The sequence below is a fragment of the Rhodococcus sp. 320_ES genome (assembly GCF_059691855.1).
This window is the reverse complement of the sequence record NZ_JCAWAG010000004.1, coordinates 399,373-510,964: the sequence shown is the minus strand read 5'-3', so window position 1 is coordinate 510,964 and position 111,592 is coordinate 399,373. Positions and strand designations below refer to the sequence as shown.

Sequence of the window (111,592 nt, the reverse complement as noted above, 5' to 3'; positions counted from 1 at the left end):
CGGGCCGAGTAGTTCATCTTGCGAGCCATCAGTGCTGTCCCACCCACTCCTCGGTGAATTCGTGTTCGGCGTCGATGAGCTGCAGAACCTGCTCGATCACCGCCGACTCGATCTTTCCGCCGAAGATCGGCACCTTCACCTCGGCCGCACCGTTGGTGGTGAAGGTCGATCCCGATCCCTTGTTCGCCAAAGTCAGCGTGCCCCGCAGGCCCGCGGGTGCGCCCTCGACGTTGGCCTCGAACGTGCCGGCCGAGCCCTGAGCGTCGACCGAACCCCAGGATTCCACACGGTTGATGATGAGGTCACCGGGCCGGATCGCGGTGATCGCGCTCGGCAACAGGTCCTCGGCGATGGCCTGCTTCAGCTCGATTCGCACGGTGCGCGTGTCCGGGTCCTCGCCCTCCACCGTGACCGACAACAGCTCGGCGTTCGGTCCGCCGACGGCCTCCGTGCGGTCCCTCCAGTACTGCTCGGACGTGAACGCCGCATGGACGGCGCTGACGGAGTGCGTGGACGTGGAGGTGTGATCGAACTTACGAGGCATGCAGAAAATCTATCGTGCTGACCTATTCATTCCCGACCGGCCTCCGGCCTACCCGCGCGCTCCTGAGTTCATGCCCCTTCGACGTCAGGCACTTCCCCGTCTCGAGGTTCCAGTCCCACCCGTGAAGGTTGCAGGTGAGTGTGGTGCCGTCCACGATCCCGAACTTCGACAGGTCGGCTTTGAGGTGGGGGCAGCGGCGCTGAATTTCCCACCCGTCCTTCACGATCGTCGCCGTGTCGTCGTGCGCCTCGGCGAACCAACCGTCCGCGTAGGCGATCCGCTCGTCGGTGAGGCACTTGAAGAAGGTGTACAGGAACTCGTTGTAACCGCCCACGCGCTTGGCCTTGAACCGCGTCGACAGGAAGATCGAGTTGACCCAGTCCGGCTCGTCGTCGCGCAGGACGGTCCGCACCAGTTCCGCAGGGATCTCGAACGAGTACCGGAACTTCTCGTCCTGAATCGGCTCTCGCACAATACGTTTCGGAAAATCGAGCACTACATGCTCGGTACCCGTGTTCAGCACCACGGGATATCCGATCCCGTCCGAGATCTGATCCGTCTGCGCCATGATCGGCTCGAAGAGGGCCTTGAGCGGTTCCAGCAGCGGCTCACCGGTCGCCGGCGCCCACCCAGCCTTGACCTCGGCCAACACTCCGGCCTTCCGCTGCGCGTACGCCTCGATGTAGTCGGCCTTGCCGGTGGTGAAGATGGCTTCGACCTCGTCGGTGGGCAGCGGGTGCGACAACGCGTTCAAGGTCGACCCGGTCAGGTCCGCCGTCGTACCCGGCATCATCAGCAGGCCGTTGTCCTTGCCGTGTTGCCGCATCTGGTCGAGGAACACCATCTGGTCGGGGAAGATGTTCGCGGGGTCGCCGTAGACGTCGTTGAGTCCGCGCAGGTCGTCGTCGAGGAAACACGGCGGGCCGGCGGACGGAATGACCCACGTCGCGTCGACCTGCTCGATGTACTGACGGCATCGGTCCATCTGCCGCTGACGCTTCTGCGTACCGAAAGCGTCCTTGGCCCGCTGAGGCATGTCGTAGACCATCGGGTACCAGATTGCGCCCGAGTACTGCAGCATGTGCACGTCGATGTGCCCGAACGCCTCGGTCATCATGTCCAGGTCGACCGGGCGGGCGTCGTTCATGTTGAAGGCGACGGTCTCGCCGTCGGAGACAACCAGACCCGAGTCGCCGATCGGGCCGTCGGCGGGTGCGCGCAGCGCGATGATCATGACGTCGAGATCGCCCTTGGGACCCGACACCGTGTGCTTGACCGAATCCGTGGTCTCGAAGAACGTGTGGAAGCCCAGCGCCTCGAGCTCGCGGCGCAGATCCGGTACCGGGTAGTCCGGCAGCAGCACGACGGCGTCCTTGTTCACATGCTCCGCGAGGTGCTTCGGGTCGAAGTGGTCCTTGTGCAGGTGGGAGACGTAGAGGTAGTCGCAGTCACCGAGGGTGTCCCAGTCCAGTTCGGAGTTGTCCGGGAACGGGAACCACGACGCGAAGTACGCCGGATTGACCCACGGGTCGCACAGAATGGTTCCGGCGCTCGTACTGATGTGAAAACCGGCGTGTCCGACGCTGGTGACCTGCACGTGAATCCTCCGATAGTTTTTCTCCCCTGTGTCGATGGTAATCGGACGAGAAGAGGGTGTCGGACCACGCGGGTAGCGTCTTCGAGCGTGACGAGCACTTTTGCGGATTTGACGACGATGCGTGTGGGCGGTCCGGCGCGGCAGCTGATCGTCGCCGAGTCGACGGATGCGGTGGTCGAGGCGGTCCGCGCGGCCGGGAAGTCTTTGCTGGTGATCGGCGGTGGGTCCAACCTCCTGGTCGGAGACGCCGGGTTCGACGGAACCGTCGTCAAGATCGCCACCTCGTCACTCGTCGTCGACGGTGACCGTGTGATCGTCGACGCGGGTGTCGAATGGGACACAGTGGTGCTCGCAGCCCTCGATGCCGGGCTCGCCGGTCTCGAAGCGCTCTCGGGCATTCCGGGGTCCACCGGCGGCACGCCCATTCAGGACGTCGGCGCTTACGGGTCGACCGTGTCGGAGACGCTCGAAACCGTGACGATCCTCGACCGCGAGAGCGGCGACGTCGAGGTCTGGGACAACGCGCGGTGCGGTTTCGGCAGCCACCGATCGTCGGCGTTCAAGTACACCGACCGCTACGTGGTGCTGGACGTGGTGTTCCGTCTGCAGCGCAGCGAGACATCGCATCCGGTGCGCTACGCGGCGCTGGCCGACCGGCTCGGTGTCTCGATCGGCGACCGAGTTCCCGCTCGTGACGTGCGCAAAGCCGTTCTGGAGCTGCGCGGCGAGCGCGGGATGGTGCTGAACCCGGCCGATCACGACACCTGGAGCGTCGGCTCCTTCTTCCTCAACCCGGTGCTCACCGAGGTGCCGGAGGCCGCGCGCGACGCGCCGCAGTTCGACGACCCCAAGGGCACCAAGCTCTCCGCCGCGTGGCTCATCGAGCACGCCGGTTTCCACCGGGGATACGGCGCCGACTTCGGCGCCGGAACCGTCACACTCTCCGGCCGGCACGTCCTCGCGATCACCAATCGCGGGGGAGCGACAACGGCCGATGTCATGGCTCTGGCCGGTCACGTCCGCGCCGGTGTGCAGGAGCGATACGGCGTCACACTGACGCCCGAATGCCGCTTGGTGAACTGTTCGCTGGACTGAAACGTCGGTGGGCGCAGGTACCGTGGTCCTGTGCAACAGCGACTTTCGAGAACAGTTCTCTTGTGGGTGACGGCCCTCGTTGCAGTGGCGGCTCTGCTTGCAGGCTGCACGATCGGCGGCGGCGATTCGACGTCGTCGGGCGCCGGTGCCACCACCACCGAGGCCGCTCCGGTGGCGAAGGTGACGTCCGATCCGGCCGACGGCGCGGCCGACGTGAGTCCCACCGCCCCCGTCACGCTGACCGTCACCGACGGAGTCCTCGAGAACGTCGCGCTGACCAATGCCGACGGCACCGTCGTCACCGGGGCGCTCAACCCCGCGGGCACGGTCTTCACCGTCTCGGAGCCGCTCGGCTACGGCGCCACCTACAACTGGTCGGGCACCGCCCTCGGCAGCGACAAGAAGCAGGTCCCGGTCACCGGCAGCTTCACCACGGTCACCCCCGCGTCGCGCACGTCGGTCAACACGAACATCGGTGACGGCCAGGTCGTGGGCGTCGCCGCCCCGATCATCCTGAAGTTCGACGACGCGATCGTCGACAAGGCGGCCGTCGAGAAGGCGCTCACCGTCACCACGAACCCGCCCACCGTCGGCTCGTGGGCCTGGCTGCCCGACGACGGTGGATCGCGCATCCACTGGCGCCCGCAGAACTACTGGGTCCCTGGAACCACCGTGAAGGTCGACGCCAAGCTCTACGGCGTGAACTACGGCGGCGGCGCGTACGGCGACTCCGACGTCACCCTCGACTTCAGCATCGGTGCCGCCCAGATCGTGAAGGCCGACGCGACCAGCCACCGCATGCAGGTGGTGCGTGACGGGCAGACGGTCATGGACATACCCGTGAGTTACGGCGAAGGCAACGAGGACCGCAACGTCACGCGTTCCGGCATCCACGTCGTCACCGAGAAGTACGAAGACTTCATGATGTCGAACCCGCCGTACTACACGAACGTGCGCGAGCGATGGGCCACCCGCATCTCGAACAACGGCGAGTTCATCCACGCCAACCCGCTGACCACCGGCGTGCAGGGGTCGTCCAACGTCACCAACGGGTGCATCAACCTCTCGACCGAGGACGCGCAGACCTACTTCCAGATGGCCGTGTACGGCGATCCGGTCGAGGTCACCGGTACCCGAATCGAATTGAGCGCGGCCGACGGCGACATCTACGACTGGGCCATCGACTGGCCGACCTGGCAGTCCATGAGCGCGCTGCCGGCGGGTGGGGCTGCCACGTCCACCACCGCCGCTCCCACGACCACTGCGCCCTCGACCACTGCGCCGGCCGTCAATCCGGGCGGATAACCGTCGCGGGCGTCAGAACGTCAGGTACGCGAGAACCGCGACCCGGCGCCCGGCGCCTGATCCCGAGGCCTGATGACGATGGTGTCGAGGTCGACGTGCGACGGGCGTGAAGCCACGAAGCCGATGACCTCGGCGATGTCCGCGGCGACCAGCGGATCGATGCCGTCGTAGACCTTCGCGGCCTTGTCCTCGTCGCCCTCGAAGCGCACCAGGGAGAACTCCGTCTCGACGGCTCCGGGCGCAATTTCGGTCAGGCGCACCGGCTTGCCGAGCAGTTCGCCGCGCAGCGTGCGGTGCAGAACACCCTGAGCATGCTTGGCCGAGGTGTACCCGCCGCCGTTGTCGTAGGTCTCGAACGCGGCGATCGAGGTGATGGTGACGACGAGGCCGTCGCCGGATTCGATCAGCTTGGGCAGTAGCGCCTTCGTCATGCGCAGCGTGCCCATGACGTTGGTCTCCCACATCCAGCGCCAGTCGTCGAGGTCGGCGTCCAGCACGGTCGCCAATCCTTTGGCGCCGCCGGCGTTGTTGACCAGCACGTCGACCTTCGGCAGCACCGAGGTGAACGCGGCCACCGAATCCTCATCGGTGACGTCGAGCTGCAGCGCGGTGCCGCCGATCTCCTCGGCGAGCTTCTCGAGCCGGTCGACGCGTCGCGCTCCGACGACCACGTGGAACCCGTCGGCAGCAAGCTTGCGGGCGGTTGCCTCGCCGATGCCCGAGCTGGCTCCGGTCACGACGGCGGTGGGCTGCGATGAACTGGTCATGGTGCAAACCCTACTTTCGGCCGACCCAATGACGCATTCGGTTGCACCGGTGGACCGAATGTCACATTGGGTCCGGCGGGTTGGGTCCGGCGGGTTGGGTCCAGCGGCCTGCGCTAGCTCGCGATCGACGAATACCCCGACGCATCCCCGGCCTTCACGCGCGACCGCTCGCCGCTCACGCTCACCGGTACGTCACCGGCGAGGGTGATGCGTTCCATGCGGCGGTACTGATCGTCGTAGTCGGAGACGGCGTAGTGCTGGGTGGCGCGGTTGTCCCACATCGCGACGTCGCCGGGTTGCCACGACCAGCGGATGGTGTTCTCGAGCCGGGTGACCCGATCCTGGAGCACCTCGAAGATGGCCCCGGACTCCTTGGTACTCAACCCGACCAGGCTGCGGGCGAAGTGCCCCAGCAGGATCGTGCGTTCACCGGTCTCCGGGTGCACGCGCACCACCGGGTGCTCCGTCTCGAAATACTGCGCGCGAAACTCGTTGCGGTACTTCTCGGCTTTGCTCGACACGCTCTGCTCTGCCGAGGTGGCGGCGTAGTCGTAGACGTTGGTGTGCACGGCCCACAGGTTGTCGGCGAGAGCCTTCAGGGGCGCCGGAAGTTGTTCGTACGCAGCGGTTGTCGACGCCCACGCCGTGGTTCCGCCGTAGGCGGGGAGCGTGACCGCCCGCAGGACGGACGCTTTGGGGATGCGATCGACGAAGGTGACGTCGGTGTGCCAGCTGTCGGCGCGGTCGTATTCGGAATCGATTGCGAGAGACCGGTTTCCGCGTGAGGTCACCGTCGGGTGCGCGGTGGTCGGTGTCCCGAGAAGCCCGGCGAACTCGTACTGCGACTCCTCGTCCAGATGATGCTGGTCGCGGAAGAAGATCACCTTGTGCTCGAGCAACGCGTCGTTGATCGAGCGCACCGTAAATGCGTCGAGATGTCCTCCGAGGATCACACCGTCGATACGCGCGCCGATGTTCGCGCCCAGTTTGACGACCGACAGTGCAGAGGTGCTCATGAGTGGACCCTTTCGACGAAGCTCATCATCCGACGTAAACATGGTCTGCGCATCTCGAGAAGGGTTTCGCTCAGCGTGAGCGAAACCTCCCCGAACAGCACAAACGCCGACGAGTGCTAGTTTTGTGCCATGGCAACCGGACCCCGCGTCACCTACGTGACCGCCGCGTTGGGATCCCGGCTGCCCTTGGCCCGTGAGTTGTGTTGTCCGAACGGTTGTCTCTGCCGCTGACTGTCGGTTCGGTTCACGAATCGGTGGTCGGCTGCGCGTCATCAGTTCGCACCGACTTCGAGGACCAGCCATGTCTGTCACGACTTTCCCTGTCACGTCTGCCGACCCTGTTCCCGCCCGGTCTCCGCTGCGGCGTTCGCGAGCACGAATCGTGGCGCCCGATCTGAAGCTGTCCGGCACCCCGGCATCGGCCGTGCTGCGTACCGCGCTGCTGGAAGGTCCGGTCTCGCGTGACGTCATCGCCCGTAGTTCGGGAGTCTCGACCGCCACCGTCAACCGCCAGGTCTCCGCGCTCGTTGCATCCGGCCTGCTGCGCGAACGCGCCGACCTGGTGGCGTCCGGCGCGATCGGACGTCCCCGAGTGCCGGTCGAGATCGATCACGAGCCGTACCTGACCATCGGCATCCACATCGGGTCCGTGACCACCGGCATCGTCGCCGCCGATCTCCGCGGCCGCATCCTCGGCGCCGTCGACATTGCAACACCGGCAGATGCCACGACCGGCCTCCGGCCTTCCCGCAATCAAACAACGACCGGCCTCCGGCCTTCCCGCAATCAAACAACGACCGGCCTCCGGCCTCCCCGCAATGGAACGCAGGCCCTCGAGACCATCGCCGCCAGCGCGCAGGCCTTCGCCGCCCGGTGGCACAAGCGTCGCCCGCTGTGGGTCGGGGTGGCCCTGGGTGGACGCGTCGACGCCGCCGCCGGCACCGCCGACCACCCTCGGCTCGGGTGGGTGGATGCACCTGTCGGAGCGGTGCTCGGCGAACGGCTCGGTCTTCCGGTGTCGGTGTCTCCGCACGTCGAGGCGATGGCCGCGTCGGAGCTGCTGCTCGCGCCGGGACGCAGGCCCGACACCGGCTCGTCCCTGTACTTCTACGCCCGCGAGATGGTCGGCGTCGCCATCACGATCGACGGACGGGTGCACACCCCGTCGAGCGGGCCCGGCTCCATCGCGCACCTGCCGACCGGCTCGTCGGCGCAGTGCACGTGCGGGCGCACCGGATGCCTCGAAGCGTCGGTGAGCGACCGCTCCGTGGTGGAGTCCGCGCGCCGCGCAGGTGTGGTGGACGCCGGAGCGTCGATCGCTGCGGTCTACGCCGCTGCTCGGTCCGGTTCGCTTGCCGTACATCGCATTCTGGTGGAGCGCGCCGAGATCCTCGGGCGAACGCTGGCCGTACTGCACGACCTGTTCAACCCCGACCGTGTTCTGCTCGGGGGCCAGGCGTTCTCCGAGTACCAGCCGGGACTGCCGCACGTCGGCGAGGCGTTCGCCGCGTGCAGCGTGTTGCCGCGGACGGACCTGCGGGTGTCGGGGTTCGGCAGCCGGGTCCAGGAATACGCCGCGGCGACGGTCTCGCTCAGCCCCCTCTACAGCGACCCGATCGGCGCGATGCGCAAAGCCGAGGCCGTTCTTGCGTGACCGGGTTCTAGTCTGACTCGGTGCCTATCAGAGAAGCCTTCGGACCCGACGGAACCTCCATCGTCTACCGCGTCGACGGGCCGCGCGACGGTCGTCCGATCGTGCTGCTTCACGGCTGGGCACAGTCGATGGCGTGCTGGGGCGAGAAGGTCACCGACCCGCTGACGCAGCAGTACCGGGTCATCGCCGTCGATCTGCGAGGTCACGGGTACTCGGGCGCCCCGCTCAGTGGCTATGACGACTCGACGCTGTGGGCCGGTGACGTCGCCGCCGTGCTGGCGCAGGAGAGCGTGGAGTCCGGCGCAGTCCTGCTCGGCTGGTCCTACGGCGGGCTCGTCGTCTGCGACTACCTGTCGGTCTTCGGCTCGGACGCGGTGGCCGGGCTCGTTCTGGTGGGTGCAGTCACGAGCATCGGACGCGGTGAGCAGGGCGGACGCGTCGGGCCGGCGATGCGGGCCGCGGTGCCCGGTGCGATGTCGGAGAACTCTCGTGAGGCCATCCGCGCACTGGGAAGCTTCGGCAACGCCCTCACCGGGCCGGGCGAGGGTCTGGGCGAGCGGGCGCAGGCGCTGTTCGGGGCAAGTTTGTCGACGCGTCCGCGCGTGCGGGCCGCCGTCTTCGACCGGGCTGTCTCGCACGACGAGATGCTGACCGAACTCGACGTCCCCACGCTGGTCATCCACGGCACCGACGACCGGGTCGTCGACGTCTCTGCAGGTCGATGGACCGCATCGCTCATCACGAAGGCGCAGGGGTCGTGGTGGGAGGGCGTCGACCACGGTCCGTTCGTCGCCGACCCCGAGAGGTTCGTCGCCGAGGTGACGGGGTTCGTGGAGGCGCTCGCGCCCTGTGCGCGATAACCGCCCCTCTGGGGGCGGTGATCGCGCACAGGGCACACTGGTCGAGTGGCCCGCACTCACCGTCCCGAGCGTGTTGCTGTTCTGTCGCTGCACACGTCACCTCTGGCTCAGCCGGGGACGGGCGATGCCGGTGGCATGAACGTCTACATCCTTCAGACGGCGCAGCAGATGGCCGCCCGCGGAGTCGAGGTGGAGATCTTCACCCGGGCCACGTCGTCGAAGGACGTCGCGGCGTTCGAGGCGGCGCCCGGGGTGCTGGTTCGCAACATTGCCGCGGGACCGTTCGAGGGACTCGACAAGCACGACCTGCCGACGCAGCTGTGTGCCTTCGCTGCCGGCGTGCTGCGCGAAGAGGCCCGCCACGAGCCCGGCTACTACGACGTCATTCATTCGCACTACTGGCTCTCAGGTCAGGTGGGGTGGCTCGCACGCGATCGATGGCGAGTCCCGCTGGTGCACACCGCACACACGTTGGCCGCTGTGAAGAACGCGTCGCTCGCCGCGGGTGACAAGCCCGAATCGGCGTCACGCGAGATCGGCGAGAAGCAGGTGGTCGAGGAGGCAGATCGCCTGACTGCCAATACTATCGACGAGGCCAAGTCGCTGATCGAGGTGTACGGCGCCGACCCGGACAAGATCGACGTGGTTGCTCCGGGCGCTGATCTCGAGGTGTTCAATCCCGGCGACCGTGCGCGCGCACGTGCCGCGGTGGGACTCGACCCGAACGAGACCGTCGTCACGTTCGTGGGCCGCATCCAGCCGCTGAAGGCTCCTGACGTTCTCCTGGCCGCTGCTGCGGAGCTGCATCGCCGCGAACCGCAACTGCCGCTGCGCATTCTGGTCGTCGGCGGTCCCTCGGGAACCGGATTGGAGCGACCGGATTCGTTGATCGAGCTGGCGTCGTCCCTGGGGATTTCGTCGATCGTCACCTTTCTTCCGCCGCAGCCGCCACACCGCCTCGCCGACGTGTACCGAGCGTCGGATCTCGTTGCGGTGCCCAGTTATTCGGAATCGTTCGGGCTGGTCGCCATCGAGGCGCAGGCGTGTGGAACCCCGGTCGTCGCGGCCGACGTCGGCGGTCTCGGTGTCGCCGTGCGCGGCGGCGAGACGGGAGCGCTTGTCCCGAGCCATGATCCGCTGGAATGGGCCAGCGTCATCGGCTCGTTGCTCGCCGACGATCGTCTGCGCGCACGCATGGCAACGAATGCCCCGAAACACGCCCGGAACTTCTCGTGGGAGCACACGGCCGATGCTCTGCTCGACACCTATCAGCGTGCGGCGCAGCACTTCGGTGGTGTGGTTGCGCAGACCGGTGATGGTCAACGGCCGTCGGGGGAGTTCTCGCCTCGCCGACCACGAGGTGTGTGGCGGTTGCGAAGACAGGGAGTGAAGAGTCTGTGACTGATACCAGAATTGCCGATCTGAGTGGGCTGATCGCCGAGGTCCTGAAGGACCGCGGACTCGATCACAGCCGGGTCAAGGACAACGAGTTCGTCGTCGAGCTTCCCGGTGAGCGCCGCCTGGTCACCAGCGCGATGCTGACCGTAGGCAATCACGGTCTGCGCATCGAGGCGTTCGTGTGCCGCAAGCCCGACGAGAACTTCGAGGGTGTCTACCGGTTCCTGCTGCGGCGAAATCGCCGGCTCTACGGTGTGCACTACACGATCGACAAGCTGGGCGACATCTACCTGGTCGGGGGTATGTCGACTCATGCTGTGACCGCAGACGAGCTGGACCGCGTTCTCGGTCAGGTTCTCGAGGCCTCGGACGGCGACTTCAACACCTTGCTCGAGCTCGGATTCGCGGAATCGATTCGGCGCGAATGGAAGTGGCGTGTCTCGCGGGGCGAGCCGCTCAAGAACCTCGAGGCGTTCGAGCATCTCGTGAACTCGGACGGGCCGGTGGATCCGTGGACCGGTTCGGCGATGAAAGGCTCGTAGCTTCGGGGGACAGGTAATATCGGACATGCTGTGACGGGTGTCACCCGAGTTATCTGTGTCGAGCCGACACAGTATTCTCGTGGCACCCGCGTCCTAATGCACCGCCGCTAAGGAGTCCCATGAGCTTCAAGAGTCCGTTTCCAGACGTCGAGATTCCGAACAAGAGTGTCTACGACTTTCTGTTCGGCGACATCGCCGACGAGGATCTGGCACGGCCCGCACTCGTCGACGGCTCGTCCGGTGCGGTCACCGATTACGAGACTCTGATCCGTCAGATCAACGGTGTGGCAGGCGCTCTCGCGAATCGTGGCATCGCCGTCGGTGACGTGGTTGCGGTGCATTCACCCAACGTGCCTGCCTTCGGGTCGGTGTTCCACGGCATCCTCCGTGCCGGTGCGATTGCCACCACGATCAACGCGCTCTACACCGCCGAGGACATCGGCAAGCAGCTCACCGACTCCAAGGCGAAGATGATTTTCACGGTGTCTCCGCTGCTGCCGCAGGCGAAGGCCGCCGCGGACGCCGTCGGCATCGCCGCCGAGAACGTGATCGTGCTCGACGGCGCCGAGGGGCATCCGTCGCTGAAGGATCTGCTCACCGAGGGCGCCCCCGCCCCCGACGTGAGTTTCGACCCTGCAACACATCTCGCGGTTCTGCCCTACTCGTCTGGCACCACGGGTCGCCCCAAGGGTGTGATGCTGACGCACCGCAACCTCGTCGCGAACGTCTCGCAGATTCAACCCCGTATGGGCGCCGATCACGACGACGTGCTACTCGCGGTGCTGCCGTTCTTCCACATCTACGGCATGACCGTGCTGCTCAACCTGGGCCTGAAGGTCCGTGCGTCGCTGGTCACGATGCCGAGGTTCGACCTCGAGCAGTTCCTCTCGCTCACCACCGAGAAGAAGATCACCTACCTCTTCATCGCGCCGCCCGTGGCGGTCGCGTTGGCCAAGCATCCGCTCGTCGACAAGTACGACATCTCGAGCGTTCGCTGCGTGTTCTCCGGTGCCGCGGCGCTCGACGAGAACCTCGGCAACGCCGTCGCGAAGCGGCTGCACACCAAGGTCCGCCAGGGCTACGGCATGAGCGAGCTCAGCCCGGTGTCGCACTCCATTCCGTTCGACGGCGACGACATGCCGCTGAGCAGTTGCGGTGTCGCCGTGGCCAATTCGGAGAACAAGATCGTCGACCCCGCCACCGGGGAAGAGGTCGCGTACCCGGAAGCCGGATCCGATCAGGTCAGCGAGCCCGGTGAGCTCTGGGTCAAGGGCCCGAACGTCATGGTCGGCTACCTGGGCAACGACGAGGCGACGGCAGAGACGCTCGACTCGGACGGCTACCTGCACACCGGTGACATCGCCGTCGTAGACGGGCGCGGCTGCGTCTCGATCGTCGACCGGCTCAAGGAACTGATCAAGTACAAGGGCTACCAGGTGCCGCCCGCCGAGCTCGAATCGCTGCTCCTGACTCACCCGCAGATCGCCGACGCCGCCGTCATCGGTGTGCTCGACGACGAGGGCGAGGAAGTTCCGAAGGCGTTCGTCGTGCTCCAGCAGGGCGCCGAACTGTCCGAAGACGAGGTGATGAGCTTCGTCTCCGAGAAGGTGTCGCCGCACAAGAAGGTGCGTCGTGTCGAGTTCATCGACGTCGTACCGAAGTCGGCGTCGGGCAAGATTCTGCGCAAGGACCTCCGCGCGCAGGAGAAGGCTCACTAGTTTTTCCCCAGAACAACCGGCGCGTCGCCCGATACGGGTGGCGCGCCGGTGTTTCTCCATCGTGGACAGGCGAGTGTAGACAGGAACCATGTACGTCACCGTTGACATTGCCCAGGGAACCCTCCGAGGACGCGAGGCGGACGGCATCGCCTCCTTCAAGGGTGTGCCCTACGCTCAGGCCCCGTTCGGCGCCAACCGTTTTCGCGAGCCGACGGCACCACCCGCATGGGAGGGCGAGTTCGACGCCGGCGATTTCGGACCCACCCCGCCTGCTCCTGGCTATCTGCCGCCGACGGACGCCATCCTGCCCGCGCCGGTGGTCGAGGGTGACGGCTGCCTGAACCTCAATGTCTGGACCGCCGACCTCACCGGGTCCGCGCCGGTGCTCGTGTGGATTCACGGCGGCGCGTTCGTCAACGGAAACGGTGCCATCGCGACGTACGACGGAGCCGCCTTCGCGCGTGACGGAGTCGTGTTCGTGTCCATCAACTATCGGCTCGGCGCAGAGGGATTCGCGCGTATCGAGGGCGCGCCCGACAACCGCGGCTTGCTCGATCAGGTGGCCGCGCTCGAGTGGGTGCAGGCCAACATCGCGTTGTTCGGCGGAGACCCGACGACGGTCACGATCATGGGTGAGTCGGCCGGCGCCATGAGCGTCGCCACGCTCATGTCGATGCCGCGAGCCGATGGTCTCTTCACGCGGGCAATCCTGCAGAGCGGCGCCGGGCATCACGTCATCTCGGCGGAGTCGGCGGCGAAAGTTGCCGACGCGCTGTCGTCGGCCGCAGGCGTTCCCGCGACGGTCGACGGCCTCGCGACGGTGTCGCCCGCGGATCTCGTTGCTGCACAGGCGAAGGTGTCGGCCAGTGTTGCGCAGGAGCCCACGAAGTGGGGTGAGGTCGCCCGCAACACCATGGCCTTCGAACCGCACATCGACGGCGACGTCGTGCCGGAACGGCCCATCGACCGCATTCTCCGTGGAGAGGGTGCCCTTGTCGACGTTCTGATCGGCAGCAACACCGAGGAGATCGCGCTGTTCCTCGTTCCCGCCGGTGTCACCGAGCACGTCACCGACGACATGGTGGCGATGACGCTCGCCGGGTACGGCGCCGACGTCGAGAAGGTCCTGGCCGTCTACCGCGAGGCCATGCCCAACGCATCCGCGGGCGAGCTGCTGATGGCGGTGATGACCGACTGGGTGTTCCGCATCCCTGCGCTGCGCATCGCCGAGAACCAGGCGTCGTACGTCTACGAGTTCTCGTGGCGCTCACCGCTGTTCGACGGCAAGCTCGGCGCCTGCCACGCGCTGGAGATCGGGTTCGCCTTCGACAACCTCGACGGTTCCGCGGGTATCGCAGGGCCGAACCCGCCGCAGGAGTTGGCGGACGAGATGCACCGCGCGTGGGTCGATTTCGTCCTCGACGGCAAGCCCGGCTGGGATCTGTACGGCCCGGAGCGCACGGTCAAATTCTTCCCCGGCGGAACCGTCGACGATCCCGCTGCCGCAACGCGTGAGGTGTGGGACGGGGTGCGGTAACTTCTCAGCCCGTGAACTACTCAGCCCGTGAACTACTCAGCCCGTGAACAGCTCAGCCCGTGAACGGCGGGACGAACACGCAGGGCACCGGCCGCGGATGCGCCGGGTCGAGAGCGTTCAGCACGAAGGCGGCCGCGCGCGGCGATCCGGCGATGCCCGCATGTTCGGAGAAGTCCTGGTCGCAGGTGTCCTGGACAACGATGTTGGTGGCGTTCGGGGCCTCGACGTACCCGTCGGTGTAGGGAACGACCACTTCGTCGTACCGCGTCATGATGTTGGTGTACGTGATCGACGGCAGATACGTCGGCACCTCCCGGAGCCAGTCGTAACCCGGTGCGGGAGAACTGTTCTTCCACAACGGTGCCAGCGAGACGTACTTGTCGATTTTGTCGGCACCTCCCAGGAAGTGCGCGTAGTAGCTGGGGATCACGGTGCCCTGTGAGTGGCCGACCACGTCGAACTTCGGGGCACCGGTCGCGGCGAGAACCCTGTCCGCGAACGCGGCGAACTGCGCGCCCTTCGCCGCGACGTCCGTGCTCAGCCCGCCCAGGGCCGAGATCGGCCACGGCCCGGGCAGCACGCCGTAGGTGAGGGCGAAGACGCAGTAGCCCTCGTTCTTCAGCAGCGGGACGTATGTGCCCCAGTTCGTTTGCTGCCCACCGGCGGTGCCGTGGCTGAGAATTACCGGATTGGGGTGCTCGGCCGTGGGCTTGCAGGAGAAATCGTTACTACCTGGGAGTGATCCACCGGGATTCGCGATTTCTTGCGGAATTCCCGAGAAGAAGTTGTAGTCGACCGGAAGTGGGTCGCCAGTCGCAGCTGGGGCGCAGACGAGCCACGCGCCGGCGGCCAGGGCAGCAATCCAACGAGTTCGCATGGGGGACATTATTACTCGCTCTGGAAATGCCCAATCGCGAAATTCAGCGCAATTCCGGGAACGCGTTTTCGATGGCGGCGAGTCTGCGGCGGGCAGGCCCTCTGCCGTCGTAGGTGAATTGGTCGCGATCGGCGTCGACTTCCGCCCCTTCGAGAACACCGGCCTCCCAGATTGCGGCGTCGAACTGATAATGATGCACGTCCAGCGCGTCCCGGCGTGATCGAAAGTCGTAGACATCGCCGATGAAGCGATGGCCCGATATCAGCCCTTCGGCGTAGCGGCGGTGGATGTCGGCGAGGTCGGCCGCGAGCCCTGATCGGCGGTCGAGGTACTCGCGATCCGGCGCCTCGATCGGAACGAAGTCGGGGCCGTACTTCTCCACTATCTGCGGGATCCACACGTCGTGAATGCGTCTGCGCAGCTCTGGCTCCGTGAACCCCAGTGGATCGGGAGGAGACGCCGCATATTCAGGCGACGGACCCGACATGTAGTCGCCGGCGAAATCCTCGAGGTCACTGAACACGACGCTGGGCAGAGTCGTTGTCAGGCCGAGTGAGTCGACCCACTGCTGGTCTTCGGGGCGGCCGTGACCGCCGCGCGTCCGAGCGACATGACTGTGCAAGCGGAAGAACCGCTGCACAATCGTCTCGGCCGAGTACACCCCGCCCAGATAACGTCCGAGGATCTTCGCGATGTCACGATCGAATTGCAAGTAGTCCATGTTGCTCTCATCGCCGTGTGGTCTTTATCCCGCTCGCTTGGACGCACCCGCGACCGGATCGGTTCCACGATCCGCTGGACGAGTAGACGCGCGCCACCGTCCTCCGACGTGAGAAACTTCCCCGCATGAGCATCGGAACCCTGATCCTGCTTCGTCACGGCGAGAGCGAATGGAACGCCTCCAACCAGTTCACCGGATGGCAGGACGTGCGCCTGACCGCCAAGGGCGAGGCCGAGGGCAAGCGCGCCGGCGAGCTGATCAAGGAGTCGGGAATCCTGCCCGACGTCCTGTACACCTCACTTCTGCGCCGCGCGATCAGCACCGCGAACATTGCGCTCGACGCCGCAGACCGCCACTGGATTCCGGTGGTCCGCGACTGGCGTCTGAACGAGCGGCACTACGGCGCTCTGCAGGGTCTGAACAAGGCGGAGACCAAGGACAAGTTCGGCGACGAGCAGTTCATGCTGTGGCGCCGGAGCTACGACACGCCGCCCCCGCCCATCGAGGTCGGCAGCGAGTACAGCCAGGACGCCGACCCGCGGTACGCCGATCTGGAGTCGGTGCCGTTGACGGAGTGCCTGAAGGACGTCGTCGTGCGGTTCATCCCGTACTACGAGGAGACCATCGCCGAGGATCTACTGGCGGGCAAGAACGTGATCGTCGCTGCGCACGGAAACTCGCTTCGCGCGCTGGTGAAGTACCTGGACAACATTTCCGACGACGACATCGCCGGACTCAACATCCCGACCGGCATTCCGTTGCAGTACGACCTCGAGGAGAAGGACGGCAAGCTCGTGCCGACCAACCCCGGTGGCACGTACCTCGATCCGCAGGCGGCGGCGGCGGGTGCGGCAGCGGTCGCGAACCAGGGCGCGAAATAACAACAGGTAAACGGTGAGGAAACGCCCGTGCAGCGGCTGGTGACCAGGAGAAATCCCGGCCCACCCTGCGCGGGCAACCATTTCTCCGACCGTACGATTCTGGTGTGAATGTCGCGTCCGTAGTCCTGATCGCCGTGGTTGCGGCGATCTTGGGATACCTCGTCGGCGGCGTTCTGATCCCGTATCTCAACACCCGGCACTCCACTCGGCAGCGCCAGGAGTCGGGCCTGACGATGTCGCAGGTTCTGGACCTGATCGTGTTGGCGTCGGACAGCGGGATCGCCGTCGTCGACCAGTTTCACGACGTCGTCCTGTTCAATCCACGCGCCGAAGAACTCGGACTTGTTCGCAACCGCGCCCTCGACGAACGAGCGTGGAAAGCAGCGACCCGCGTCCTCGAGACAGGTGAGGACGTCGAGGTCGATCTGAGCTCCGACGTTCCTGATACCCGCGGGCGCAAGCGCATCGCCGTGCGAGCCGTCGCCCGCTTGCTCAGCCAACAGGACCGGCGTTTCGTCGTTCTGTTCGCCGACGACGATTCGGAGACGGTCCGCATGGAGGCGACACGGCGCGATTTCGTCGCCAACGTCTCGCACGAGCTCAAGACGCCGGTCGGTGCCATCAGCCTGCTGGCGGAGGCGCTGCTCGAATCAGCCGACGACCCGGTGTCGGTCATGCACTTCGGCGAACGGATGCTGGGCGAGTCGACGCGTCTGGGAAACATGGTCTCCGAACTCATTTCGCTCTCTCGACTGCAGGGCGCCGAGAAGCTGCCGGACCTGGAAGTGGTCGACGTCGACACCGTCGTCAAGCAGGCGCTCGAGCGGTCCGAGCTCAAGGCCGAGGCGGCGGGCATCGCCGTGACCACCGACCATCCCAGTGGCCTCGAGGTGCTCGGCGACCAGAGCTTGCTGGTGACGGCGCTGGCCAACCTGGTGGAGAACGCGATCGCGTATTCGCCTCCGGGAGCTCCGGTTTCGGTGAGCCGCTCCTTGCGCGGAGACGTCGTGTCGATCGCCGTGACGGACCGCGGAATCGGCATCGCGAAGGAAGATCAGGAACGCGTGTTCGAGCGCTTCTTCCGCGTCGACAAGGCTCGCTCGCGTGCCACCGGCGGTACCGGCCTCGGGCTTGCGATCGCGAAACACGTTGCGGCCAACCACAACGGCAGCATCTCTCTGTGGAGCAAGCCCGGCACCGGCTCCACCTTCACCCTGAACATTCCAGCCCACATCGAGGACGACCAACTATGACCGACGAAGCACTGACCCTGGAGGCCCTGTGACGAGCGTGCTGATCGTGGAAGACGAGGAGTCGTTGGCCGACCCCCTCGCGTTCTTGCTGCGCAAGGAAGGGTTCGACGCGACGATCGTCGGCGACGGCCCGTCCGCTCTCGCCGAATTCGACCGTGCGGGAGCCGATATCGTTCTGCTCGATCTGATGCTCCCCGGCATGAGCGGCACCGACGTGTGCAAGCAACTGCGGTCGCGCTCGGGCGTGCCGGTCATCATGGTGACGGCTCGCGACAGCGAGATCGACAAGGTGGTCGGACTCGAGCTCGGCGCCGACGACTACGTCACCAAGCCGTACTCGGCGCGTGAGCTGATCGCTCGTATTCGCGCGGTGCTTCGTCGTGGGTCCGACAGCGAGGACATCATCGACAACGGTCTTCTCGAAGCCGGTCCGGTGAAGATGGACGTCGAGCGTCACGTAGTCATGGTCGACGGTACCCAGATCACGTTGCCGCTCAAGGAGTTCGACCTCCTCGAATACCTGCTCCGCAACTCCGGGCGCGTGCTCACTCGAGGCCAGTTGATCGACCGGGTGTGGGGCGCGGACTACGTCGGCGACACCAAGACGCTCGACGTGCACGTGAAGCGTCTGCGCTCGAAGATCGAGAAGGACCCGGCCAAGCCGGCGCACCTGGTCACCGTGCGCGGGTTGGGTTACAAGCTGGAGGGCTGAGCCCCGAAAATCAACTCCCCAAATCCGTGTGCGACGTCCCCTGCCCGGTGACCTTTCCCAGCCGCTCCGCCTCCCGCGTCGCGGGGTGCACGGCGATCAGGCCCAATCCGGCGCGGCGACGGCACAGGGCGGCGAGTTCGGCGTACACGTCCTTGCCCAGCAGTTCGGTGAGTTCGGGACCGTACGACTGCCACACCGGGCGGGTGCCGACGTGGGCGTCGGGGGAGCCCGAGCAGTACCAGTTCAGGTCGGCGCCGCCCTCACCCCAGCCGCGTCGGTCGTATTCGGCGATGACGGTTTCGAGTATCTGCACCCCGTCGGGGCGCGTCTTCCACTCCTGCGTGCGCCGTACCGGTAGCTGCCAGCACACGTCGGGCTTGACCTCGAGCGGCTCGATTCCCTTGCGCAGCGCCATTTTGTGCAGAGCGCATCCGATGCCGCCGGCGAAGCCGGGACGATTGAGGAAGATGCAGGCGCCCTTGTGCTTTCGGGTGCGTAGCGCTTGCTCGTCGTCGAGCTCGTCGGCTTCGACGAAGCCCTTCTTGCCGAGCCCTTTCTCCATGAACTGCCATTCGTCGGCCCGGAGCATCTTCACGGACTTCTCGAGCTTCTGCAGGTCTTCGTCATCGGAGAGAAAGGCACCGTGCGAGCAGCACCCGTCGTCGGGACGATCGGCGACCGTTCCCTGACAGGCGGGGGTACCGAACACACACGTCCACCGCGACAGAAGCCACGTGAAGTCCGCTTTGATGACGTGTTCCGGATTGTTCGGATCGGTGAATTCGACCCACTCGCGCGGAAAGTCCATGTCGACCTCTGGGGCCGCAGACGTACCAGGTGTCACAGTGCTCGACCGTAGACCCAGTACCGTGTGCGTGTGCGATTAGGTGTTCTCGACGTCGGAAGCAACACGGTTCATTTGTTGGTGGTCGACGCTCATCGCGGCGGCCATCCCACTCCCATGAGCTCCACCAAGGCTGCGCTTCGCCTGGCCGAGAACACCGACGATTCGGGTGACATCACCGGACAGGGCGCCGATCGGCTGGTGCGCACGGTCGCCGACTTCGCCTCGATCGCCAAGTCGTCGGGCTGCGGCGAGCTGATGGCGTTCGCCACCTCCGCTGTCCGCGACGCCAAGAACTCCGACGCTGTCTTGGGCCGCGTCCGCAAGGAGACCGGGGTCAGCCTGCAGGTTCTCGAAGGCGACGACGAAGCAAGGCTGACGTTCCTGGCCGTCCGTCGTTGGTACGGCTGGAGTGCCGGACGGATCCTGAACCTCGACATCGGCGGCGGGTCGCTGGAGCTGAGCACCGGGGTCGACGAGAACCCCGACATGGCCATCTCGCTTCCACTCGGCGCCGGCCGCATGACGCGGGACTGGCTCGACGAGGACCCGCCCAGCAAGCGACGGGTCGCCGTCCTGCGGGACTGGCTCGACGCGGAACTCGTCGAACCCGCGAAGAAGCTGCGCGAACCGGGGGCGCCGGACCGGGTCGTCGGCACATCCAAGACGTTTCGATCACTGGCCCGCCTGACCGGTGCGGCGCCGTCCGCCGCTGGTCCACGCGTCAAGAGGACCCTCACGTCCGACGGTCTTCGCCAGGTCATCGCGTTCATCTCTCGAATGACCGCGGCGGACCGTGCAGAATTGGAAGGCGTGAGTACGGATCGATCGCGGCAACTCGTCGCCGGCGCGCTGGTGGCCGAGGCAGGCATGCGTGCGCTGTCGGTCGATTCTTTGGAGATTTGCCCGTGGGCCCTTCGGGAAGGCTTGATTCTTCGCCAACTCGATACGGAGACTTTCGGAGAGACGGTGGAACTGCGATGACTGACGAACCTGCCGACGGCCAACAGGTGTCCGTGGCCGAGCTTCTGGCCCGCAACGGCCAGCGCGTCAGCACAGGTGGGCGCCGTCGGCGCGGAATGGCGGGCGGCATTTCGGTCGCCGAACTGACCGGTGAGATTCCCGTGGTGCAGGACGAGCCGGAAGCCGAGGCTGCACCTGCGGAACCCGCACGACCCGAACCCGTCCGGCCCGAACCCGCACGCCCCGAACCCCCGCGTCCCGAGGTCAAGCGCCCCGAGCCCGTCCGCCCCGCACCACCGAAGGCCCCTGCCGCGAAGGCCCATGCCACCAAGGCCCCAGCCCCCACCAAGGCCCCGGTCAAAGCTCCCGTCTGGCCGACCGAGGGCGAGATTCCGGACCGACCGTCCAAGTCGACGATGGACACCACTCGGACCTTCGCGATGGCCGAGGTCGAGCCCGACGAGGACACGGCTGTGGAGTCGGGCGCCGTGGAGTCGGACGCCGCGGAGACGGCACTCATCCCCAAGCTGCGCCCTGAGAAGCCGGCTCGGAAGCCAGCCCCGACACCCGCAGCCCCCGTGATCGACGACGCCCCGGACACCGACGCCCACGCGGTGGTCGACGCCCCGCCCACAACCGAGACGAAGACCGAACCCAAGACCGAAGCGCCCGACACCGACGAACCCGAGGCCGAGCAACCCGAGGCGAAAGAGTCCGAGGCCGGCGATCTCGAGGAGAAAGACCCCGCCCCCACCGGCAAGCGCAGCCCCCTGCGCCAGTGGGCCGGAATCGTCGGCCAAGGCCTGGTTGCCATCGTCATGGGTGCGGCTCTGTTCAAGGGCTTCGAACGCCTGTGGGACGTCCTCCCGTGGGTCGCGCTGGTGTTGGCCTTCTTCGTCATCGTGGGGCTCGTGGCGGTGGTCCGCGTACTGCGTAGGACCGACGACATCGTCAGCATCCTGCTTGCCGTGCTGGTCGGTGGTTTCGTGACGCTCGGACCGTTGGCGTTCATCCTGAGCACCACTTGAGCGTCCGGATACCCATAGGCCTCTCCACGGCATCCGTCTATCCGCAGACCACGGAATCGGCGTTCCGATTCGCCGCCGACCTGGGGTACGACGGTGTCGAGATCATGGTGTGGGCCGACGCAGTCAGCCAGGACGTCGCCGCCGTTGCCGCGCTGAGCCGCAAGTACTCGATGCCGGTGGTGTCGCTGCACGCCCCCTGCCTGCTGATCACGCAGCGAATCTGGGGAGCGGATCCCGTCGCCAAGCTGGCTCGGTCGGTGCAGGCCGCACAGGATCTCGACACCCAAACAGTCGTGGTCCACCCGCCGTTCCGGTGGCAACGCAAGTACGCCGACGGTTTCGCCGATCAGATCGCCGGGCTCGAGGACCGCTCGGACGTGGTGGTGGCCGTGGAGAACATGTTTCCCATGCGAGCGGACCGTCTGTTCGGCGCGAAGGAAGGCTCGGCGCGCCGGTTGGGTAAGCGCGGCGGACCCGGTCCGTCGGTGACGGCATTCCAGCCGACGTACGACCCCACCGACGTCGGTCACCGGCACTACACGCTCGATTTCTCCCACGTCGCGACTGCGGGGTCCGATGCGATGGAGATGGCCGAGAGGATGGGCGACGGTCTGACTCACCTCCATTTGGCGGACGGGCGCGGAGCGTCGGTGGACGAGCATCTGATTCCCGGCGACGGAACCGTCCCCGTGGCGGAGGTGTGTGCGGCGCTGATGAAGAAGGGCTTCGACGGCCGCGCGGCCGTGGAGATCAACACGCAGAACGCACGCACCAAACCGGAGCGGGCGGCGATGTTGTCACGTGCCCTGGAATTCGGACGGAAGCACCTCGCATGAACTCGCCCTTCAAGGATTTGACGACGCTCACCCAGCGCGACGACGACACCTTCGACGCGGCGATCGCCGACACCTGGACCATCGGTCCGAAGGTGCACGGCGGGGTGATGATGGCCCTGTGCGGCGCCGCCGCGATGACGCGACTCGGTGCCGACGACACGGTGCCGCTGGCGGTCGGCGCGAACTATCTGAACGCGCCCGACCCGGGGCCGGTCACCCTTCACACCGTGGTCCGGAAGCAGGGCCGTCGGGTATCCCACGTCGACGTCGAGCTGTCGCAGAATGGCCGAGCTGCCGTGAGAGCGGTTGTGACGCTTGGTGTTCCGGACTCGGCGGCTCCCCGGCACACGCTGGGGTCGCTGTCGATGCCGGCGGAGCCTTCCGCGGATGCGCAGGCCATCGACACCGGGCATCCCATGTCGGAGATCGTGCACGTGGCCACCGGGTGCGACATGCGGATCGATCCGTCGTCGGCGCACTTTCTGACCGGGTCGACGGGGGAGTCGGAGATCAGGTTGTGGGTGCGTCCGAAGCCGGCCGACGAGGCCGACCCCACCACGGCGGCACTGTTCGCGATCATGACCGGTGACATCTCTCCGCCCGCCACGATGAACCGCGGGATGTTCGGGTGGGCGCCGACCGTGCAGCTCACCACGTATCTGAGGCGACGCCCCGCGCCCGGCTGGCTGCGAGTGGTCGCGTCGAGCTCGGTCATCGGCGAGACGTGGTTCGAGGAGGACCACACGGTCGTCGACTCCACCGGCGCGGTAGTGGTGCAGAGTCGCCAGCTCGCGATGGTCCCCTTCGGCTAGCACTTCATCTCGACATGGCACGCTTGCCGCCATGACGAGGATTGCAGTGATCGGTGGCGGCCGGATCGGCGAGGCGCTGATCGCGGGACTGGTGGAAGCAGGCTTTGCTCCGAAGGACCTGGTGGTCGCGGAGAAGTCGGAGTCGCGCGCGGCGGAGATCGGCAAAGAGTTCGGTGTTGCTACGCGGTCCATCGCCGACTCCGTCGAGGGCGCCGACGTCATCGTGGTGGCCGTGAAGCCCGGCGACGTCGACGCCGTGGTGACGCAAATTGCTGCCGGTGAGATCGACGGCGAGCAGGAGCAGATCATCGTGTCGTTGGCCGCCGGCATTCCGACGAGCCGATTCGAGCCGAAATTGCCCGCCGGCATGGCCGTGATTCGCGTGATGCCGAACACACCGATGCTCGTCGGTGAAGCGATGAGCGTCATGTCGCCCGGTCGCCACGCTCGGCCCGAGCATCTCGAGGTGGTCCGCAAGATCCTCGGAACGGTCGGCAGGGTGGCCGAGGTGCCGGAAAGCCAGATCGACGCCGTCACGGCCGTCTCGGGGTCCGGACCGGCCTACTTCTTCCTGGTCGCGGAGGCGATGATCGACGCCGCGGTGGGCCTCGGACTGACGCGCGCAACCGCCACCGAACTCGTCAATCAGACGATGACGGGCGCCGCGGCGATGCTGGATCGGTCCGGTGAGACCCCCACGGAGCTTCGCGCGGCGGTGACTTCGCCCGGCGGAACCACTGCAGCTGCGGTCTCCGAATTGGAGAGAAACGGACTCCGAGCTGCATTTTTGGATGCGTTGGATGCCGCGAAGCAGCGTTCGGTGGACCTCGGCCGGGCACACGAATAAAAACCCGATAGTCCACATGTGTCGCAGAAACCCCACAAGTCCCGCTAAGCTCTCCCCAGCACGTGCGTGTCTGTTCAGCAGGAGGGGAAGCCTGCTGCGCGGACGTGCCGGAGGTAAGTGAATAGATGGCGTCCAATATCAACAAGCCGTCGAAGGGTTCGTCCCCCGACGGTCAACCGGCGGTTGCCGGAACGCAGTTCCTCACGGTCGCCGAAGTGGCGACGCTGATGAGGGTGTCCAAGATGACCGTGTACCGCTTGGTACACGGTGGCGAGTTGCCGGCTGTACGAGTCGGCAGGTCGTTCCGAGTGCACGCCAAGGCGGTACACGACTACCTGGAGACGTCGTACTTCGACGCGGGCTGACCTGCCCGGTCGCGCTTTCGTCCTCTCGCGCCCGATCCCGACTGCCCAGCAGCGGGAACGGGGGCGAGTTTCGGTGTGGACGGTGTCCGGCGGTAGTATGACGGTTCGTCGCGGCTGCGGCGCCCCATCGGCGCCGACGCGTGCATCGGTACCTGTCCTGTTGTCAGCTGTTCGTTTTCACACCGAGCAACGAAGAAAGAACGTGAGGGTCACCCGCTATGGGTTCAGTGATCAAGAAGCGTCGCAAGCGCATGTCGAAGAAGAAGCACCGCAAGTTGCTTCGCAGGACACGCGTGCAGCGTAGGAAACTCGGCAAATAGTTTCATCACGCGGATGCCCGTCGCCTGTCGCAGGTGGCGGGCATTTTTGTGTCGTCGGTGCTCGCGACGAGGTCTACAATCGTGTCGTTCGAGAATCGAAAAAACGGACTCGTGGCTGTTCACCAAGTGCATGACCGAATGTCTGTTCATGGGCACAACCCGGGAAGTCGTGCCATTCTTGGGGCTACACGAGTCGATCATCGCCCGACCAGTTTCGGGCCCGAGCAACGACACCGTTGGGGGGCAACGCAGTGGCTGCTGACGATCGAGGCGCACCGACTCCTCGGGTGGTTCTGATCACGGGCGCCTCGCGGTTCCTCGGCGGATACCTCACCAGCCGTCTCGCGCAGAATCCCGCGATCGATCGCGTCATCGCCGTCGATGCCGTCGCTCCCTCCAAGGACATGATCCGGCGGATGGGCCGCGCCGAGTTCGTCCGGGCGGATATCCGAAATCCGTTGATCGGCAAGGTCATTCGCAACGCCGGAGTCGACACCGTCGTGCACGCAGCGCTGATCTCGCGGCCGCCCACCGGCGGCGGACGCACGGTCATGAAAGACATGAACGTGCTCGGCGCAATGCAGCTGTTCGCCGTGTGTCAGAAGGCGCCCAGCGTGCAGAAGCTGGTGCTCAGGTCGTCCACCGCGGTGTACGGATCGAGCGCCAAGGACCCGGCGCAGTTCACCGAGGACACGGGAGCCAAGGTGCGTCCGCAGGGCGGTTTCGCGCGCGACACCATCGAAACCGAGGGATACGCACGCGGTCTCGGCCGCCGCCGGCCGGACATCGCCGTGTCGATCCTGCGGAACGCGCCCATGATCGGCCCCCGCCTCAACGGCACCGTCTCCCGGTATCTGACGTCGCCGTTCATTCCGTCGATCATCGGCCGGGACGCACGGATGCAACTGCTGCACGAGGAAGACGCTCTCGCCGCGCTCGAGCGCGCGACGCTGAGCGGTGGGCCCGGCACCTACAACATCGCCGCCGACGGAATCGTCATGCTGTCGCAGGCAATTCGCCGCGCCGGCCGCGTGGAGGTCCCGATCCCGTTCCCCCTCTTTCGGACTGCCGGACGATCGGTGATGGGCTCGGTGCTGCGCGGCCTCACCACGGAGCAACTCGACTACTTCAATTTCGGTTGCGGTCTGGACACCACGCGCATGAAGAAGGATCTCGGTTTTGTGCCCCGCTGGACCACCATGCAGGCTCTGGACGATTTCGTGCGCGGAGCGGGACTGTCTCCTGTGATCAAGTCGGAATGGCTGGACGCCGTCGAGGCCCGGGTGACAGGCTTGCTCGGAGGAGAAGTGCACTCGCCGCCGGCACTCGTGGGTGTGGCCGGCGACCATCAGAGGGGGAGGTGAGAGACATGGCGAAAGTCATTCCCCTGCGCGGTAATTTCAGCTCTCGACGGCTCGATCAGACGAGCGGGGAACGGAGCGACGGTCGCGAGCGGCATCCGTCGACGATTCTCGAATCCGACCCGACGCCCGAGATCGCGGGCGTTCCTACCAACGGTTCCGTGGTTGCCCCCGCCCCGGGATCGGAGTCGGCCGTCGATGCCGTGCGACGCACTCTGATCGACGGCGTCGCAGGTACCGCCGACTTCGTCCGGAAGCGGCTCGCCGGTGACTACGAAGTGGATGCGTTCGGGTACGACGAGCACTTCGCCGACAACGTGTGGCTGCCCCTCCTACGGCCGCTGTTCGACAAGTGGTTCCGCGTCGAAGTACGCGGCATCGAGAACATTCCCGCCGTCGGGGGCGCCCTGGTCGTCTCCAACCACGCCGGCGTCGTTCCCATCGACGGACTGATGGCGTCGGTGGCCGTGCACGATCACCATCCGGCGCATCGCCCGCTGCGCATGTTGGCCGCCGACCTCGTGTTCGAGCTCCCGCTGTCCGGCTCGATCGCGCGCCGCGCCGGGCACACCCTCGCCTGCCAGCCCGACGCCGAGCGACTGTTGCGAGACGAGGAACTGGTGGCGGTGTTCCCGGAAGGGTTCAAGGGAATCGGCAAACCGTTCAGCGAGCGCTACAAGCTGCAGAGGTTCGGCCGCGGCGGCTTCGTGTCGGCTGCCCTGCGCACGCAGAAGCCGATCATTCCGTGCTCGATCGTCGGATCCGAGGAGATCTATCCGAAGATCGGCGACATGACCACGCTGGCACGCATTCTCGGGTTGCCCTACCTGCCGATCACTCCGCTGTTCCCGGCGTTCGGGCTTCTCGGCGCCGTGCCGTTGCCGTCGAAGTGGTACATCGAGTTCGGTGAGCCGATCGCCACCGACAGCTACGACGCGTCGGCTGCGGACGATCCGATGGAACTGTTCGAGGTCACGGACCACGTGCGGGAAACAATCCAGCAGACGCTGTACAGACTGCTCGCCCGCCGTCGAAACGTGTTCTTGGGTTAAGGCTTTCAGCTTTTTCGGCGGCCCAGCACTGCAGCCAGCCCGCCGCCGGCCGCGCCGAGAGCGAGCGCGGTGGGCACCCCGATCTTGGCTGCCTTGCGACCGGTGCGGAAGTCTCTGATCTCCCAGCCCCGGTTCTTTGCGAGTTCGCGGAGGTCGGCGTCGGGGTTGACCGCAACCGCGGTGCCGACGAGCGAGAGCATCGGAACGTCGTTGTGCGAGTCCGAATACGCCGTGCATCGACGCAGATCGAGCCCTTCGCGCACCGCCAGCGTGCGGACGGCGTGTGCCTTGCCGAGGCCGTGCAGGATGTCGCCGACGAGGCGACCGGTGAACACCCCGTCCTTGCTCTCGGCGACAGTGCCGAGGGCGCCCGTGAGACCGAGCCGTTTGGCGATGATGGAGGCCAACTCGACCGGCGTCGCCGTGACGAGCCAGACCTGCTGTCCCGCATCGAGATGCATCTGCGCGAGGGCGCGGGTGCCGGCCCAGATCTTGTCGGCGATCAGTTCGTCGTAGATCTCCTCGCCGAGCCGGGCGAGTTCGGCTGTGGAGCGACCGGCGACGAACGACAGAGCTTTCTCGCGGCCGCTCGCGACGTCGCCGAGGTTCTCCTTGCCGCTTACTCTGAATTTGACCTGCTGCCAAGCGAATTCACTGATGTCGCGAGTGGTGATGTATTTGCGGGAGGCCAGGCCGCGAGCGAAGTGGATGATCGAGGCACCCTGCACCATGGTGTTGTCGACGTCGAAGAAGGCAGCCGCGGTGAGATCGAGGGGAACGGACGATTCCTCGACCGGATCCGGATCACCCTGCTGGATCGCGATGGCGGCGTCGGCGCTCGCCTCGCCGGCCAGGCTGGCCCTGATCTGCGCAGCGGTGGGTCCGAGCGGATTGCGAATTCGCCGTCGTCGCTTCTCGGACTCCCCGGTCTCGCTCACCCGCACCTCCCATGTCTCCAGCGTTGACTCAGCTCGTTCTCGTCACCGGCCACCCTAGTCCGAACCCGTCGGCCCGAACCCCTCGAGTGACCTCGGACTCAGGACATCGTCGCAGGTACACCTGCGGGTGCATCATCGAGTGATGACAGCAACAGACGCTGGTGCAACGGAGCACCGCGTGACCTTGTTGACCCGTGCGGGATGCGCGTCGTGCGTCGCGGTGAAGTCGCAGCTGGATGCGATTCTCGCGGACTTCGGGTCGACGGTGACCGTGATCGATGTGGACGAGGCGGCGACGACCGATCCGGAGTTGCGTGCGGAGTTCGGTGACCGGCTGCCCGTGGTGCTGCTCGACGGAGCCGAGCACAGCTACTGGGACGTCGACGAAGAGCGTCTACGTCGAGATCTGGGGAAAAATTGACCGAGGCCGGCGCATCCTACAGCACGGCTGAGCGACTTTGTTCATCGCTGTACGAGCAGTTAACGTGGTGTCAATCAATCCACGGACCAGCCGCGATGACCGAGGGGACCCGACGTGAGCGAAGAGCAGCGCGTACCGGTGGGTAACCTGCGCTCTCGCACTCGGCCCATCCCACAGGCTACGGTCTCCCGACTCGCGACCTACCTCCGGGTCCTGGGTTCGCTCGACGACGACGGCGTGACCACTGTCTCCAGTGAAGCACTCGCCTCCGCCGCAGGTGTCGGTTCGGCCACACTTCGCAAAGATCTGTCGTTCCTCGGACCCACCGGCGTCCGCGGTGTCGGCTACGACGTTCGGTTCGTCCGGACGCGCATCGAAGCCACTCTCGGACTGGACGTCGGTCACCGCCTGGTTCTCGTCGGACTCGGCTACCTCGGCTCGGCTCTGGCCAGCTACCGGCTCGACCGCCTCGGTTTCACCACCGTCGGACTGTTCGACAGCGACGTCTCCCGGATCGGGACCGTCGTCGACCGTCTCGTCGTGCGACCGGTCTCCGAACTCGTCGCCGGCTGCCGTGAGCTCGACGCCTCTGTGGGCGTCATCGCCACACCCGACACATCCGCGCAAGCTGTCGCCGACGAACTCATCAAGGGTGGAGTTCGATCCATTCTCAGCTTCGCGCAGGGCGACGTGCACGCGCCGCCGCACGTCGAGGTGAAGAACATCGATCTCGCCCTCGAACTACAGGTCCTCTCGTTCAACAGCGTGCGCAACGGACTTGTCGGTGACCGCAGCCCTCGCCTCGGCCGAGCGGCCTGTGCACCGCAGTCAGTGTCAATCAGTAGAAACGGATCGGTGATTGCACCGTGAGCGTCCTTCTCCTCGGGATTTCGCATCGAAGCGCACCCGTCTCGGTGCTCGAACGTGTCGCGATCAGCGACACCGAGCGGCCGAAGCTGACCGACAAGGTCATGGCGAGCAGCCACGTGTCGGAGGTGATGATCGTCTCCACGTGCAACCGTGTGGAGATCTACGCCGTCGTCGACGCGTTCCACGGCGCACTGACCGATCTCGGTGCCCTGCTGTCCACGCATTCGGGCCTCGAGCTCGGTGAGCTGACCAAGCACGCGTACGTCCGGTACAGCGAGGCGGCGGCCGAGCACCTGTTCGCGGTCGCGAGCGGGCTCGATTCCATGGTCATCGGCGAGCAGCAGATTCTCGGCCAGATTCGCGCCGCCTACGCCGCATCGGACGCGCAGCAGGCCTCCGGGCGCGTCGTTCACGAACTCGCGCAGCAGGCGCTGCGCATCGGCAAGAAGGTGCACGCCGAGACCGGAATCGACTCCGCGGGCGCATCCGTGGTGTCCGTCGCGCTCGATCGTGCGTCGGACGTGGTCGGCGGACTCGCCGGCAAGACCGCGGTGGTACTGGGCGCCGGTTCGATGGGCGGCCTGTCCGTCGCGCATCTGATCCGCTCCGGCGTCGGCCGCGTCGTGGTCGTCAACCGCACCGCAGCCCGCGCGCAGCAGCTGGCGGCGTCCGTCGCCGACGGCAGTGTGGTGGCCGAGTCGCGTCCGTTCGACGAGCTCGGTGACGCGCTGGCCGACGCGGACATCCTCGTCACCTGTACCGGCGCGGTCGGAGCGGTCGTCACCATCGCCGACGTGCATCGCGCGCTCGCTCGCCGCAACACCGGCGACCGCCCGCTCGTGATCTGCGACCTCGGATTGCCGCGCGACGTCGAGCACGCCGTCTCCGGACTGCCGGGCGTCACCGTCTGGGACATGGAGACGCTGCAGCGCGATCCCGCAGCCGGCGCCGCTGCCTCCGACGAGCGCGCCGCGCGCGAGATCGTCGCCACCGAGCTCTCCGCCTACCTGTCCGGTCAGCGTCTTGCCGAGGTCACGCCCACCGTCACCGCACTGCGCCAGCGCGCCGCCGAGGTGGTCGAAGCCGAACTCATGCGTCTCGAGTCGCGGCTGCCCGGCCTCGACGACCCGCAGCGCGACGAGGTCGCCCGCACCGTGCGCCGCGTCGTCGACAAGCTGTTGCACGCGCCCACCGTGCGGGTGAAGCAACTCGCCTCCACCCCCGGCGGCGACTCCTACGCCGAGGCGCTGCGCGAACTCTTCGAGCTCTCGCCCGACACCGTTCAGGCCGTGGCGTCGCCCATGGAAATTCTGGTCGACGATTTCACCGTGGACGGACAGGGAGGGTCGGACGAATGACCTCCACCGCCACCGCTGCCCCCGGTAGCGCCCTCGACGGCCGCGTCGTTCGAATCGGCACGCGCGGAAGCCTTCTCGCCCGAACTCAGGCCGAGACGGTTCGCTCGGCGCTGACCGCGGCCGGTCTCACCACCGAGTTGGTCGTCGTGACCACCGCCGGCGACAAGTCGATTGCCCCGGTTCAGGAGATCGGTGTCGGTGTGTTCACCGCGGCGCTGCGAGATGCGCTGGCCGACAGCACCATCGACGTTGCCGTGCACTCGTACAAGGATCTGCCGACGGCCGTCGACCCGCGTTTCGTCGTGGCCGCCATCCCGCCTCGTGAGGATGCGCGAGACGCGCTCGTCGCTCGTGACGGCCTCGTACTCGGCGAACTCCCGGCCGGGTCCACCGTGGGAACCTCCGCGCCTCGCCGCGTGGCCCAGTTGCGTGCTCTCGGACTCGGTCTCGACGTCCGGCCGCTGCGCGGCAACCTCGACACCCGCATCGGCAAGGTGGCGAGCGGTGAGCTCGACGCCGTCGTCGTCGCACGGGCGGGCCTCGCGCGCATCGGCCGGCTCGACGCCGTCACCGAGGCCCTCGAACCCGTGCAGTTCCTCCCGGCACCCGCGCAGGGCGCCCTCGCCGTCGAATGCCGCAGCGACGACACCGATCTCGCCGCGGTGATCGCGACGCTCGACGACGAGCACTCTCGCGTCGCCGTCGTCGCCGAGCGGGCTCTGCTCGCCGAACTCGAAGCCGGATGCACCGCGCCGGTGGGAGCCATCGCGGAGGTCGTCGAATCCATCGACGAAGACGGACGCATCTTCGACGAACTGTCCGTGCGCGGCGTTGCCGCGGCGATCGACGGATCCGACACGATCCGCGCGTCGACGGTCGGAAAGCCATCCGACGCAGAAGCATTGGGCCGCGCCGTGGCCCGCGAACTCCTCGACCTCGGCGCCCGTGCGCTGGTCGACGTCAGTGAACCCCGGCCGGCCTCCGGCCTTCCCGCCGAACCCCGGCCGGCCTCCGGCCTTCCCGCCGAACCCCGGCCGGCCTCCGGCCTTCCCGCCGAACCCAACTCGAAAGGCGAATCGACCGATGCGTGAGAACAAAGCATGGCCGACGCCAGCACCGGGCCGACGCTTGCGGCGCCCGGTCGCGCCGAGACCCGGCAGCACCGACCGCATCGCCACGGGACGGTTGATCCCGAAGCGGGGCCCGGCCACCCCCATAGAACTCAAATTCCGCAACAAGAGTGCACTGGAGAACAAGTAATGACCCGAGTCCGCAAGAACACCCCGGGACGGATCCTGTTCGTCGGTTCCGGTCCCGGTGACCCCGCGCTGCTCACCGTGCGTGCCCGTGACGCACTCGGGTCGGCCGAACTCGCCTTCACCGACCCCGATGTCGACAAGGGCGTTATCGCACTCGTCGGCATCGATCACCCGCGTGACAGCGAGACCGGCGACAACGGAGTCGAGGTACGTCCCGCATTGGGCGAGCCCGCCGAGGTCGCGAAAACGCTTGTCGCGGAGGCGAAGAACGGCCACGACGTGGTCCGGCTGGTCTCGGGCGATCCGCTCACCACCGACTCGGTCATCGCCGAGGTCACCGCGGTCGCGCGGACACAGATTCAGTTCGAGGTGCTTCCGGGCCTGACCGCAGGCTCGGCCGTGCCGAGCTACGCCGGTATGGCGCTCGGCTCCGAGCACACCGAAGCGGACGTGCGAGGCGTCGTCGACTGGGCCGCCCTGGCCGCGGCACCGGGACCGCTGGTGCTGCACGCCACCGCGGGTCATCTGGCCGAAACCGCCAGTGCCCTCGTCGAACACGGCCTCGCACCGCAGACGCCCGCGGCCATCACGGTCCGCGGAACCACGCGTCAGCAGCGCACCGTCGAAGCCACGTTGGCCACTCTCAACGACGCCGGAGCGGACCTCGTCGGGTCGCTCGTGGTCACCGTCGGCAAGGTCGTGTCGCAGCGATCGAAGATGTCCTGGTGGGAATCGCGCGCCCTGTACGGCTGGACCGTGCTGGTTCCGCGCACCAAGGATCAGGCCGGTGAGATGAGCGAGCGTCTGGTCACTCACGGCGCCATCCCCATCGAGGTGCCGACCATCGCCGTCGAGCCGCCGCGCAGCCCGGCTCAGATGGAACGGTCCGTCAAGGGACTCGTCGACGGCCGCTACCAGTGGGTCGTCTTCACCTCCACCAACGCGGTGCGTGCGGTGTGGGAGAAGTTCGAGGAGTTCGGGCTCGACGCCCGCGCGTTCTCGGGCGTGAAGATCGCCTGCGTCGGTGAAGCGACCGCGGACAAGGTGCGCTCGTTCGGCATCAACCCCGAACTGGTTCCCGCCGGTGAGCAGAGCTCGCTCGGACTGCTCGAGGACTTCCCGCCGTACGACGAGGTGTTCGACCCGGTCAACCGAGTTCTGTTGCCTCGCGCCGACATTGCGACCGAAACCCTGGCCGAGGGCCTGCGCGAGCGTGGGTGGGAGATCGACGACGTCACCGCCTACCGCACCGTGCGCGCCGCACCGCCGGCCGCCGAGACGCGCGAGATGATCAAGACCGGTGGATTCGACGCCGTCTGCTTCACCTCGAGTTCGACGGTCCGCAACCTGGTCGGCATCGCCGGAAAGCCGCACGCCCGCACCCTGGTTGCGTGCATCGGCCCGAAGACGGCCGAGACGGCCGTCGAGTTCGGCCTCCGCGTCGACGTGCAGCCGGAGACGGCTCAGGTCGGCCCGCTGGTCGAAGCGCTTGCCGAGCACGCAGCGCGTCTGCGGGCCGAGGGAGCACTTCCCCCGCCGCGGAAGAAGAGTCGTAGGCGCTAGGCGCTGACACAGCCCGAACGGAGCGAGGTTCTCATCTTTCCCACCGACCGACCACGCCGTCTCCGCCGCAACCCGGCCATGCGCCGCCTGGTTGCCGAAACCTCGCTGCAGCCACGCCACCTGGTGTTGCCCATGTTCGTCGCGGACGGGATCACCGAGGAGCGGCCGATCACGTCGATGCCGGGGGTCGTTCAGCACACGCTGGATTCGCTCAGCTCGGCCGTCGAGCAGGCAGTCACGGCGGGTGTCGGCGGCGTCATGCTGTTCGGTGTCCCGAAGCCGGAGGACAAGGACGGTCAGGGCTCGCTCGCGAGCGACCCGGACGGCATCCTGAACCGCGGATTACGCCGCCTGCGAGACGATTTCGGTGACGACACCGTCATCATGGCCGACACGTGCCTCGACGAGTTCACCGATCACGGCCACTGCGGTGTGTTGGCGCCCGACGGCACCGTCGACAACGATGCGACGCTCGTTCGCTACGTCGACATGGCGGTGGCGCAGGCCGAGTCCGGCGCGCACCTGCTGGGCCCGAGCGGAATGATGGACGGTCAGATAGCCGCGATCCGTGCGGGTCTCGACACCGCCGGGTTCGCCGACGTCGGCCAACTCGCCTACACCGCGAAGTACGCGTCGGCCTTCTATGGCCCGTTCCGCGAGGCGGTCGGATCGTCGCTGAAGGGTGATCGGCGCACCTACCAACAGGATTCGGCCAATCGGCGCGAGGCGGTCCGCGAGTTGGAACTGGACCTGGCCGAAGGCGCGGACATGGTGATGGTGAAGCCGGCGATGTCGTACCTCGACATTCTGCGTGACGTCGCGAACGTCTCTCCCGTTCCCGTTGCGGCGTACCAGATCTCCGGTGAGTACGCGATGATCACCGCTGCCGCGCAGAACGGGTGGATCGATCGTGACGCGGCGGTCCTGGAATCGCTGGTCGGCATCAGACGCGCGGGCGCGGACATCGTATTGACCTACTGGGCAACCGAAGTGGCGGGCTGGCTGTGACCGATCCGAACTGGAACTGGCACCCGGAGGGGCTACCGCCGAGCGCGATGCCCGGACCGAACGAGTTCGAGAAGTACACGGCCCCGGTGGATGTCGAGACGGCTCGACACCTGTGGTTCGGCGTCGTCGTGCTGGGTCTGTTCGGCCTGGTTCTGGGCATGTACTCGGTGTTCACCGACCGGGACGCGTACGTCCAGCAGCTCCTCGAACAGGTCAAGGCGCAGGACCCTTCGGTGACGGTGTCCGCCGAGACGGTCGATTCCGTTCTCACCGCGGGCATTGCAGTGGCTGCCGTGTTCGGTATCGCCATGGCGGCCCTGTTCTGGCTCGTGGTGACCAAGATGCGCGCCGGAAAGATGTGGGCCCGTGCCGTCTTGACGTTCTTCGGCGCGATCATCGTCGTCACGTCGATTCCGTCGCTTTTCGCTCTGACGGCGTCCGGCGGGGCCGTTTCGATTCTCACGAGTGTGAGCGGAATTCTGCAGGCCGTCCTCGCAGCCGGTGCGATCGTGCTGATGCATCGGAAGGAATCGACGCAGTACTTCGTCGCGACACGTCCCAAAATGTGACCTGTGTTACATAAGTGACGGTTATGCTGCGTCGATGACGCAGAAAACTCCACCTCGCGAGAAGTCGGCGGGATCCATCTGGGCACTTCTCGGACTTCTGGTCGCCGTCGCGGTGACCGTGATGATCGTCGCCTCCGGGCTCGCTGCGGCCTAGATCACACAGCGGTGTACCGTGATTGCAGTCACATAGTTTCTGCTTCAGGGGGCAGCGTGCAGGTTCAACACAAGCCGCAACGCAACACTCGTCTCGAGGTCGCGCTCATCTTGGTGATCGTCCTTCTGGGCGTGCTCACAGCGGCCGTGGTCATACTTCCCGCTGTCCTGAGCTGACAGCTCCGTCGGGTCCACAGTTGGTCGGCTCCGCACGGCCGGGCAAGATGTCGACGTGACCGATTCGAGCGTGAACCCGGTATCCCGACCCCGCGTGGTGACCATTGCGTTCTGGTCCTGGACCGCAGCCGCGGTGGTCCTTCTGCTTCTGGGTCTTCTGTCCTTGACCATCTCCGCCGACACCGTTCGGCAGTCCGTGACGTCCGCCGGACTCAGTGCCACCGACGCCGACGGGTACATCACCCTGTTCCGAGCCGTCGGTGCGCTGGTCGTCGCTGTCGGTGTCGCAGTCGGGTTCATGACCGGACGGGTCGGACGCGGTCACATCAAGTTTCGGCGTGCGCTTGCCGCCCTGTCGATGGTCTTCGCCCTCCTGTTGATCGGAGCCACTCTGATCGGTCTGATCGTGGTTCCCATCCTCGGCCTGCTGGCCGCGGTACTCCTTCTCGTGGCCTCGGTTCTGTCGTACCGTCCGTCCGCCGAGCCCTGGTTCGCCCGAACATGAGCGAGCCGAACATGAGCGAGCCGGACACGAGCGAAGTCCTCTTCGAGGAGTGGGGCGGCCGCTGGCGAACGCTGCTCTTCGGCCCGATCTTCTGCGCGATCGCCTTGGCGGTCGAACTGTTCACCGGCCCGGTCGTGCACTGGTACGGCCTGGCGGTGATCGCGGTGGTTCTGGTGGGTTTCACGTACATCCAGGTCGTGGCCGCTCGCCGGCACGCGACGGTTCGTCTCACCACCGAGACGCTGCAGCAGGGGACCGAGGACGTCCCCGTCGACGAGATCATCACCGTCTTCCCCGAGCCCGACTACGAGAAGACCGGCGGCGACCCCGAGCGCTGGGAGCTGTCCCGCGCACTCGGTGAGCTGTCCGGAGTGCCGCGCAAGCGCCACGGCGTCGGCCTGCGGTTGCGCGGCGGCGGACTGGTGCAGGCGTGGGCGAAGGACGAGGAGACGTTGCGCGAGCGGTTGACGGAACTGGTCGATGCACGCAAGAAGGACCCTGCATGAATCGTCGTGTCGCGCTCGTCGAATCGATAGCCGCGTTACTCGGAATCGTCGTCGCGGTGTTGCTGTACCGCGGCGGCACACGCGTCGACAGCTACGGTCCGCTGCTGCCCGGTTCGCCCGGATTCGTCTCGACGTACTACTCGGGGCCATGGATCGGTGGAGCGGTGGCCGTTCTCGGGTTGTCGGCGCTCCTCGTGATCGACGCGGTGCGGCGAATTCTGACCCGCAGAGCGGTTTGACCAGGAGAAACCGGATAAATACCCATCCGTAGTGTCGGAGCTCACCCGACCCACGACGGAAGGTTGCACCGGTGAAGCGTGCACTGTTCGGTATCGGAATCCTGACTCTCACCCTCGCTGCGGCACCCGTGGCGTCGGCCCAACCCGCATCGCTGTCGGTGCCCGAGCTGACCGTGACGGAGGTGATGGGCGGGTTGTCTCGCCCCTGGGACGTGGTGCTCGGGCCCGACGGGACCGTCCTCACCGGCGAGCGTTCCGGCCGTTTCGTCGCCAAGCACCCGGACGGGTCCGTGACGACGGTGTCCGCCGACCTCGGCGATCTCTACGCATCCGGTGAGACGGGACTGATGGGAATCGCCCTGGCCACCGACTTCGAGTCGACCCGCACCCTGTACACCTGCCAGGGAGTGCGCGGATCGGGCCCGGCGTTCGGCAGTGTCGGCGGAACACCCAACACGATCGAGGTGCGGAGATGGACCGTCGACGAGAACTGGACCACGCTCACCAAGGCGGGAACGGTCATCGGCGGAATTCCGACCAGTCCGATCGGGCGGCACGGCGGATGCCGGGTGCTCGCCCACCCCGACGGCACGCTGTACGTCGGAACAGGTGACACGGCGGCGCCGTCCGTACCGCAGGATCCGAACTCGTTGGGAGGCAAGGTCTTGCACATCCACGCCGACGGAACGCCCGCTGCGGGCAACCCTGACCCGGCCAGCCCGGTCTTCACTCTCGGCCACCGCAACGTCCAGGGTCTGGCGATCTCGCCACAGGGACGCATCTACTCGCAGGAGCAGGGAACCGACCGCGACGACGAGCTGAACCTTCTGCGCGCCGGCGGGAATTACGGGTACAAGCCGGACCGGATGCCGCTGATATACGACGAGTCGGTCCCGATGACCGACCCCGTGCGCGTCCCGGGAGCGATCCCCGCGGTCTGGAGCTCGGGATCGCCGGTTCTCGCGACGCCGGGACTCGCCTTCGCCGTCGGCTCGGCGTGGGGTGACCTCAACGGCGCGGCGGTGATCACCAGCCAGCAGCAACGCAAGCTCGAGTTCGTCACCGTCTCGGCCGACGGTGCCACCGAGACGGGGCGTGCCAGCGCGCTCGACGGTGCCTACGGACGCGTCCGCTCGCTCACGGCACTGGCCGACGGCTCGCTGCTGATGACCACCGACAACGGAACCGACGACCGGGTTCTTCTCGTCACCCCGACCGGCAACTGAAGTCCTGGAGAGACGAGTACGCCGCCGTCGACGTTCCCGAACGACGGCGGCGCACTCGTGCGTTACTACCCGCTGGCCGCGCTCAGGTCGTGACCGACTCCTTGACGTCCTCGGGCTCGTCGTCGGCCAGCATGGCTGCGCCGAGCAGCGCCTCCGGAACGCCGAACGCGTCGATCAGCGTCTGCGTGTGAGGACGCAGCGTCCGACAACGCTCGTTGATTCCGCGAGTGACGGCCTTGGCGCGTTCGGTCGAGATGTAGCGGTGTTCCATGAACCACGCCTTGTCCGCGTCGATGACCGACAGGGCGTACAGGTCGCACACCTCCCCGAGCAGCTCCTTCGCGTCGTCGTCCTCGCAGTTCTCGATGCCGGCCACGAACGCCTCGAGGATGATGCGATCGACGTGCGCGGTGGCGGCGTGGAGGATGTGGTCCTGCACGCTGTTGAACGCGTCGAACTGGCTCATCTTCTTGGACAGTCCGTTCAGGCGCTTTGCCGCGGTGGAGATCAGGTACTCCTCGCGGTCCTCGAACATCGAGATCTGGGTGCCGCGGTTGAACAGCGAGCCCTCTTCCTCGTTGTCCTGGCGGCTGTCGACCAGCGTTTGAATGATCGGCGCCGCTGCGGTGCGCTTCTTCACCACGTCGCCGACGGTGCTGGCCGCGAACTTGACCCAGTCCGCTGCCCCGAACGAGCGCACTTCGTGGGCGTACGCGGTCAGCAGTTCCTTCGCAACGAGCTGCGTCAGCACCACGTTGTCACCCTCGAAGGTGGTGAAGACGTCCGAATCAGCCTTGAGTGCGATGAGCCGATTCTCCGCGAGATAGCCTGCGCCACCGCATGCTTCACGCGATTCCTGGATCGCGCGAGTGGCGTGCCAGGTGTTGGCCGCCTTCAGCCCGGCGGCACGGGACTCGAGCTCGCGCTGTTCGGTGGCGTCGGGATCCTCGGCGCTCTGGATGTCGTGCATCTTCGACACGAGCTCGTTCTGCGCGAACTGCAGCGCGAACGACTTCGCGATCAACGGAAGAAGGCGGCGCTGATGGACGAGGTAGTCCATGATCACCACTTCGTCGTCCGACCCCGGTGCGCTGAACTGCTTGCGCTGCTGCGCGTACTTGGTGGCGATCGTCAGCGCGACGCGCGCCGCGGCACCCGCACTACCGCCGACGGTGATGCGGCCGCGGATCAGCGTGCCGAGCATCGTGAAGAAGCGTCGGTTCGGGTTGTCGATCTCGGAGGAGTAGGTGCCGTCCTCGGCGACGTCCGCGATCTTGTTCAGCATGTTGGTCCGCGGGATGCGGACGTTGTCGAACTTGATGCGGCCGTTGTCGACGCCGGGCAGACCGCCCTTGTAGCCGATGTCGTAGGTGGTGACGCCAGGCATGTCGTTGCCGAAGTTGTCGTCACGGATCTGCACGACGAAGCAGTGCACGCCCGCGCTCTCCGGTTCCTCGCCGGGCCCGCCCGTGATGAGCTGCGCGAAGACTGCCGCGTACTGCGCGGATTCCGCCGCGCCGCCGATGTAGTCCTTGCGAGACGACTCGTCGGGGGTGTTGATGACGAATTCCTGCGTCTCGCGGTCGTACGTCGCGGTCGTGCCGATGGACTGCACGTCGCTGCCGTGTCCGGTCTCGGACATCGCGAAACAGCCCAGAACGTCCAGGTCGATGAGCGGTTTGATGAACTCGTCGTGATGCCGTTCGGTCCCGAGGTTCTCGATGGCGCCGCCGAAGAGGCCCCACTGCACGCCGGCCTTCACCATCAGCGACAGATCGGACATCGCGAGCATCTCGATCATCGTGACCGCCGCGCCGATGTCGCCCGTACCGCCTACGGACTTGGCGAATCCGGACTCCGCAGCCCCCGCCGAGGCCAGCAGACGCATCTGCTCCATCGCCTTCGTGCGTGCGATCGCGGTGTTGGGGGTGTAGTGCGGGGCGAATTCATGGCGGCCTAGTTGCTCGCGCGTTTCGTTCCTGACATCGCGCCAGCGGCCGTCGAGCGTATTCCTGAGGTGATCCGCAATGGTTGCCATACTCGACGGTAACCCCTGCGGACCTGCTGTAAACAAAAAATCAGCGAGGCCACAGAAATTCATGGGCGACGCTGCGAATCCTGTGCCACATCCCACTCGCCGCGTCCATGGTGGCCGCCTGATGCCCGTAGGGCCCGTCTTTGAAGAGCGAAGCGCCGTTGTCGGCGATCGCGCGCGACGTGATGGAGCTGAAGCCGTCGAGCTCGGCGACGAGATGCTCCTTGAAACCCTCCGGCCACGGTGTCATGCACACCAGCGTAATACCTGTGTTACATCGTGTTAACAGTTTCGGGTGGTTCGTACGGCGGCGCCACTCCCCAACCCCACTTCGGTACCGGCGCGTTCGACACCGGCTCGGCGCCGGGCTGGGAGTTGCTCATCGCCAACCGGGTACCCCACTCGGTGTAGCCGAGGAGCGCGGCGCGGAACTCGGGATCGTCCGGGAGCCCGGCGTCGTCGGCTGCGACGCTCATGAGTTCGACGAATCGTCGACGCTGCGGCGCCGTGATCGACAGATTCAGGTGGTGGGACAGCATGGTCGGGTAGCCGCCGTGACGCGACGTGTACTGCGCCGGGCCGCCGAACACCTCGATCCACCAGTCGGTGACGTGCGATCGATGATTCTCGGACACGCCGCCGGGGAATATGGGGGACAGCAGATCGTCCCGCTCGAGCCGGTCGTAAAAGGCGTCGAGGAGTCGCCGAAGCGCGGTGTCGCCGCCGGCCCACTCGTGCAGTGTCGGTGTCATGAATCAACGGTACAGATATGTATTGATATAGTCTACGAACATGGCGAACAAGAACGGTCGCGCTCGGGACACGTCCATCGACGACCGAGTCCTCGCCGTCGCCGCGCGGCATCTCGCCGAGGTGGGGTACGACGGGATGTCGGTGCATGCGGTCGCGTCCGACGCCGGCACCACGCGTCAGGCCATCTACCGCCGGTGGGCGACGAAGGCCGAACTGGCCGCGGCGGTGGTGACGGCGATTCCCGACGGTTCGCACGAGGGCCCGTCGGGCGACGCATATTCGGATCTCGCCCGTGAACTCGCCGACTTTCGCTCCGGCGTCTCGCGTCCGGGACGGATGTCCCTTGTCGGGACGATGCTGCAGGACGGGACCGACGACGAGGTGCGAGCGCGGTACCGGGAGAGAGTGGTGGCGCCCAGGCGGGCCCGGATACGTTCGATTCTCGAACGCGCAGTCGCATCGGGAGTCCTGCCCGCTGATGCGGATCTGGACGTGGTCGTGACCATGGCCACCGGCTCCTGGTACGCGAGAGCGCTTGCAGGAGAAGCGGTTCCCGACGACTGGGCCGAGCGGACGGCCAGGGCGATCTGGCGGGCCGCGGGTGGGGCGGTCTAGCACTGCTTCCCATGCACACAGGTCCGACAATTCGAGGTGCACCAAAGGTGTTGCTGTATTTCGGTTTTGGGCTTGCCAAGTCCGGGGGAAGCCAGTATTCTCGAACACATGTTCGAATCGGGGGATTCTGGTGGGCCGACAGCTCTGTCGTCCGCTGCCGCCCTGGTTGCGGCCCTCGACGAGACTCGACGTGAGGTCAACCGGCTGGACGCTCAGCGGGTGCACTACGCGTACGACCTACTCGACGCGCGGTTGACCGATGAACTCGAATCCGAGGACGGGTGCGCGCACAGTGCCTCGCGTACGGCTACGGCGGATGTGGCGGAGGCCTTGAAAATTTCGCAGGACGTGGCGATGACGGTCATCGAGGTCGGCGAGCAACTCTGGCACCGGTTGCCTCTGCTGAACACTGCCTTCACCGCCGGGGACGTCGACTACCGGCGGGTGGCGACCATCGTGTCCGTCCTGAAGCGGGCGTGCGATTCGACCGTAGCGGCGGTGGAAGCAGAAGCCGTCGCGGCGGCGGAATCGAAGACGCCGGGTCCGTTGCGCGATGCAGTGTGGGCGTTGTGGTTCGATCACGACCCGGACGAGGCAAGAGCGGCGCAAGAAGTTGTGCGCAAAGACAATTCGCGGGTCTATCGCCGCAAGCGCAACGACGGATTGTCCGATGTGGTGATCACCACGGGCGATCTCGCGGCGCAGGACTTCATGGATCGCATCGACCAATTGGTGCGGACGGTGTGCAAGAAGGACCCGCGCTCCAAGGGTGAATTGCAGGCGGCCGCGGCAACGGCGATGGCGCGTGACCAGAACGCGATCGAGTGCCAATGCGGATCGGACGAGTGCCCCGTGGCGGGACTCGACGCGGGTCCGGCGCCGATGCGCCGGATCGCATTGCACATGGACGTCGATCTGCTGCTGGGGTTGTCGTCGACGCCGCCGACGCTGGCCGACGGGACCCCGGTCGACCCGGAGGTGGCGCGGGTACTGGCCTCGGACGCGCGGTGGCAGATCATTCTGACGGAGATGCGTGCGGTGGGGGAGGCGTACCGACGGGAGAATCCTGCGGAGTCCGTGGAGGTCGAGCCGGCACCAACTGGCACCGATGCGGTTGCTGCTCATGATGATTCGAGTCAGAAGGTCGATGCGGGGCCGACAGCCCCGCTCCCGAACCCGGGAGTGCCGACGCGCCTGACCTCTTGTCGAGCGCGAGTGTTGCTGCACCGCAGCCGGTCTTACGCGGCGCCACCTCTACCGCAGCCGGCTGAGCCGCCGAAGAGACCAAGGGCACGGTTCTGGTTCCGTGCATTGAACCGTCATGTCGCCGATCTTCTCGAGCGCATTGCAGCGGACCCTGCGTTGGCGAACGGCGTACATCCGGACGGCCACGGGGGACACCTGTGCCCGCCGGCGGGTGCGCTGACGTACACCCCGTCGGCCGAGGTGGCGTCGTTGGTGCGGGCGCGGTATCGAACATGCGTTGCGCCGGGGTGCTCGCGGCCGTCCGAGCAGTGCCAACTCGATCACACGGTGCCGTTCGACCACGCCGAGCCGCAGCGGGGTGGATGGACGATCGTGGAGAACCTGGCGCCGCTGTGCGTGACGCACCACCAGGCGAAGACCGAGAAACATTGGATTCCGGCGATCATGGCGGACGGTTTCGTGGCATGGCGTACCGACACCGGGCTGATCCGGGTGACGGCTCCCGCTCCGGGGATGGTGACGTTCGCCTCGATGGAGTTGGCCGAGGAGATCGAGGAGGGAGCGGGCAAGCCGTGGCCGATGCGGGCGTCGTCGCCGCTACCGGAGGACACGGACGCGCCGACGTGGTGGGAGCACTATCACCAGATGCTCGGCATCGACCGGTGGGAGACGGAAGCGGCGATTGCGACCATGCGGCACGGACCGGATCGCGATGCAGCGCGGGCGTTGCGGGTGAAGTATCTCGAGCATCGGGCGATCGTCCGTGCCCGTCGCGCGAACGAGCCGGCACCGTTTTGAGCAGATATCATCCGCGGCATGCTGATTCGCGACACCACCATCGGAGATCTGCCCGATATTCTCGCGATTCACAACGCCGCCATCGCCGAGACCACAGCCATCTGGGACGAGGAACAGGTCGACCTCAGCGAACGGCAACGGTGGTTCGACACCCGCCGAGACGCGGGCCATCCGATCCTCACGGCGGAGATCGACGGCCGGGTGGCGGGGTACGCGTCGTACGGGCAGTGGAGGCCGAAGACCGGCTACCGGCGCACCGTCGAGAACTCGGTGTACGTCGGGGCAGATTTTCAGCGGCGCGGGGTGGCGACGGAATTGATGGTCGCGCTCATCGAACGGGCTACGGCGTCGGGCATGCACGCCATGGTGGCCGGCATCGAGTCGTCCAACGTCACGTCGATCCATCTCCACGAAAAGTTCGGGTTCCGAAAGGTCGGAGAACTACCCGAGGTCGGGTACAAGTTCGACCGCTGGCTGGATTTGACTCTGATGCAGCTCGACTTGTGACCACGGCCTGTGTGACAAGAATGACAGGTCAGACCCCCTAACCACGCTCTCAGGAAGCGGTGAAACACTGGGTGTCGTGACTGCCCCCATCTCTGCCGATCTGTTCGAGCGCGCCTCCGTCGTGATCCCCGGTGGTGTCAACTCACCGGTACGCGCCTTTCACTCGGTGGGCGGGACACCGCGCTTCATGTCGTCGGCCTCCGGCTACACGCTGACCGACGCCGACGGTAAGGATTACGTCGACCTCATCTCCTCCTGGGGGCCGATGATCCTGGGCCACGCGCACCCCGCGGTGGTGGAGGCGGTGCGGGAGGCAGCGACTCACGGCCTCTCCTTCGGCACGCCCACCCTCGGCGAGATCGAGCTTGCCGAGGAAATCATTAGACGCGTCGACCCCGTGGATCAGGTGCGGCTGGTCAACTCCGGCACCGAGGCCACGATGAGCGCGGTCCGCCTCGCCCGCGGATTCACCGGACGGACGAAGATCGTCAAGTTCGCCGGCTGCTACCACGGCCACGTCGACGCGCTGCTGGCCGACGCCGGGTCCGGCGTCGCCACGCTGGGTCTGCCGACCACGCCGGGCGTCACCGGCGCTCAGGCGGCCGACACCATCGTCCTGCCGTACAACGACCTCGACGCCGTGGCGAAGGCCTTCGCCGACCACCCCGGCCAGATCGCCTGCGTCATCACCGAGGCTGCGGCCGGAAACATGGGCGCGGTCGCTCCGCAGCCTGGATTCAACGAAGGCCTCAAACGGCTCTGCACGGCGCACGACGCTCTGCTGATCATGGACGAGGTGATGACGGGCTTCCGCGTCAGCGCAGCAGGCTGGTACGGCCTCGACGGCGTCGCGGGCGACCTCTACACCTTCGGAAAGGTCATGAGCGGCGGGCTTCCGGCAGCTGCGTTCGGCGGCCGCGCCGACGTCATGGCCTACCTCGCACCGGCCGGTCCGGTGTACCAGGCGGGCACGCTGTCGGGTAATCCCGTGGCCGTCGCGGCGGGACTCGCCACCCTGAAGAACGCCGACGCGGACGTTTACGCGGCGCTCGAGCGCAACTCGGCGCGGCTCGGATCGCTGCTCGGTGAGCACCTCACGAAGGCCGGGGTTCCGCACACCGTGCAATTTGCAGGCACCATGGTGAGTGTGTTCTTCTCCGAAACCCCCGTGATCGACTACGCCGGTGCCAAGGCCGCCGACACCTGGCGATTCCCCGCGTTCTTTCACGCGTTGCTCGAGCGCGGGGTGTACCCGCCGCCGAGTGCGTTCGAGGCGTGGTTCGTCTCGGCGGCTCTGGACGATCGTGCGTTCGACATCATCGACGCGGCGCTTCCCGCCGCCGCCGAGGCAGCCGCAGGGGCGACGAAATGACCGACGAGCCGCACGCAGAGACCCGCACCATCGTGCACGTGATGCGTCACGGTGAGGTGCACAACCCCAAAGGCATTCTGTACGGCCGTCTTCCGTCGTTCAGGCTGTCGGTGAAGGGTCAGGCACAAGCCACGGCAGTGGCCAACACCCTCGCCTCCCACGACATCACGCACATCGTCGCCTCGCCGCTGCAACGTGCGCAGGAGACGGCCGGGCCCATCGCGTCGTCGCACGGTCTGCAGATCCACACCGACGAGAACCTCATCGAGGCAGGCAACGAGTTCGAAGGCCTCAAGGTTGCGGTGGGAGACGGCGCATTGCGACGCCCTCGCCACTGGTGGAAGTTGCGCGACCCGTTCACCCCGTCGTGGGGCGAGCCGTACCTGCAGATCGCGCACCGAATGTTGGCTGCGGTGAACAACGCTCGCGTGGCGGCGGTCGGGCACGAGGCCGTGTGCGTCAGCCACCAGCTTCCGGTCTGGACTTTGCGACGGTTCCTTCAGGGCGACCGCCTCTGGCACGATCCGCGCAACCGCCAGTGCGGCCTCGCGTCGCTCACCTCGCTCGTCTACCAGGGCGACACCCTCGTCGACATCGTTTACAGCGAGCCCGCGGGCTCCTCCGATCCTCGCATCACAGGCGCATGAAAAAGTTTGTCGCTCTTGCTTTCTGCGCAGTGACCCTCGCCGGATGCGCGACGGGTACCGACGCGGTCGCGCAGGGTGGCACGTTCGATTTCGTCTCGCCCGGAGGCAAGACCTCGATCTTCTACGACCCGCCGTCCGACCGCGGAACCGTCGGCAACCTGTCGGGCCCGGATCTGATGACGGCCGGCAAGACCACCTCGCTGTCGGACTACGACGGCAAGGTCGTCGTGCTCAACGTGTGGGGACAGTGGTGCGGACCGTGTCGAGGCGAGGCCAACGACCTCGAGCAGGTCGCGGAGGCGACCAAGGACAGCGGTGTCCAGTTCCTCGGCATCAACGTGCGAGACAACCAGCAGGACAAGGCCCAGGACTTCGTCACCGACAACAAGGTCAGCTACCCGTCGATCTACGACCCGCCGATGCGCACCCTGCTCGCCCTGGGCCAGAACTACCCGACGTCGGTCATCCCCACCACCATCGTGCTCGATCGTGAGCACCGGGTGGCCGCGGTGTTCCTGACCGAGCTTCTCGCGAGCGATCTTCAGCCCGTCGTCGAACGTGTTGCAGCAGAGGGCACGACGACCGATGGGTGAGGCCTTCGCCGATGCTGCCGCCTCCGGGCCGCTGCTGCTCGCGCTCGGCGCGTGCATGCTGGCGGGACTGGTGTCGTTCGCGTCGCCCTGTGTGGTTCCGCTGGTGCCCGGCTACCTGTCCTACCTCGCAGGCGTGGTCGGTGCCGACGCTCCCGCCGCCACCGCTTCGGAAGCGGCGACCACCACCAAGACGCGGGGCCGGGCACGCGTCGCGGGTGCGGCGGCGTTGTTCGTCGCCGGATTCACCGTCGTCTTCGTGCTCGCGACGGCGTCGGTGTTCGGCGCGATCTCGGTGCTCGCCGTCAACCGCGACATCCTCATGCGCGTCGGCGGAGTCGTCACCATCGCGATGGGACTGGTGTTCCTCGGGCTGATCCCGGCGTTGCAGCGCGACACCCGCTTCGAACCCCGTCGCATCGGCAGCATTGCCGGCGCGCCGCTCCTGGGCGCCGTGTTCGCGCTCGGCTGGACTCCGTGCCTGGGCCCCACACTCGCGGGCGTCATCTCGCTCGCGGCCGGAACGGAGGGCACCACCGCCGCACGCGGCGTCACCCTGATCGTCGCCTACTGCCTGGGCCTCGGTCTCCCGTTCGTCATCCTTGCCTTCGGGTCGGTCAGCGCTCTGCGGGGCGTGGGCTGGCTGCGTCGTAACGCTCGCCTCATTCAGATCATCGGCGGCGTCATGCTCGTCGCGGTCGGCATCGCACTGGTCACCGGTGCGTGGGACGTCTTCGTCAGCTGGATCCGCGACGGTGTGGTGTCAGGAACGACTCTCCCCATATGACGACAGTGATTTCCACGGTCCGCAATACCTGGCGCGGCCTGACGTCCATGCGCACCGCACTGGTGCTGCTCTTTCTCCTTGCGCTCGCCGCGATTCCCGGCGCACTGCTGCCCCAGCGCAGTCTGAACGCAGGCAAGGTCGACACCTACATCGCCAACCGCCCCACGCTCGGCCCGTTGATGGACAAGCTCGAGCTGTTCGACGTGTTCGGCAGCTTCTGGTTCACCGCCGTCTACGTGCTTCTGTTCATCTCGCTCGTCGGCTGCATCCTGCCGCGGTGCGTCGACCACGCGAAGGCCCTGCGCACTCCGCCTGTCGCGACCCCCCGCAACCTCGGCCGACTGCCGCACCACTTCACGACCGAGACGGAGGGCGAGCCTGCCGACGAGGTCGTGACCCGGATCCGCGGCCAGCTGAAGGGCTGGCGCGTCGCTCAGCGCGAGGAAGCGTCGGGCGCTCTGACCCTGTCCGCGGAGAAGGGCTACACCCGCGAACTCGGCAACCTCGTCTTCCACCTCTCGCTCGTCGGACTGCTCGTCGCGATCGCCGTCGGCAAACTGTTCAGCTACGAGGGCAACGTGGTGGTGATCGCCAACGACGGCCCCGGCATCTGTACGACGTCGCCCGCGGTGTTCGACTCGTTCCGCGCCGGCAACGTCGAGGACGGCACCGGCATGACGCCGCTGTGCGTGCGCGTCAAGGACTTCAGCGCCGACTACCTCCCCAACGGTCAGGCCGAACAGTTCACGTCCAACATCGAGTACCAGGCCGGCGACGACCTGACGACGAACACGTGGCGGCAGGACCAGCTTCAGGTCAACCACCCGTTGCGCGTCGCGGGTGACCGCGTCTACCTCCAGGGCCACGGCTACGCGCCGACGTTCACGGTCACCTTCCCCAACGGGGAGACGCGCACCGAGACGATTCAGTGGGAGCCGACGGACGGAACCACGTTCCTCTCCAGCGGCGTGATGCGGTTCGACCCGCCGGCCGGCGTCTACCCGGACAACGACGAGCGTCGCAAGAATCAGATCGCGATCGAGGGTCTGTTCGCGCCGACGGCGTCGTTCCACGGCGGGACCCTCTTGTCGTCGAGCTTCCCGGCGTTGACGGATCCGGCGGTCGCGATCGACATCTACAAGGGCGACGCGGGCCTCGACACGGGCGCCCCGCAGTCGCTGTTCTCGCTGAGTCCGGATCTGATCGATCAGGGTCGACTGGTCAAACAAGACCGGGTGAACTTGAAGGCTGGGGAGAGTTCGACGCTTCCCGACGGCACGCAGGTGCGCTTCGACGGCGCCGAGCAGTTCGTCAATCTGCAGGTCTCCCACGACCCGGCGCAGACGTTTGTTCTGATCTTCGCGCTGTCGATGATGGCGGGGTTGCTTGTCTCGCTGGTGGTCAAGCGTCGCCGCATCTGGGTGCGGGTGACGTCACAACCGGACTCACGACGTACCGTAGTAGAACTGGGAGGACTCGCCCGAACCGATCAAGCCGGATGGGGCGACGAGTTCGACCGATTGTGCTCGCGCCTGCTCAGCACCGAGCGCAGCCGAGACCTATCACTTCAGGAGTGACTGTCATGCCGATCAACGAGACGCTCGCGCAGTTCAGCGACTGGTCGTTCAGGTCCGCGTTTGCCGTGTACCTTCTCGCCGCAGTCTTCCTCGTCGCGCAGTACGCGACGGTGAAGGTGGGAGCGGCCGCGGCGAAGGAGGAGAAGGTCCTCGTCGGCAGCGGGCCGAGCAAGCCCGTACTGACCGGCCCCGGACGCATCGAGCAGCCGGTTCGGCGTCCGGCGTCGGAGCGCTACGGCGGCGTCGGGTTCGCACTCGTCGGACTCGGTCTGCTGCTGCAGATCGCGTCGATCGTGCTGCGTGGTTTCTCCACCGATCGCTTCCCGCTCGGCAACATGTACGAGTTCGTCACGATGGCCACCGCGGCCGCCACGGTGACGTCCGTGATCGCGCTCCGCAAGATGCGCGTGATGATGATCTTCGTCGTCATCCCGGTGCTGATCCTGATGTTCCTCGCCGCCACCGTCTTGTACGCCGACGCGGCCCCCGTCGTTCCGGCCCTGCGGTCGTACTGGCTGCCGATCCACGTCACCATCGTCAGCGTCGGCAGCGGAATCTTCCTGGTGTCCGGCGTCGCATCGCTTCTGTTCCTGCTGCGCATTCGTCAGCCCCGCGGACAGGAGAAGTCGGGCCGGCTGGGCGCGTTCGCGTCGAGGCTTCCCGATGCGCAGACACTCGACCGCCTGGCCTACAAGACGACCATCATCGGATTCCCGCTCTTCGGTGCCGGCGTCATCCTCGGCGCCATCTGGGCCGAAGCCGCGTGGGGACGGTTCTGGGGCTGGGACCCGAAGGAGACGGTGTCGTTCATCGCCTGGGTCGTCTACGCCGCATATCTGCACGCCCGCGCCACGTCCGGATGGCGCAACACGAAGGCTGCATGGATCAACGTCGCGGGTTTCGTCGCGATGCTGTTCAATCTGTTCATCATCAACATGGTGGTATCGGGCCTGCACTCGTACGCCGGCCTGAACTGAGTCCTTGCACCAATTCAGATCGACGAACGCGACTCGGGGGTGTCGTCAGGGGGAGAAGAAATGTCGGACGAGCAGTACCGGTGGACCGAGCCCGATTACCGGGATCAGCAGAACTACCCGCCGGAGATCCACGAGCCGTGGCCGCGGGGTGGCCACATCGACGTCTCTCCCTCCGCGTCACCGGACGGTGTGACGGCGGACGACCTGTCGACGGCAAAGCTCCTCGGTGACGTCAAGCCCGTCCCTGCCGCCGGGTGGCGGCGCGTTCTGCACGACGCCACGGGTGGCCGCTGGAACGTCGGCAACAGCGCCAAGGAGCAACGCCGCATCGAGCTCACCAAACAGGTGAACCGGCCGCTGCACGGCAGCGCCAAGATCGCTCTGCTCTCGCTCAAGGGTGGCGTGGGCAAGACCACCATCACGGCAACCCTGGGGTCGACGTTCGCGTCGATCCGAGGCGACCGGGTGATCGCCGTCGACGCGAATCCCGACCGCGGCACCCTGAGTCAGAAGATGAGACTCGAGACGGACGCGTCGGTGCGCAACCTTCTGCACGACGTTCGCACCCTCGACAAGTACAGCGATGTTCGCCGGTACACCTCGCAGAACGAGGCGCGGCTCGAGATTCTGGCGTCCGATGCGGACCCGGCAGTGTCCGAGGCCTTCAGCGCAGAGGACTACGACGAGACGGTGCGGTTGCTCGAGCGGTTCTACAGCATCGTGCTGACCGATTGCGGCACAGGGCTTTTGCACTCGGCCATGCGCGCAATTCTGCACGGGGCCGATTCATTGGTGATCGTGAGTTCTGGTTCCGTCGACGGCGCGCGCAGTGCGTCGGCGACCATGGATTGGCTGGATGCTCACGGGTACCGCGAGTTGGTGGAGCAGTCCATCGCCGTGATCAACATGGTGCGGCCGCAGGCCAAAGGAGTGGATCTGCACCGCATCGTCGAGCATTTCGAGCAGAGGTGCCGTGCGGTGCGTCTGATTCCGTTCGACCCTCATCTGGAGCAGGGCGCGGAGGTAGACCTGAACAGGTTGCAGCCGAAAACTCGTGCTGCACTACTTGATCTCGCCGCCGCGGTGAGCGTCACGTTCACCTGATTGCACGTGACGTGACGCTCGACCGACGGGCTAGTCGCGAGTCTCGGGCGTCCCCTTCTCGGGGCGATCCGTCCGAGATTTGAAGTTGTCTCTGTCCATCTTCCACAGAAACTCCGGATCGTCGTCCGGCCCGCTCACGCGTCGAGTGTTCGCCCCGGTGTCGGGCCCGAAGGCCTTCCACAGGAGGACGATCACGACGACGAGAGCGATCAGTGCCAATAGGTAGATCACAACGCACCTCCTCCTACGAGAGTAGCTGCGGATTGCGATCCGGGCACCACACTGAGGGGCCGAGAATACTGAGAATTCCCGGCCTCACCGTGGGAGAAAGATCAGCGGTGCGCTTCGGTGGTGAGCGAGGTCAGCAGCTGCATCACTTCGGTCTCCCGGAAGCGGCGGTGACCACCCGGCGTACGGAGCGATCCGAGGCGACCGGCGTGTGCCCAGCGGGTCACGGTCTTGGGATCGACATGGAAGAGCGACGCAACCTGGCCCGGGGTGAGCAAGTTGTCAGCGGTCGTGGGGTAAGTCGGTGCACTCATGTGTCTTCCTCCGTTGTGTCTGGAGACGACGTGTTCTCGTCCGGGCTCCATGGTGACACCGAGACCCCTAGGTACTCGACTGATCTTGTGTTGGTAAAGGGGAGGTAATGGACAAATCGGATAGGTCCGGCGCGGGTAATCTGGGCTGATGACCGACTCCTCCAAGGGCAAACTCGTCCGCGATCTGGCGCTCTACACGGCCGCCCGCCTGGGGCTCATCGCCGTCGTCGCCGCGGCGATCTTCTTCGGCGCGATGCTGTTCGGCGTGCAGGTGCCGCTGCTCGTGGCCATGGTGTTCGCGCTCGTCGTCGCCTTCCCGCTCTCGATCGTGCTGTTCAAGTCACTGCGCATTCGCGTCAACGAAGACATCGCCGCCGTCGACGAGCAGCGCCGGATCGCCCGTGCGGACCTCGACGCGAGGTTGCGCGGGGAGTAGGGCCTGCGGCCGATTTGTTCAAGACCGCAGGCCGAGACCGTCGTAGCGTTCACAGCCATGACACCTCGCTTCGCAGTGATCGAACTCGTCGTCAGCGACATGGCCGCGTCGTTGGCCTTCTACCGAAAGCTGGGCCTCGATCTCGCCCCGGACCTCGACGCCGCGCCGCATGCCGAATTCGAGCTCCCCGGTGGTCTGAAGATCGCGTGGGACACGGCCCTGACCATCGCCTCGTTCGACCCGTCCTTCGTGAAACCGGAGGGCAGCGGAATCTCACTCGCTTTCGAGTGCACGTCGCCGGCCGATGTCGATGCCACGTACGAGGCCATGACCGCGTCGGGTTATTCCTCGCACCTGGCGCCGTTCGACGCCTTCTGGGGTCAGCGCTACGCAGCTCTGTCCGACCCCGACGGCTACGGCGTCGACCTGTTCGCGGCCAACTGACCGAGGGTGAGGCCGGACAGCGCTTTGACGTCGCGGGACAGATGGGCCTGGTCGCTGTAACCGCATCGCGCGGCGACGTCGATCGCCGCCACGCCGTTGTCGGTGAGCGCCAACGCCTGCGCGACGGACCGAGCGGGTTGATCCTGCGGTGAACCGGACAGTCGTTGCGCCGCAACAGCTTGCAACGTCGATTCCGGATCGTCGGCGTCGAGCACGAGACGTGCGCTGCGGGCAGACCACACCTCGTCGAGCGGGACTCGGGTGTTCAGCAACTCGTGCGCCGGAACGCCGAGTACCGCCGGACCTACGCCCGGCGCGAAGCGAAGAGCAACCAGCGAGCGTCCGACTCCGAGGCTCGTCAGGTGCGGGCCCGTGTCAGGTCCGACGACCATGACGCCGTCCTCGTGCCAGATGATGTCCATGCATCCGTCGGGAAGGACGCGGGTCGACTGCCCCGAGCCGGTCGACGACCACAGAACAGCCCCGTCGACGGACGATGCGTGCTCGGCGTACACACCGACAAATTAGACCGCCCGCGCCCGCAGCGCACGCTCCTGATGGTCCCGTTGCTCGACCACCAGGCGCCGGAGTGCCGCCGGTGCGTCGGTGTGCGCCCCGAGCCACTGGTCGACGAGGTCGAGGCCGTCGGTCTGCGGATACAGCCCGACCACCAACCGGCGGGCGATCTCGATGCTGCGCGTGCGCCACCATCCCTCGATGGAGGCGAAGTAAGCGCCGTCGTACGACGAGATCAGCTCGCGCGACGGCCCCGCCCGGAAGCCCGCGATCGTGGCGTCGACCAGGTCGTTGGAGAGGGTGTCGGACTCGGTGAGCGTCGACCAGGCCAACTGCTTGACGTCCGCATCGGGGCGAGCCGACAGCGACGCGAGGTGGTGACGCTGCCCGGCCGCGGTCCGGTCGGCGTCGAGCGCAGTGTCGAGTTCCTCGCGATCCGCGAGCCCGACCGCGGCCAGCGCGAACCACAGCGACCACCGTTGATCGCTGTCGAGGTTGTCGTCGAGAAGGGTGCGCACCTGTGCCTCGTGGGAAGCCGTGCGGGTGGCAGCGGAGGCGAAGGCCCGGAACCACTCGAGCTGACTGTCCGACGACGCCGGCGCAGCGGCCATCTGTGCGTTAGCGGTGCCGATCCACCTCTCGCGCAGCGCCTGTCGATCCGACGAATAGCGCTCGACGGCGTACTCCGCGTTCGCCAGAATCGACCCGAGCAGGCCGTTGTCGGACTCCGCCGGAGCGAACCGCACGGCCAGATCGACGTAGTCGGCCGCGGGGAGTCGGGCGTCGCGAGTGGCGTTCCACAGCGCGGACCAGATCAGTCCGCGCGACAGGGTGTCGGTGATGCGATCGAGGGACGTGCGGACGGTGTCCATGGACCGCTCGTCGAGCACGATCTTCGTGTACGAGAGATCGCCCGAGTTCAACAGGATCAGGTCGGTGTCCGGGAGATCGAGTCGGGTCGACCGCTCGGTGAGCCGGACGGTCTCCACCGACGTGTCACCGTCAAGATCGATGCAGGCCACCTGGACGACCTGCGGCCGCGAAACACTCTGCGTCAGAACACCACTCGCGCGGTCGTAACTCAACTCCCCGACCCCCGACGTCTGCAGCCACGCCCGGGCCCAGTCGTCGAGAGATCTCCCGAACGCCGCCGACAGCTCCGACAGCAGGTCCGGCAGCGTGGTGTTGCCGAACGCGAACGTGCGGAAATACGTTCTCGCACCGGCGAAGAACGCTTCCTCGCCGACGTAGGCGGCGAGTTGTTTCAGGACGCTCGCACCCTTGGCGTAGGTGATGCCGTCGAAGTTGAGCTTGGCCGCCTCGAGGTCGGGGATGTCGGCGACGATCGGATGGGTGGTCGGAAGTTGGTCCTGCAGATAGGCCCACGCCTTGCGGCGGTTCGCGAACGTCACCCACGCGTCGGTGAACTCCGTCGCGCGTACCGAGGCCAGTGCGCCCATGTAGTCGGCGAACGACTCCTTGAGCCACAGGTCGTCCCACCAGTCCATCGTGACGAGATCGCCGAACCACATGTGCGCCATCTCGTGCAGGATTGTGTTGGCCCGGCGTTCGTACTGCGCAGTCGTTGCGGCACTACGGAACACGTACGACTCGGTGAACGTGACACACCCCGGGTTCTCCATCGCGCCGAGGTTGTACTCGGGCACGAACACCTGGTCGTACTTACCGAACGGGTACGGGTAGTCGAACGCGTCGTGGAAGAAATCGAGTCCCTGCTTCGTCACCGTGAAGATGCGCTCCGGGTCGAAGCGGTCGGCGAGAGACGCGCGACAGAACGCGCCCAGCGGGACAACCAGATCGTCACGGCTCCAACTGGATTCGGCCCTGAAGTACGGGCCGGCGGCGATGACGGTGATGTAGGTCGAGATCGGCAGGGTCGGTGCGAAGGTGCGTCTGCCTGCGTCGGACGAGACCACCGATTGATTCGACAGGACCTCCCACTCGGCGGGGGCAGACACCGCGAAGGTGAACGGCGCCTTGATGTTCGGCTGTTCGAAGCATGCGAACGCCCGTCGCGCATCGGCCGGCTCGTACTGGGTGTACAGGTAGGTCTGGCCGTCGGCGGGATCGACGAAGCGGTGCAGCCCTTCGCCGGATCGGCTGTACGCACCGGTCGCGCGCACGGTGACCTCGTTGTGAGCTGTGAGGCCGCTCAGCGCGATACGCGCTCCGTCCCATGTGACGTCGATATCCACGCCGTTCACCTCGACGGAGTCGATTCGCTCACCGATGAAGTCGAGCCAGGTCGTGTCGGCGGACGCATCGAAGGTGAGCGTGGTGACCGTGGGGAAGCCGGTGACGGCGGGGTCCGGTGCAGCGCGGAGGTCCAGGTCGACGGAGTAGGTCACCTTCGAGACCACCTGCGCACGGTGGGCGGTCTCGGCTCGGGTCAGATTCGCGGTAGTCATCGAGTGCAATCTTGCACCTGTCAATCAATGTTGACAGTTTTACGAAGTCAATTTACATTGACAACATGACCGATCCGCGAACACTTGCCGATTCCGCCGGGTCCGGCGACCCCGCCGAGGGGCTGCGCGCCGTCATGGCGTTGCGCCGACTCGCCGACCGGCTCGAAGCGGTTCAGGTGACCAATGCGCGGGACCAAGGCTGGTCCTGGCAGGCCATTGCCGAGTCCCTGGACGTGAGCCGACAGGCCGTTCACCACAAATACAACAGAAGGATCCGCTGATGTTCGAGAGATTTGCGAAGAGTGCGCGGGTGAGCGTCACGCATGCGCAGGAAGAAGCGCGCGAGGCCGGCGTTCGCTCCATCACACCCGGGTTCCTGCTGCTGGGGACCGTGGTCGCTGCGGACGGACCCCTGTCCGACTTGCTGCAGCGGACCGGTCTGACCCCGGAGAAGGTGCGCGCCGAGCTCGGGGCGTCGCCGCCGCTCGGTGATCAGGACGTCGACGCGCTGAAGTCGATCGGCATCGATCTCGCTGCGGTCCGCGCCAGCGTCGAGGATCGATTCGGCGTCGGAGCGCTCGACGCACCGGAACCGAAGTCGAAGCGTCGCCACCGCGGTCACATCTCGTTCGACCGCTCGGCCAAGAAGGTGCTCGAGGCCGGCTTGCGAGAGGCGACGTATCGACGGGACACCTCGATAGAGCTCGAGCACGTCATGCTGGGCATTCTGCGCAGCGACGACCCCGCGGTGGTGGGCATGATCGAGCGGCACGTCTCGGTGGCCGCGCTGCGTCTGGATCTGGAAGCGCTGCTCGACCGAGCTGCGTGAGAATATCGAGTCATGGTTTTCGTCGTCAGACTCGTCGTCAACGCCATCGCGATCTGGGTGGCCGCATACTTCGTCAGCGGTATCGCGCCGGCGAGCTCGGGAAGAGGAACCGGATGGGACATCGTGGTGCTGCTCGGCATCGCCGCCGTGTTCACCGTGATCAACGCCTTCATCAAACCCGTCGTGAAGTTGCTGTCGCTCCCGCTGCTGATCCTCACTCTGGGGTTGTTCACCCTGGTGATCAACGCCCTGATGCTGCTGCTCACCGCAGCGGTGACGGACGCGACGGGTTACGGGCTCACCGTCGTCGGATTCGGGGCGGCGTTCTGGGGAGCGATCGTGATCTCGATCGTCAACTTCCTGCTCGGAGCGTTGGTTCCGGAACGCCGGGGATAAGTCAGGCCAGGAACAATGCGACGGCGGTTCCGACCGACCACAGCAACATCGCGAGTCCTGAATCGCGGAGCGCTGCAATGAGTTCCATACCGTGCTTGCCGCCGCGCACGGGTGCGTTGGCCCGCACTGCGAACACGAGCGCCGCCAGCCCCAGCAATGCCCATGGGGTTGCGATCACCAGAAGCAGGGTCATCACGAACGGAACGGTGATCAGCACCAGGTGCAGCGTCCGAGTGCGACTGTCTCCCAAGCGGACTGCGAGCGTGACCTTGCCGGACTCGGTGTCGGACGGGATGTCGCGCAGGTTGTTCGCAACGAGGACGGCACTCGAGAACGAACCGATGGCGACGGCGCAGACCAGGCCCACCCAGTCGGCCCGGTCGGCCTGAACGAACTGTGTCCCGAGCACCGCGACGAGACCGAAGAACACGAACACGGCGATCTCTCCGAAACCGCTGTAGCCGTACGGCTTCGATCCGCCGGTGTAGAACCAGGCGCCGGCGATGCACACGACCCCGATCAGCACGAGCCACCACGCGGTGGTGACGGCCAGAACCAGACCGGCCACCCCCGCCACGGCGAAGCAGCCGATCGCGGCGAATTTGACCGAGTTGGGCGACGCGACCTTCGATCCCACCAGCCGCAGCGGTCCGACACGGTCGTCGTCCGTGCCGCGGATGCCGTCGGAGTAGTCGTTCGCGAAGTTGACGCCCACGATGAGCGCCAGGGCGACGATCAACGCCAGCGCCGCTTTCCACCAGGTCACCGCGTCGATCGAGGCGGCGGCACCGGTTCCGGCGACGACGGGTGCAATTGCGTTCGGCAGGGTGCGCGGTCTCGCGCCTTCGATCCACTGGGCTGCTGTCGCCATGGGTCGATCCTTGCCTACGATGTTCCTCTGGTGAAATTCAGATGAGTGTTCCCCACGTTCTGGTGCGTCTGCTCGGCGATGTGTCGACCCGTCGCGGCGACGATCTGGTGCCGCTTCCCGGTGCCCGCTCCCGCAGTGTCCTCGCTGCGCTCGCGGTGCGTCCCGGGCGCAGTCGCAGTGCGCATGCGCTCATCGAGGACGTGTGGGCGGACTCTCCGCCGCGCTCGCCGATGAACGCTCTGCACACCCAGGTATCGCGCTTACGGTCGGCCCTGCCCGACGGCGCACTCGAAATCGGGCCCTCCGGTTACCGCCTCGTCCTCGACCCGACGCAGATCGACCTGGGTGCGGCGCGCATCCGGGAGCGCGACGCCACGCAACTGCTCGCCGAGGGTTCCCCGCGGGCTGCTGTCGATCGGGCGACCGACGCACTCTCGTTGTGGGTCGGGACGCCGGGCGAGGACCTGCCCGACGGTGACCTTCGCGACGACGTGATCGCCGAGTCCCAGCGCTGCCGTGCGGCCTTGGAGTCGATCGTGCTGCGCGCATCGATCGAGGACGGGGACTACGAAACCGCCCTGCCGCTGGCGCTCGCCGCGTGTGCGGAACGCCGCCTCGACGAATCCGCGCACCTCGAACTGATGAGGGCGCTGCACGGACTGGGCCGCACCAACGAGGCGTTGTCGGTGTTCGCGCGACTGCGCGAGCGGTTGGCCGACGAACTCGGGTCCGATCCGTCGCCACGTATCTCGGCGTTGCACACCGAGATGCTGCGGGGCGAGTCCGACCCGCGTCGTCACCGTGCGAGGCCGGGCACGCCGTCGGCCATCGGGATTCGGGCGTCGCCCAATCCGCTGCTCGGGCGCGGCGGCGACATCGAGGACATAGAGGACCTGACGCGACGGTCGCGGGTGACGACGATCCTCGGACCCGGAGGAACCGGCAAAACCCGTGTGGCGCACGAGATCGGCAGTCGTAGCTCGCCCACGACGCCGGTCACCCTCGTCGAGTTGGCGTCTCTGCGCAGCGGCGACGACGTGGTGACCACGATCGGCGCGACCCTCGGCATCAGCGAGGCGGACATGCGGTACGTCGGGCTGCCGCGCGCCCGCAGTACCTCGGCTCGTGAACGACTTCGCGAGGCCCTCGCCGCGCGCCCGATGCTGCTGATTCTCGACAATTGCGAACACGTGATCGCCGACGTCGCGGACATCGTGGCCGATCTGACTGCGGCGAGTCCCGGTCTGACGGTTCTGGCCACGAGCCGCGCACCGATGGCGATCACCGCCGAGTCGGTGTACTTGTTGCCGCCGCTCGCGACGACGCCGGCGGTGGAGCTGTTCGCCGCCCGCGCCCGCGCCGTCCGCCCGAGTGTTCGGCTGGTCCCCACCGAGGTGACGGCGCTCTGCGCGCGACTCGACGGTTTGCCGTTGGCCATCGAACTCGCGGCCGCGAAGGTGCGCACGATGTCGGTCGACGAAATCAACACGCGTCTGGGACGACGCTTCGCGCTTCTGGCGACCGGGGACCCCACGTCGCCGCCGCGCCACCGTACCCTCCGCGCGGTCATCGAGTGGAGTTGGAATCTCCTGGACGAGCCTCAGCGAATCGCGTTGCGACGGCTCTGCCGATTCCCGGCCGGGTTCACCCTGGCGGCAGCCGAAGCGGTGGCGCAGTTCGGCGCAGTCGACGATGTCGCCGCCGCCATCGACGGGTTGGTGAGTCAGTCGATGCTGTCCGTGGTCGAGCGTGCCGACATGGGTCTTCGGTACACGATGCTCGAGACCGTGCGGGAGTTCGGTGAGGAACAGCTGGTGGCGTCCGGCGAATCCGACGAGGTGATGCGGCGTACGTCCGACTGGGTCGTGAATTTCGGGCTGCAGTCTGCCGTCGAGGTGAGGACGCCGAACCAGCTCACGGCGATTCATCGGATCGAGGCCGAACACGACAATCTCGTATCGGCACTGCGGCAAGCGGATTCGATCGGTGATACACGAACGGTGTTGACCGTCTTTCCCGTTCTCGCCTTCTGGTGGTCGATCCGCGGGGCACACACGGAGGTCATGGCGTGGGCGCCCAAGATACTGGCGATCGACGTGTCACGGGCCGGTGCGACGGACGTGCCCGACGACGTGGTGGCGACCGGCGTGCTGTTCGCCGCGGCCCACCTGACATTCGGCATGACCCCGCGGCGGCTCGCTCGCGCCCGAATGTCCGTCCGACGCATCGTGCGTACTCGTCCAGACGTCACGCCGTCGGTGCGGTTGCTCGCCGTCTTGGCCACGACGCCGGCGGTGGCGGCACCTCGGCTGCTCGCCGCTGCCCTGCGTGAGGCGGACACGTCCGTACGCGTCACCGCCCACATGGCGCGAGCGTCCCTGCGAGAGAACGCGGGCAACCTGAGCGGAGCCGAACGCGACAGCCGGACCGGACTCGAGCTCGCACTGTCCGCGCGTGACATGTGGTCGATCGGTGTCATCGCGCAGAATCTGGGCAGCATCCTCTCGCAGACAGGCAGATTCGACGACGGGATCTCCTTCTACGAGCTGGCCGTGTCCCAGCTGCGCGAGCTGCACGCGTACGAGGAGAGCCTGCAGGTGGAGAGCTACCTGTGCGGCGCGATGATCGGCGCGGGCATGCTGGCGGAGGCACGCGTGCGGATGACCGATCTGACCGGTGGCGGCCTGTCACGGCCGGACGACATGGACTCGATGCAGCGCAACGCAACTCTCGCGATGCTGACCGCGATGGATGCGGAATGCACACTGGCCGAGGGTGATACGGAAACAGGCCTCGGGCTGTACCGGCGCGCCGTCGATCACGCGGGCGGCCCGGATCCCTCGGACACTCCCGACCCCGGAGCCTTCGTCATCATCAGCGGAGCCGTCGCCGCGCATGTCGCGGCCGGCCGGTGGGAGATCGTGAGTGAGTGGATTCCTAGGCTCGCTGCCGCTGCGCGACGCAGGTTGGGGCACGAGGGAATTCCGGACTATCCTCAGATCGGTTGTGTCGCAGTGGCAATCGGTGCGTATCTGATTGCCTCGGGTGCGGATTCCGATCGCGGTCTGTCGATGCTGCTGTCCGGAATCAAGACGCGCAGCAGGCAGGATTCTCCGTCGTTGTCGTGGGAGCGCCGACTCGATCATGCGCGCTCCGTACTCGGGAGCGAACGCGTCGCGCAGGCCCGGGCCCTCGTCGCCGGAACGACGAGAGCCGGGGCCCGATCCACACTCCTGGACCTGCTGGGTCCGATCTAGGTCTTGCGCATGTACGTGCGCACGGCGAGCGGAGCGAAGATGGCCACGATCACCGCCGCGCCGAGGAGCGACAACCCGAAGTCGACTCCGATCGCGCCGTTGTTCGCGAGTTCCCGCACCGCAGTGACCACGTGCGACACCGGATTCACCTTCACGAACGCCTGTAGCCAGCCCGGCATCGTGTCCACCGAGACGAAGGCATTGGAGAGGAAGGTGAGCGGGAAGAGCACGAGCATCGACACGCCCTGCACCGCGGACGCCTTGTTCATCAGTACGCCCATGAGCGCGAAGATCCAGCTGATGGAGAAGGCGCACACCATGACCAGAAGGGCCGCACCGAGAACACCGACTATGCCGCCCTCGGGCCGGTACCCCAGGGCGAAGCCGACGACGAACGTCACGGTGGTTGCAATCGCGTACCGAACGACGTCGGCCAGCAACGCACCCGCCAACGGCGAAATACGCGCTATCGGTAGCGATTTGAAGCGGTCGAAGACTCCCTTGTCCATGTCCTCCCGCAGCTGGGTGCCCGTGACGATCGATCCGGTGATGACGGTCTGCACGAGGATTCCGGGGATGATGGTGGGCAGGTAGGCCGAGATGTCACCGGCGATGGCGCCGCCGAATATGTAGGTGAACATGACGGTGAAGATGATGGGTTGCAGTGTCACGTCGAACAATTGCTCGGGGTTGTGCCGAATCTTGAGCAGACCTCGGTAGGCCATCGTGAGCGAGTGCCGGACCGTCTGTTCGAGCGAGATGGTCCGGGAAGGCCGGAGGCCGGTCGCGGGCATGCGGGTAGGCCGGAGGCCGGTCGGGGATAACGGTTCGGTCGTCATGCGGGGATCCTTTCGGGCTGACCGGTGATGGTCAGGAAGACTTCGTCGAGGCTGGGTTTGCTGACGGTGATCTCGTCGACCTCGATACCGTTCTCCCGCAGGCGAATCAGGACATCGGTGGTCACGGACGGGGAGGCGAGGGGAGCGGTGAGGCGAATTCCGTCGGCGCCGACGACCACATCGACGCCGAGCACACCGATCACGAGCGTGCGGGCCTCGTCGATGCGCGTCGGATCTGCGATGGCGAGGTTCAACGAGGACGTCCCGACGGATGCCTTCAGTTCGTCGGCCGTACCGTCGGCGATGACGCGGCCGTGGTCGATGACGGCGATGCGGTCGGCCAACTGGTCAGCTTCGTCGAGATACTGAGTGGTGAGCAACACCGTCGAGCCCTGTGCAACAAGATTTCTGATGGTGTCCCACATCTGAGCGCGAGTGCGCGGGTCGAGCCCCGTCGTCGGCTCGTCGAGGAAGAGCAGTGGCGGTGCGGCGATGAGGCTGGCGGCGAGGTCGAGCCGTCGACGCATTCCGCCCGAGAAGTTCTTCAGTGGCTTGGTTGCGGCCTCGGTCAGGCCGAACTCCTCGAGCAGGTCACCGGCCTTGATGCGTGATGCCGTGCGCGTCAGTCCCAGGAGTCGGGCGAACACGATCAGGTTTTCGGTTGCGGTCAGGTCCTCGTCGACCGAGGCGTACTGGCCGGTGACACCGACGAGGGATCGGACGGCCGTGGGCTCGCGCACGACGTCGTAGCCGAAGATGCGGGCGGACCCGGCGTCGGGACGCAGCAGAGTGGCGAGCATTCGGACGGTGGTGGTCTTGCCGGCGCCGTTGGGCCCGAGGACGCCGTAGACGGCGCCTGTCGGGACGGTGAGGCTGACACCGTCGACGGCGCGTTGGGTGCCGAAGTTCTTGACGAGGCCCACGGCCTCGATTGCTGGAGTGGAGCCTGCGGAACGACTCTTCGATGCTGTGGAGGTCATGGGACAACCATGGGCGGGTGTTCTTGCACGGCTCTTGCACCGCGCATGCGCTCTATGCGCCTCCGACCTTTTGCGCAAATCCCATCGGCGCAGCTACGATCAGCCGTGCGCCCTGTTTCAGGGGTTTCCCGCGGCTTGAGTCGACGGCCTCGGACGTAGCTACCCATCTAGATCTGTGTGCGGTGCACACTGCGGGAGACTCGTGAGCTGCGATTTCGTTCATGTCCGGGAAGTGGTCGCGTCGATGGACGCCGACGAGTTGGACAATGCCATCTTTGCGCTCGTCGCCCGCCAGCGAGCGCTCCTGCTCAGCGGTGACCTCGAAGACGTGTGGTCCGTGACCCAGGATCTCGAGCTCTGCCTGGCCGAGCGGTCACGGCTCGGCAAGTCTCAGGTCGGATAGCCCGTGTCGGTCGGCGGCACGGGGTCGGGTTCGTCGCTGTGACCCACGGTCTTCAGTTCCGCGAGCAGCAGCTTCGGCCCGTCGGCCACCGGGAAGAGCGTCGCGCGTGCGTCGACGACGGTCCAGCCTCCGTCCAGCCTGCGCAGGCGAATCCCCGGTAGAGCCGATTCCGTCGCTCCCGCGTAGAAGGCGCGAGCCGACGCCACGATGCGCTCGATGTCGTCCGGATGCGGGGTGTCGCGCTGATCGCGAACGCCCTTCCAGGCGATGCCCGGGACCGGGTCGGTCACCCACCGCACGAGTCGCATCTTCGCAAGGTCGACCAGCGCGATCGCGGTGTCCGATCCGCGCGAGAGCGATTCCAGTGCAACGCTTTCCACACTGGGCGTCGGTGGGTCGAGAGGCACGTCGAGTTCGAACATGATGCCGCGCCACGACGGTCCGTCCGGGTTGGCCACCGAGCGCATCACCGATCTGACGGGGAGGGAACCGGTGGCCGACGCGACGGTGAGCGATCCGACCCACGAGTGGCCCGGACCGTCGCGCAGGGTGAGGGAGACGAACTCGAGGGCTCCGTCGAAATGGATGATCGAGCGGAACAGCTCGGGTCCGGTGAAAGACGTGCGGTCGGCGTCCTGACCGAACAGAGTGCGCATGTCGGGGGTCAGGCCCAGTACGCGCGTGGACGCGGACCAGTCGAACGCGCCGGTCACGGGCCATCGAGTCGGGACGGCGTCGCCGGGTCCGTGCCACAGCCGAAGCCCGTGCACGACACCGTCCGTGCCGAGTATGGGACGTGCGACGACGACGTCGCCGATGTGCGAGACGGGAAAGGTGGCGTCGGAACCGGACCGTGCGGCCGACGCGATTGCCGACCGTGCCGCCGTGTGAGCCGATTTCGTCGGCAGGGCCCGTGACAGCGACGCCCACTCCTTGGGCCTCTCCCCGAGGCCGATCACGGTGGCCTCCGCGACATCGCCGCTCAGTGTCTCGACGAGAATCCAGTCGCCGGACACGTCAGCCGTCGCCTGTGAACAGCGACCGCACTGCGGCGCGGTCGACCTTGCCCGGTCCGCGCACCGGCAACGCGTCGACCAGCAGCATCTCGCGCGGTGCGGCGTGGTCGCCCAGGGTGGCCCGGACGTGCGAGCGCACGTCGTCGAGGGTCGGCGTGGCCCCGCTTCTCGCCACCACCGCCACCGACACTCGCTCGCCCAGCCGGGCATCCGCGACGCCCACGACGGCACACTCGGCGATGTCGCCGTGGGTCGCCAGAGCCGCCTCGACCACCTGCGGCACGACGGTCAGGCCGCCCGTGGTGATGGCCTCGTCCAACCGGCCGACGATGCGCAGAACACCGTCGTCGGACAGCACGCCGGCGTCGTCGGTTCGGAACATCCCGGGTGTGGCGAAGGCGGGATGGTCGGGCATGCCGCGGTATCCCGATGCGAGCGTCGCGCCGCCGAGGAACACCCGCCCTGTGTCGTCGAGCGTCACCGTGACGCCGTCGAGGGGGACGCCGTCGTAGACGCAGCCGCCGCAGGTTTCGCTCATCCCGTAGGTCCGCACGACGGTGATTCCGGCGTCGACTGCTCGGGCGAGGACCGGTGCCGGGGTGGCCGCACCGCCGAGCAGGACGGCGTCGAGAGACGCCAGAGCCTGTGTGGCGGAAGGGTTGTCGAGCGCTTTGATCAGCTGGGTGGGCACCAGTGAGGTGTAGCGGCGCGGGCCGTCCATGGCGTCGATCGAGGACGGCAGATCGTTCGGGTCGAAGCCTCGAGCGACGTCGAGGACGATGGGCACGGTGTTCGCGGCGACGGAGCGCAGCAGCACCTGCATGCCGGCGATGTGGTGGGCGGGTAAGGCGAGCAACCACGATCCGGGGCCACCGAGCCGATCGTGTGTTGCCGACGCACTCGCGCGCAGCGCGGGGGCAGTCAGCAACGCCCCCTTGGGAATTCCGGTCGATCCGGAGGTGGCGATCACCATGGCGACGCCGGGCTCGATCGGTTCTCCCGGCGCCAACGCGTCGGTCAGGCGGGAGGTCTCCCGCGCATCGAACGCGGGGACGGGAAGGACAGGATCCGCTGCGCCGGAGACGATCTCGGACAGTGCGGGCAGAAGTGCCAGGACTGCGGGACCGGAGGGAACGTCCAGCGTGCGCAGGCGAGCGCTCACGCGGTGTCCGGCCACTCGTCGAGGTGCCGCCGGACACGGTCGATGTCGTCCTCGCTCGGAACCTCGTCGGTCACCTTGGTGATGCCGACGCCGATGTCCGCGGCTGCAACTTCCTCGTCGGAACGCAGCTCGGCCGCCACCTGTTCCACCTCGTCGTCGGTGAGTCTGCGCCGAAGCAGGGCCATCAACGGAACGTAGTCACGCTCCGGTACACCGTCCGGATAACCGGTCCGAAGCCATGCCACGATCGAGGCCAGCACGGGCGGAATCGGCATCGGACCAGTTTACTGCTCGGCCGACTTCCAGGGTTCGAAGGGATCGGCCAGCGGCCAACCTCCCGCAGCGAGGCGCGAGCGGACGCGATCGATGTCGGATTCGAGAGGGAGTTCGTCGGTCACCTTGGTGATGGCCGCTCCGATGTCGGCCTTGTCGACTTCCGTGCTGGCGAGCTCGTCGACGAGCTCCTTGACCTCGTCGGGCGAGAGGCGACGCGACAGGAGAGCCATCAGCGGGACGTAATCGTGCGTGGGTACTCCGTTGGGATATCCCGCGCGCAACCACTGCAGGATCGCGTTGATGACTCCCCCCGCCACGACCGAACCTACTTGGCCTTGGCGCCGAGGATGTACACCCCGGTGTGGTGGCCGATGAAGTCACGCGAGACGAACAGGACCCCGAGAACGACGGCTACCGCGACAATAGCGAAGGCGATGAACGCCAACGCCTTTCCGGCGGACGAGGTGGTCGTGGTGGTGCCGTCGGCACCGACGGTTCCGAGTGCGGCCGAGCGCACGCCGAGTGCGAACAGTGCGGGCAGGCCGGCGCCGAGGAGGAGTCCGAAGACCACGACTTTCCAGAGTGCGCTGACGTTGAGCCAGGTGGACATCGCGTTGTGCCTTTCAGACGGTGGCGGGGGCGGGAACGGCGGGGGAGGTGCTGGTCTCGTCCCACTCGTCGTTGACGTTGTCGTGGTTGATCGGAGTCTTGCGCGAGTGCAGGTACATCCAGGCCGACGCGGCGATCAAGATGGCGAACACGACGAGGATTCCGGGCAATCCGCCGATGACGTGGGACAGGAAGTAGCAGAGCGCGCCGACGACGCCCGCCGCCGGCAGGGTGACGAGCCACGCGGTGGCCATGCGGCCCGCGACTCCCCAGCGCACCGAGGCGCCGGGCTTGCCGACTCCTGATCCGAGGATGGAACCGGTCGCGACGTGGGTGGTCGAGAGGGAGAAGCCGAAGTTCGACGCGAGCAGGATGACGACGGCCGAGGAGGATTCGGCCGCCATGCCCTGCGGAGACTTGATTTCGACGAGTCCCTTGCCGAGGGTGCGGATGACGCGCCAGCCGCCGAGGTAGGTGCCGGCGGCGATGGCCACGGCGCAGGACACGACGACCCAGATGGGCGGCATGGAGTCGGTCTTGGAGACGCTGCCGTACGAGATCAGAGCCAGGAAGATGATGCCCATCGTCTTCTGCGCGTCATTGGTGCCGTGGGCGAGCGAGACGAGGGACGCCGAGCCGATCTGGCCGTAGCGGAATCCCTTCTCCGACTGCTTTTCCGGGACCTTGCGGGTGGTGCGGTAGACCAGCCACGTTCCGGCTGCCGCGACGGTTCCCGCGATGATCGGCGAAAGTGCCGCGGGGATGATGACGGAGGAGACCAGGCCGTGCCAGATGACTCCGTGTCCGCCGACGGCCGCGATCATCGCGCCGACGATGCCGCCGATGAGAGCGTGCGACGAACTCGACGGAATGCCGAGCAGCCAGGTGGCGAGGTTCCAGGTGATGCCGCCGACGAGGCCGGCGAACACGATCTCGAGGGACACCAGGTTCGCGTCGACCAGGCCCTTGGCGATGGTGGCGGCGACCGCGGTGGACAGGAATGCGCCGACGAGGTTCAGCGAGGCCGAGAGGGCCACCGCCACCTTGGGCTGAAGCGCGCCTGTTGCGATGGAGGTCGCCATGGCGTTACCGGTGTCATGGAAGCCGTTCGTGAAATCGAAGGCCAGGGCGGTGACGACAACAACCGCCAATACGATGAATTCCGCAGTCACGACGCAAAGTGTGAGGCTCAACCTCCGCGAAGTAAAACGGCCGACGGCCATTTCTCGACGTCGTGCCGGGGCGGGCCGAAAGTATTCATTCTCCGTTCACCTTCGGCGTCCGTTTCGTCCGAATTGCCTGGTCAGCGAGTGATTCGCTGGGCAAGCGACGGTAGCTGTTGCAGAGCGTTCAGCCGTTCTATTCGATAGCGCTGATCGTTGTCGAACACCTCGCTCAGTCCCGGTGCGGGATCGGTCGTCGTCCCGGCGCGATATACGAGTCCGCTGAACGGCCAATCGGAACCGAAGACGACGTTGTCGATGTCGGTGACCTCGAGCACGCTGCGCATGGCGGCTGCCGACGCCGACAGCGAGGTGTCGTAGAAGAATTTCGCGATCGACTTCTCCGCCGCGAAGACGGACACGTCGGGTGCAGCGGGGACGGCGGACCGCGGCAGTTGCAATCGTGTCGCCAGGAACGGCACGCATCCTCCGGCATGCGCCAGAGAGAATCGGATGTTCGGGTACCGGTCGATCGTTCCCGACGCCATCAGAACGGTGGCGGCGCGCGTGGTGTCGAACGGATACTCCACGTAGAAGGCGGGGAAGGGAAGTTCGGGCTTGTTGTCCGCCGGTACCTCCGCGGGGTGCACGAACACGAAGGCGCCTCGGGCGTTCAGCGCGGCCATGATCGGTTCGAAGCGGGCGTCCCCGAGGTAGATCCCGTCGTAGCTCGACAGCAGGACGACACCGTCGAGCCGTCGAACGTCGAGCGCGTAGGTCAGTTCGGCCAGGGATGCGCCGACGTCCGGGAGGGGCAGAGAGGCGAAAGCGCCGAACCGGGTGGGGTACCGAGCGACGAGGTCCGCGGCGTAGTCGTTGGTGTAGCGGACCATCTCCACCGCAGCGGCGCCCGAGAGGAACCCGACACCCGGGTCCGAGATCGACACCACCTGAGCTGCGATCGCGTGCCCGTCCATGAAGGCCAGCGCCTCCTCGGGGGACCACGACGGCACGGGCGCGAGCGACTTGACCGTGTAGCCCGTGGCGGTCAGCGCGTCGCGGTAACGCGGCGGGAGGAAATGGGAGTGCAGGTCGATCCGGTAGTTGCCGGTCGGCGCTGCCGACGCTGCCGTGGAGCGGGCGGCCAGCCCCGCGACGACACCCCCGGTGGCAAGCGCCCTGATCGCAGTGCGGCGTGAAACATGATCCATGTGTCCCCCCGTGGACTCGTCAGTGAATGTCGTGCTGTCTCAGGACGATCTTTTCCATGACGGCGTCCGGAACGACTCTCCTCACGGCGAACGCCAATGGCGCTCGGCTGCCGACCGCGTACAACGGTTTGGGGTTTTCCGCCTCGATGGCCGACACGATGGTGCGTGCCACTCGCGGTGCCGAGATCCCGACCGCCTCGTTGGCGTCGAGTTTGCCGATGACGGTTCGATACCCGTCGCCGTATACGGAGTCCGCGGTGATGCAGTGGTTGCGCCGAGTCGAGATTCCCGTGTTGATCGCGCCGGGTTCCACGGTCGTGATCTTCACCCCGTACGGCTCCACCTCGGCCCTCGCGCTGGTCGCGAAACCCTTGATCGCCGCCTTCGACGCCACGTAGGACGAACGGAACGCGACCGGGAAGCTCGCGAGCATGGATCCGACCATCACCACGCGCCCGTATCCGCGGGCGCGCATGCCCGGCAGAAGCAACTGGGTGAGGTGTACCGGTCCGAAGACGTTGAGCTGGAAGATGCGCTGCAGCTCGTCCTGTGGCAGCTCTTCCAAGGGGCCGCACTGACTTTCGCCGGCGTTGTTCACCAGGATGTCGACGTCTCCGACCGCTGCGGCGCACTTCTCGACGCTCTCCGGGTAGGTCAGGTCGAGGTCTACGTACTCGACTCCGTCGGCGTGGCCGACCCCCGTCGAGGTGTCGCGTCCGGTCCCGACGACGCGGTACCCGCGTTGGGCGAGGTCGACCGCCACCGCGTACCCGATTCCGGACGTCGCGCCCGTGACGAGCGCTGTTCTCGTGGTACCCATGGCGGACGGCCTCCCAGACGGCTAAGTGATGACATTATCAGCACTGATCGTCTGCTCTGTCAAAGATCACCGGCGCTGATCCCTGCGGAGAGGATGGTCGTCGGGAATCTGGACGAACACGATGGGCACCCCGTCGGGGTCCTTGGTCCACATTTCGATCAGCCCCCAGGGCTCGGTCGTCGGGCCGCGGTCGACGTCCACCCGCGCGGCGACCTCGTGCACGTCGCGTACCTGTAGCCACAGAGCGCCGTCGAACGTCGACGGCGTCCCACTCGCTCCGTGTGCAGCGATCTCGATCAGCGATTGACCGGCGAAAAAGACTGTGCCGCCGGGGTATTCGCGAGCGATACCCAACCCGAGGGTGTCTCGATAGAACGCCAGCGTGACGTCGTAGTCCGCCGGCCGCAGGATGACGCGACTGCTCAGGATCTCCACCGCTGACACGGTAGCGGTCAGGGAGTGGCTTCGTGTCCCGGTCGGCCGTGCGTGCGGCGGCTTTCCTTCATTTCCGCCTCGAAGATGTGGCGCTTGCCGTCGAGCAATTCGTCGCGCACGGTGCGCTCGTGGCTGCGGAACTCGTCCCAGTAGCCGTCGTCGAACTCCTCGACGATCTGAAACGTCCACCGCCCGGGAATCGTGTTGCGGCCCAACATCTTCTCCTGCAGACGGTCGGCGATCTTGGTGTGTCCGGCGTCGCGCAGCTCGTCGATCGCGTTGCCCAGCAACAAGTCCGAGTGACCCATGAGCTGGTGGAACTCGTACAGGTGTCCGCGTGCGCGCTCGACCGTCTCGAGCGCTTCGGACAGCTTCCCGACGGCGGCGACGGTGTCGTCGTCGACGCCCTCGGGACGGATGTGTTCGGGTGCAGGCTGGTCCGGGGAGTTCTGATCTGTCATGCCTCCCGAATACCCGAATCTCGTCAGAAGTACCAGGGGTACGGCGACCAGTCCGGTTCGCGCTTCTCGAGGAACGAATCCCGGCCCTCGACGGCTTCGTCCGTCATGTAGGCGAGGCGGGTGGCCTCACCGGCGAACAACTGCTGGCCCACCAGGCCGTCGTCCTGCAGATTGAACGCGTACTTGAGCATGCGCTGCGCCTGGGGAGACTTGCCGTTGATGGTCTTCGCCCAGGCGATGGCCTCGATCTCGAGTTCGGCGTGGTCGACGACCTTGTTGACCGCGCCCATGCGGTGCATGTCCTCCGCGGAGTACGTCTCGCCGAGAAAGAAGATCTCACGCGCGAACTTCTGCCCGACCATCTTCGCGAGGTAGGCGCTGCCGTACCCGCCGTCGAAGCTGCCGACGTCGGCGTCGGTCTGCTTGAACCGGGCGTGCTCGCGGCTGGCCATCGTCAGGTCGCACACCACGTGCAGGCTGTGGCCGCCGCCGGCCGCCCAGCCGTTGACCAGGCAGATGACCACCTTGGGCATGGTCCGGATGAGGCGCTGGACCTCGAGGATGTGGAGCCGCCCCGCGCGTGCCTTGTCGACGGTGTCCGCCGTCTCGCCCTCGGCGTACTGGTAACCGCTGCGCCCACGGATGCGCTGGTCCCCTCCCGAGCAGAACGCCCACACGCCGTCCTTCGGGGCGGGTCCGTTGCCGGTGAGCAGCACCGCGCCGACGTCCGGTGTCATGCGGGCGTGATCGAGGGTGCGGTACAGCTCGTCGACCGTCCCGGGTCGGAAAGCGTTGCGTACCTCGGGCCGGTCGAACGCGACGCGAACCGTGCCGTCGGTGATGTGCCGGTGGTAGGTGATGTCGACCAGATCGTCGAAACCGGGAACAGGGCGCCACAACTTCTCGTCGAAACTCACGTTGCCCACGATAAGTTATGGTGCCCGAATGGCGGTCGACGACGAGCAGTACTTCGAGCATGGCGGGTTCCCCAAGTTCGAGCCGGCGAAGGTGGGACCCGAGTACGGGGAGTTCGTCGAAGCGCTGCGGCGCGTCCAGGACCTCGCCGTCTCGGTGGACATGCCCGAGGACGTGCTGACGAAGGCGCTGTCGATGGCGCAGGATCTGATCGCGACGATGGAGCCGCACGGGGTCCCCGAACGCGAGGCGCCTGCCGGACGCGTACCGACCCTCCCGGGCCGGGGCAGCCTGCTGATGCTGCCGTGGACCATCGAGAAGTTCGACGCCGAAGGCGTGCGCAGCCGAGGAGTGTTCCGGCGCTTCCACCTCGGCGGCAACGGCGCTGCGCACGGCGGCACGCTTCCGCTGTTGTTCGACGATCTGTTCGGCCTGACGCAGCATGCGTACGGCCGGCCCATCAGCCGCACCGCGTACCTGCACGTCAACTACCGCAAGATCACCCCGCTGAACCAGCCGCTGGTGGCCGAAGGTCGAGTCGACCGGGTCGAAGGGCGGAAGACTTTCATCAGCGCAACGCTGAAGAACGAGGACGGCGAGCTGATCGCCGACTCGGACGCGCTCATGCTGCAGCTGTTGCCGGGCCAGCAGTAGCGCGCTCGCGCCGGCGGCCCGCGAGCCCGATCGACACCAGCAGCAGCACAGCGCCGACCAACATCGGAACGGTCAGCGGCTGATCCAGAACGGTCACGGCCAGAACGGACGCCGTCAGTGGCTCGAGCAGCGCCACCAACGTCGCGGTCGCGGCCGTCGCTCCGCGCAGGCCGTGGAAGAAGAACGAGTAGGCCAGCGCGGTGGGCACCACAGCGAACAACACCAGCAACACTACCGATTCGCTCGACAAGTCCAGCCCAGCCCCGGGCCCGACCGCGGCGACGGCGAACAGCAGTGCGCCGCCGACGACGAAACCCCACGCCGTCACCACGCTCTGTCCCACGCCCGCGGGAAGCGGCCTGCGGCCCAGCACGGTGAACACGGCGAAGGCGCCTCCGGAGACCAGGGCGAACAGCATGGACAGCACGCCGCTCGGAGTGCCGCCGACGAGCAGGGCCAACCCGACGACGCCGAGAACCAGCCGCAGGATCACCACGGCGCCGGGAAGAGACCGGGCGCGAACAGCGTCGGCCACGGTCACGATGACGGGCGCCGACCCGATGGTCACCAGCGTCGCCGACGCCACGTCGCCCGTCGCGACGGCGGCGAAGTAGAACCCCTGGAACACGGCCGCGACGAGACCGGTGAGCAGAATCCGGTTCAGGGCGTTCGTGATTCGGGATCGGCGGACGACTTCTATCGCCGCGAGAACCGCGCCACCGAGGAACAGTCGATACGCCGCGACGGCCACGGACGAGGCGCCCGACGCGTCGGCCAGCAGTGAACCGATGACGCCGCCGGTACCCCAGAGGACGCCGGCGAGGACGAGCGAGAGGAAGGAAGGCATGGCCGGGTGAGTATCCGACGATCGAGCGCGATCCGTCTACTCTCGATCCATGACCAGCCGTGTTTTCGTCGACAAGGCGTTGCCTGCGGCGTACAAGCATCTGAGCGCGGTTGCGCTCGACGTCAAGGATCAGGCCGCGCAGGTCGGGCTCGATCGCATCGTCATGGAACTCGTCAACGTGCGCGTCTCGCAGATGAACCGGTGTGTCTTCTGCCTCGACCTGCACACCCGCGCGGCTCGCGCTGCCGGTGAAACCGACCGCCGCCTCGCTGTGCTTCCCGCGTGGCGCGATGCGCGCGTGTTCAGCGATGTGGAGCGCGCCGCGCTGGAGATCGCCGAGACGGTGACGTCGGTTGCGGGAGAACATATTCCGGACGAGGCTTACGTGCGGTTGCGGGGGATTCTCGGCGACGAGAAAGTAGCGGTGCTCGTCTGGGCCGCGATCGCCATCAACGCGTTCAACCGCATCTCGATTCTCAGTCTGCACCCTCTACCGAAGGAGAAGTGATGGCCGCGGAAGTCGTGGACGTTCCCGAGAGCAATCGCTACGAAATACGCGAGGACGGAACGGTTCTCGGGTACGCCGAGTACACACGCACCGAGCACGAGATTTCGTTCACGCACACGGTCGTCGAACCCGAGTACGGCGGACGAGGTCTCGCGGGCCAGTTGATTCGCTTCGCCCTGGACGACGCACGGGCACACGAGAACACCGTTCTGCCGTTCTGCCCGTTCGTGAAGGCGTTCATCGGTAAGCATCGCGAGTATGTGGACCTCGTTCCCGAGCGGCAGCGCGGTCGCTTCGATCTGCAGTGATCGAGGAGTTGCTGGCGAACTCGCACGTCGTGAGTCTGCCGATGCGAGTTCGGTTCCGCGGCATCACCGTTCGTGAAGCCATGCTCTTCGAGGGCCCTGCTGGGTGGGGCGAGTTCGGTGCCTTCACCGAATACGACGACGCCGAAGCGGCGCCGTGGCTGGCCGCCGGAATCGAAGCCGCCTACCAGGGCCCGCCCGCCGTGCTGCGCACCAGTGTCGACGTGAACGCGACCGTTCCCGCGGTGCCGGCGGCGGACGTACCGTCGATCCTCGCCCGCTACCCCGGCGCCCGCACGGCCAAGGTGAAGGTGGCCGAGAAGGGCCAGACGCTCGCCGACGACATTGCGCGGGTGAACGCCGTCCGCGAGTCGGTGGAGAACGTACGCGTGGACGCGAACGGAGGCTGGACCGTCGAGCAGGCAGTGACCGCGCTGAGCTCGATGGGGGAGTTGCAGTACGCGGAGCAGCCGTGCGCGAGCGTCGAGGAGCTCGCCGAGGTTCGCCGCCGGGTGTCGGTCCCGATCGCCGCGGACGAGAGCATCCGCAAAGCCGAGGACCCGATGCGTGTGGTGCGCGCCGGGGCTGCGGACGTCGCCATCGTCAAGGTCCCGCCGCTGGGTGGGATGCGCGCGGTTCTTCGCCTCGCGGACGAGCTGGCGGAGTTCGGGGTGCCGATCGTCGTGTCGAGCGCGTTGGACACCGCAGTGGGAATGAGTGCCGGATTGGCTGCGGCAGCAGCCCTGCAGGACGGCAGCCTCGCCTGCGGACTCGCCACCGGGAGGCTGTTCGACGAGGACGTCGCACCCGGACGGGAGGTCGTGAACGGCCGGCTCGACGTCACCGCGTCCGTGCCGGATCCGGCGCGTCTGCAGCGGCTCGCCGCGTCGGCCGAGCGCCGCGACTGGTGGCACGCCCGAGCCCGGCGTGCCTACGCGCTTGTGGGGTAACGTCCCGGCCGACATCGAATAAACCGACCGAAGGATTGTTTCGTGGCTGCACCACTTCGTGAATCTCTGCTCGACGAGGCCAAGGGTCCCGCACTGCTCGTCGACGTCCGCGGCTTGATCGACTCCGAGGTCTCGGACAAGGGGCTGACCGTCAAGGCCGTGTACGGCACGGTCAAGAAGATCGGCCCGTCGGTCGTCGACGACGCCATCATCAAGCTGTGGCCCGGATTCGTCGAGGCCCTCGAACCGTTCTGGCAGCAGTACCAGGCTGCGCCGACGGGCAGCTTCGGCGACTACCTGGTCGCGAACTCCGACGCCGCCTCCGACGCCCTGCTGGGCGTCACCGACGCGCGGATCGAGGAGACCACCAAGTCGGCCATCAAGAAGGGCTACTCGTCGCTGCGTCCGTCGGCGAAGAAGAACGTGACCGCGGCCCTCCCGCGTCTCGGCGACCTGATTCAGAAGCACGCGAGCGCGTAGGGACTCCGCCCCCTGTGCGCGATTTCCGCCCCCAGGGGGGCGGAAATCGCGCACAGGTCAGGGGCGCCGGCTCTGATAGATCCGCGCCCCCACCGGCACCGCGAACAGCATCATGAACACCCGCACGATCTGCGCGGCCACCACGAACGTCACGTTCACGCCGGTGGCAGCGGCGATGGCGAGAACCGCGTAGACGCCGCCCGGCGTCGTCGCGAGGTACGCCTCGTAGGGCGAGATCGACGTCGTCTGCACCAACACCAGACCCAGCAGAGCGCAGCCCACCGCGATCGCGATGATGAGCAGCAGCGCCCACGGCAGAACCCGCCCGATCGACCGCAGGCTCGACACCGTGAACCGCAACCCGGCCTGCCAGCCGATGGCGAAGTAGGCGACCGTCAGCAGCAGAGTGGGGACCGCGGCGCCGAACCCGAAGCCGAGCAGGTCCGCCGCCGCGGAGACGATCAGAGGGCCGAGCAAAGCGGGGGCCGGGAGGCGCAAGAGCTTCGCCAGGACGATGCCCACGGCCGCACACACCGCGACGAACGCGATGCTGACGTACCAGGTCGCCGTTCCGGTGGACGTCGTCACGGACGGCCCGGCGGACGTGTCGGCGGCGAACACCACCGTGGCGACCAGTGGCAACGACGCCGTCACCAGCAGCACCCGCAGGTACTGCACCACCGCGACGACGCGTTCGTCGCCGCCCAGTTCTTGCGTGATCGCCACCAGTCCCGACGCTCCGCCGGCGACCAGCGCGAGTGCCCCGGTGAGGTGGTCGACGTCGCGGTGCAGACCCAGCAGGGCTCCGGCCGCAAGGCTGAGCAGGAGAGTGCCGAGGCACACCAGCACCACGGCGATCCATCCGGAACCGAGGCCGGACAACGTGTCTCGTTGCAGCAGCGTGCCGATCTCGACACCGAGCACGGCCTGCGCCGCCATCGCCGCCTTGCGCGGCACACCGGCGGGGCCGATGCCGCCGAGGGCGAAGCCGGTCGCGACGAAGAGGGCGACGAACAGAGCGGCCGACGGCACGCCCAGCCGTTCCGCTCCGACGGTCGCGAGGGCGGTGACGACCGCCAGAGCTGCCCACGGGAAGGCCGGAGGCCGGTCGCCGTTGCCGCGGACAACGCCGCTCACGTGGAGGGTCGGCTGGGCCTCTCGATGCGGCGCACCGGAGGCGTCAGCCCCCACTCGTCGCGTCCCAGGCGGCTCAGTGGCGCGATATCGGCGAACGCGGGGAGGCCGTCGTCGGCCAGGAAGTCGGGCTTGACGGCCATCGCGACCACGTCACCCATGACGACGAAACAGTTGCCGACCTCGATGACCTGACGCAGCCGAGCCTCGATCGCAATGGGAGCGGCGGCCACTCGGCGCGGTGCGACCATCTCGCTCGGCTCCGATTCGATGCCGAGGGCGTCGAATTCGCTGGTCTCGCTCTCGTAGTTGGCCGAACTCGCGTTGACGACGTCCATCAGCGGTTCGTGAGCGAGGTTGATGACGAACTCGCCCGTCGCCTCGATGTTGCGCAGGCTGTCCTTGCGGGTGACCGAGGTGAACTGCACCACCGGAGGGGCCGTGGAGGCCACCGTGAAAAAGCTGTAGGGAGCGAGGTTGGCCACACCGTCGGCCGAAATCGAGGACACCCAAGCGATCGGTCGGGGGACGATCGATGCCGTGAGCAGCCTGTAGTAGTCGCCGGGCTCGATGTTTCGTGGATCGAAGACAGTACGCACCTGCTCGAGTCTGCCCTATCTCTTGTGGCACTCTGAATTGGTGAACCCGTCCACCCATCAGGCAGTGACCGTCGTCGACGAGATGTATCGCGGCGGCGTGCAGGACGTGGTGCTGTGTCCGGGGTCCCGGAACGCTCCACTGGCTTTCGCCCTGCAGGCCGCCGATCAGGCCGGCCGAATCCGTCTGCACATGCGTATCGACGAACGGACCGCCGGCTTCCTCGCGATCGGCCTCGCCGTGTCGAGTGGTCGGCCGGTGCCGGTGGTCATGACGTCCGGCACCGCGGTGGCGAACCTCGCGCCCGCCGTGCTGGAAGCGAACTACGCCCGCGTGCCACTGGTGGTGCTCAGTGCCAACCGGCCGTACGAGATGCTCGGTACGGGCGCCAACCAGACCGTCGAGCAGCTGGGTCTGTTCGGCAGTCAGGTGCGCGCCACGATCAGCCTCGGACTCGCCGAGGACGGGCCCACGCAGAACAGTCAGTGGCGCTCGGCGGTGTGCCGCGTGTTGGCCGCGGCACGCGGAACCCGTTCGGGCAACGCCGGTCCCGTCCACTTCGACGTGCCGCTGCGGGAACCGCTGACGCCCGACGTCGCGGATCTCAACTCGATCGATACCGGTCGTTCCGACGGAAGCGCTTGGACCACAACCGAGTACGCAACCCTGGACGTGCCGCTGGACCTCGATCTCACGCGCGACACCGTGGTGATCTCCGGGCACGGCTCGGCTCTGCGCCCCGAGCTCGCGGGGCTGCCGACGGTGGCCGAGCCCACCGCGCCGTTGCACGGGACAGCGCTCAATCCTCTTGCCCTGTCGGGCCTGAAGCCCGCACAGGCCGTCATCACCGGCCGGCCGACGCTGCACCGGCAGGTGTCGTCCCTACTCGCGGATCCGCAGGTCGACGTCTTCGCGCTCACCACCGGACCGCGGTGGCCCGACGTTTCCGGCAACGTGATGGCCACCGGTACACGGGCGATCGTCAGCGGCGCCCCGTCGACCGACTGGCTGCAGCGCGCTGCCGAGGCGTCGAAGTCTGCGGACAACGCTGTACAACACCAGCTCTCGGCCCACCCGAAGTCGACGGGCCTGCACGTGGCGTCCGTCGTCGCGCAGGCGCGGCAACCGGGTGATCTGCTGCTCCTCGGTGCCTCGAACCCGGTGCGCGACATGGCTTTGGTGAGCTACCCGCGTTCCGACGTCCGCGTGCTGTCCAATCGCGGTGTCGCGGGCATCGACGGGACCGTGTCGACGGCGGTGGGTGCCGCACTGGCGCACTGGAAGAGAACTGTGTCGTTGTTGGGGGACTTGACGTTCCTGCACGACGCTGCGGGCCTGCTGATCGGTACCGGCGAGCCTCGCCCGCTCGATCTGACCATCGTGGTGGCCAACGACGACGGCGGCGGAATCTTCGAACTGCTCGAACAGGGTGACCCTCAGTACGCGGGTGTGTTCGAGCGAGTGTTCGGCACTCCGCACGGGATGGATCTCGCGGCTCTCTGTGCGGCGTACCGCATTCCGCACACCCGCGTCGACACGGACGAACTCGCACGTGAGCTCGCCGGCCACGCCGACGGCATCCGCGTGCTCGAGGTCCCGACGGAACGGTCCGGGCTACGCGAACTGCACGCGTCGATCAGACGCGCGCTGTGACCCGGAAGGGCTGACCGGGACCGTCAGGCCTTCTCCGCCAACCACTCTCGTGCTGTGACCCGGAAGGGCTGACCGGGACCGTCAGGCCTTCTCCGCCAACCACTCTCGTGCCTGCTTGCTCTCCGAGCGGACGAGCTTGCCGATCATGTCCGTCACCATGGACTCGATCTTCCCGCCGACGAGCGGAATCTTGACCTCCGCCTTTCCTTTCAGCGTGAGCTTCGAGCCGCTGCCCGACGGTTCGAGCGTGAACACCGCGTCCACCTTGGACGGCAGCCCCGTGGAGCCGCCCTTCAAGGTTCCGTGCGCGCGGTCGCCTTCGAGCGGTCCCCAGGTGTCGGTGCGGATGATCTTCAGATCGCCGCGGACCACCTTCTTCACGATTCCCGGCAGCACCTGAGCGCCCACGCCCTCCGACATCGACACGGTGAAACCGCCGTCGGGGAGGGTGGAGAACTCCATGTCCACGCGGCCCTTCGTGTCGTCGAGGCGCTTGGACCACAGATCGTGATCCGTCATCGCCTCGTAGGCGACCGCGGGTGTGACGTCGAAGGATTCGGTGAACTCGAACTTCTTGGGCATGGTCGCCGAGGTTACCCGGTAGTACCGCCGACCGGCCTCCGGCCTTCCCGCTGCGACCGACCGGCCTCCGGCCTTCCCGGTGCGACCGACCGGCCTCCGGCCTTCCCGGTGTTGGTTAGCCTGTGCACCATGACGACCACCGACGGCCGCAGCGCAGCGCGGCGCCGTACCCACCGGGTGCTGTGGGTGGTCGCCATCGGGGTGTCGGCGCTCGCGGTGCTGCTCGTCGTGGCGGCATGGCGCAACGATCGCACCATCAGCGGTAACGAGGGCTTCGCTACGGCGGAAGTCCTGTCGGCCGGTCGCCTGCGCTCCGCGGTGTCGTTCGTGACGCCGGACGGAGTGACGCACAACCCGCCGCTCGGAGTGCTCTATCCGACCAATCTGATCGTCGGCCAGCGCATCGACGTCGAGTACGCGCAGAGCGATCCCGATCTGGTGCGCGTCGCGGGCCGCGACGCATCCGTTGCCGTCATTCCTGCTGCCTCGGTCATCGTGATCACGTGGATCGTGGCGGCGCCTCTGCTCTGGTACACCCGCGGACGAAAAGAAGCAGCGGAAAAGAAGTTAGCGGCGGGTTAGCCGACTCGTAATGTCGGCATTGCCGACTGGCCGTGCGACGGTTCCAGAATCGGTCCGTGCGCATTGCGATCGTCGCGGAGTCGTTCCTGCCGAACATGAACGGAGTCACCAACTCCGTGATCCGGGTGCTCGAGCATCTCGAGCGGACCGGTCACTCGGCCATGGTGATAGCACCCGATACCCCCGGCGACCTCCCAAAGGCTCCGACGGAGCACCGGGGCGTTCCCGTTCTACGGATGCCGTCGGTGAACGTCCCGAAGGTCAGCTCGCTACCCGTCGGCATTCCGAGCCCGGGGCTGACCGGAGCGCTCCGGGACTTCGATCCCGACGTCGTTCACCTGGCGTCGCCCTTCGCACTCGGCGCGGGCGGATTGGCCGCGGCCAGACGGCTCGACGTGCCGACGGTGGCCGTCTACCAGACGGACGTCGCGGGATTCGCCGAAAGTTACGGCCTCGGACTGACGTCGCGGGCCTGCTGGCGATGGACTCGCCGCATCCACAGGGGGGCGACGCGCACCCTGGCGCCGTCGACGTCGGCAATGGATGCGCTTGCCGCGCATGGCATCCCGCGCGTCCACAAGTGGGGCCGAGGGGTGGAGACGACACGATTCGCACCGTCGGCGCGTCGGGCGGACCTGCGAGCGGACTGGACGGACGACGCTCTGATCGTGGGCTTCGTCGGCCGACTCGCGCCGGAGAAGCACGTGGAGCGGCTGGCCGAGCTGTCGACCGATCCCCGTGTACAGGTGGTCATCGTCGGTGACGGACCGGAGCGATCCCGGCTGGAGGCGCTGATGCCGCAGGCGCGCTTCCTCGGCCAGCTCGGCGGCTCCGAGCTTGCCGAGGCGTACGCCAGCTTCGACGTGTTCGTTCACCCCGGCGAGCACGAGACCTTCTGCCAGACCGTGCAGGAAGCACTCTCGAGCGGTGTTCCGGTGATCGGACCCGAGGCGGGCGGGCCCATCGACCTGGTGAATCACTGCCGCAACGGATACCTCCTACCGGTTCCGCGGTTCGAGGAACTGTTGCCCAGCGCGGTCGGCGCACTGCTCGACCCCGTGCTGCGTTCCCGGTTTGCCGACGCCGCGCGCAAGTCCGTCGTGCACCGCACATGGCCTGCGGTGTGCGGTGAACTGATGGGTCACTACGCGGACGTGCTCGGCTGGGAACAGGCCGCAGCCGCCTGACCGGTACCGTCGTAAGAGTGGCAGCATATAACCGGCCGGCCTCCGGCCTTCCCGCACATAACCGGCCGGCCTCCGGCCTTCCCGCAGTTACCCGGGCTCAGTTGGACAAGAAGCCGCACGACGTCGCGTCGATGTTCGACGGCGTCGCCAAGCGATACGACATCACCAACACCGTTCTGTCGTTCGGTCAGGACCGTGGCTGGCGCAAGGCCACCCGCGAGGCTCTGAACCTCACGGCGGGCGAGACGGTACTGGACCTCGCCGCGGGGACCGGTGTGTCGACGGAGGAGCTGGCCCGCTCGGGGGCCTGGTGTGTGGCCACCGACTTCTCCAAGGGCATGCTGAAGGCCGGAGTATCTCGCGAGGTGCCGATGGTCGCCGGCGACGCGATGCATCTTCCCTACGGCGACAACGTCTTCGACGCCGCCACCATCTCGTTCGGACTTCGGAACGTGTCCGACTTCGACGCGGGCCTTCGGGAGATCCTGCGCGTCACCCGGCCCGGTGGTCGGCTGGTGGTGTGCGAGTTCTCGACTCCGGTGTTCACCCCGCTGCGCACGGTCTACATGGAGTACCTGATGAAGGCGCTTCCGGCGGTCGCACGCGCGGTCAGCAGCAATCCGGACGCATACGTGTACCTCGCGGAATCGATCCGTGCGTGGCCGACGCAGAAGCAACTTGCTCAGCGTCTCGCCGACGCCGGGTGGCGAGATGTGCAGTGGCGCAACCTGACTGCGGGGATCGTCGCGCTGCACAGCGCAGTCAAGGCCGTGTAGTCAGCTGAACGGTGGCCGCGAGTCCACCTTCAGTGACCCCGACCCGGACGCTCGCCACGCCCGCGCAACCATGTCCGAGTCCGATTCGGTGATCAGATTTCCCATGCAGCGCACCGCAATTCGCATCAGCGCCGTCGATCGCATGCCGACGGGCCCCGCCGCGGGCAGGAACCGGGGCAGCGTCAGCAGTCCGGCGAGGCGGCGAGCGACGGAGAAGCTCTGTCCGTAATGCTCGCGCAGAACGGCGGGCCACACCTCGGTCAGATCCTTCTCGTGCAGCACGTCCACGACCAGCCGACCACCCTCGAGGCCGTAGTCGATACCTTCGCCGTTGAGCGGGTTCACGCAGGCGGCCGCGTCGCCGATGATCGCCCAGTTCTCGCCCGCGACGTTCGAGACCGCGCCGCCCATCGGGAGCAGAGCCGACGCGTAGCCGCGTACCCCGTCCGAGAGCCCCCAGTCCGACTCACGTTGTGACGCATAGAGTTCGAGCAACGGCTTGAGCGCCCCGCCCGCCGGCCTCTTCGCGGTCGCGAGGGTGCCGACCCCCAGGTTGACCTCTCCGGTTCCGAGCGGAAACACCCAGCCGTATCCGGCCTGCAGAGTGCCCGCGGCGTCGCGCAGTTCCAGGTGGGAGGTGATCCATTCGTCGGTGCTGCGCGACGACGTGACGTACGCCCGAGCCGCCACTCCGTAGACGGTGTCGCGGTGCCACTGTCGGCCGAGTTTCTTGCCGAGTGGTGAGCGGACACCGTCGGCGACGATCAGTTTTCGGCATGCCACCGTGTGCGGGCCGCCGGCGGTGTCGAAGGTCACCGATCGGACTCGGTTGCCGTCGCGAGTCACGTCGACCGCTTTCGCGCCGGACGCCATCACAGCGCCGTCGTCGACCGCGGCCCGCCGGATCGCGTCGTCGAGCTCGGACCTGGGGACCGCGCTGCCCACCGCGGGCAGCGACCCGCCCGGCCACGGCAATTCGAGTTCCTGCCCGAAGCCCGTCAGCCGTAGCCCCCGATTGATGCCGCGTGATCGAACCCACTCGCCGACGCCCAGCCGGTCCAGCTCGGCGAGCGCACGCGGAGTCAGACCGTCGCCACAGGTCTTGTCGCGAGGAAACTGGGCGGCGTCGGCGAGAACAACGTCGTGACCTGCTCGAACGGCCCACGCGGCCGCAGCGGAACCGGCTGGTCCCGCGCCGACGACCAGGACGTCCGTCTCGCTCGGGACGCGCCGCGCGTCGCCACCTGGTGCTCGGGTCATCACTCCATCATCCAGGCACGCTAGGTTGGGCATAGTTGAGGGACCGATGGAGAACTCCATTCGGGCACGCAAGAGAAGAAAAGGTGCTGGCACGGTGACCGACACGGAACGCGCATCGACGGTTGTTGCCGGCGTCGATCTCGGTGACGCCGCGCTCGCTGGGTCGGTGCGGTCGATGTTGGCCGACGTCGAGACGCTACTCGTCGACGAGTTGTCCGACGGCGAGGACTTCCTCACCGAAGCGGCTCTGCACCTCGCGAAGGCCGGCGGCAAACGATTCCGCCCGCTGTTCACCATTCTGTGCGGGCAGTTCGGCCCCAAACCGTCCGATCCCGACGTCGTCACCTCGGCCACCGTTCTCGAGATGGTGCACCTCGCGACTCTTTATCACGACGACGTGATGGACGAAGCCTCCATGCGTCGCGGTGTGGAGAGCGCCAACGCCCGATGGGGAAACAGCGTCGCCATCCTCGCCGGCGACTACCTCTTCGCCCACGCATCCCGGCTGGTGTCCACTCTCGGACCCGGCGCCGTCCTCACCATCGCCGAAACGTTCGCCGCACTCGTCACGGGGCAGATGCGCGAGACGGTGGGCTCGAAGTCGGGTCAGGATCCCGTCGACCACTACATCAAGACGGTGTGGGAGAAGACGGGCTCGTTGATCGCCGCGTGCGGCAAGTTCGGTGGCACGTTCTCCGGCGGCGACGACGAGCACATCGGTCGTCTCGAACGTCTCGGAGACGCCGTAGGCACGGCGTTCCAGATCGCCGACGACATCATCGACATCTCCTCCGACTCCGCCCAGTCGGGCAAGACACCCGGCACAGACCTGCGCGAAGGCGTCCACACGTTGCCTGTTCTGTACGCGCTGCGCGAGAGCGGACCCGAGGGCGACCGTCTGCGCGAACTGCTCGCCGGACCGGTCACCGACGACGACGCACTCGCCGAGGCGCTGGAGCTGCTCGCCCGGTCACCCGGGATGGCGCACGCACGGGCCACCTTGGAGTCGTACGCCCAGCGTGCGCGCGACGAGCTCGCTGCGCTGCCGCAGGGGCCCGCCAACGACGCGATGACTCACCTCGTGGAATACACCGTCGCCCGCGTCAGCTGAGCGGGAACCGCGCACCTACTGCCGATCGTTGATCGGTCATGAAGTTCGCGAACGGAGCCAAGACCTTCGGGTTGATGGTCGGGATGTCGGCACTCATCGTGTTCATCGGTGCGTTGTTCCAGAGCCCGACGATCCTCCTGATCTCGGTGCTGCTCGCCGTCGGCATGAACGGATACGCGTACTTCAACAGCGACAAACTTGCCCTGAAATCGATGCACGCGGTGCCCATCACCGAGGTCGAGTACCCGCGCATCTACGCCATCGTTCGTGAGCTCGCGACGTCGGCGCACCAGCCGATGCCCCGCCTGTACATCAGCCCCACCAACGCGCCCAACGCCTTCGCGACGGGACGCAACCCGCGCAACGCGGCGGTCTGCTGCACGTCGGGAATTCTGGGCCTGCTGAACGAACGCGAGCTGCGTGCCGTGCTCGGCCACGAGCTCTCACACGTCTACAACCGCGACATCCTCATCTCGTCGGTCGCCGGCGCCATGGCTGCGGTGATTTCCGGTCTGGCGAACTTCGCGTTCTTCGCCAACGCGTTCGGCGGGCGCAACCAAGGGGCCAATCCCCTTGCGCTGCTGCTGGTCTCGATGCTCGGACCCATCGCCGCATCGCTGGTCAAACTGGCCGTGTCTCGCTCACGGGAGTTCCAGGCCGACCAGTCCGGCGCCGAGCTGACGGGCGATCCGTTGGCGTTGGCCTCCGCACTGCGCAAGCTTGCGTCGGGCACGCAACTGGCGCCCTTGCCGCCGGAGCCGCGTCTGACTGCGCAGTCACATCTGATGATCGCCAACCCGTTCCGCATGGGTGATCGGGCGTCGAAGCTCTTCTCGACCCACCCGCCGATGGACGAGCGCATCGCTCGGCTGGAGGAGATGGCGGGAAGGCCGGAGGCCGGTCGGGATCAGGCGGGCGGGCCGTATCTGTGAGCTAGCGGTAGTTGACGAACTACCGGTAGTTGACGAACTGCAGGGCGATGCCGAAGTCCTCGCCCTTGAGCAGTTGCTGCACGGCCTGAAGGTCGTCGCGCTTCTTGCTGCTGACGCGTAATTCGTCGCCCTGAATCTGCGCCTTGACGCCCTTGGGGCCCTCGTCGCGGATCTTCTTCGAGATCTTCTTGGCGTTCTCGGTGGTGATGCCCTGAACGAGCGTGCCGGTGATCTTGTAGGTCTTGCCGGACTGCACCGGGTCCTCCGCCTCGAACGCCTTCAGCGAGATGTCGCGGCGGATCAGCTTCTCCTTGAACACGTCCAGCGCGGCCTTGGCGCGCTCCTCCGCGTCCGCTGTGATCACGATCGCTTCTTCACCGGACCACTCGATGCTGGCGCCGGTGTTGCGGAAGTCGAAGCGCGTCGACAGTTCCTTGCCGGCCTGGTTGAGCGCGTTGTCGACCTCTTGCCGGTCCACCTTGCTCACGACGTCGAACGACGAGTCGGCCACCGAAAACTCCTTACAAACCTTGGTTGACGAACAACGATCGACCGTACTTGATCAGCCGGTTTGCGTTGAAGGGGATATCGCGTTGTACAGTTTCCTCCGCGCGCAGGCGCACCCGGCAGATTGCCCGAGCGGCCAATGGGAGCGGACTGTAAATCCGTCGGCTTATGCCTACGTAGGTTCGAATCCTACATCTGCCACACACGTCAGCCCCGACAGGAATTTCCTGGCGGGGCTGACGTTGTATCCAGGGTGTGCAGGGCTTCGACCAGCCGGTTTGGCTCGGGACAGAAGTACTGTGTAACCTTCGTCAAGGCTTCGGCGCGCTTTTCCATGTGCCGAACCACGCCCCCTTAGCTCAGTCGGTAGAGCGTTTCCATGGTAAGGAAAAGGTCAACGGTTCGATTCCGTTAGGGGGCTCGCGGGACCGAGCGCCGGCCGGCGTCCGGCACCGAGGCGGTGTAGCTCAGTCGGTAGAGCAAACGACTCATAATCGTTGTGTCGCCGGTTCAAGTCCGGCCATCGCTACACAAGCTCCAAACCACCGATCGACTCGAAAGCAGGCATCACCGTGGCCTCCTCCACAGACGTTCGCCCCAAGATCACCTTGGCGTGCGAGCAGTGCAAGCACCGTAACTACATCACCAAGAAGAACCGTCGTAACGATCCCGACCGGCTCGAGATCAAGAAGTTCTGCCCGAACTGCGGAACGCATCGCGCGCACCGCGAATCGCGCTGACCTCTTTCACCTGGTGACGTCAGAAGCGCCCACGGTCGACGAGACCGAAAGTCCCGCCGAGCACGCGCTCAGGATGGTCGGGTATCACTATCGGATGCCCGACTTCTACGAAGTCGGCCGCGAGAAGATCCGCGAGTACGCACGTTCCGTGCAGGACGGCCACGCCGCTCACTACGACGAGCAGGCTGCCGGGGAGCTCGGCTACGACGCGTTGATCGCTCCGCTGACCTTCGTGTCCATCGTCGGCGTGATGGCCCAGAAGGCGATGTTCGACACCGTCATCAAGGGCTACGACGTCAGCCAGGTCATGCAGGCCGATCAGCGCCTCGAGTTCCACCACCCGATTCGTACCGGTGACCACTTGATGGTCGACGTGTACCTCGAATCGTTCCGCCAGATGGGCGGCAGTGACATCTTCGTCACCAAGAACATCATCTCGAACGGATCCGGCGAAGCAGTCGTGTCGTCCTGGACCACCCTGGTCGCTCGCACCGGGGGAGCGTCGGAGGTCTCCTACATGGACACCGTCAGGGGAGTGATGATGCATGAGCTGTAAGAAGCTGTCCGAGGTGTCCGTCGGTGACGATCTTCCCGACCGGACCTACGAAGTCACCCGCGGCGACCTAGTGAACTACGCCGGGGTGTCCGGTGATCCCAACCCGATTCACTGGAGCGATCCCGTCGCCAAGACGTTGGCCGGTCTGCCCACGGTGGTCGCTCACGGGATGCTGACCATGGGTCTCGGCGCCGGTTACGTCACCTCTTGGCTCGGTGATCCGGGCGCGGTCGCCGAATACAACGTGCGGTTCACCAGCCCGGTTCTCGTCCCGGAGACGGCGCCCGCGCAAGTCGAGTTCACCGGAAAGGTGAAATCCCTCGACGCCGACGCCAAGCAGGCCACCATCGCCATCGTGGCGAAGTTCGAGGGCAAGAAGATCTTCGGGCGGGCCACCGCCACCGTCAACCTCGCCTGAGACGATTTCGTCCGGCCCATCGGGGTGCAGTACACTGAGATTTCTGGGGTTGCTCGGCGCTGCGCGCTGCCTGCAAGGCGGCGCGTATGTCATGTGATCCCGGGACGGCAGAGCTTCGGCTCCGCCGGAGGGGCGTAGCTCAATTGGTAGAGCAACGGTCTCCAAAACCGTAGGTTGCAGGTTCAAGTCCTGTCGCCCCTGCCCTGGCACTCCCTGTGCGAGTGCACCCTGTGACGAGAGGAAGCTTCGGTGAGTGTGAAGGGCGGCAGCTCGGACGGATCGGTAGATCCCGAGAGCACCGAGTCATCCACCGACGCATCCGTCGACGGCGCCACACCGACCGGCAAGCGCCCTCGCCGCCGCAGTTCCGCTCCGGAGGCCGAGACCGCGGGCAAGTCCGTCGCCACGGCCAGCCGTGTCGAGAACCGGACACGCAAGGAAGCCGCTCCGAAGCAGAACATCTTCAAGCGCCTGCGGAAGTTCTTCCGCGAAGTCGTGGCAGAACTGCGCAAGGTCATCTGGCCGAACCGCAAGCAGATGGTCACGTACACGATCGTGGTGGTCGTGTTCGTGACGTTCATGGTCGCCTACATCAGCGGGCTCGACCTGGCGTTCATCAAGGGCGTGACCTGGCTGTTCGGCTAGTCCGAACGCCTGTCCGTCATCCACCACCGAAAACGAGCAAGGAAGCGAGTGCACCTCACGTGAGCGCACCCCACAACGATTCCGTCGAGATCGCCGCAGTCGACGCCGACATCGAGGCCACCAAGCAGGGTCTCGAAGCGGACAAGGCTGCGCAGGACCGCGAGACCGACGAGGCCATTGCCGAGGATGTCGCTGCCGCAACGGGCGCCGAGAGCGAGACCGACACCGACTCTGCCTCCGACGATGCGCCAATCGATGCCGAGCCGGCCGACCCCGTCGCCGAGATGAAGGCTGCGCTTCGCCGCGCGCCCGGTGACTGGTACGTCATCCACAGCTACGCCGGATACGAGAACAAGGTCAAGGCCAACCTCGAGACCCGCGTCCAGAACCTCGACGTCGGTGACTACATCTTTCAGGTGGAAGTGCCCACCGAAGAGGTCACCGAGATCAAGAACGGACAGCGCAAGCAGGTCAACCGCAAGGTCCTGCCCGGCTACATCCTCGTCCGCATGGAACTCAACGACGAGTCGTGGGGCGCGGTGCGCAACACACCCGGCGTCACCGGCTTCGTGGGCGCCACCTCGCGCCCGTCGCCGCTGACCATCAACGAGGTCGTCAAGTTTCTCCTCCCGCAGGAAGAGAAGAAGAAGGTCACCGCCGGTGCCGCTGCCACAGAGGCGTCGTCCGACGGCACGTCGAAGCCGGTCATCGAGGTCGACTTCGAGGTCGGCGAGTCGGTCACCGTCATGGACGGTCCGTTCGCGACCCTGCCTGCCAGCATCAGCGAGGTCAACGCCGAGTCGCAGAAGCTCAAGGTGCTGGTCTCGATCTTCGGCCGTGAAACACCGGTCGAGCTGAACTTCACGCAGGTCGCGAAGATCTAAATCCCCACAACGAAACAAGGAAAGACAGATGCCCCCCAAGAAGAAGAAGCTAGCCGGGATCATCAAGCTTCAGATCCAGGCCGGCGCCGCCAACCCGGCACCGCCCGTGGGCCCCGCCCTCGGTCAGCACGGCGTCAACATCATGGAGTTCTGCAAGGCGTACAACGCAGCGACCGAGTCGCAGCGTGGCAACGTCGTGCCGGTCGAGATCTCGGTCTACGAAGACCGCTCGTTCGACTTCAAGCTGAAGACGCCTCCCGCCGCGAAGCTGCTGCTCAAGGCAGCCGGCGTCGCCAAGGGATCGGGTGAGCCGCACAAGACCAAGGTCGCCAAGGTGACCATGGAGCAGGTGCGCGACATCGCCAAGACCAAGCAGGAAGACCTCAACGCGAACGACATCGACCAGGCCGCGAAGATCATCGCCGGTACTGCACGGTCGATGGGTATCACCGTCGAGGGCTGAACACCCCGGTAGTACGTGGGAGGGCCGGCCAGGCCTGGACACCACATCCTTCACGATCCAACGAACGGATTTTCAATGGCAAAGCGCAGCAAGGCCTACGAGGCCGCAGCAGCAAAGATCGACAAGGACCAGCTCTACTCGCCGCTCGCAGCAGCGAAGCTGGCCAAGGACACCGCGTCGAGCAAGTTCGACGCCACCGTCGAGGTCGCAGTCCGTCTGGGCGTCGACCCCCGCAAGGCAGATCAGATGGTGCGCGGCACCGTCAACCTCCCCCACGGAACCGGTAAGACCGCACGCGTGATCGTGTTCGCCGCCGGTGCCAAGGCCGACGAGGCAACCGCCGCCGGAGCCGACGCCGTGGGCGCCGAGGACCTGATCGAGCGCATTCAGGGTGGGTGGCTCGAATTCGACGCCGCCATCGCGACCCCCGACCAGATGGCCAAGGTCGGCCGCATCGCCCGCGTCCTCGGACCGCGTGGCCTGATGCCGAACCCGAAGACGGGCACCGTCACCACCGACGTGACCAAGGCCGTCAACGACATCAAGGGCGGAAAGATCAACTTCCGCGTCGACAAGCAGGCCAACCTGCACTTCGTGATCGGCAAGGCGTCGTTCGACGATTCCAAGCTGGTCGAGAACTACGGCGCCGCACTGGACGAGATCCTGCGCGCGAAGCCGTCGTCGGCGAAGGGCCGCTACGTCAAGAAGGTCACGGTCTCGACCACCACCGGACCGGGCATCCCGGTGGACCCGAACCGTACCCGCAACCTCCTCGAGGATGCAGAAGCGTAGACAGCTTTCGACACAAGGCCGGTACCCGTGAGGGTGCCGGCCTTTGTTGTTTCCAGGGTCCTCGTCGCTGGGGCACCTCAGTCTGACCAACATGTGCACCCCATGGAACCGCACACATGCGCACAATGATCAACCCTCGACCGCTCTCTTGCGCAGTCAGCCCGCCTGATGGTGGACTGGGTGCAGTGCACCACCCATGCACAGTCCCGCGGTTCGTGATCCGAACTCTTCTAGCAGCAGTACGCAGACTTCAGGAGAGACGATCATGACCAGCATCAGCCCGGCCGACAACCGCTCGTCCACCGGTGACGAACTTCGCCAGATCGCGGAGAAGGTGCTCTGGCTGTCGACGTCGATGATCCATCACGCCAACCGAATTCGGCCCAACCCGTCGGGCCTCAAGGTCGGTGGGCATCAGGCGTCGTCCGCATCGATGGTCACGATCATGACCTCCCTCTATTTCGAACAGTTGAAGGCCGGGGACCGGGTGTCGGTGAAACCGCACGCGTCTCCCGTTCTGCATGCGATCAACTACCTGCTCGGGGACCTCGACGAGAAGTACCTGACGACGCTTCGGGCCTACGGCGGCCTGCAGTCCTATCCGTCGCGCTCCAAAGACCCCGACACCGTCGACTACTCCACCGGCTCCGTGGGTATCGGTGCGACAGCGCCCATCTGGGGAGCCATGGCGCGGCGCTTCGTGGAAGGTGGATCCACGGGAGCGGACGGCACATTCTCGGGCCGTCAGTACTCGCTGGTCGGTGACGCCGAACTGGACGAGGGCGCCGTCTGGGAAGCCGTCATCGATCCCGGTATCGCCGAGCTGGGCGAGATCGTGTGGATCGTCGACCTCAATCGTCAGTCGCTCGACCGTGTCGTGCCGAACATCGCCGCGCGCCGCCTCGAGAAGATGTTCGACGCCGCCGGGTGGCAGGTTCTGACCGTCAAGTTCGGACGGTTGCTGGAGAACCTGTTCGCGCAGCCGGGCGGTGACGCGGTGCGCCGCCGGATCCTGGACATGCCGAACCCGGAATACCAACGGCTGCTTCGCTGCTCGGCCCACGAGCTGCGCACCAGGCTTCCCGGCGACGGGCCCGATGCGTCCACGATCGCCGAGCTGATCTCCGACCTGAGCGACACCGTCCTCACCGAGACCATTCGGAACCTCGGCGGCCACGACCTCGACGCGCTGCGGCAGGCGTATGCCCAGATCGACGACACCCGGCCGACGGTCATCATCGCGTACACGGTCAAGGGCTTCGGCCTGCCCACTCAGGGGCATCCGCAGAACCATTCGTCGTTGCTGACGGTCGAGGAATACGCGGCGCTGGCGCAGACGCTCGGCACCGATCCCGAAGCTCCGTGGGCGACGTTCGACGAGGAGAGCGCCGCCGGTCGGCTCTGTGCCGCCACCGCGGAACGGCTTCGCCGCGAACCCATTTCGCAGGTTCAGCCGCCTGCCGTGCCCACCGACATCGGTCGCACGCCGAAGGGAACGGCGACGACGCAGGCAGCGCTGGGCCGGGTTCTGATCGACCTGACCCGCGAGGCACCGGAGGCCGCGAAACGAGTGGTCACCGTCAGTCCGGACGTCAGCTCGAGCACCAACCTCGGTAGCTGGGTCAACAAGGTCGGCGTGTGGTCGTCGTCGGAGCGTCACGACTGGTTCGAGGACGACGCCGAAACGATCATGCACTGGCGTGAGAGCCCGTCCGGGCAGCACATGGAACTCGGAATCGCCGAGACGAACCTCGTCGGCTTGATGGGGGAGCTCGGGTCGACGTGGAGCCGGTGGGGACAGCCGCTGTTCCCGATCGGCGTGATGTACGACCCGTTCGTCGAACGCGCGCTCGAGCCGTGGTCGTACGGGATCTACGCGGGTGGGCAGTCGATCCTCGTCGGCACCCCGTCCGGAGTCACGTTGGCAGCAGAAGGTGGTGCGCACCAATCGATCAAGACTCCGTCGATCGGTTTGGAGCAACCAGGCTGCATCTCGTACGAGCCCGCCTTCGCGATCGATGTCGAGTGGACTCTGCTGGCCAGCATCGGGCGGCTCGGGCGACCGGACGGCACGTCCGCGTACCTCCGCCTGTCCACCCGGCCCGTCGATCAGACATTGGCCGACGTCCCGACCGACCCGGCTGCGCGTGAGCGTCGACGCCGTCAGGTCGTCGCCGGGGGTTACCCGTTGGTGCGCCGCGAGCGCGCCACCGTCACCATCGCAGCGATGGGAGCCGTGGTGCCGGAAGCGTTGGCCGCGGCCGCCCGGTTGGAGCAGGTCGGTGTGATCGCCGACGTCCTCTGCATCACCAGCGCCGGTCAGCTCTATCGCGCCGTGCAGGCTCGGCAGGGGCACGGCGACGCCGAGTCGTGGATTCTCGATCAGCTGTTGCCGGCGGACCGGGCGACTCCCATGGTGACCGTGCTCGACGGCCACCCGCACACCTTGGCCTTTTTGGCGACCGTGAACCGAGTTGCCTCGACGTCGTTGGGCGTCAGCAACTTCGGGCAGGTCGGTTCGCTCGACGAGGTCTACCGACACCACCACATCGACACCGATTCGATCATCGGAGCGGCGCTGGACGTGCTGGGTAGCTGAGACGAGGTCAGACGGCAACCTTCGAGAAGTTGTTCACGAACGCCTCGGTGATCCTGTCCAACAACGCATTCGGAAGGTCGTGGCCCATCCCGTCGATGAGGATCAGCTCCGATCCGGGCACCGCGCGGTGGATGGCTTTGCCGCCTGCCGGTCGGACGAGCGGATCGGAGGTGCCGTGCACCACCACGGTCGGCGCGGTGATGCGCGTGGTCCAGCGGATCAGGCTACCGGTCCCGGTGATGGCGGCAAACTGCCGAATCAGCCCGGCCGGGTAATAGTTTCGCTCGTACGCCGCGGTGGCGTCGGCGATCCGCTCCTCGTGAGTCGACGCGTACTTCTTGCTCCCGATGGTGGCGAACGTGGTCGCGGAGCGTTCGATGATCTGCTCGCGCGTGGCGTTCTTCGGCGCCGGCCGCAGCAGCGGCAGCAGTGCTTTGACGTCCGGCGGAGGCAGGAACTTCTGGTTGGTGCTGGAGAAGAGAATCGACACGGAGAGAACACGATTCGGGTACGCACCGGCGAAGACCTGGGTGATCATTCCCCCCATCGACGCGCCCACCACGTGCACCTTGTCGATACCGAGATGATCGATGAGCCCGACGGTGTCCATCGCCATGTCCTCGATCGTGTACGGAACCGAGCTCGACATTCCCAGCTCGTGGCGCACGAGCCGGAGAAGCGGATTGCCGCTGACGTGCGCGCCCTCGATCTTGGAGGACAGTCCGATGTCGCGGTTGTCGAACCGAATGACCCGGTAGCCGGCCTCGACGAGTCGCTCGCAGAACTCGAGTGACCAGGTAATGAGCTGGCAGCCGAGTCCCATGATCAGCAGCACTGGGGGATCGGACGGGTTGCCCATGTCCTCGTACGCGATCTTCAGACCGTTGGCGTCGGCGATGCCGCGAGTGATGTCCATAGAGCTATGCCTACCAGACGGTAATACCTACCAGCCGGGGTCGCCGAGCAGCGGAAGGGTCAGGAAGCAGGGTTCGTCGGGGTCGAGAATCACGTCCTGAGCGCGCCACCTGGTGCGCCACAGGTCCGGAAGAATCGGCACGAAGCGCGGTGAGTCCGCGGCGTACACGTCGACCCGCAGGCGGTGACCCACCTCGATGACGGCCTCGGTGGACAGCAGGTCGATGTCGAGGGTGGTCGGCTCACCGGGAACGACCGGCAGCAGCGCGGCGCGCGTGAGGGGGTGGTGCGCGATCAGATAGTCGCCGTTCGGCGCGAAGGTGCTCAGCTCGTCGTCGACGGCTCGGCGGGACGAAAGCAAGGCCCCGTTGGTGAGGACGGTGGACGTTCCGTCGGGAGCCACGTCGCACAGGTTGATCGCCCACATGGCCTCCCGCGCGTGCGCGACGGTGCGCAGGTGCAGATTCGCGGGCCCCGACAGCACCACCGACGCCGTCGCCGCGGGCGTGGTGAAGGAGAGGCCGTCACGCTCGGCGAAGCGGGCGTCGTAGGTGAATCCGCCGCCCAGCACGGCCGGAACGCCGGCCAGCACCTGCGTCGTGTCGCGCGAGACGACGGTGCGCACTCCGGGGCGCACGGAGACCACGGAGGGCGCGACGGGTTCCGCGGTGCTCAGCGATCCGTCGTGCGCGGCGTGGCGTGCGGTTCCGGACGGCTCGCCGTCGAGGTACAGCCGCTGCACGACGGCGTGCGGGGCGGGGAAGTCGCCGTGCGCCTTCCACGTTCCGCCTTGCTGGCGCAGGGTCACCGGGCCGTACTTCTCGATTCCGTTGTGGATGCCGCGCAACCACCGATCGAACCAGGCGCGTTCGAGAACGTCGAGCCGCGGCGGGAACCCCGGTTCGCCGAAACCGATACCGGGATTGCCGTGGTAGCCGTCGCCGATCAGCAACTGCTTGCGGCCGCGGGGCAACCGGAGGCGGTTGTAGATGTCGGGTGCGGCGCCGCCGAAGATGTCGTGCCAGCAGCCGTACAGGAAGGTCGGGATGTCGATGTTCTCGACCGCCGCGTCGATCGTCGAATAGTAGGGGTCGTCGTAGATCCGGGGGTCCGCGCCGAACAGAAAACCCGACGCCAGATCCACCAACGACGTTGCGGGAGAACGCAATCTCGACGCGGCCCACCCGGCCAGACCGGATTTCATGCCCGCCGACGGCACCCACTTCAGTGCGTTGACGGCCGCCAACCAGAGTGGGATGAACAGCGACGGTGCGCCGCCCGTCGCGAAGATCTCGCGCACGATGTCGTCGGAGCCCTCGACGGCGAAGATGGCGTCGAGACCGTCCGGCCCGGCGGAGGCCGCCTGCAGCGAGTTGATGGCGGAGTAGGAGATACCGGCCATCCCGATGTGACCGTCGCACCACGATCGATCACGCAACCACGCGATGATCTCGAGTGTGTCCTGCTGTTCCCGTGCACCGAGGATGTCCCAGACACCCGTCGACGATCCGGTTCCGCGGGCGTCGGCGATCACCTGGACGTAGCCGCTGCGCACCAGGTGCCGGTTGACCGACAGCAGGTCTGCGGCGCCGCCGCTGACGACTCGGGTGAGCTCGGTGATCCCGTCGAACGGAGTCCCCGACAGGTCGAACCGAGCGGACGCGCGGCGCACCAGCGGCCCGATCACGGGCGCGGACAGAAGGTTGTCGACGCCTTTGATCAACAGCTTGTTGTAGGGCGTGATGTTGAGAATGGTCGGGAAAGGCCCCGCGGCCGCTACCCCGGACGCGTCGGCCGGTCGGATGACGTAGGCGCGAATGGTGGCCCCGTCGCTCATCGTGATCCGCACGTCCCGGCTGACCGCGATGCCGTCGTACTCCGGCGGAGCGTCCACCAGGTCGCGCCAGGCTTCCGCAGCGGAACCGCCCGACGGGTCGCGGGGGAAGGTGCGGAAGGTTCGGACCGGCACTGCTCCGATGTGCCCCGGCCGCACTCGGTCCGGATCGAGCCGTTCGGGACTCACGAGGGGCCGAACGGGTTGCATCGTCATCCAGCGATTCAACCGCCGCGACGCCGGTATCACTGCATCGGCCCGTGGATTCTGTCGAACGTGTCGACCAGTACGGTCGATCGACGGTGGTTTGTCACAGCTGTCGACGGACTTTGCGCAAATTCTCGACGAACGCCCGAGACCGATAGTTCGTCGGATAGCCTCGAAACCGGCACAGGGGCCGTTTCCATGTGACAGCGTTGGACATGAACGTAGACGTCGGAGAGGCGATGGAACGGCTTCAGTTGATCGACGAGACCCGGTCGGGGCGTCACCGGCGTGGTGTTTTCGCGCGCGGAGTCGCCATGTTGTCCGATTGGTTCCACCAGCCGTTCGACTACTCCTGGATCCTGACGTATCAGTCGACGCGATCACTGCACCGCATCATCAGGTCGGTGATCGGTGCGGGCGTGCTGCTGTACATGGTGGCGTCGGCCGCGATGTTGCTCAGTCCGCAGGGCCCGTCGGGCGGGGCGGCCACGGCCTGGGTTCTGGTCGTTTTCGTGATGCAGATGTTCGCGGTCGGATACTGGTTGTCCCCGCGGCTCCCGACTCGGTGGGAAATGATCGCGTTCGGGATGTTCGCCGACCTCGGGCTCGCATCGGTTCTGGCCACGTACCAGCCTGTCGCTGCCGTCACCGGATGTGCACTGTTCGCCATCTCGGGTGCGTTCTTCACGTACTTCGTCAGCCCGCGATGGCTGGTGGCGCATCTCGTCTTCTCGATCACGTTCATCGACGCCATGGCGTACCGGGCATACGTGGCGCAGTCCTTCGACCTGGCGACGATCGTCGCGGGCACCGTGGTGATCCTCGGCGCCGTCGCCGGAGTTCCGCTGTTCGCCCACCTCGCCTGGACGATCATCACCCGCGACGCGCGTCGAGCCGCCCTCGATCCACTGACCGGCCTCTACAACCGGCGCGGCTGGGACGGCGCTCTCGAGGAACTCTGGTCCCGCGGCTTCGACAAACGGCACACCCTGGCCGTCTTCCTGATCGACATCGACAAGTTCAAACGGGTCAACGACCGATTCGGTCACGACGTCGGAGACGCCGTCATTCGCCTCCTCGCACGTCGACTCGAGACGCTGTTCGGTGAACACGGCATCATCGCCCGTACCGGCGGCGAAGAGTTTCTCGCCGCCGTCACCGGCGACGTGAGCCTGATCCAGGGGTTGATCGACCGGATCGGCGACGCCATCTACAACGGTTCCGATGAGGTGCCCGTCACCGCCAGCGTGGGGGTGGCCGTCCTCGCCGCCGACTCGGACCTCTGGGACGTGGGGGTCTCCATCGTGGTGCGCGCGGGGCGCGTAGCCGATTCGATGATGTACCGCGCGAAGGACGCCGGCGGGGACAGGGTGTTCTCCGCCGCGCTGTGACGCCGAACTCCACCCTTTACGACATCTTTACCTATCCTTGAACGAGGTCCGGTATTCGGCCGACCTCGATCAGGAAGGCACACCTCCACAATGTCGAAACTTCAGATGACCGGCGCAGTCGCTCTCGCCGCATCGGCAGCCATGATCTTCGGCGCCGGAACGGCGTCGGCCGAGACCCCGGTGGCCGCCCCGGCCACCTTCACGAGCGCGTTCACCACGCTGGCGACGCCGGATCAAGTTCTGAACACGCAAGGCGTCAAGACGCCCGGTCAGCCCGGAGCGCTGGGTTCGTTCACCTTTCGGATCAACAGCGACCTCGACATCATCTGCTACGACATCTACCTGGCCGGCGTCACCGGTGACTACATGAGCCCCGCCAAGACCGCGACGCACATCCACCAGGCTGCCGCCGGAGTCGCGGGCCCGCCGCGCATCGCCTTCCCGAACCCGACCGACATCGGAAACGGTGTCCGCAAGAGCAGCGGCTGCCTGCAGGGCCCGTTCACCACCGGCGTCCTCGCGAACGGCGTCGACACCGGCACCGACTTCGACCTGGCGTCGATCGAGGCCAATCCGGCAGGGTTCGCCGCCGACACCCACACGGCCGCATACACCGCAGGTGCGGTTCGCGGCCAGCTGATCCCGATCCCGTTCGTCGGCGCCGGCGGCTTCGGCTCGTCCTAGATCCGTTCGGTGGTCGGGACCGTTTTGGTCCTGACCACCGGCTCGGGTACAGTTTCACCCGAATCAAGTTCTACCCAAGACCGTCGGTCACCGCGTCTGCACCATGGATGCGGTTGAAAGGTCCGAGACATCGGACGGCCCACGCAGGAGAACGAGGTACGGACAGTCCTGCTGATGCAGGGTCCATCTACGCCCCGTGTGCTTCTTGCGCCGGGGCGTTCTTTCGTTCTCGTCCCGTTCTCGATCGGCCATGACGTCTCACGAGAGGAGGCGAAGTATGGCAAAGGCAGAAAAGGTATCCGCAGTAGCGGAGATCACCGAGCAGTTCAACGGCTCCACCGCCGCCGTCATCACGGAATACCGTGGTCTGTCGGTCGGTCGGATCTCGGAGCTCCGTCGAGCACTCGGCACCGGAGCGACGTACTCCGTCGCCAAGAACACCCTGGTCAAGCGTGCTGCCGCAGAAGCTGGCATCACCGGCCTGGACGACTTGTTCGTCGGTCCCACCGCGATTGCATTCATCAACGGTGAACCGGTCGACGCAGCCAAGGCGATCAAGACTTTCGCCAAGGAGAACAAGGCGCTCATCATCAAGGGCGGCTACATGGACGGCAAGACGCTGTCCGTGGACGAGGTCAACAGGATCGCGGATCTCGAGTCCCGCGAAATCCTGCTCGCCAAGCTGGCCGGCGCGATGAAGGGCAACCTGGCAAAGGCCGCCGGCCTGTTCAACGCACCCGCATCGCAGATCGCCCGCCTGGCGGCTGCACTGCAGGAGAAGAAGGCAGCAGAAGAAGGCGGAGCAGCCCCCGAGGCCGCACCGGCAGAAGAAGCTGCAGCCGAATAGCTGATCCGCAAGGACTGCACACCATCACCCTGTCGCGGATCGGCGACAAGGACTTACACGGAAGGACCTGCCACCATGGCAAAGCTCAGCACCGAAGAATTGCTCGACCAGTTCAAAGAACTCACCCTCCTCGAGCTCTCGGAGTTCGTGAAGGCGTTCGAGGAGACCTTCGAGGTCACCGCAGCGGCTCCCGTCGCCGTTGCCGCCGCAGGCGGAGCAGCTGCTCCCGCCGAGGCTGCTGAAGAGCAGGACGAGTTCGACGTCGTCCTCGAAGGCGCCGGCGACAAGAAGATCCAGGTCATCAAGGTGGTCCGTGAGGTCGTCTCCGGCCTCGGACTCAAGGAAGCCAAGGACCTCGTCGAGAGCGCCCCGAAGGCGATCCTGGAGAAGGTCGACAAGGCCGCTGCCGACGCAGCCAAGGAGAAGCTCGAAGCTGCCGGCGCGAAGATCTCCATCAAGTGATCTAGCTCCACCCAGCTACAACAACAGCGGCCGCACCCTTTCGGGTGCGGCCGCTGTTGTCTTGTATTCGGGCTCAGGCGAGCGTGAACTCCCCACCGCGGTGATACGCCGCGAGCGCCGTGTTGGTCTCCCGGATCGACGGCGGGTGGAACGAGAAAGCCTGAACCACCGACTGCAGGTACGCCACCTCGGGATCGGTGATGAACGAGATTCCGCCCAGGGCCGTCACCGCCGTGGCGGCGGCGCGGGTCAGGGCACCTCGTAGTGCGGTGCGGCAGAACAACAGTCGCGCCGAGATGTCGGCCCCGCGCTCGCCGGCGTCCATGGCTCGTGCGATGGACTCGACCGCGCACATCGATGCTTCGAGTTCTGCAGCCGCGGCCACGTAAGCAGCGTCGTCGACCTTCGGATTGTCGATCATCTTCGCCAGCAACGACGAGGCTGCACCGATGTAGCCGGCCGATGCGAGAACGCCGAACCACAGCCAGCCGGTCAGCTCGTGCTGACCGTCCGGGTCGTCGAGTGCGCCGATCATGGTGAGTGCGACCGGAATCTCGACGTCGTCGAGAACGACCTCTTCGCTCTCGGCACCGGCGAGAATGGGGCTGGTCCAGAACGGCCGGACCGAGACGCCCGGCATGGTCGCCGGAATGAGAGCGACGGCGCGACGGGTCTTGCCGCCCTTCTTCTCCGAGGCCGCGACGCTCGCGGCCAGGAAGTCCATCGATTTCGACAGGCTGCAAGGCTTCTTGCTCCCGCTGATGATGTAGTCGCCGCCCTTGTAGACGGCGCTCACCGACGGAACGAGCGTGCTGCCCTTGCCTTCCGCGAAGCCCGACGCGATGATGCTGCGCTGTTCTACGAGACCGGCGACGAGAGGCAGTTCCTCCTCGGGCCCGGCCATCGCGATCTCGACGATGGTGGCGATGGACAGGTGGTGCATGGTCGACGCGGCCGCGAGCGACGGCGACGCTGCTCCGATGGCGCGCTGCGCCCGGATGGCCTCGACCGTGGAGGCGCCGATTCCGCCGAGCTCCTTCGGAACGATCAAGCCCGTGCCGCCGGCGTCGCGGAACGCCGCGATGGCTCCGGAACCCGGAGATTCCATCTCGAGCAACGGCGTCGTCGTCAGGTAGTCGGCCAGGGAGGGCAGGAGTCTGCGCAGGGTGTCGTGCTCGGCGGCCATTATTCGCGAGGTGGTCTCGGCTCTCGCGGTGGTCTCGGGAACATGGATCTGCGGTTCGGTGAGAGTCATCAAGGCCTTTCTCGGAGCTGACCGGCACTCGGCAATCGAGACGGTTTGACCAATCATCTCCCTGCAACACGTTCTAGTGGAGGGGTATCGATGCGGTCTGTGTACTGCCACAGTTTCGGTCTGCAGATTTGGTTCAGTTACCTGCGTTCCAGTGTGTTTAGGAGCACTACCTCCGAGTAACGTTGATCTGCGGGCATGAAAACGCCCACTGTGCAACGTGTCTCGGATATGCGGTCTCACCCAAGGCCGACACGCCGAAGAACTTACATGGACACCACACTAACTTCGACAGGGTTGGGGAACCGCACATGAGCTCACAGAAGATGTTGGATCGAATCCGACACGACAAGCGCATCTGGGCACACCGAGTGCTCACGAAGCACGACCAGAATCCCTTCTTCCGCGTTATGCGATCGGTGAACGCGCCGGTCGTCGACGTCGAGGGTGAGCAACGAATCATGTTGGGGTCCAACAACTACATGGGCCTGGCCGACCACCCCCTGGTCGTGGAGGGTGCCCGCAAGGCCCTCGACAAGTACGGCGCCACCGTCACCGGCAGCCGCCTGCTCAACGGCACCATCGACATGCACATGGAGCTCGAGGCCGAGCTGGCCGAGTGGCACGGCACCGAAGCCGCCATCGTGTTCACCACCGGCTACCAGGCCAACCTCGGAGCCATCAGCGCACTCGTCGGAGTGGGTGACACCGTGGTCGTGGACTCCGGTGCCCACGCGTCCATCTACGACGCATGCAGGTTGTCGCGCGCCAACATTCGGGCATTTCGGCACAACCAGCCCGACAAGCTGGAAGAGAAGCTCTCCCGTTCCGAGGGTGCGATCCTGGTGGTCGTGGACGGCCTCTACTCGATGCACGGCGACCTGCCGCCGCTCGACGAAATCGCGGCACTGTGCGAGAAGTACGATGCCGCGCTGATGGTCGACGAGGCGCACAGCGTCGCGTCGATGGGCCCGACTCTCACCGGTGTCGCCGAGATGTTCGGTATCGCAGACGACGTCGACGTCCGGATGGGGTGCTTCTCCAAGGGTCTGGGCTCGTCGGGCGGCTTCGTCGCCGGCTCCACCGACATCGTCGACGCAATGCGTTGCCACGCACGTACTTTCATGTTCACCACTGCCGGTGTGCCGGCGGCGCTCGGTGCGGCGCAGGCGGCTATCCGCCTCGTTCGCAGCGAGGAGGGGCAGGAACGTTCGCGGCGCGTTCTCGGCAACGCTCGCTACCTGCACGACGGGTTGGCGGCTGCGGGTGTCGACGTCGGCTCCGAGTCCAACACACTGCTTCCGGACGGAACCGAGGTCGTCTCGGCCATCGTGCCCGTCAACATTCGCGACGACCTCAAGGCCATGAACATCTGGAAAGAGGTGTACGACCAGGGAATCTTCGTCTCGTACGCGACCTTCCCGGCGGTGGCGCAGGGTGCGGCCATGTTGCGAGTCTGCCTGCAGGCCGATCACACCACCGACCAGCTCGATCGCACCATCGACGTGATCAGCAAGGTGATGGCCGGACACGGTCTGTTGCGTCAGACCGAGCCGGTTTCGGCGTAGCGGGTGCCTCAACAGATCGACCAGAACACCGACTACCCGTGCGCGGTGGCCGACCTGTATGGGGCGCTGACCAGCGCTTCATACTGGAAGGACCGGGTCTCGGAGTTCGGGCTGGACTCTCGCGTCGTCGACTTCACGGAGTCGGCCGACCGGATCACCTCCGTGGTGGATCAGGCGGTCGACGCCGAGATGCTGCCGAAGGCGTTGCGGCGCTTCGCCGGTGCACACATGTCGGCACGGTGCACGGAGTGGTGGGGACCTCTCGCCGACGACTCGGCGTCGGGCGGTTATCAGCTCGAGGTGGCGGGAGTGCCCATCACGATCGCGGGAGACATCACCATGGCCGCGACGTCGGAGACCGGTTGTCGTCTCAACTTCGTCGGCACGGTCACCTCGACCATTCCCGTCATGGGCCCGGTCGTCGAGAAGATCATGGTCGGTGAGATCGACAAGAGCTTCGCCACCGAGCGAGAGTTCACGATCGGTTGGTTGACCTCTCGCGAGTGAGGAGCTCGAGCAGAGCGCGCTGACCCGCGCCCGTGAGTACGCCCGCGGGCGCGGTCAGACGTGTGAACGGAGCACTTCGCACAGGTGCCACTGCCGGGGCGCGCTGCGGCACACGAACTCCCGTGTGTGCCGCGAGCAATCCGTCCTTGGGGCTCACTCCCGCGAGGGTGTCGGCGCCACCGGACGGAATGTCGACCACGACAGGGGCTTTCCCGGTTCGGACGCGTGACCATTCGACGACGGACTGGGTGGCCTCGGCGACCTGCGCCCTGCCGGCGCGGCCGCGACGTCCGGTACTCGCTCCGTGACCGGGGAGGTCGAACAGGACGACCGTGACACCGCTGTCCGCGATCGATCGCGCCAGCGCGCTGAGGTAGCGGGCGTGCAGACCGGCGGGAACCGGGACCACGACCGCGGAGTCGGCTTCATCTGCACTGCGCTGTTCCAAAGGCCTGTGAACTTCCACGTGTACCGAGCCCGATGTCGTCTGCACCTGGTTGTGCTCGACGAGCGAGATCGCTCGATCAAGTTCTGCTGCAACTGCTTTCATGTCCGTGTCGACCTCGGACCAGGCGCGCACCCTGGCGGTCGCGGCCGCGGCGACGGCCTCGCACGCCCGCTGTCCCCGCAGCGCGTGTTCGCGCGTCATGATGGGCCGGCCGCGCAGCAGGATCATGATCGCCGCTGCTTCCGCCGACGTCATCGACGGAATCCATCCGGTGGCCTGCTCGAAACGCGTCGAATCCACGGCAGCCTCGCCGGAGGAGATCCAGTGCGACGAGAACGGCAGCGCACGCACCGCGTACGCCGTGTTCACGAACCCGCGCAACACCTTTGCCGGAACCTTCATCACGAGCTGGCCCTGCATGCACGCCAGCTCGCGGACACCCAGCCAGTCGCGAGGACCGAGGTTGAACGGTCCGGTCAGCGGGATCTTGACGGCGCGATGGAACGCGTCGGCCAGGTCGTCCTGGTGAATGAACTGGTAGTTGGCGTGATCTGGATCGGGGAAGGCGACCACCGACTGGGTGAGTGTGTCGATACCGTCGTTCGAGAAATCGGAACCGACCACGTACGTCGGTCGAAGCATCGACACGGCCATCTCGCCGGGGTGGCGGCGCAGCCACCATTCCACGAAGTGTTCGACCTCGGCTTTGTCGAAGAAGTAGTAGCGCAACGGATCCGACAGGGGGAACTCGTCTTCCGTCACCGGCACCGCGATGTCCTCGCTGCCGTAGACGCTCACGCTCGACGCGATCACGAGGTTCTGCACGCCGGCTCGGTGTGCGCATTCGACGGTGTTGCGTGACCCGCCGATGTTGACGTCGTGAATCGTCGACTTGTCGCGTGCTTCCTCGACGACGAACGCGAGGTGGATCACCACGTCGACGCCGCGGAAAACCTCGACCAGTTCCGGTGATCGGATGTCCATCGAGACCGTTCGGAGCTTCGGGTGCGCAAGTCTCGGCGCCCGGCGGCCCAGCCCGATCACCTCGGTGACGTCGGGATCGTCCAACAGGGCAGGCAGAATGGCCGCGCCGAAGTCGCTCGTCGCGCCGGTGACAGCGATCTTCACCGGGCGTCGGCCATGTCGTTGCCGTTGTCGTTGTCGTTGTCACTGTCGTCCTCGGTGATGGCGAGCATTCCGGTCGTGCGGAACTGACGCGGCAACATCACGAAAACGGCGACGGCACAGATGAACACGGCTGCGGCGCCGAAGTAGGCGGCCACCTCGGACCCACGCAGTGCCGCTTCCTTCATCTGCGAGATCAGTTGCTGCCGGGACGGTTCGAACATCGCCGGGATCTCGCGCTTCTGCAGCTCGATGACACTGAGCACGCTCGAGGTGGCGTATCCCCGCTCGGTGTCGGTGATCATGGCGTTCGGGATGGCGTCGACGAGGGGCTTGACCGTGCTCACGTAGTACGAGGCGACGATGGATCCGAGGACAGCGACGCCGAGCGTGCCACCGATCTCGCGGGTGGTGTCGTTGACGGCCGACCCCGCGCCGGCTTCGTCCAGGGGTAGTGACGACATGATCGACTCGGTCGCAGGTCCCTGGATGATCGCGATGCCGACGGCCAGCAGGAGCATCGCCGGTAGGACGATCGAGAGGTACGAGCTGTCGAGTTGCACCTGGCCGGCCACGAGGAGCCCGGCGCCGATCAGGATCAGACCGGTCACGAGCACCGGCATCGTGCCGATCTTCTGCGCGATCAGGGTGGCGGCCGGGGAGCTCACCGCCAGCGCGGCGGCGAACGGGAGCGTCGCGATGCCGAACGCGAGCGGGCTGTACTCGCGCACGCCCTGGAAGTACTGGGTGATCAGGAACAGGAACCCGAACAGGCTGAAGTAGCCGACGGCGATCGCCACGGCAGGCCAGGCGAACGGTCGAATCTTGAACAACGTCACGTCCAGAACCGGTGAATCGCAATGCAACTCGCGGTAGACGAACCCGATCAGCAGAGCGACCGACGCGGCGAAACCGATGAGCGTGGTGGCCGACAACCATCCGAAGTGCGGCGCCTCGATCACGATGAACACCAGCAGCGAGACACCAGCGATGGAGAGCACCACACCGAGGACGTCGAGCGGGCCGACGTTGGACGCCTTGGACTCGGGCACGACGACGGCCACGAGAACGACCGCGAGAATGGCGACCGGAACGTTGAGCCAGAACACCGAATGCCAGGAGAAGTGCTCGAGCAGCCATCCACCGGAGATCGGCCCGATCGCCACCGCGACGCCGGCGATCGACGACCAGACGCCGATGGCGAGGGCGCGTTCCTTCGGCTTCGGGAACAGGTTGGTGATGACGGCGAGTGTGGCGGGCAGAACCATGGCGGCGAAGACGCCCATCAGCGCGCGGGAGGTGATGACCTGCTCGAGGCTGTCGCCGAGTGCGCCGATGATGCACGTCAGGCCGAGGCCGGTCAGACCGATCAGGAGCAGCAGCTTCCGCCCGTACCGGTCACCGAGGTTTCCGAACGCGAGGAGCAGGCCCGAGAAGGTCAGCGTGTACGCGTCGACGATCCACTGCAGACCCGAGATTCCGGTCTCGAGCTCGATCCCGATGGACGGAAGAGCCACGTTGATGATCGTCATGTCGAGCACGATCAGCAGTTCGGCGATACAGATGACGCCGAACGCGGCGAGTTGTCTGCGACGGGTGAGATCGGAAGTCGAGGTGAGGTGACCGGTGCTGCTCATCGAATTGTGCCCCCTGGTTGCGGCGCGGCGACCCGCATCCGCGAGCAAACCTACCCACGAAATCCCAGATCGAGAGGGCAAACGAGAGGCCGAACGGCCCCCGGACACAAGTCGGTGCCCAGTCACAACGGTGAGCGGGTGGCGATAGTAGAGCCTCCACAACGATCACGTTGCACAACACGTGAAATAGGTGTCGGGTACCGAATTCGTATGTACTCCGAGGGCATCATCAGTCACACTGCTAACGGAAAGCCTGTCTCGTCGGGGGGACGGTTACCTGTCGGTAGTTGCCTGTCGTCGACCACACTCGCTCTGAGTTAGAGTGACGCCACGCACAGCTGATCGGTACGGGCGATGTGCGACGAGCTGGGAGGAATCGGTCGTGGGTGTAGAAGTTTCGGTCAAGGGGCTCACCAAATCGTTCGGCGTTCAGAAGATCTGGCAGGACGTGTCGTTGACGTTGCCGCAGGGCGAGGTCAGTGCCCTCCTCGGTCCGTCGGGTACCGGTAAGTCGGTCTTTCTCAAGTCGCTCATCGGACTGCTTCGCCCGGAAGAGGGCGAGATCTGGATCGACGGCACCAACATCATGGAGTGCTCCTCGAAGGAGCTCTACGAGATCCGCAAGCTCTTCGGCGTGCTGTTCCAGGACGGCGCTCTCTTCGGTTCCATGAACCTGTACGACAACACGGCGTTCCCGCTTCGTGAACACACGAAGAAGAAGGAATCCGAAATCCGCTCGATCGTCATGGACAAGCTCGAACTCGTCGGCCTCACCGGCGCCGAGGACAAGCTTCCCGGTGAGATCTCCGGCGGTATGCGCAAGCGCGCCGGCCTCGCCCGCGCACTGGTGTTGGACCCGGAGATCATCCTCGTCGACGAGCCCGACTCGGGCCTCGACCCCGTGCGTACCACCTACATCTCGCAGCTCCTCCTCAACATCAACGCGCAGATCGACGCGACCACGCTGATCGTGACGCACAACATCAACCTCGCGCGCACGGTGCCGGACAACATCGGCATGCTCTTCCGCAAGAACCTGGTCATGTTCGGACCGCGCGAAGTTCTGCTGACGTCGGACGAACCCGCCGTGAAGCAGTTCCTCAACGGCACCATGATCGGTCCGATCGGCATGTCCGAGGAGAAGGACGAGTCGCAGATGCGCGAGGAGCAGAAGCTCGCGGACGCCGGCCACAACCTCGGCGGCGTCGAGGACGTCGAGGGCATCATGCCGCAGATGGAGCCGGCCCCCGGTATGCCGTACCGCCAGGCGGTCGACCGTCGGCGCGAGCGCGTCCGCGGCATCATGCACGAACTGCCGGAAAGCGCGCAGCAGGCGATCCAGGAAAGTCTGGACGAGGCGGACCGTCAGAATCAGAACGGCGGCGGTCACCGTAACGACGACCGTCGATACGACGACGGTCAGCAGGACGGCTACGGCGACTACCGTGAGCCCGCTTACGATTCACCTCAGTCGGGATCTTGGAGATAACTGCTCGTAATGGCTAAAACGAAGAACCCGGTCCTCCGGTCGGGTAATGCCGCGCTGAGTCAAGCGGGCAATATCGTCGAATTGCTGGTGGAGGTCGTACGGGAAACGTTCCGACGTCCCTTCCAGTTCCGGGAGTTCATCGAGCAGGCGTGGTTCATCGCCAGCGTCACGATTCTCCCGACCGCGTTGGTGGCCATTCCGTTCGGTGCCGTCGTGTCGTTGCAGACCGGCTCGCTGATCAAGCAGCTCGGCGCGGAATCGTTCACGGGCGCGGCCAGCGTCCTGGCCGTCGTACAGCAGGGCAGTCCCATCGTGGTGGCGTTGCTGATCGCCGGTGCTGCCGGGTCCGCCGTCACGGCGGACCTGGGTTCGCGCACCATTCGTGAAGAGATCGACGCCATGGAAGTTCTCGGCATCAATCCGATTCAGCGCCTTGTGGTTCCGCGCGTTCTCGCCATGATTCTCGTCGCCCTGCTGCTCAACGGACTGGTGTCCGTCGTCGGCATCGCCGGAGGTTACTTCTTCAACGTCATCCTGCAAGACGGAACACCGGGCGCCTACCTCGCTTCGTTCGGTGCGCTGGCTCAGCTTCCCGATCTCTGGGTGGGTGAGCTCAAGGCCGTCATCTTCGGCTTGATCGCCGGTGTCATCGCGTCGTACAAGGGTCTTCATCCCAACCCCGGCCCGAAGGGTGTGGGCGAGGCCGTGAACCAGACGGTCGTCATCACGTTCCTCATGCTGTTCCTTGCGAACCTGGTCATGACGCTGGTCTACCTCCAGGTCGTTCCGGCGAAGGGAGCATGAGGTGGTAATCGCACGTGGGCGCGGCGACCGCACCCTCCTCCGTCTTCGCCATGCCGCTCAGGCACCGGTCGGAATTCTCGATCGCGCCGGCGAGCAGATGTCGTTCTACGGCCGCGCGATCGGCTGGATCCCTCGCACCGTCGTGCACTACAAGAAGGAAGTTCTGCGGCTGCTCGCAGAGGTGACCTTCGGCAGTGGTGCGCTCGCGGTGATCGGCGGAACCATCGGCGTCATCCTGATGATGTCCGGCTTCACCGGCGTCGTCGTCGGACTGCAGGGCTTCGCCGCGCTCGACCAGCTCGGCAGCTCCGTCCTCACCGGCTTCCTGTCCGCCTACGTCAACACGCGTGAGATCGCGCCGATCGTTGCCGCGCTTGCACTCTCGGCCACCGTCGGCTGTGGTTTCACCGCGCAGCTCGGCGCCATGCGCATCTCCGAGGAGATCGACGCGCTCGAGGTCATGGCCGTTCCGTCGGTACCGTTCCTCGTCTCCACCCGCATGATCGCCGGCTTCGTCGCGGTCATCCCGCTGTACATCGTGGGCCTGCTGTCGGCCTACCTCGCCTCACGACTGGTGAGCACGATCTTCAACGGTCAGTCGAGCGGTTCGTACGACCACTACTTCAACCTCTTCCTGCCTCCCGAGGATGTCCTGTACTCGTTCGCCAAGGTGCTGGTGTTCGCGTTCGTGCTCATCATGATCCACTGCTACTACGGCTTCCACGCGTCGGGCGGACCCGCGGGTGTGGGTGTGGCCGTGGGCCGCGCCGTCCGCGCAGCGCTGGTCACCATCGCCGTTCTGAACTTCTTCCTCAGCCTGGCCATCTGGGGAACCACCACGACAGTGCGAGTCGCCGGATGATCACCTCGACGTCGAAACTTCGCCGCCGGATTCTGGGTGTCGCCTTCTTCCTGGTGGTCGCCCTGTTCATCGCGTGGAGCATTGCCACCTACCAGAAGACGTTCAAGCCCGTCGTGAACGTCGACCTGATCACCGACACCGTCGGAAACGCGTTGCCCGCCAACGCGGACGTGAAGATCCGCGGCGTCATCGTCGGCGAGGTGCGGTCCGCGACCACCGAGAACGGCGAGGTCACGTCGGTGCTCGCCCTCGATCCCGATCAGGCGAAGACCATTCCGTCGAACGTGACGGCACGGCTTCTTCCGAAGACACTGTTCGGCGAACGGTATGTCGCACTGCAGATTCCCGAGGGTGCCGAAGCCAGCCGGGGAATCTCCAACGGCGCTGTCATCCAGCAGGACAAGAGCGGCAACGCCATCGAGGTCGGTCAGCTCCTCGACTCGCTGCTGCCGCTGCTCGATGCCATTCCGCCGCAGGATCTGTCGAACACGCTCGGTGCGCTGAACCAGGCCCTGCAGGGCCAGGGTGAATCGCTCGGACTGACGCTCGACCGTCTCGACACCATCTTCGCGGGCCTGAACACCGAACTGCCGAACATCAAGCAGGATCTGGTCGGCCTGGCCGACCTGTCGGAGACGTACAGCACGGCGGCGCCGGATCTGATCGATGCGCTCGACAACCTCTCGGTCACCGGAAACACGGTGGTGGAGAAGAAGAGCGAAATCGACGTCCTGCTCGCGTCGGCAACGTCGACCTCGTCGTCCACCGCGGACCTTCTCGAAACGAACAGGGAGTCGATCATCTCGATCGCAGCAGACTCACGCGAGGCCCTCGAGTTGCTCGCCCAGTACTCGCCGTCCACCGGATGCATGCTGGCGAAGTTCGTCCCGATCGCCGAGGAAGCGAAAAAGATTCTCTCCGTCGACGATCCGTACCCGGGCGTGCGCGGCACCATCAACTTCGTCAATCCGAAGGGTGCCTACCTGCCGAACCAGGACGAGCCGCGCCTCTTCGACACTCGTGGTCCTTCCTGCTTCGACGGAGTTCAGACGCCGGGCAAGTTCTTCCCGCAGTACCCCGGCAGCTCGGTGAACGACGGGTCGTACCAGGTGCCCTCGCGCAACCCGGGACCTGCGGACATCAACTTCCTTGCGCCGCCACAGGATTCGCAGTTCCCGTCCACCGACGCGGCTGCTCCGGCCGCCGGCGCAGGGGCGCCCGCGTCGTACGCAGGCTCCGACGCCGAACGTGACACCCTCGCGGTGGTCTACGGCGCCGCCAACGGAATCTCACCGGCCGACGTCCCTGCATGGACGACGCTCGTCGGAGCTCCCGCACTGCGCGGACAGGAGGTGCACGTCCAGTGAGAGGCCTCCTCGCACCACTGCTCAAGTTGATCGCGTTCGCCGTCGTGACGCTCATCGCCACGGGCGCGCTCGCACTCACCATCGCCAACGGTTCGGGCGGAGGCGGTGAGAAGTTCTCCGCGATCTTCTCCGACGTCGCGTCCCTCAACCAGGGCGACGAGATTCGCATCGCCGGCGTGCGGGTGGGTCAGGTGCAGAGCATCGAGATCTACGACCGCGACCGGGCCAAGGTCGACTTCACGGTCGACAACCGGGACTCGTTGCCCGCCAGCACCACCGCGACCATCCGCTACCGCAACCTGATCGGGCAGCGCTACATCGCGCTCGAGCAGGGCACCGGAAACCAGGGCGAGAAGATCAACAGCGGCGCCACGATTCCGATCGAGCGCACCAAGCCGGCCGTCAACCTGACGACGCTGTTCAACGGTTTCCGCCCGCTGTTCCAGACCTTGACCGCCGACGACGTGAACAAGCTGTCGTTCGAGATCATTCAGGTCTTCCAGGGTGAGGCGGGCACCATCGGCGATCTCGTCGCCAACACGGCCAGCCTGACCAACACTGTCGCCGACAAGGACCAGGTCATCGGTCAGGTCATCGACAACCTCAACGGCGTCCTCGCCACGGTGAACAAGAACGACACCGGGTTGAACGACCTCATCGTCAACACCCAGCAGCTGGTGTCGGGCCTCGCGGCCGACCGCGGAACCGTCGGATCCGCCATCACGTCGCTGGCCGGTCTGACCAACGCGACTGCCGACGTGCTCGAGCCGACCCGCCCGGCCATCCAGGGAACCATCGCCGCGGTGAACGAACTGTCGGGCAAGATCAACGCGCGAGCCCCCGAGGTCAACGGCATTCTGTCGAACCTCCCGATCAAGCTGGACAAGCTCGTTCGCGTGGCCAGCTACGGCTCGTGGTTCCAGTTCTACCTCTGTGGAATCGACATCGTCGCCGGTCCCGGATACGCGCCGAACCTCAACCTCCCGACCGGCCTTCCCACGATCAATCAGCCGCTCTACACCAACTCCGCGAAGCGGTGTGCGGCCGGAGGTATCCAGTAATGCCATCTCGTCGTCGCCCCGCGGTCGCGGGCGGACTCGGCATCTTCATCATCGTGATGTTGGTGGCGTCCGCCTTCTTCCTGGACTCGTTGCCGATTCTCGGTGCCGGTTCGAAGTACACCGCCGAGTTCTCCGAAGCGGCCGGTCTCAAGGAGAGCAACGAGGTTCGCATCGCCGGCGTCAAGGTCGGCAAGGTCACCGATGTCTCGCTCGACGGTGACCGGGTCAAGGTCAAGTTCGACGTCAAGGACGCCTGGGTCGGAGATCAGAGCACGGCCTCGATTCAGATCAAAACCGTTCTCGGACAGAAGTATTTGTCGCTCGAGCCCAAGGGTACCGAGCGGCTCAACACCAAGGACCCCATTCCGCTCGAACGCACCACTTCGCCCTACGACGTCATCGACGCGTTCTCCGATGCGGCGCGCACGGCCGGCAACATCGACACCGAGCAGCTCGCGACCAGCATGGAGACGCTCTCGGCCGCGTTCTCCCAGACGCCGGACAACATTCGCGCCTCGCTCGACGGAGTGAGCCGGTTGTCGCAGACCATCGCCTCGCGCGACGACTCGCTGCGCACCCTGTTCGACGCCACGACGAAGACCACCAAGGTCCTCGCCGATCGCAACCAGGAGTTCACCCGGCTCATCTCCGACGGTGCGTCCCTCGTCCAGGAACTGAACCAGCGTCAGCGCTCCATCGCCTCCCTCCTCACCGGTGTTCAGCGCATCTCGCAGCAGCTCACCGGGCTCATTCGAGACAACGAAGCACAGATCGGGCCGGCTCTCGAGCAGCTCGGCGGAGTCATCGACATCCTGAAGAACAACAACCAGAATCTCGCGAAGGCACTCGAGTTGTACTCACCGTTCGTCCGCCTGTACTCGAACATCGTCGGCAACGGCCGGTGGTTCGATCAGGTCATCGTCAATGCCTTCCCGCCCGGCCTCCCCGACATCCCCGGGTACCGTCAGCCGATTCGCACCCTCGGTGTCGATCCCGTCCGCAGTCCGGGGGCATGACATGACGACAGTGTTCAGCAAGAAGAACGTCCCGGTGATCGCCGGCGCCCTGGTCGCTGTGCTCGTGATCGCGGGCGTGCTCTGGTGGGTCTTCTTCCGGGCCGGAACCACCGCCATCACAACGTATTTCGACAAGAGCGTCGGTGTGTACGAAGGCACCGACGTGCGCGTTCTGGGCGTCAAGGTCGGAACGGTCACCAAGGTCGAGCCCCTCGGTGACCAGGTTCGCGTCGACCTTCGTGTCGATCGCGGCGTCGACATCCCGGCGACGGCAAAGGC

At 66.3% G+C, this 111,592-nt stretch carries 121 protein-coding genes and 4 tRNA genes (2 of these 125 running past the window's edge); 84 read left to right on the top strand and 41 right to left on the bottom strand.

Annotation, left to right across the window (positions count from 1 at the left end; all coding sequences use genetic code 11):
• The 3 genes in view from AC59JP_RS16795 to AC59JP_RS16785 are tightly spaced (at most 22 nt apart) and all read right to left on the bottom strand, a layout consistent with a single transcriptional unit that may run on beyond the window.
• Positions 1-29: the beginning of a DUF2505 domain-containing protein gene (locus AC59JP_RS16795; RefSeq protein WP_497326925.1), read on the bottom strand. The gene continues 478 nt to the left of window position 1, outside the view; the window shows 29 of its 507 coding nt (coding positions 1-29); the start codon lies at positions 27-29; the stop codon falls past the left edge of the window.
• Positions 29-544, bottom strand: coding sequence for a DUF2505 domain-containing protein (locus AC59JP_RS16790; RefSeq protein ID WP_497326924.1), 516 nt, complete (start codon positions 542-544; stop codon positions 29-31). Before AC59JP_RS16790 ends, AC59JP_RS16795 begins: the two co-directional genes overlap by 1 nt.
• 22 nt (positions 545-566) lie before the next feature.
• Positions 567-2,141, bottom strand: a complete 1,575-nt coding sequence (locus AC59JP_RS16785) for a Rieske 2Fe-2S domain-containing protein (protein WP_497326923.1) — start codon at positions 2,139-2,141, stop codon at positions 567-569.
• On the opposite strand from AC59JP_RS16785, the gene AC59JP_RS16780 reads away from it, so the two are divergent.
• Positions 2,106-3,236: a UDP-N-acetylmuramate dehydrogenase gene (locus AC59JP_RS16780; protein WP_497326922.1), complete on the top strand. Its 1,131-nt coding sequence runs from the start codon at positions 2,106-2,108 to the stop codon at positions 3,234-3,236. The genes AC59JP_RS16785 and AC59JP_RS16780 overlap by 36 nt on opposite strands.
• 60 nt (positions 3,237-3,296) lie before the next feature.
• Positions 3,297-4,541 (top strand): L,D-transpeptidase, encoded by a 1,245-nt coding sequence (locus AC59JP_RS16775; RefSeq protein WP_497327099.1) that lies wholly within the window; start codon positions 3,297-3,299, stop codon positions 4,539-4,541.
• A gap of 20 nt (positions 4,542-4,561) precedes the next feature.
• Here the strand turns inward: AC59JP_RS16775 and AC59JP_RS16770 are convergent, their stop codons facing one another.
• On the bottom strand, positions 4,562-5,308 hold the full coding sequence (locus tag AC59JP_RS16770; RefSeq protein ID WP_497326921.1) for an SDR family NAD(P)-dependent oxidoreductase: 747 nt from the start codon (positions 5,306-5,308) through the stop codon (positions 4,562-4,564).
• 113 nt (positions 5,309-5,421) lie between these two features.
• Complete coding sequence (locus tag AC59JP_RS16765; RefSeq protein ID WP_497326920.1) at positions 5,422-6,324, bottom strand: TauD/TfdA dioxygenase family protein; 903 nt, start codon at positions 6,322-6,324, stop codon at positions 5,422-5,424.
• Between the two features lie 301 nt (positions 6,325-6,625).
• On the opposite strand from AC59JP_RS16765, the gene AC59JP_RS16760 reads away from it, so the two are divergent.
• From AC59JP_RS16760 to AC59JP_RS16735, 6 genes are all read left to right on the top strand, one after another.
• Positions 6,626-7,978, top strand: coding sequence for an ROK family protein (locus AC59JP_RS16760; RefSeq protein ID WP_497326919.1), 1,353 nt, complete (start codon positions 6,626-6,628; stop codon positions 7,976-7,978).
• A 20-nt stretch (positions 7,979-7,998) separates the two neighbouring features.
• The gene (locus tag AC59JP_RS16755; RefSeq protein ID WP_497326918.1) at positions 7,999-8,838 is read left to right on the top strand and encodes an alpha/beta fold hydrolase; all 840 of its coding nucleotides are present in this window, start codon (positions 7,999-8,001) and stop codon (positions 8,836-8,838) included.
• A gap of 45 nt (positions 8,839-8,883) precedes the next feature.
• The gene (gene mshA / locus AC59JP_RS16750) at positions 8,884-10,239 is read left to right on the top strand and encodes a D-inositol-3-phosphate glycosyltransferase (protein ID WP_497326917.1); all 1,356 of its coding nucleotides are present in this window, start codon (positions 8,884-8,886) and stop codon (positions 10,237-10,239) included.
• Between the two features lie 29 nt (positions 10,240-10,268).
• Positions 10,269-10,778: a type III secretion system chaperone family protein gene (locus AC59JP_RS16745; protein WP_497327098.1), complete on the top strand. Its 510-nt coding sequence runs from the start codon at positions 10,269-10,271 to the stop codon at positions 10,776-10,778.
• A gap of 119 nt (positions 10,779-10,897) precedes the next feature.
• The gene (locus tag AC59JP_RS16740) at positions 10,898-12,496 is read left to right on the top strand and encodes a 4-coumarate--CoA ligase family protein (RefSeq protein ID WP_497326916.1); all 1,599 of its coding nucleotides are present in this window, start codon (positions 10,898-10,900) and stop codon (positions 12,494-12,496) included.
• Positions 12,497-12,584: 88 nt separating this feature from the next.
• Positions 12,585-14,033: a carboxylesterase/lipase family protein gene (locus AC59JP_RS16735; RefSeq protein ID WP_497326915.1), complete on the top strand. Its 1,449-nt coding sequence runs from the start codon at positions 12,585-12,587 to the stop codon at positions 14,031-14,033.
• 52 nt (positions 14,034-14,085) lie between these two features.
• Here the strand turns inward: AC59JP_RS16735 and AC59JP_RS16730 are convergent, their stop codons facing one another.
• On the bottom strand, positions 14,086-14,919 hold the full coding sequence (locus tag AC59JP_RS16730) for an esterase/lipase family protein (RefSeq protein ID WP_497326914.1): 834 nt from the start codon (positions 14,917-14,919) through the stop codon (positions 14,086-14,088).
• Between the two features lie 34 nt (positions 14,920-14,953).
• A complete protein-coding gene (locus tag AC59JP_RS16725) occupies positions 14,954-15,631 on the bottom strand; it encodes a hypothetical protein (protein WP_497326913.1) in 678 nt (225 codons plus the stop codon).
• 125 nt (positions 15,632-15,756) lie between these two features.
• Between AC59JP_RS16725 and AC59JP_RS16720 the strand changes: the two genes are divergently transcribed.
• The 3 genes from AC59JP_RS16720 to AC59JP_RS16710 all read left to right on the top strand — a co-directional run bounded on the left by AC59JP_RS16720 (position 15,757) and on the right by AC59JP_RS16710 (position 18,477).
• Positions 15,757-16,512, top strand: a complete 756-nt coding sequence (locus AC59JP_RS16720) for a phosphoglyceromutase (RefSeq protein WP_497326912.1) — start codon at positions 15,757-15,759, stop codon at positions 16,510-16,512.
• Positions 16,513-16,616: 104 nt separating this feature from the next.
• Complete coding sequence (locus AC59JP_RS16715; RefSeq protein ID WP_497326911.1) at positions 16,617-17,765, top strand: sensor histidine kinase; 1,149 nt, start codon at positions 16,617-16,619, stop codon at positions 17,763-17,765.
• 28 nt (positions 17,766-17,793) lie between these two features.
• The gene (locus AC59JP_RS16710) at positions 17,794-18,477 is read left to right on the top strand and encodes a winged helix-turn-helix domain-containing protein (RefSeq protein ID WP_497326910.1); all 684 of its coding nucleotides are present in this window, start codon (positions 17,794-17,796) and stop codon (positions 18,475-18,477) included.
• Positions 18,478-18,487: 10 nt separating this feature from the next.
• Here the strand turns inward: AC59JP_RS16710 and AC59JP_RS16705 are convergent, their stop codons facing one another.
• Positions 18,488-19,285 (bottom strand): DUF3109 family protein, encoded by a 798-nt coding sequence (locus AC59JP_RS16705; protein ID WP_497326909.1) that lies wholly within the window; start codon positions 19,283-19,285, stop codon positions 18,488-18,490.
• A gap of 69 nt (positions 19,286-19,354) precedes the next feature.
• Between AC59JP_RS16705 and AC59JP_RS16700 the strand changes: the two genes are divergently transcribed.
• The 9 genes from AC59JP_RS16700 (at position 19,355) to AC59JP_RS16660 (ending at position 26,905) form a co-directional block, all read left to right on the top strand.
• Positions 19,355-20,305, top strand: a complete 951-nt coding sequence (locus AC59JP_RS16700) for a Ppx/GppA family phosphatase (protein WP_497326908.1) — start codon at positions 19,355-19,357, stop codon at positions 20,303-20,305.
• Positions 20,302-21,312 carry an Rv0497 family membrane protein gene (locus AC59JP_RS16695; RefSeq protein ID WP_497326907.1) on the top strand — a complete coding sequence of 337 codons (1,011 nt, stop codon included), beginning with the start codon at positions 20,302-20,304 and terminating at the stop codon, positions 21,310-21,312. Before AC59JP_RS16700 ends, AC59JP_RS16695 begins: the two co-directional genes overlap by 4 nt.
• A complete protein-coding gene (locus AC59JP_RS16690) occupies positions 21,309-22,148 on the top strand; it encodes a sugar phosphate isomerase/epimerase family protein (RefSeq protein WP_497326906.1) in 840 nt (279 codons plus the stop codon). The genes AC59JP_RS16695 and AC59JP_RS16690 overlap by 4 nt, the downstream gene beginning before the upstream one ends.
• Positions 22,145-22,960: a thioesterase family protein gene (locus tag AC59JP_RS16685; RefSeq protein WP_497326905.1), complete on the top strand. Its 816-nt coding sequence runs from the start codon at positions 22,145-22,147 to the stop codon at positions 22,958-22,960. Before AC59JP_RS16690 ends, AC59JP_RS16685 begins: the two co-directional genes overlap by 4 nt.
• A gap of 31 nt (positions 22,961-22,991) precedes the next feature.
• A complete protein-coding gene (gene proC / locus AC59JP_RS16680) occupies positions 22,992-23,807 on the top strand; it encodes a pyrroline-5-carboxylate reductase (protein ID WP_497326904.1) in 816 nt (271 codons plus the stop codon).
• A 125-nt stretch (positions 23,808-23,932) separates the two neighbouring features.
• Positions 23,933-24,172, top strand: a complete 240-nt coding sequence (locus AC59JP_RS16675; RefSeq protein WP_188543287.1) for a helix-turn-helix domain-containing protein — start codon at positions 23,933-23,935, stop codon at positions 24,170-24,172.
• A 218-nt stretch (positions 24,173-24,390) separates the two neighbouring features.
• Positions 24,391-24,492, top strand: a complete 102-nt coding sequence (locus AC59JP_RS16670) for a 30S ribosomal protein bS22 (RefSeq protein ID WP_003402602.1) — start codon at positions 24,391-24,393, stop codon at positions 24,490-24,492.
• A gap of 251 nt (positions 24,493-24,743) precedes the next feature.
• The gene (locus tag AC59JP_RS16665) at positions 24,744-25,856 is read left to right on the top strand and encodes an NAD-dependent epimerase/dehydratase family protein (RefSeq protein WP_497326903.1); all 1,113 of its coding nucleotides are present in this window, start codon (positions 24,744-24,746) and stop codon (positions 25,854-25,856) included.
• Positions 25,853-26,905 carry a lysophospholipid acyltransferase family protein gene (locus AC59JP_RS16660; RefSeq protein ID WP_497326902.1) on the top strand — a complete coding sequence of 351 codons (1,053 nt, stop codon included), beginning with the start codon at positions 25,853-25,855 and terminating at the stop codon, positions 26,903-26,905. Before AC59JP_RS16665 ends, AC59JP_RS16660 begins: the two co-directional genes overlap by 4 nt.
• 5 nt (positions 26,906-26,910) lie before the next feature.
• On the opposite strand, the gene AC59JP_RS16655 is transcribed toward AC59JP_RS16660, so the two are convergent.
• Entirely contained in the window at positions 26,911-27,849 is a 939-nt protein-coding gene (locus AC59JP_RS16655) for an HAD family hydrolase (RefSeq protein ID WP_497326901.1), read from the bottom strand.
• A gap of 136 nt (positions 27,850-27,985) precedes the next feature.
• Here AC59JP_RS16655 and AC59JP_RS16650 point away from each other — a divergent pair, with 136 nt between their 5' ends.
• The 11 genes from AC59JP_RS16650 to AC59JP_RS16600 all read left to right on the top strand — a co-directional run bounded on the left by AC59JP_RS16650 (position 27,986) and on the right by AC59JP_RS16600 (position 37,697).
• Positions 27,986-28,264, top strand: coding sequence for a glutaredoxin family protein (locus AC59JP_RS16650; protein ID WP_497326900.1), 279 nt, complete (start codon positions 27,986-27,988; stop codon positions 28,262-28,264).
• Positions 28,265-28,378: 114 nt separating this feature from the next.
• Entirely contained in the window at positions 28,379-29,134 is a 756-nt protein-coding gene (locus AC59JP_RS16645) for a redox-sensing transcriptional repressor Rex (RefSeq protein ID WP_497326899.1), read from the top strand.
• Entirely contained in the window at positions 29,131-30,492 is a 1,362-nt protein-coding gene (locus AC59JP_RS16640; protein ID WP_497326898.1) for a glutamyl-tRNA reductase, read from the top strand. Before AC59JP_RS16645 ends, AC59JP_RS16640 begins: the two co-directional genes overlap by 4 nt.
• Positions 30,489-31,583, top strand: coding sequence for a hydroxymethylbilane synthase (gene hemC / locus AC59JP_RS16635; RefSeq protein WP_497326897.1), 1,095 nt, complete (start codon positions 30,489-30,491; stop codon positions 31,581-31,583). Before AC59JP_RS16640 ends, hemC begins: the two co-directional genes overlap by 4 nt.
• Positions 31,584-31,751: 168 nt before the next feature.
• Complete coding sequence (locus AC59JP_RS16630) at positions 31,752-33,314, top strand: bifunctional uroporphyrinogen-III C-methyltransferase/uroporphyrinogen-III synthase (protein ID WP_497326896.1); 1,563 nt, start codon at positions 31,752-31,754, stop codon at positions 33,312-33,314.
• A 33-nt stretch (positions 33,315-33,347) separates the two neighbouring features.
• Positions 33,348-34,322 (top strand): porphobilinogen synthase, encoded by a 975-nt coding sequence (gene hemB / locus AC59JP_RS16625; protein WP_497327097.1) that lies wholly within the window; start codon positions 33,348-33,350, stop codon positions 34,320-34,322.
• Positions 34,319-34,891: a hypothetical protein gene (locus tag AC59JP_RS16620; RefSeq protein ID WP_497326895.1), complete on the top strand. Its 573-nt coding sequence runs from the start codon at positions 34,319-34,321 to the stop codon at positions 34,889-34,891. The genes hemB and AC59JP_RS16620 overlap by 4 nt, the downstream gene beginning before the upstream one ends.
• Positions 34,892-35,276: 385 nt before the next feature.
• Positions 35,277-35,726, top strand: a complete 450-nt coding sequence (locus AC59JP_RS16615) for a hypothetical protein (RefSeq protein ID WP_497326894.1) — start codon at positions 35,277-35,279, stop codon at positions 35,724-35,726.
• 11 nt (positions 35,727-35,737) lie between these two features.
• The gene (gene mce1N / locus AC59JP_RS16610) at positions 35,738-36,232 is read left to right on the top strand and encodes a transport-regulating membrane protein Mce1N (RefSeq protein ID WP_497326893.1); all 495 of its coding nucleotides are present in this window, start codon (positions 35,738-35,740) and stop codon (positions 36,230-36,232) included.
• Complete coding sequence (locus tag AC59JP_RS16605; RefSeq protein WP_497326892.1) at positions 36,229-36,471, top strand: hypothetical protein; 243 nt, start codon at positions 36,229-36,231, stop codon at positions 36,469-36,471. The genes mce1N and AC59JP_RS16605 overlap by 4 nt, the downstream gene beginning before the upstream one ends.
• 71 nt (positions 36,472-36,542) lie before the next feature.
• Positions 36,543-37,697 (top strand): PQQ-dependent sugar dehydrogenase, encoded by a 1,155-nt coding sequence (locus AC59JP_RS16600; protein ID WP_497326891.1) that lies wholly within the window; start codon positions 36,543-36,545, stop codon positions 37,695-37,697.
• 82 nt (positions 37,698-37,779) lie between these two features.
• Here the strand turns inward: AC59JP_RS16600 and AC59JP_RS16595 are convergent, their stop codons facing one another.
• The 3 genes from AC59JP_RS16595 to AC59JP_RS16585 are packed head-to-tail and all read right to left on the bottom strand — an operon-like array spanning position 37,780 to position 40,484.
• Complete coding sequence (locus tag AC59JP_RS16595) at positions 37,780-39,735, bottom strand: acyl-CoA dehydrogenase family protein (protein ID WP_497326890.1); 1,956 nt, start codon at positions 39,733-39,735, stop codon at positions 37,780-37,782.
• A gap of 40 nt (positions 39,736-39,775) precedes the next feature.
• Positions 39,776-39,982 carry an inositol 2-dehydrogenase gene (locus AC59JP_RS16590; RefSeq protein WP_497326889.1) on the bottom strand — a complete coding sequence of 69 codons (207 nt, stop codon included), beginning with the start codon at positions 39,980-39,982 and terminating at the stop codon, positions 39,776-39,778.
• Positions 39,983-40,004: 22 nt separating this feature from the next.
• The gene (locus AC59JP_RS16585) at positions 40,005-40,484 is read right to left on the bottom strand and encodes a group II truncated hemoglobin (RefSeq protein WP_497326888.1); all 480 of its coding nucleotides are present in this window, start codon (positions 40,482-40,484) and stop codon (positions 40,005-40,007) included.
• 40 nt (positions 40,485-40,524) lie between these two features.
• Here AC59JP_RS16585 and AC59JP_RS16580 point away from each other — a divergent pair, with 40 nt between their 5' ends.
• The 10 genes from AC59JP_RS16580 to AC59JP_RS16535 all read left to right on the top strand — a co-directional run bounded on the left by AC59JP_RS16580 (position 40,525) and on the right by AC59JP_RS16535 (position 50,665).
• Positions 40,525-41,100 carry a TetR/AcrR family transcriptional regulator gene (locus AC59JP_RS16580; RefSeq protein WP_497326887.1) on the top strand — a complete coding sequence of 192 codons (576 nt, stop codon included), beginning with the start codon at positions 40,525-40,527 and terminating at the stop codon, positions 41,098-41,100.
• Between the two features lie 108 nt (positions 41,101-41,208).
• On the top strand, positions 41,209-43,104 hold the full coding sequence (locus AC59JP_RS16575; RefSeq protein ID WP_497326886.1) for an HNH endonuclease signature motif containing protein: 1,896 nt from the start codon (positions 41,209-41,211) through the stop codon (positions 43,102-43,104).
• 18 nt (positions 43,105-43,122) lie between these two features.
• Positions 43,123-43,611 carry a GNAT family N-acetyltransferase gene (locus AC59JP_RS16570; RefSeq protein WP_497326885.1) on the top strand — a complete coding sequence of 163 codons (489 nt, stop codon included), beginning with the start codon at positions 43,123-43,125 and terminating at the stop codon, positions 43,609-43,611.
• 67 nt (positions 43,612-43,678) lie between these two features.
• A complete protein-coding gene (gene hemL, locus AC59JP_RS16565; protein WP_497327096.1) occupies positions 43,679-44,983 on the top strand; it encodes a glutamate-1-semialdehyde 2,1-aminomutase in 1,305 nt (434 codons plus the stop codon).
• Complete coding sequence (locus AC59JP_RS16560) at positions 44,980-45,630, top strand: histidine phosphatase family protein (RefSeq protein ID WP_497326884.1); 651 nt, start codon at positions 44,980-44,982, stop codon at positions 45,628-45,630. The genes hemL and AC59JP_RS16560 overlap by 4 nt, the downstream gene beginning before the upstream one ends.
• Positions 45,627-46,223: a TlpA disulfide reductase family protein gene (locus AC59JP_RS16555; RefSeq protein WP_497326883.1), complete on the top strand. Its 597-nt coding sequence runs from the start codon at positions 45,627-45,629 to the stop codon at positions 46,221-46,223. Before AC59JP_RS16560 ends, AC59JP_RS16555 begins: the two co-directional genes overlap by 4 nt.
• A complete protein-coding gene (locus tag AC59JP_RS16550; RefSeq protein WP_497326882.1) occupies positions 46,216-47,007 on the top strand; it encodes a cytochrome c biogenesis CcdA family protein in 792 nt (263 codons plus the stop codon). Before AC59JP_RS16555 ends, AC59JP_RS16550 begins: the two co-directional genes overlap by 8 nt.
• The gene (gene resB, locus AC59JP_RS16545; protein WP_497326881.1) at positions 47,004-48,584 is read left to right on the top strand and encodes a cytochrome c biogenesis protein ResB; all 1,581 of its coding nucleotides are present in this window, start codon (positions 47,004-47,006) and stop codon (positions 48,582-48,584) included. Before AC59JP_RS16550 ends, resB begins: the two co-directional genes overlap by 4 nt.
• A 5-nt stretch (positions 48,585-48,589) precedes the next feature.
• Positions 48,590-49,561, top strand: coding sequence for a c-type cytochrome biogenesis protein CcsB (gene ccsB, locus AC59JP_RS16540; RefSeq protein WP_497326880.1), 972 nt, complete (start codon positions 48,590-48,592; stop codon positions 49,559-49,561).
• 60 nt (positions 49,562-49,621) lie between these two features.
• On the top strand, positions 49,622-50,665 hold the full coding sequence (locus tag AC59JP_RS16535; RefSeq protein ID WP_497326879.1) for a MinD/ParA family ATP-binding protein: 1,044 nt from the start codon (positions 49,622-49,624) through the stop codon (positions 50,663-50,665).
• A 30-nt stretch (positions 50,666-50,695) separates the two neighbouring features.
• On the opposite strand, the gene AC59JP_RS16530 is transcribed toward AC59JP_RS16535, so the two are convergent.
• The gene (locus AC59JP_RS16530) at positions 50,696-50,896 is read right to left on the bottom strand and encodes a hypothetical protein (RefSeq protein WP_497326878.1); all 201 of its coding nucleotides are present in this window, start codon (positions 50,894-50,896) and stop codon (positions 50,696-50,698) included.
• 101 nt (positions 50,897-50,997) lie between these two features.
• Positions 50,998-51,207, bottom strand: coding sequence for a BldC family transcriptional regulator (locus AC59JP_RS16525; RefSeq protein ID WP_188543312.1), 210 nt, complete (start codon positions 51,205-51,207; stop codon positions 50,998-51,000).
• A gap of 148 nt (positions 51,208-51,355) precedes the next feature.
• On the opposite strand from AC59JP_RS16525, the gene AC59JP_RS16520 reads away from it, so the two are divergent.
• Together AC59JP_RS16520 and AC59JP_RS16515 are read left to right on the top strand one after the other, a co-directional pair.
• Entirely contained in the window at positions 51,356-51,643 is a 288-nt protein-coding gene (locus tag AC59JP_RS16520; protein WP_497326877.1) for a DUF4229 domain-containing protein, read from the top strand.
• Between the two features lie 57 nt (positions 51,644-51,700).
• Entirely contained in the window at positions 51,701-52,087 is a 387-nt protein-coding gene (locus AC59JP_RS16515) for a VOC family protein (protein ID WP_497326876.1), read from the top strand.
• On the opposite strand, the gene AC59JP_RS16510 is transcribed toward AC59JP_RS16515, so the two are convergent.
• The gene (locus tag AC59JP_RS16510; protein ID WP_497326875.1) at positions 52,057-52,602 is read right to left on the bottom strand and encodes a DUF6597 domain-containing transcriptional factor; all 546 of its coding nucleotides are present in this window, start codon (positions 52,600-52,602) and stop codon (positions 52,057-52,059) included. The genes AC59JP_RS16515 and AC59JP_RS16510 overlap by 31 nt on opposite strands.
• 9 nt (positions 52,603-52,611) lie before the next feature.
• On the bottom strand, positions 52,612-55,032 hold the full coding sequence (gene pepN / locus AC59JP_RS16505) for an aminopeptidase N (protein WP_497326874.1): 2,421 nt from the start codon (positions 55,030-55,032) through the stop codon (positions 52,612-52,614).
• Positions 55,033-55,097: 65 nt separating this feature from the next.
• Here pepN and AC59JP_RS16500 point away from each other — a divergent pair, with 65 nt between their 5' ends.
• From AC59JP_RS16500 to AC59JP_RS16490, 3 genes are read left to right on the top strand one after another with little or no spacing between them, the layout of a single operon-like run.
• Positions 55,098-55,313, top strand: coding sequence for a helix-turn-helix domain-containing protein (locus AC59JP_RS16500; protein ID WP_497326873.1), 216 nt, complete (start codon positions 55,098-55,100; stop codon positions 55,311-55,313).
• Positions 55,313-55,861 (top strand): Clp protease N-terminal domain-containing protein, encoded by a 549-nt coding sequence (locus AC59JP_RS16495; protein WP_497326872.1) that lies wholly within the window; start codon positions 55,313-55,315, stop codon positions 55,859-55,861. The genes AC59JP_RS16500 and AC59JP_RS16495 overlap by 1 nt, the downstream gene beginning before the upstream one ends.
• A gap of 12 nt (positions 55,862-55,873) precedes the next feature.
• Positions 55,874-56,257 (top strand): phage holin family protein, encoded by a 384-nt coding sequence (locus AC59JP_RS16490; protein WP_497326871.1) that lies wholly within the window; start codon positions 55,874-55,876, stop codon positions 56,255-56,257.
• Between the two features lies 1 nt (position 56,258).
• On the opposite strand, the gene AC59JP_RS16485 is transcribed toward AC59JP_RS16490, so the two are convergent.
• A complete protein-coding gene (locus AC59JP_RS16485) occupies positions 56,259-57,128 on the bottom strand; it encodes a 1,4-dihydroxy-2-naphthoate polyprenyltransferase (RefSeq protein ID WP_497326870.1) in 870 nt (289 codons plus the stop codon).
• A gap of 41 nt (positions 57,129-57,169) precedes the next feature.
• Here AC59JP_RS16485 and AC59JP_RS16480 point away from each other — a divergent pair, with 41 nt between their 5' ends.
• The gene (locus AC59JP_RS16480; protein WP_497326869.1) at positions 57,170-60,385 is read left to right on the top strand and encodes an ATP-binding protein; all 3,216 of its coding nucleotides are present in this window, start codon (positions 57,170-57,172) and stop codon (positions 60,383-60,385) included.
• Here AC59JP_RS16480 and AC59JP_RS16475 read toward each other — a convergent pair.
• On the bottom strand, positions 60,382-61,224 hold the full coding sequence (locus AC59JP_RS16475; protein WP_497326868.1) for an ABC transporter permease: 843 nt from the start codon (positions 61,222-61,224) through the stop codon (positions 60,382-60,384). The two genes, AC59JP_RS16480 and AC59JP_RS16475, sit on opposite strands and share 4 nt — an antisense overlap.
• The gene (locus AC59JP_RS16470) at positions 61,221-62,204 is read right to left on the bottom strand and encodes an ATP-binding cassette domain-containing protein (protein ID WP_497326867.1); all 984 of its coding nucleotides are present in this window, start codon (positions 62,202-62,204) and stop codon (positions 61,221-61,223) included. Before AC59JP_RS16470 ends, AC59JP_RS16475 begins: the two co-directional genes overlap by 4 nt.
• 202 nt (positions 62,205-62,406) lie before the next feature.
• Between AC59JP_RS16470 and AC59JP_RS16465 the strand changes: the two genes are divergently transcribed.
• Positions 62,407-62,607: a hypothetical protein gene (locus AC59JP_RS16465; protein ID WP_497326866.1), complete on the top strand. Its 201-nt coding sequence runs from the start codon at positions 62,407-62,409 to the stop codon at positions 62,605-62,607.
• On the opposite strand, the gene AC59JP_RS16460 is transcribed toward AC59JP_RS16465, so the two are convergent.
• The 11 genes from AC59JP_RS16460 to AC59JP_RS16410 all read right to left on the bottom strand — a co-directional run bounded on the left by AC59JP_RS16460 (position 62,595) and on the right by AC59JP_RS16410 (position 70,677).
• A complete protein-coding gene (locus AC59JP_RS16460; RefSeq protein ID WP_497326865.1) occupies positions 62,595-63,623 on the bottom strand; it encodes a GAF domain-containing protein in 1,029 nt (342 codons plus the stop codon). The two genes, AC59JP_RS16465 and AC59JP_RS16460, sit on opposite strands and share 13 nt — an antisense overlap.
• Position 63,624: 1 nt before the next feature.
• Complete coding sequence (gene menE / locus AC59JP_RS16455; protein WP_497326864.1) at positions 63,625-64,785, bottom strand: o-succinylbenzoate--CoA ligase; 1,161 nt, start codon at positions 64,783-64,785, stop codon at positions 63,625-63,627.
• Positions 64,782-65,060, bottom strand: a complete 279-nt coding sequence (locus AC59JP_RS16450) for a DUF3349 domain-containing protein (RefSeq protein WP_497326863.1) — start codon at positions 65,058-65,060, stop codon at positions 64,782-64,784. The genes menE and AC59JP_RS16450 overlap by 4 nt, the downstream gene beginning before the upstream one ends.
• 9 nt (positions 65,061-65,069) lie before the next feature.
• Positions 65,070-65,378 (bottom strand): DUF3349 domain-containing protein, encoded by a 309-nt coding sequence (locus tag AC59JP_RS16445; protein ID WP_497326862.1) that lies wholly within the window; start codon positions 65,376-65,378, stop codon positions 65,070-65,072.
• A gap of 8 nt (positions 65,379-65,386) precedes the next feature.
• The gene (locus AC59JP_RS16440; protein ID WP_497326861.1) at positions 65,387-65,671 is read right to left on the bottom strand and encodes a hypothetical protein; all 285 of its coding nucleotides are present in this window, start codon (positions 65,669-65,671) and stop codon (positions 65,387-65,389) included.
• Positions 65,672-65,684: 13 nt separating this feature from the next.
• The gene (locus AC59JP_RS16435; RefSeq protein WP_497326860.1) at positions 65,685-66,842 is read right to left on the bottom strand and encodes an inorganic phosphate transporter; all 1,158 of its coding nucleotides are present in this window, start codon (positions 66,840-66,842) and stop codon (positions 65,685-65,687) included.
• Positions 66,843-66,973: 131 nt separating this feature from the next.
• Positions 66,974-68,044 (bottom strand): amidohydrolase family protein, encoded by a 1,071-nt coding sequence (locus AC59JP_RS16430; protein WP_497326859.1) that lies wholly within the window; start codon positions 68,042-68,044, stop codon positions 66,974-66,976.
• Between the two features lie 19 nt (positions 68,045-68,063).
• On the bottom strand, positions 68,064-68,864 hold the full coding sequence (locus AC59JP_RS16425; RefSeq protein WP_497326858.1) for an SDR family oxidoreductase: 801 nt from the start codon (positions 68,862-68,864) through the stop codon (positions 68,064-68,066).
• A gap of 66 nt (positions 68,865-68,930) precedes the next feature.
• Complete coding sequence (locus AC59JP_RS16420; RefSeq protein ID WP_497326857.1) at positions 68,931-69,299, bottom strand: VOC family protein; 369 nt, start codon at positions 69,297-69,299, stop codon at positions 68,931-68,933.
• A gap of 17 nt (positions 69,300-69,316) precedes the next feature.
• Entirely contained in the window at positions 69,317-69,760 is a 444-nt protein-coding gene (locus tag AC59JP_RS16415; RefSeq protein ID WP_497326856.1) for a hypothetical protein, read from the bottom strand.
• Between the two features lie 23 nt (positions 69,761-69,783).
• A complete protein-coding gene (locus tag AC59JP_RS16410; protein ID WP_497326855.1) occupies positions 69,784-70,677 on the bottom strand; it encodes a 1,4-dihydroxy-2-naphthoyl-CoA synthase in 894 nt (297 codons plus the stop codon).
• 28 nt (positions 70,678-70,705) lie between these two features.
• On the opposite strand from AC59JP_RS16410, the gene AC59JP_RS16405 reads away from it, so the two are divergent.
• A complete protein-coding gene (locus AC59JP_RS16405) occupies positions 70,706-71,329 on the top strand; it encodes a PaaI family thioesterase (protein WP_497326854.1) in 624 nt (207 codons plus the stop codon).
• Here the strand turns inward: AC59JP_RS16405 and AC59JP_RS16400 are convergent.
• Positions 71,298-72,176, bottom strand: coding sequence for a DMT family transporter (locus AC59JP_RS16400; protein ID WP_497326853.1), 879 nt, complete (start codon positions 72,174-72,176; stop codon positions 71,298-71,300). The genes AC59JP_RS16405 and AC59JP_RS16400 overlap by 32 nt on opposite strands.
• Positions 72,177-72,225: 49 nt before the next feature.
• On the opposite strand from AC59JP_RS16400, the gene AC59JP_RS16395 reads away from it, so the two are divergent.
• The 4 genes from AC59JP_RS16395 to AC59JP_RS16380 are packed head-to-tail and all read left to right on the top strand — an operon-like array spanning position 72,226 to position 74,419.
• On the top strand, positions 72,226-72,684 hold the full coding sequence (locus tag AC59JP_RS16395; RefSeq protein ID WP_497326852.1) for a carboxymuconolactone decarboxylase family protein: 459 nt from the start codon (positions 72,226-72,228) through the stop codon (positions 72,682-72,684).
• On the top strand, positions 72,684-72,992 hold the full coding sequence (locus tag AC59JP_RS16390) for a GNAT family N-acetyltransferase (protein ID WP_497326851.1): 309 nt from the start codon (positions 72,684-72,686) through the stop codon (positions 72,990-72,992). The genes AC59JP_RS16395 and AC59JP_RS16390 overlap by 1 nt, the downstream gene beginning before the upstream one ends.
• On the top strand, positions 72,992-73,939 hold the full coding sequence (locus AC59JP_RS16385; RefSeq protein ID WP_497327095.1) for an o-succinylbenzoate synthase: 948 nt from the start codon (positions 72,992-72,994) through the stop codon (positions 73,937-73,939). The genes AC59JP_RS16390 and AC59JP_RS16385 overlap by 1 nt, the downstream gene beginning before the upstream one ends.
• Before the next feature lie 42 nt (positions 73,940-73,981).
• Positions 73,982-74,419, top strand: coding sequence for a DUF6918 family protein (locus AC59JP_RS16380; RefSeq protein ID WP_497326850.1), 438 nt, complete (start codon positions 73,982-73,984; stop codon positions 74,417-74,419).
• A 57-nt stretch (positions 74,420-74,476) separates the two neighbouring features.
• On the opposite strand, the gene AC59JP_RS16375 is transcribed toward AC59JP_RS16380, so the two are convergent.
• Together AC59JP_RS16375 and AC59JP_RS16370 are read right to left on the bottom strand one after the other, a co-directional pair.
• The gene (locus tag AC59JP_RS16375; protein WP_497326849.1) at positions 74,477-75,556 is read right to left on the bottom strand and encodes an AbrB family transcriptional regulator; all 1,080 of its coding nucleotides are present in this window, start codon (positions 75,554-75,556) and stop codon (positions 74,477-74,479) included.
• Positions 75,553-76,152 carry a flavin reductase family protein gene (locus AC59JP_RS16370; RefSeq protein WP_497326848.1) on the bottom strand — a complete coding sequence of 200 codons (600 nt, stop codon included), beginning with the start codon at positions 76,150-76,152 and terminating at the stop codon, positions 75,553-75,555. The genes AC59JP_RS16375 and AC59JP_RS16370 overlap by 4 nt, the downstream gene beginning before the upstream one ends.
• A gap of 40 nt (positions 76,153-76,192) precedes the next feature.
• On the opposite strand from AC59JP_RS16370, the gene menD reads away from it, so the two are divergent.
• Positions 76,193-77,803 carry a 2-succinyl-5-enolpyruvyl-6-hydroxy-3-cyclohexene-1-carboxylic-acid synthase gene (gene menD, locus AC59JP_RS16365; protein WP_497326847.1) on the top strand — a complete coding sequence of 537 codons (1,611 nt, stop codon included), beginning with the start codon at positions 76,193-76,195 and terminating at the stop codon, positions 77,801-77,803.
• 81 nt (positions 77,804-77,884) lie between these two features.
• Here menD and AC59JP_RS16360 read toward each other — a convergent pair whose 3' ends face one another.
• Complete coding sequence (locus AC59JP_RS16360) at positions 77,885-78,385, bottom strand: DUF2505 domain-containing protein (protein WP_497326846.1); 501 nt, start codon at positions 78,383-78,385, stop codon at positions 77,885-77,887.
• A 129-nt stretch (positions 78,386-78,514) separates the two neighbouring features.
• On the opposite strand from AC59JP_RS16360, the gene AC59JP_RS16355 reads away from it, so the two are divergent.
• The 3 genes from AC59JP_RS16355 to AC59JP_RS16345 all read left to right on the top strand — a co-directional run bounded on the left by AC59JP_RS16355 (position 78,515) and on the right by AC59JP_RS16345 (position 80,930).
• Positions 78,515-78,967 carry a DUF3592 domain-containing protein gene (locus tag AC59JP_RS16355; protein WP_497326845.1) on the top strand — a complete coding sequence of 151 codons (453 nt, stop codon included), beginning with the start codon at positions 78,515-78,517 and terminating at the stop codon, positions 78,965-78,967.
• Positions 78,968-79,023: 56 nt separating this feature from the next.
• Complete coding sequence (locus tag AC59JP_RS16350; RefSeq protein ID WP_497326844.1) at positions 79,024-80,154, top strand: glycosyltransferase family 4 protein; 1,131 nt, start codon at positions 79,024-79,026, stop codon at positions 80,152-80,154.
• Positions 80,155-80,255: 101 nt separating this feature from the next.
• Positions 80,256-80,930 carry a demethylmenaquinone methyltransferase gene (locus AC59JP_RS16345; protein WP_497327094.1) on the top strand — a complete coding sequence of 225 codons (675 nt, stop codon included), beginning with the start codon at positions 80,256-80,258 and terminating at the stop codon, positions 80,928-80,930.
• Here AC59JP_RS16345 and AC59JP_RS16340 read toward each other — a convergent pair whose 3' ends face one another.
• On the bottom strand, positions 80,931-82,190 hold the full coding sequence (locus AC59JP_RS16340; protein ID WP_497326843.1) for a geranylgeranyl reductase family protein: 1,260 nt from the start codon (positions 82,188-82,190) through the stop codon (positions 80,931-80,933).
• Positions 82,191-82,284: 94 nt separating this feature from the next.
• Between AC59JP_RS16340 and AC59JP_RS16335 the strand changes: the two genes are divergently transcribed.
• Together AC59JP_RS16335 and htpX are read left to right on the top strand one after the other, a co-directional pair.
• Positions 82,285-83,301, top strand: coding sequence for a polyprenyl synthetase family protein (locus AC59JP_RS16335; RefSeq protein ID WP_497326842.1), 1,017 nt, complete (start codon positions 82,285-82,287; stop codon positions 83,299-83,301).
• A gap of 38 nt (positions 83,302-83,339) precedes the next feature.
• Positions 83,340-84,233, top strand: a complete 894-nt coding sequence (gene htpX / locus AC59JP_RS16330; RefSeq protein ID WP_497326841.1) for a zinc metalloprotease HtpX — start codon at positions 83,340-83,342, stop codon at positions 84,231-84,233.
• 19 nt (positions 84,234-84,252) lie between these two features.
• On the opposite strand, the gene AC59JP_RS16325 is transcribed toward htpX, so the two are convergent.
• Positions 84,253-84,744 (bottom strand): YajQ family cyclic di-GMP-binding protein, encoded by a 492-nt coding sequence (locus tag AC59JP_RS16325; RefSeq protein ID WP_497326840.1) that lies wholly within the window; start codon positions 84,742-84,744, stop codon positions 84,253-84,255.
• 114 nt (positions 84,745-84,858) lie between these two features.
• Here AC59JP_RS16325 and AC59JP_RS16320 point away from each other — a divergent pair.
• The 12 genes from AC59JP_RS16320 to AC59JP_RS16265 all read left to right on the top strand — a co-directional run bounded on the left by AC59JP_RS16320 (position 84,859) and on the right by AC59JP_RS16265 (position 91,837).
• Positions 84,859-84,941, top strand: a tRNA-Tyr gene (locus tag AC59JP_RS16320).
• Between the two features lie 147 nt (positions 84,942-85,088).
• Positions 85,089-85,161 (top strand) — tRNA-Thr (locus AC59JP_RS16315).
• A 35-nt stretch (positions 85,162-85,196) separates the two neighbouring features.
• Positions 85,197-85,269, top strand: a tRNA-Met gene (locus AC59JP_RS16310).
• A gap of 43 nt (positions 85,270-85,312) precedes the next feature.
• Positions 85,313-85,480 (top strand): 50S ribosomal protein L33, encoded by a 168-nt coding sequence (rpmG, locus tag AC59JP_RS16305; RefSeq protein ID WP_188543351.1) that lies wholly within the window; start codon positions 85,313-85,315, stop codon positions 85,478-85,480.
• Between the two features lie 13 nt (positions 85,481-85,493).
• Positions 85,494-86,036, top strand: a complete 543-nt coding sequence (gene hadA, locus AC59JP_RS16300; protein WP_497326839.1) for a (3R)-hydroxyacyl-ACP dehydratase subunit HadA — start codon at positions 85,494-85,496, stop codon at positions 86,034-86,036.
• Entirely contained in the window at positions 86,026-86,454 is a 429-nt protein-coding gene (gene hadB / locus AC59JP_RS16295; RefSeq protein WP_497326838.1) for a (3R)-hydroxyacyl-ACP dehydratase subunit HadB, read from the top strand. Before hadA ends, hadB begins: the two co-directional genes overlap by 11 nt.
• Positions 86,455-86,582: 128 nt before the next feature.
• Positions 86,583-86,655: transfer RNA gene (locus AC59JP_RS16290), tRNA-Trp, on the top strand.
• 48 nt (positions 86,656-86,703) lie between these two features.
• Entirely contained in the window at positions 86,704-87,099 is a 396-nt protein-coding gene (gene secE, locus AC59JP_RS16285) for a preprotein translocase subunit SecE (RefSeq protein WP_497326837.1), read from the top strand.
• Positions 87,100-87,158: 59 nt separating this feature from the next.
• Entirely contained in the window at positions 87,159-87,983 is an 825-nt protein-coding gene (gene nusG, locus AC59JP_RS16280; RefSeq protein WP_497326836.1) for a transcription termination/antitermination protein NusG, read from the top strand.
• 28 nt (positions 87,984-88,011) lie between these two features.
• A complete protein-coding gene (rplK, locus tag AC59JP_RS16275; protein WP_497326835.1) occupies positions 88,012-88,446 on the top strand; it encodes a 50S ribosomal protein L11 in 435 nt (144 codons plus the stop codon).
• A gap of 75 nt (positions 88,447-88,521) precedes the next feature.
• On the top strand, positions 88,522-89,238 hold the full coding sequence (gene rplA, locus AC59JP_RS16270) for a 50S ribosomal protein L1 (protein WP_497326834.1): 717 nt from the start codon (positions 88,522-88,524) through the stop codon (positions 89,236-89,238).
• Positions 89,239-89,503: 265 nt separating this feature from the next.
• Positions 89,504-91,837, top strand: coding sequence for a thiamine pyrophosphate-binding protein (locus AC59JP_RS16265; RefSeq protein WP_497326833.1), 2,334 nt, complete (start codon positions 89,504-89,506; stop codon positions 91,835-91,837).
• Positions 91,838-91,844: 7 nt separating this feature from the next.
• Here the strand turns inward: AC59JP_RS16265 and AC59JP_RS16260 are convergent, their stop codons facing one another.
• A complete protein-coding gene (locus AC59JP_RS16260; RefSeq protein WP_497327093.1) occupies positions 91,845-92,747 on the bottom strand; it encodes an alpha/beta fold hydrolase in 903 nt (300 codons plus the stop codon).
• A 33-nt stretch (positions 92,748-92,780) separates the two neighbouring features.
• Entirely contained in the window at positions 92,781-94,802 is a 2,022-nt protein-coding gene (locus AC59JP_RS16255) for a CocE/NonD family hydrolase (protein ID WP_497326832.1), read from the bottom strand.
• A 206-nt stretch (positions 94,803-95,008) separates the two neighbouring features.
• On the opposite strand from AC59JP_RS16255, the gene AC59JP_RS16250 reads away from it, so the two are divergent.
• From AC59JP_RS16250 to rplL, 4 genes are all read left to right on the top strand, one after another.
• Complete coding sequence (locus tag AC59JP_RS16250) at positions 95,009-96,184, top strand: GGDEF domain-containing protein (RefSeq protein WP_497326831.1); 1,176 nt, start codon at positions 95,009-95,011, stop codon at positions 96,182-96,184.
• A gap of 105 nt (positions 96,185-96,289) precedes the next feature.
• Positions 96,290-96,868: a CHRD domain-containing protein gene (locus AC59JP_RS16245; protein WP_497326830.1), complete on the top strand. Its 579-nt coding sequence runs from the start codon at positions 96,290-96,292 to the stop codon at positions 96,866-96,868.
• Between the two features lie 277 nt (positions 96,869-97,145).
• Entirely contained in the window at positions 97,146-97,715 is a 570-nt protein-coding gene (rplJ, locus tag AC59JP_RS16240; protein WP_497326829.1) for a 50S ribosomal protein L10, read from the top strand.
• A gap of 75 nt (positions 97,716-97,790) precedes the next feature.
• Positions 97,791-98,177, top strand: coding sequence for a 50S ribosomal protein L7/L12 (rplL, locus tag AC59JP_RS16235; RefSeq protein WP_188543368.1), 387 nt, complete (start codon positions 97,791-97,793; stop codon positions 98,175-98,177).
• A 73-nt stretch (positions 98,178-98,250) separates the two neighbouring features.
• Here the strand turns inward: rplL and AC59JP_RS16230 are convergent, their stop codons facing one another.
• The gene (locus AC59JP_RS16230; RefSeq protein ID WP_497326828.1) at positions 98,251-99,432 is read right to left on the bottom strand and encodes an acyl-CoA dehydrogenase family protein; all 1,182 of its coding nucleotides are present in this window, start codon (positions 99,430-99,432) and stop codon (positions 98,251-98,253) included.
• 308 nt (positions 99,433-99,740) lie between these two features.
• Here AC59JP_RS16230 and AC59JP_RS16225 point away from each other — a divergent pair, with 308 nt between their 5' ends.
• Together AC59JP_RS16225 and AC59JP_RS16220 are read left to right on the top strand one after the other, a co-directional pair.
• Positions 99,741-100,997: an aminotransferase class I/II-fold pyridoxal phosphate-dependent enzyme gene (locus AC59JP_RS16225; RefSeq protein ID WP_497326827.1), complete on the top strand. Its 1,257-nt coding sequence runs from the start codon at positions 99,741-99,743 to the stop codon at positions 100,995-100,997.
• A 3-nt stretch (positions 100,998-101,000) separates the two neighbouring features.
• Complete coding sequence (locus AC59JP_RS16220) at positions 101,001-101,504, top strand: DUF2505 domain-containing protein (protein WP_497326826.1); 504 nt, start codon at positions 101,001-101,003, stop codon at positions 101,502-101,504.
• On the opposite strand, the gene AC59JP_RS16215 is transcribed toward AC59JP_RS16220, so the two are convergent.
• Positions 101,473-103,080 (bottom strand): NAD-dependent epimerase/dehydratase family protein, encoded by a 1,608-nt coding sequence (locus tag AC59JP_RS16215; RefSeq protein ID WP_497326825.1) that lies wholly within the window; start codon positions 103,078-103,080, stop codon positions 101,473-101,475. The two genes, AC59JP_RS16220 and AC59JP_RS16215, sit on opposite strands and share 32 nt — an antisense overlap.
• A complete protein-coding gene (locus AC59JP_RS16210) occupies positions 103,077-104,714 on the bottom strand; it encodes an MFS transporter (protein WP_497326824.1) in 1,638 nt (545 codons plus the stop codon). Before AC59JP_RS16210 ends, AC59JP_RS16215 begins: the two co-directional genes overlap by 4 nt.
• Positions 104,715-105,096: 382 nt before the next feature.
• Here AC59JP_RS16210 and AC59JP_RS16205 point away from each other — a divergent pair, with 382 nt between their 5' ends.
• The 7 genes in view from AC59JP_RS16205 to AC59JP_RS16175 are tightly spaced (at most 9 nt apart) and all read left to right on the top strand, a layout consistent with a single transcriptional unit that may run on beyond the window.
• Complete coding sequence (locus tag AC59JP_RS16205) at positions 105,097-106,203, top strand: ABC transporter ATP-binding protein (RefSeq protein ID WP_497326823.1); 1,107 nt, start codon at positions 105,097-105,099, stop codon at positions 106,201-106,203.
• A 9-nt stretch (positions 106,204-106,212) separates the two neighbouring features.
• Positions 106,213-107,007 (top strand): MlaE family ABC transporter permease, encoded by a 795-nt coding sequence (locus tag AC59JP_RS16200; RefSeq protein WP_497326822.1) that lies wholly within the window; start codon positions 106,213-106,215, stop codon positions 107,005-107,007.
• Between the two features lies 1 nt (position 107,008).
• On the top strand, positions 107,009-107,869 hold the full coding sequence (locus tag AC59JP_RS16195) for an MlaE family ABC transporter permease (RefSeq protein WP_497326821.1): 861 nt from the start codon (positions 107,009-107,011) through the stop codon (positions 107,867-107,869).
• Positions 107,866-109,236 (top strand): MCE family protein, encoded by a 1,371-nt coding sequence (locus AC59JP_RS16190; RefSeq protein WP_497326820.1) that lies wholly within the window; start codon positions 107,866-107,868, stop codon positions 109,234-109,236. The genes AC59JP_RS16195 and AC59JP_RS16190 overlap by 4 nt, the downstream gene beginning before the upstream one ends.
• The gene (locus AC59JP_RS16185) at positions 109,233-110,297 is read left to right on the top strand and encodes an MCE family protein (protein WP_497326819.1); all 1,065 of its coding nucleotides are present in this window, start codon (positions 109,233-109,235) and stop codon (positions 110,295-110,297) included. The genes AC59JP_RS16190 and AC59JP_RS16185 overlap by 4 nt, the downstream gene beginning before the upstream one ends.
• A complete protein-coding gene (locus AC59JP_RS16180; protein WP_497326818.1) occupies positions 110,297-111,313 on the top strand; it encodes an MCE family protein in 1,017 nt (338 codons plus the stop codon). The genes AC59JP_RS16185 and AC59JP_RS16180 overlap by 1 nt, the downstream gene beginning before the upstream one ends.
• Before the next feature lies 1 nt (position 111,314).
• Positions 111,315-111,592, top strand: the start of a protein-coding gene (locus tag AC59JP_RS16175) for an MCE family protein (RefSeq protein ID WP_497326817.1). It continues 979 nt past the right edge of the window; only the first 278 of its 1,257 coding nucleotides appear in the window; it begins with the start codon at positions 111,315-111,317; its stop codon lies off the right edge, out of view.

Excerpts from the sequence above, each read along its gene's own strand:
- AC59JP_RS16790 (WP_497326924.1), bottom strand. The coding sequence starts at position 544 with ATGCCTCGTAAGTTCGATCACACCTCCACGTCCACGCACTCCGTCAGC.
- AC59JP_RS16770 (WP_497326921.1), bottom strand. The coding sequence starts at position 5,308 with ATGACCAGTTCATCGCAGCCCACCGCCGTCGTGACCGGAGCCAGCTCG.
- AC59JP_RS16765 (WP_497326920.1), bottom strand. The coding sequence starts at position 6,324 with ATGAGCACCTCTGCACTGTCGGTCGTCAAACTGGGCGCGAACATCGGC.
- AC59JP_RS16760 (WP_497326919.1), top strand. The coding sequence starts at position 6,626 with ATGTCTGTCACGACTTTCCCTGTCACGTCTGCCGACCCTGTTCCCGCC.
- AC59JP_RS16740 (WP_497326916.1), top strand. The coding sequence starts at position 10,898 with ATGAGCTTCAAGAGTCCGTTTCCAGACGTCGAGATTCCGAACAAGAGT.
- AC59JP_RS16735 (WP_497326915.1), top strand. The coding sequence starts at position 12,585 with ATGTACGTCACCGTTGACATTGCCCAGGGAACCCTCCGAGGACGCGAG.
- AC59JP_RS16730 (WP_497326914.1), bottom strand. The coding sequence starts at position 14,919 with ATGTCCCCCATGCGAACTCGTTGGATTGCTGCCCTGGCCGCCGGCGCG.
- AC59JP_RS16725 (WP_497326913.1), bottom strand. The coding sequence starts at position 15,631 with ATGGACTACTTGCAATTCGATCGTGACATCGCGAAGATCCTCGGACGT.
- AC59JP_RS16720 (WP_497326912.1), top strand. The coding sequence starts at position 15,757 with ATGAGCATCGGAACCCTGATCCTGCTTCGTCACGGCGAGAGCGAATGG.
- AC59JP_RS16705 (WP_497326909.1), bottom strand. The coding sequence starts at position 19,285 with ATGGACTTTCCGCGCGAGTGGGTCGAATTCACCGATCCGAACAATCCG.
- AC59JP_RS16695 (WP_497326907.1), top strand. The coding sequence starts at position 20,302 with ATGACTGACGAACCTGCCGACGGCCAACAGGTGTCCGTGGCCGAGCTT.
- AC59JP_RS16685 (WP_497326905.1), top strand. The coding sequence starts at position 22,145 with ATGAACTCGCCCTTCAAGGATTTGACGACGCTCACCCAGCGCGACGAC.
- proC (WP_497326904.1), top strand. The coding sequence starts at position 22,992 with ATGACGAGGATTGCAGTGATCGGTGGCGGCCGGATCGGCGAGGCGCTG.
- AC59JP_RS16675 (WP_188543287.1), top strand. The coding sequence starts at position 23,933 with ATGGCGTCCAATATCAACAAGCCGTCGAAGGGTTCGTCCCCCGACGGT.
- AC59JP_RS16670 (WP_003402602.1), top strand. The coding sequence starts at position 24,391 with ATGGGTTCAGTGATCAAGAAGCGTCGCAAGCGCATGTCGAAGAAGAAG.
- AC59JP_RS16650 (WP_497326900.1), top strand. The coding sequence starts at position 27,986 with ATGACAGCAACAGACGCTGGTGCAACGGAGCACCGCGTGACCTTGTTG.
- hemC (WP_497326897.1), top strand. The coding sequence starts at position 30,489 with ATGACCTCCACCGCCACCGCTGCCCCCGGTAGCGCCCTCGACGGCCGC.
- AC59JP_RS16630 (WP_497326896.1), top strand. The coding sequence starts at position 31,752 with ATGACCCGAGTCCGCAAGAACACCCCGGGACGGATCCTGTTCGTCGGT.
- mce1N (WP_497326893.1), top strand. The coding sequence starts at position 35,738 with ATGAGCGAGCCGGACACGAGCGAAGTCCTCTTCGAGGAGTGGGGCGGC.
- AC59JP_RS16605 (WP_497326892.1), top strand. The coding sequence starts at position 36,229 with ATGAATCGTCGTGTCGCGCTCGTCGAATCGATAGCCGCGTTACTCGGA.
- AC59JP_RS16595 (WP_497326890.1), bottom strand. The coding sequence starts at position 39,735 with ATGGCAACCATTGCGGATCACCTCAGGAATACGCTCGACGGCCGCTGG.
- AC59JP_RS16590 (WP_497326889.1), bottom strand. The coding sequence starts at position 39,982 with ATGACACCGTGGCCGGAGGGTTTCAAGGAGCATCTCGTCGCCGAGCTC.
- AC59JP_RS16585 (WP_497326888.1), bottom strand. The coding sequence starts at position 40,484 with ATGACACCGACACTGCACGAGTGGGCCGGCGGCGACACCGCGCTTCGG.
- AC59JP_RS16580 (WP_497326887.1), top strand. The coding sequence starts at position 40,525 with ATGGCGAACAAGAACGGTCGCGCTCGGGACACGTCCATCGACGACCGA.
- AC59JP_RS16575 (WP_497326886.1), top strand. The coding sequence starts at position 41,209 with ATGTTCGAATCGGGGGATTCTGGTGGGCCGACAGCTCTGTCGTCCGCT.
- AC59JP_RS16570 (WP_497326885.1), top strand. The coding sequence starts at position 43,123 with ATGCTGATTCGCGACACCACCATCGGAGATCTGCCCGATATTCTCGCG.
- AC59JP_RS16560 (WP_497326884.1), top strand. The coding sequence starts at position 44,980 with ATGACCGACGAGCCGCACGCAGAGACCCGCACCATCGTGCACGTGATG.
- AC59JP_RS16555 (WP_497326883.1), top strand. The coding sequence starts at position 45,627 with ATGAAAAAGTTTGTCGCTCTTGCTTTCTGCGCAGTGACCCTCGCCGGA.
- AC59JP_RS16550 (WP_497326882.1), top strand. The coding sequence starts at position 46,216 with ATGGGTGAGGCCTTCGCCGATGCTGCCGCCTCCGGGCCGCTGCTGCTC.
- resB (WP_497326881.1), top strand. The coding sequence starts at position 47,004 with ATGACGACAGTGATTTCCACGGTCCGCAATACCTGGCGCGGCCTGACG.
- ccsB (WP_497326880.1), top strand. The coding sequence starts at position 48,590 with ATGCCGATCAACGAGACGCTCGCGCAGTTCAGCGACTGGTCGTTCAGG.
- AC59JP_RS16535 (WP_497326879.1), top strand. The coding sequence starts at position 49,622 with ATGTCGGACGAGCAGTACCGGTGGACCGAGCCCGATTACCGGGATCAG.
- AC59JP_RS16525 (WP_188543312.1), bottom strand. The coding sequence starts at position 51,207 with ATGAGTGCACCGACTTACCCCACGACCGCTGACAACTTGCTCACCCCG.
- AC59JP_RS16520 (WP_497326877.1), top strand. The coding sequence starts at position 51,356 with ATGACCGACTCCTCCAAGGGCAAACTCGTCCGCGATCTGGCGCTCTAC.
- AC59JP_RS16515 (WP_497326876.1), top strand. The coding sequence starts at position 51,701 with ATGACACCTCGCTTCGCAGTGATCGAACTCGTCGTCAGCGACATGGCC.
- pepN (WP_497326874.1), bottom strand. The coding sequence starts at position 55,032 with ATGACTACCGCGAATCTGACCCGAGCCGAGACCGCCCACCGTGCGCAG.
- AC59JP_RS16500 (WP_497326873.1), top strand. The coding sequence starts at position 55,098 with ATGACCGATCCGCGAACACTTGCCGATTCCGCCGGGTCCGGCGACCCC.
- AC59JP_RS16495 (WP_497326872.1), top strand. The coding sequence starts at position 55,313 with ATGTTCGAGAGATTTGCGAAGAGTGCGCGGGTGAGCGTCACGCATGCG.
- AC59JP_RS16490 (WP_497326871.1), top strand. The coding sequence starts at position 55,874 with ATGGTTTTCGTCGTCAGACTCGTCGTCAACGCCATCGCGATCTGGGTG.
- AC59JP_RS16485 (WP_497326870.1), bottom strand. The coding sequence starts at position 57,128 with ATGGCGACAGCAGCCCAGTGGATCGAAGGCGCGAGACCGCGCACCCTG.
- AC59JP_RS16480 (WP_497326869.1), top strand. The coding sequence starts at position 57,170 with ATGAGTGTTCCCCACGTTCTGGTGCGTCTGCTCGGCGATGTGTCGACC.
- AC59JP_RS16475 (WP_497326868.1), bottom strand. The coding sequence starts at position 61,224 with ATGACGACCGAACCGTTATCCCCGACCGGCCTCCGGCCTACCCGCATG.
- AC59JP_RS16470 (WP_497326867.1), bottom strand. The coding sequence starts at position 62,204 with ATGACCTCCACAGCATCGAAGAGTCGTTCCGCAGGCTCCACTCCAGCA.
- AC59JP_RS16450 (WP_497326863.1), bottom strand. The coding sequence starts at position 65,060 with ATGCCGATTCCGCCCGTGCTGGCCTCGATCGTGGCATGGCTTCGGACC.
- AC59JP_RS16440 (WP_497326861.1), bottom strand. The coding sequence starts at position 65,671 with ATGTCCACCTGGCTCAACGTCAGCGCACTCTGGAAAGTCGTGGTCTTC.
- AC59JP_RS16430 (WP_497326859.1), bottom strand. The coding sequence starts at position 68,044 with ATGGATCATGTTTCACGCCGCACTGCGATCAGGGCGCTTGCCACCGGG.
- AC59JP_RS16425 (WP_497326858.1), bottom strand. The coding sequence starts at position 68,864 with ATGGGTACCACGAGAACAGCGCTCGTCACGGGCGCGACGTCCGGAATC.
- AC59JP_RS16415 (WP_497326856.1), bottom strand. The coding sequence starts at position 69,760 with ATGACAGATCAGAACTCCCCGGACCAGCCTGCACCCGAACACATCCGT.
- AC59JP_RS16405 (WP_497326854.1), top strand. The coding sequence starts at position 70,706 with ATGGCGGTCGACGACGAGCAGTACTTCGAGCATGGCGGGTTCCCCAAG.
- AC59JP_RS16400 (WP_497326853.1), bottom strand. The coding sequence starts at position 72,176 with ATGCCTTCCTTCCTCTCGCTCGTCCTCGCCGGCGTCCTCTGGGGTACC.
- AC59JP_RS16395 (WP_497326852.1), top strand. The coding sequence starts at position 72,226 with ATGACCAGCCGTGTTTTCGTCGACAAGGCGTTGCCTGCGGCGTACAAG.
- AC59JP_RS16390 (WP_497326851.1), top strand. The coding sequence starts at position 72,684 with ATGGCCGCGGAAGTCGTGGACGTTCCCGAGAGCAATCGCTACGAAATA.
- AC59JP_RS16360 (WP_497326846.1), bottom strand. The coding sequence starts at position 78,385 with ATGCCCAAGAAGTTCGAGTTCACCGAATCCTTCGACGTCACACCCGCG.
- AC59JP_RS16355 (WP_497326845.1), top strand. The coding sequence starts at position 78,515 with ATGACGACCACCGACGGCCGCAGCGCAGCGCGGCGCCGTACCCACCGG.
- AC59JP_RS16340 (WP_497326843.1), bottom strand. The coding sequence starts at position 82,190 with ATGACCCGAGCACCAGGTGGCGACGCGCGGCGCGTCCCGAGCGAGACG.
- htpX (WP_497326841.1), top strand. The coding sequence starts at position 83,340 with ATGAAGTTCGCGAACGGAGCCAAGACCTTCGGGTTGATGGTCGGGATG.
- hadB (WP_497326838.1), top strand. The coding sequence starts at position 86,026 with ATGAGCTGTAAGAAGCTGTCCGAGGTGTCCGTCGGTGACGATCTTCCC.
- rplK (WP_497326835.1), top strand. The coding sequence starts at position 88,012 with ATGCCCCCCAAGAAGAAGAAGCTAGCCGGGATCATCAAGCTTCAGATC.
- rplA (WP_497326834.1), top strand. The coding sequence starts at position 88,522 with ATGGCAAAGCGCAGCAAGGCCTACGAGGCCGCAGCAGCAAAGATCGAC.
- AC59JP_RS16265 (WP_497326833.1), top strand. The coding sequence starts at position 89,504 with ATGACCAGCATCAGCCCGGCCGACAACCGCTCGTCCACCGGTGACGAA.
- AC59JP_RS16255 (WP_497326832.1), bottom strand. The coding sequence starts at position 94,802 with ATGACGATGCAACCCGTTCGGCCCCTCGTGAGTCCCGAACGGCTCGAT.
- AC59JP_RS16250 (WP_497326831.1), top strand. The coding sequence starts at position 95,009 with ATGAACGTAGACGTCGGAGAGGCGATGGAACGGCTTCAGTTGATCGAC.
- AC59JP_RS16245 (WP_497326830.1), top strand. The coding sequence starts at position 96,290 with ATGACCGGCGCAGTCGCTCTCGCCGCATCGGCAGCCATGATCTTCGGC.
- rplJ (WP_497326829.1), top strand. The coding sequence starts at position 97,146 with ATGGCAAAGGCAGAAAAGGTATCCGCAGTAGCGGAGATCACCGAGCAG.
- rplL (WP_188543368.1), top strand. The coding sequence starts at position 97,791 with ATGGCAAAGCTCAGCACCGAAGAATTGCTCGACCAGTTCAAAGAACTC.
- AC59JP_RS16230 (WP_497326828.1), bottom strand. The coding sequence starts at position 99,432 with ATGACTCTCACCGAACCGCAGATCCATGTTCCCGAGACCACCGCGAGA.
- AC59JP_RS16225 (WP_497326827.1), top strand. The coding sequence starts at position 99,741 with ATGAGCTCACAGAAGATGTTGGATCGAATCCGACACGACAAGCGCATC.
- AC59JP_RS16210 (WP_497326824.1), bottom strand. The coding sequence starts at position 104,714 with ATGAGCAGCACCGGTCACCTCACCTCGACTTCCGATCTCACCCGTCGC.
- AC59JP_RS16200 (WP_497326822.1), top strand. The coding sequence starts at position 106,213 with ATGGCTAAAACGAAGAACCCGGTCCTCCGGTCGGGTAATGCCGCGCTG.
- AC59JP_RS16190 (WP_497326820.1), top strand. The coding sequence starts at position 107,866 with ATGATCACCTCGACGTCGAAACTTCGCCGCCGGATTCTGGGTGTCGCC.
- AC59JP_RS16180 (WP_497326818.1), top strand. The coding sequence starts at position 110,297 with ATGCCATCTCGTCGTCGCCCCGCGGTCGCGGGCGGACTCGGCATCTTC.